The following is a 112,073-nucleotide window of genomic DNA, read 5'->3' as shown; positions in this document are numbered from 1 at the left end:
TGCACGTGCACGTCGGCATCTCGTCGGCGCACAAGGTGATGCCGATCATGACCTCGCTGCTGCAGTACTACCCGCACCTGCTGGCGCTGTCGGCGTCCTCGCCGTGGTGGGTCGGCGAAGACACCGGATACGCGAGCAACCGGGCGATGATGTTTCAGCAGTTGCCGACCGCCGGGCTGCCGTTCCAGTTTCAGACCTGGTCTGAGTTCGAGGGCTTCGTCTACGACCAGAAGAAGACCGGCATCATCGACCACATGAACGAAATCCGTTGGGACATCCGGCCTTCGCCGCACCTTGGCACGCTCGAGGTGCGGGTCTGCGACGGGGTGACCAACCTGCGCGAGCTCGGCGCGCTGGTCGCGCTGACGCACTGCCTGATCGTCGACCTGGACCGCCGGCTGGAAGCCGACGAGTCGCTGCCGATCATGCCGCCCTGGCATGTGCAGGAAAACAAGTGGCGCGCGGCGCGTTACGGCCTGGACGCGGTGATCATCCAGGACGCCGACAGCAACGAGCGGCTGGTCACCGACGACCTCGTCGATCTGCTGAACCGCCTGGAGCCGGTCGCCAAGTCGTTGCGCTGCTCGGACGAGCTGGCCGCCGTGGCCGACATCTGGCGTGGCGGCGCGTCGTATCAGCGGCAGCGGCGGGTTGCCGAGGAGCACGATGGCGATCTGCGCGCGGTGGTGGACGCGCTGGTGGGCGAGCTCGAGATCTGATGATCGAACTCGAACCCCTTGAGCTGGCGATGTTTCCGCTGGAGGTGGCCCTGCTGCCGGACCAGGATCTGCCGTTGCGCATCTTCGAGCCGCGTTATGTCGCATTGGTGCGGCACTGCGTCGACGAAGGCGATCCCTTCGGCGTGGTGCTGATCTCCCGGGGCCGCGAGGTCGGCGGCGGCGATTCCCGTTGCGATGTCGGCGTGTTGTCCCGGATCACCGAATGCATCGAGGTCGGCGCGGACCGCTACTCGCTGGCCTGCCGGACCGGCGAGCGAATTCGGGTGTGCGAGTGGCTGTCCGACGATCCCTACCCGAGGGCGTCGGTGCGGCTGTGGCCCGACGAGCCCGGCGACCCGGTGACGCCGGCGCAGCTGCGCGGCGTCGAGGACAAGGTGATCGCGTTGTTCGAACGGATCGCGGAGGCGCGCGAGGCCCAGTTGCCGGACCGCGACGTGCTGCTGGGCTACGGCGAGACCGGCGCCGAGGATGCCGGGCAGCGGTTGTTCACGTTGGCATCCCGTATCCCGCTGGGGGCGGCCGACAAGTACAGCGTGCTCGCGGCGCCGTCGGCGGCCGCCCGACTGGCCGTGCTCGACGAGGCGGTGGTGGCGGTCGCCGAGATGCTCGAATTCCAGCTGTCGACTAGAGGACCCGACGAATAAGTGAAAGTACATCTGCAGATTGACGGGTCGCCGACGGCGGCCGCCGCCAGCGCGGCCGAGATCGCCGCGACCGGCGCCGACGGGGTGTTCACGTTCGAGGGCCAGCACGACGTGTTCTTCCCGCTGATCCTCGCGGCCGGCACCACCGATGCGGACCTGATGACGAACGTGGCGATCGCCCCGCCGCGCAGCCCACTGCACCTGGCGCACACCGCCTATGACTTGCAGGCCTACAGCGGCGGCCGGTTTCGCCTCGGGCTCGGTTCGCAGATCAAGGTGCACATCGAAAAGCGCTACGGCAGTAAATGGGAACGCCCGGCGGCGCGGATGGCCGAGGCCGTCGCCGCGATCAAGGCGATCTTCGCGGCCTGGGAAGGCCAGTCGCGCCTGGACTTTCGGGGTGAGTTCTACACGCACACCATCATGGCGCCCAACTTCAATCCAGGCCCCAACCCGTTCGGCCCGCCGCCGGTGCTGCTGGGCGCGCTGGGACCGGTCATGACGCGCACCGCGGCCGAAGTCGCCGACGGGCTACTGGTGATGCCGTTCAACAGCGCCCGCCACTTCGCCGAGCGCACGCTGCCGGCGATCGACGAGGGCTTGCGCCGTTCGCAGCGAACGGCTTCCGGTTTCGAGATCATCGTGCAGGCCATGGTCGCCGTCGGGCGCGACGAGGCCAACCTGGCGGCCGCGGTCAACGGGGTGGCCTCGCTGATCGCGTTCTACGGCTCAACCCCGGCGTATCTGCCCGTCCTCGAGGTCGAGGGGTGGGCGGACATCCAGCCCGAGCTCAATGCGCTGTCCAAGCAGGGCCGCTTCGCCGAGATGCGGGCGCTGATCACCGAGGAGATGGTGGCCCGCATCGGGATCATGGGCACGCCCGAGCAATGCGCGCAGCAGATTGCCGAGCGGTTCGGCGAGCACGCGGGCGAGGTGTGTTGCTATTTCCCGGGTTACACGCCGCGCAGCGCCGACATCACCGACCTGATCAGCGCGCTGCACCGGACCCCGGCCCTGCGATGAGCCCCGACGTGCTGGTCGAGGTGAGCGCCGGCGTCGCGGTGCTCACGCTGAATCGGCCCGAGCACCTCAACGCCTACACCGCCGAGATGGGCGCGCTGCTCAGTCGCGCGTACCGGAACTGCGACGAGGACGACGACGTCCGCGCGATCGTGCTAACCGGTGCGGGCCGGGCGTTTTGCGCGGGGGCGGACTTCTCCGACGGCGCAACGCCGTTCGACGCGCCCGGCGACGACGGCGCGTTCTCCGCGTCGCCGATCGACCCGGCGGCCTTCGAGTTGTGCAAGCCGGTGATCGCCGCGCTCAACGGTCACGCCGTGGGCATCGGGCTGACGATCGCGCTGCAGGCCGATATTCGCGTCGTCGCCGACGACGCGAAATACGGGGTGGTGCAGGTGCGCCGGGGCGTGATCGGTGACTGCATGTCGCACTGGACGTTGACGCACCTGACCAATCTCGGGGTGGCCGCCGAGGTGCTGCTGACCGGCCGGACGTTCACCGGTAGTGAGGCCGCCGCGCTGGGGATCGCGAACCGGGCGATGCCCGCCGACCAGGTGCTCGAGCACGCGCTGGAGATGGCCCGCGACATCGCCGTCAACGTCGCACCGATGTCGGCCGCGTTGTCCAAACGGCTGTTGTGGGACAGCGCGATTCACAACTACAGCCCGCGGCAGGTCGCCTCGCTGGAAACGCAACTGCACCGCCGGGTGATGGGCACCCCCGACGCCGCCGAGGGCGTGGCCGCCTTCTTCGACAAGCGGCCGCCGCGGTTCAGCGCGAGCGTGTCGAGCGAGTGGACGGCCCTGCCGGCGGACTAGTCAGCTGCCACAGAGCGTTTCGGAGAGAGCCCAGAAATCGACGGCCCGTTGCTCATCGCACGCGTGCGGGGCGACGGCGTCGCTGACCCTGCAGTCTTCGAGGTACAGCCCGCCCCGGCCCTCCAGCTCGGGGCTTACTGCGGCCCAGACCTGAGTGGCCGCACCCTGGTCCGGCATCAGGAGGTCGAGGTGGCCGTCGCTCTGCCCGCCGTGCGCCGCGCTGTTGGCGGCGACGAGCTTGCGGAGGTTGGAGAAATCCTCGCGGGACATGTAGCGCGCCAGCGACGTGGCCACCGTGCCGGGATGAACGGCGAACGCGCGGACTCCCTCGCCGCGCAGGCGGCGGTCGGCTTCCTTGGCGTGCAGGATGTTCGCCGTCTTGGACGCGCCGTAGGCGACGAACTTGTCGTATTCGCGCCGCTCCCAATTGGGATCGTCGAAATCGACGTCGCCCATGATGTGTCCTCCGGAAGACAGGACGACCAGCCGGGCGCCCTGTGCGGCCGCCAGCTGGCGGGTCAGCAGCCGGGTGAGTTCGAAGTGACCGAAATGGTTTGTCCCGATTTGGTTTTCGAACCCATCGGCGGTGCGCTCGAATGGCGTGAACATGACGCCCGCGTTGTTCATCAAGACGTGGATCACGGGCGCGATGTCGGCGATCGCCACGGCCGCCGCGCGCACGCTGGACAGCGAGGTGAGGTCGAGAACCACCTTGGAGGTACGCGCGCCGGGCACCTCGTCGGCTATCCACTGGGCCACTTCGGCCGTCGCTTCGTGGTTGCGTGCGGCGAGCACCACGTGCGCGCCCGTGGCCGCCAACGCGCGCGCCGACTGTCGGCCGAGCCCGGCTGAGGCACCGGTGATCACACAAACCTTGCCGGACAGGTCGATTCCCTCGACGATCTCGCACGCGGTGCGGCGTTCGGTCATGCGGCCAGAGTGTAAGCCGTCAGGACACGCCGACGGGAACTTTGGCGGGAGCGGGTTCGGCGAGGTTGATTCGCTTGGCGATCGACAACCCGGCGACCAACGCGCCGATGAAGTACAGCGCCGCCGCGACGTGGAGCAACCGAGCGAAGCTGTCGTTTGTCAGCGTGCCTGCGGCGATCAGCCCGACGCAGGCAACCGAACTCAGTGCCGATGTCCTGCCCACCGCGTTCTGCAGGGCCGCCGCCACCCCGCTGCGGGCCGGGTCGACGGACGACAGGCTCACCGCGGCCAGCGGCGTCAGCGTCAGCACCGAACCGATGGCCACCACGATCGTCCCGGGCAGCAGATGGGTGACGATGTTGAACCCGTGCCCGGGGCGGATGAGCAGCAGGCCCAGGCCGGCCAGCAGCGGGCCCGTCGTCAAAAAGACCCGCGGCCCAACCCGTGCGGCCAGGCGACCCACCCGCTTGGCGAACAGAAACGACATGACCGGTGTGGGCAGCGTCGCCAAACCTGCGACGGTCGCGCAATATCCGGCGACCTCTTGGGTGTAGAGGGAGACCGCCAGGGCGCCCATCGTGATGGCGCCGTAGACGAACGCGGTGGTGACGTTCGCTCCCGCGAAGTTGCGGCTGGCGAAAAGACGCAGCGGCACCAAGGGGTTCGGGGCCCGGCGCTGCCACGCCGCGAACGCCACGAGCGCGCCGACGCCCAAGCACAGCGACACCGCGACACGGGGATCGGACCAGCCGTGCTCGCGCGATTCGATGAGGGCGTAGACGGTGGCGGCCAGGCCCGCCGCCGACAGGACGGCCCCGGCGACGTCGAGGCGGACGCGTTGGGTGGGTCGCGGCGTGGGGCTCAGCCAGAACGTCAGCGCGAAACCGATGACCATCGGGACCGCCGATAGGGCATAGATCCAGCGCCAACTCAGGAAGTCCACCGCCAACCCGCCCAGCAGCGGGCCAACCGCAAACGCGGTGCCGGTCCACGCGGTCCACGATCCGATGGCCGCCGGACGGTCGGCGCGGTCGAACGTCGAGTTGATCAGCGCCAGGGAGCCGGGCACCAGGAACGCCGCACCGAGGCCCTGGATGACGCGCCCGGCGATCAGCACGACCGGCGAGGGCGCGCCGGCCGCCAGCACCGAACCGGTCCCGAAGGCCACCAGCCCGAACCGGATGACGGGCACCCGCCCGAACAGGTCGGACAGGGAACCGCCGGGCAGGATCGTGGCCGCCTGCGCCAGCAGGTAGCCGTCGACGATCCATTGCTGTAGGCACAGGCCGCCGCCGAGCTCACGCGCCGTGGCAGGCAGCGCCAGATTCACCACGGTGGTGTCGAGGAAGGCGACCATGAGACCATGGTGGCCACCAGCATCACCCGGTTCGCGGGTGCGACGTCGCGCAGCCTGTCGAGTAGTCGAGATGGGGGCGCGGGCGCGGTAGCAACGTTCGCGCGAGCGGGCTGTAGCGCGATCATGTTGGTCTTACGGCGCGGCCGTCGTCGTCGTTCATCTGATTCCTCCTCGACGGCCGCGAATCACGGTGATTCGCCAACCCTCTCGGGAAGATGTATACGGCGGGGTTACACGCGGACTGGGAATCAGCCGTGGTGGGCGTGTGCCTGTCGCGGAGCGTTCGCGGCGCGCTCGATCAGTCGCGGCGCGATGACCCGATGCATGGGACCGACGACGGCCCAGACGATCGGGGCCGCGACCTTGCGGTGATAGTGCACGCGGGTGGTGAGTGTGGCACGCCGGCCGTCCTCGCGCCGCAGCGTCAGCTCGCCGCGCATCAGCGGCCCGGTTGTCGCCAGCCGGATTTCGTCGGCATCCGAACGCGCTATCCGCCAGCCGATCAGGTGATCGGGCGAGGAAGGCGGGCCCAGGCGAAAACCCAACACGTGGCGGTGAATCCACAACACGACACCTCCGCCGCGTTCGTGCCCCAGCGCGTCACGGAACATCTGCTCCGCGGGCCGCGCGTCACCGGGCGGGATCGGGGCCTCGAAGACATCGGTGTAGTCGGACGCGGCCGCGCCGGATTGCTCGGTAAGTACAGCCGCCGCAATGCGTTTCAGCGTCCAGCGCGTCACCGCCGCATGGCCGCCGGTGCCGATGACGAGGCTGCGATAGATCCTTCCGTGCGGGCCGGGGAAGGCCGCCCACGTGGTGGCGCGCACCCGGGTGCGGCCTTCCGATTCCTCGTCCAGCTCGAACACCCATCGATAGACGGCAAACGGGTGGCGGCCCCTCAGCGCGAACCGCTGCGGCGGACGGGCTTCGTCGAGGACGAAACCGGTTGGCACGGTGGCCGGGTCGCCCGGGTCGCGACACATGACTCTCAGCAGCGCCGACCACGTGTCTGCGCGATTCGCTTCGACGGTTATGGCATGCTCATCGATATAGGGTAATCGTTCCATATAGAAGGAATATACTAGATCATGGCCCCTCCGCGGAAGCATGGAACCGATGTGATCCTCGACGCCGCCCGCACGCTGGTGCTCGAGGGCGGGCCCCGCGCGGCCAGCGTCGCGGCGATCGCGAAGTCAAGCGGTGCGCCCGCGGGCACGCTGTATCACCGGTTCGGCAATCGCGACGGCATCCTGACCGCCGCGTGGCTGCGCGCGCTGGAGCGCTTCCAGTCCCGGGCGATGGCGGCCTCGGAGCCCGGCACTGCCGATACGCCGCTGGACACCGCGGTCGCGATGGCGGTATCCGCGATCGGCTTCGCGCGTGAACTCCCCGACGATGCCCGGCTGCTGCTGACCATCCGCCCCGGCGACCTGCTCGACGACGAGCCCGACGCGCAATTCCAGGAGACGGTGGCCGCGATGAACGCGCCCCTGACCCAGCGGGTCGGCACCCTCGCCCGAAAATTGTATGGGCACAAGGATTCCCGATCGGTCGACGCCGTCTCGCGCGCGGTCGCCGACCTGCCGTATGCCGTCGTGCGGCGCCACGCCTACGCCGAGCCGATGCCGTCGTGGCTGGAGGCCGATGTCGCGGCGTCGGTGCGGGCGGTGCTAGAGGGCTTTGGCAAACGCGCGTAAAGATTCCACCTGCGTGGGATCCAGCGACGGACGCACGGCCTTCCGGGCCGCCGCGAGGTCGGCGGCGGTGACGTCGGCGGCGTCGATGGAACGCCGCATCGCGGTCAGCGCGGCCTCGCGCAGCAGCGCCACACAGTCGGCCGCGCTGTAGCCGTCGAGCTCGGCGGCGACCGCGTCCAGGTCGACGTCGGCGGCCAGGGGTACGGATTTGCCCGCGGTGCGCAGGATTTCGCGGCGAGCCGCGGCGTCGGGCGGTTCGACGAAGACCAGCCGCTCCAGCCGGCCCGGGCGCAGTAGCGCGGGGTCGATCAGATCGGGCCGGTTGGTGGCGCCCAGCACCACGACGTCGCGCAGCGGGTCGATGCCGTCGAGCTCGGTGAGCAGCGCGGCCACCACCCGATCGGTCACGCCGGAGTCGAAGCTCTGTCCGCGCCGCGGCGCCAGCGCGTCCACCTCGTCGAGGAACACCAGCGAGGGCGCTGAATCCCTTGCCCGCCGGAATAATTCGCGGACCGCCTTCTCCGAGGAGCCCACCCACTTGTCCATCAGCTCGGAGCCTTTGACGGCGTGCACGGACAGCTGGCCGGTGCTGGCCAGCGCGCGAACCACAAAGGTCTTGCCGCAGCCGGGCGGCCCGTATAGCAGCACCCCGCGCGGCGGATCGACGCCCAACCGGGCGAACGTGTCGGGATGCTGCAGCGGCCACAACACCGCCTCGGTCAGCGCCTGCTTGGCCTCGGCCATGTCCCCGACGTCGTCGAGCGTCACGTTGCCGACCGTCAGCTCCTCGCTGGCCGAGCGCGACAGCGGCCGGATGACGCTGAGCGCACCGACCATATCGTCCTGGTTGAGCTTCGGCGCCCCGCCGTCGGCGCTGGCCCGCGATGCCGCCCGCAGCGCCGCTTCGCGCACCAGCGCGGCGAGATCGGCAGCGACGAAACCCGGTGTGCGGCTGCCTATTTCGTCGAGATCCAGCGTGTTGGTGGGCACCGACTTGAGCAGCGTCTCCAGCAGGGCCTTGCGGGTGGCGGCGTCGGGCAGCGGCAGGCCCAGTTCGCGGTCGCAGAGCTCGGGGGCGCGCAGCCGCGGATCGAGCTGATCGGGGCGCGCGGAGGTGACGATCAGGGCCACGCCGTCGGTGGCCACGGCGGTGCGCAGTTCGGCGAGGATCAGCGCGGCCACCGGCTCGGCGGCGGCCGGCAGCAGCGCGTCGGCGTCGGTGATCAGCAGCACGCCACCGCCGCCGCGAATCGCCGTCACCGCGGCGGCCACCGCCTTGATCCGGTCGTCGGCGGCCAGCGCGCCGATCTCCGGGCCGTCCAGTTCCACCAGCCTGCGACCGGCGCACACCGCGCGCACCATCGTCGTCTTGCCCACTCCGGCCGGACCCGACACCACCACGCCCAGGTTCGCTTCTGCTCCAAGGGTTTTCAGCAGGTGCGGCTCGTCGATGGCGAGCTTGAGCCATTCGGTCAGCTTGGCGGCCTGGGCCTGCGAGCCCCTGAGCTGATCGACGGAGATCGCGGGTTTGACGATCTCGGCCCGCTCCCGCGGGCGGGCCTCAGCGCTAACGGGAACCCCGGCGCCCCAGCCGACTTGAGAGTTGGGCTGCACGCTGACCGGCCCCTCAGGGTCGACCCCTGTCACCGTCAGCAGCTCCGAGGTCCAGCTGATGCCGACGGCGGCGGCCAGCGCCCGGCTGGCGGCCGACGTCGAGGTGCCCGGGCCCAGGTCGCGGGGCAGCAGCGACACCGCGTCGCCGACGGTCATCACCTTGCCCAACAACGCCTGTCGCAGGGTGGCCGCCGCGATCGACTGGCTGGTCAGCGACGAGCCGCTCAGCGTCACCGACCGCGCGCCGTACACGGTGACGGTGCCGACGATCACCTCGCTGCCCTCGCGCAACCCGGCGTTGGACAGCGTCACGTCGTCGAGCAGCACGGTGCTCACCGGCGAATCCGGGTCAGCCAGGCCGGCCACCGCCGCGGTACTCCGCGAGCCGGTCAGCGACACCGCGTCCCACTCACGGATGCCAAGGGCCGCAACGGCATTCGGGTGCATCCGGACGACTCCGCGACGGGAGTCGACGGCCGAGGTGTTCAGCCGCGCCGTCAGCGTGAGCTGTCGTGTCACGGAAGACGGCCGCCCGGCTTACGCAGCCCCAGGCGGGTCATCGATCGTCCGCGCGGCTTGCCCAGCCCCAGCCGCGGTATCGGCCGGCGACTCGGCTGTTCCCGCCGGCTCGCGCGCCGCACGGCGCGCCGTTGCTCGCGATTTTCGTCCCACACCTCGGGGTGCGCGGCCAGCCAGCGCTGGTTGCGGATCGCGAACGGGATGTGGCACACGTAGGCGATGATGATCACCCAGATCAAGACGTAGGGCGCCAAAACCGCTGCCGCCGCGCAGATCGCCAGGATCGCCAACAGCGGGGCGGCCCAGGTCGGCGGCACCGCCGCCGCGTGCATCTTGCGCATCGGGATCTTGCTGATCATCAGCATCGAGGTCCCGGTGATCCAGATGCACAGGAATACCGGCGACGTCCACCAGCCGTCACCGAACTGCAGCTTGAGCCCGACCAGGCCGATCATCGAGATCGCGCCCGCCGGCGCGGGCATCCCGACGAAGAACTCGTGCGCATAGGCGGGCTGGGTGCCGTCGTCCTGCAGCGCGTTGAACCTCGCGAGCCGCAACACCACGCACACCGCGTACAGCAGCACCGCCACCCACCCGGTCGGCGACGTCGAGAACAGCGTCACGTAGAGCACGATCGCGGGTGTCACGCCGAAGTTCACCGCGTCGGCCAGTGAGTCGATCTCCGCGCCCATGCGCGACTGGGCGTCCAGGATGCGGGCCACCCGGCCGTCCAGGCCGTCCAGGATCGCCGCGGCGGCGATCAGCGCCATCGCCGCCTTCGGCTGATGCTCGAGCGCGAACTTGATGGACGTCAGCCCGGCGCAGATCGACAGCACCGTCATGGCGCTGGGCAGGATTTGCAGGTTCACCGGTCGCCTGCTGCGCAGCCTGCTGCTCACGGCAGTTCGGCCAATATCGTCTCGCCGCCGACCGCGCGCTGGCCCACCCTGACGACGGGTTCGCTGCCCGGCGGCAGGTAGGTATCCAGCCGCGAGCCGAACCGGATCAGGCCGTAGGTCTCGCCGATCGACAGTTTGTCGCCGACGTGCGCGTCGCACACGATGCGGCGCGCCACCAGGCCGGCGATCTGCACGGCGATCACGTCGGCGCCGTCCGGCGTCCGGATGCGCAGGCTGGTGCGCTCGTTTTCGCTGCTCGCCGCGGGAAGGTCGGCCGACCCGAAGCGACCCGGCCGGTGCTCGACGGCGATCACCTCGCCGCTGACCGGGGCGCGCTGCACGTGGGCGTCCAGGATCGACAGGAAGATGCTGACCCGCGGCCGGGGCGCGTCGCCCAGGCCGAGCTCGGCGGGCGGCGCCGCGGAGTCGATCACGCAGATCTCGCCGTCGGCAGGCGCGACGACGGCTCCGGCCCGGGTGGGGGGCACCCGCGGGGGATGACGGAAGAAGGCCGCGCTGGCGCCGGCGGCGAACAGGCCCGTCCGGCGCAACCAGCGCACATTGCGCCCGGCCAGCGCGACGGCCAGGCCTGCGGAGATGAATGGAACGCCGGCGGAGTGCACGGGCGGTACGGCTGAGCGCACCAACTCCACGACGTGCTTGAGGTCGAACGAGGGGTCCTCGGCCGTCTGGCCGATGGTGCGGGGGCGTCGGGCCACTCGGTCATCTTACGAAGAGAAGGCGCATCAGGGGTTGGTCCGGGCCCGGCTGGACGCAACTGCACGGTCTGGGGTGCTCGGCGACCGGCTGCGTCGCGCCAAGATGCCGCCGACGACTTTGCGCTGGGACTAGCGCAGATCCCAGACCTGCAGCTCGGTGCCGGCGGCCACCTCGACGATGTCTTCCGGGATGTCCAGCAGCGCGTTCGCCGACGCGAGCCAGCGCAGATGGTGCGACGCGGGCGGGCCGTAGCTGGTGACGGTGTCGGCGTCCAGGATCGCGCGGCGGAATTGGCGTTTGCCGCGCGGCGAGGTCAGCGACTCGGCCAGGACGGCGGTCCGCCGGGGCCGCTCGGGATCACCGAAACCCATCGCCGCGCGCAGGGCGGGCCGCAGGAACACCTCGAAGGACACCAGCGAGCTGACCGGGTTGCCGGGCAGGGTGACGATCGTCGCCCCGCCCACCCGGCCGACGCCCTGCGGCATGCCCGGCTGCATCGCCACCTTGACGAACTCCACGCCCGCCTCGCCGTCGCGGCCGAATACGTCCTTGACGACCTCGTAGGCGCCGGCGCTGACCCCGCCGCTGGTGATGATCACGTCGCAGCCGGCGGCGTGCTGGTCGAGGATCGAACTGAACTGCGCCACATCGTCTTCGGCCGTCGCGACGGCGATCACGTCGGCTCCCGCCTCGCGGACGGCCCCGGCCAGCATCACCGAGTTGGACTCGTAGATCTGCCCCGGCTGCAACGGCGTTCCCGGCGTCACGAGCTCGGTGCCGGTCGAAATCACCAGCACCCGCTGCCGCGGGATCACCGGCAGCCCGGCCAACCCCAGCGCGGCGGCCAAACCGAGGATCGCCGGCGTCACCACCTGCCCGGCGCGCAGGACGGTGGTCCCGAGCGCGACGTCTTCGCCGGCCCGCCGGATGTGCTTGCCGGGCGGCGAGCCCTGCTGAATGGTCACCGAATCCTCGCCGCCGTCGGTGTTCTCGACCGGCACGATCGTCGTCGCCCCGGCCGGCACCGGCGCGCCCGTCATGATGCGGTGTGCGGTGCCCGGGTCCAGCACCAGCAGGTCGGTGCGGCCGGCCGGGATGTCCTCGGCGACCGGCAGCACCACCGGGCGTTCGGGCGTGGCGTCGCCGACGTCGTCGGCGCGCACGGCGTACCCGTCCATCGCCGAGTTGTCGAAGACCGGTAGCGCCAGCTGCGCGACCACATCGTCGGCCAGGACCAGGCCCTGGGCTTCGGGCAGTGTGACCGTGACCGCCGAGCGGGCACGGATCATCTCGGCTACGACACGCTGATGTTCATCGACTGACCGCACCCGGCCATTATCGGCCCGTCAAACTCCGAACCGGACGCCGGTGAGTTCTTCGGAGACGGTCCACAGCCGCCGCTGCAGGTCCTCGTCGTGCGACTGCGCGCTGGACCGCACCAGCTTGGGGTGGCCGCGCTGTTCCATGAATCCGTCCGGGCCGTAGTACTGCCCGCCCTCGACGGCCGGATCGGTGGCGGCGCGCAGCGTGGGCAGCGCGCCCATGGCCGCGCTTTGGAACAGCACCGGCCCCAGCAGGGTGGCGACGGGTCTGACGATCGCCGGCAGGTTGCGCATCAGCTCGGTGTTGGAGCCGCCGGGGTGCGCGGCGGCGGCGATGGTGCTCGCGTCGGCGGCGGCCAGGCGGCGCTGCAGCTCGTAGGTGAACAGCAGATTGGCCAGCTTGGATTGCCCGTAGGCGGCCGCCCGGTCGTAGCGGCGCTCCCACTGCAGATCGTCGAAGTGGATCCCGGCCCGCATCCGGTGGCCCAGGCTGCTCACCGTCACCACCCGGGAACCGCGCACCGGCAGCAGCCGGTCGAGCAGCAGGCCGGTCAGCGCGAAGTGGCCCAAATGGTTTGTGCCGAACTGCAATTCGAAGCCATCGGCGGTGACCTGCTTGGGTGTGAGCATCACCCCGGCGTTGTTGATCAGCAAGTCGATGCCCGAGTAGGCGTTGCGCAGCGCGTCGGCCGCTGCGCGCACCGAGTCGAGCGAGGTCAGGTCGAGGGCCTGCAGGGTGACATGCACTTCTCGGGCCCCGTGGCCCGCGGCGGCCACGATCCGCGACAGAGCCTCGTTGCCCTTCTCGAGGTTGCGCACCGCCAGCACGACGTGCGCGCCGCTGTAGGCGAGCACCGCGGCCGTGTGGTACCCGATGCCGGTGTTGGCGCCCGTGATGACGACGACGCGGCCGCTCTGGTCGGGCACGTCGATCTGCGACCAGGTGCGATTCTGTTGCTCGGTTGCGGCCATGGCCGCCAACATACTCAGGGTCCCCGATCGGCGTTGCCCGACGTAGAGTCGAGAACGTGATTACCGGAATGGCCCACATCGGGGTGTGCGTCCCGGATTGTGAAGCCGCGGTGGCGTTCTACCGCGACGTGTTAGGCCTGCGTGTGCTCTCGCCGCCGTACGTGATGGCCGGTAATGCCATTCGCAACGACATGGGTGAGCTGGTGTCCGACCCGACGATGAAGGCGGCGATCGTCGGATTCGACGACGGCAGCGACCGCGTCCTCGAGGTGATCGAATACCTCAACGTCGACGGCGCGAACGAGCGGGCCGCAGCCGCGCTGACCGACCATGGCCTCTCCCACGTCGGGCTGATTTGTGAGGACCTCGACGCCACTCGGGCCGAGCTGGAAGGCAAGGGCGTCGAGTTCCTGGTCAGCGGAATCGCGGACGTCGCGAAGGTGCGCACCACGTGGTTCGTCGATCCGTGGGGCGTGGTGTTCATCCTGGTCGAGAAGTCCAGGCCCGAGCGACCCTACTTCTCGCAATGGGGCTGAAGCCGAGCGTCGCGGTCATCGGCGCCGGCGCCGGGGGCATCGCGATGGGAATTCAGCTCGCCCAGGGCGGCTACGACTTCACCATCTTCGACCGCGCCGACGGCTTCGGTGGCACGTGGCGGCACAACACCTTCCCGGGTGCGGCCTGCGATGTCCCGTCGCACTTGTACTCGTATTCCTTTGCGCTCAACCCGCGATGGAGCAAGACCTATGCCAACCAGCCCGAGATCCTGGCCTACTTGGAAAAGGTGGCCGCCGACCACGGGCTGGGCGAGCGGCTGCGTCCGCACACCGCGGTCGACACGCTGCGATGGTCGGACACCCGCCGGCGCTGGACGCTGATCACGGCGGACGGTGACGAGCACGAGTTCGACGCCGTGGTCAGCGCCGTCGGGATGCTCGACGTACCGCATGTCCCGGATATCCCAGGCGCACAACGGTTTCGGGGCCGACGCTTTCATTCGGCGCAATGGGATCACAGCAAGACCACCGCGGGGGATCGCGTCGCGTCCATCGGCACGGGCGCCAGCGCCATCCAGTACGTACCCGCGATCGCCCCGGAAACGGCACACCTCACCGTGTTTCAGCGGACCCCGATCTGGATCTCGCCGCGGTTCGACTTCCCGTTCACGCCCGAGCAGCACGCGGAGTTCGAACGCCACCCCGCGGCCGCGCAGAAGCTGCGCGACGAGGCCTTCGACGCCTACGAGTCGTCCAGTTTCGACGTCGACGCCGAGCAGACCCGCGAGGCGACCGAACTCGCCCGCAGCTACCTGATGCGCAAGGTGACCGACCCCGAGCTGCGCGCCAAGCTGACGCCGGACTACCCGGTCGGGTGCAAGCGGCCGCTGATGTCGCGCGAGTGGTATCCCACCTTCGCGCTGCCCAACGTCAGCCTGGAAACCAGCGCCATCGCCGAGTTGACCGAACGCGGGGTGCGCACGGCCGACGGCGTCGAACACCGCGTCGACACGATCATCTACGGCACCGGGTTCAAGGCCGCCGACTACCTGGCGAGCATCGACGTGTATGGCAGCGGCGGCCGCCACCTGCGCGACGACTGGTCCGACGGTGCCGAGGCATACCTCGGCACGCTGGTCGCCGGCTACCCGAATTTCTTTACGCTTTACGGCCCCAACACCAATGGGGTCAACTCGATCATCTACATCCACGAGGCGCAGACGACGTTCGTCCGCCACCTCCTGGACGTGATGGGGCAGCGCGGCGCGCGCGCCATCGAGGTCACCCGGGACGCGCAGCGCCGGTACAACGACGAGATCCAAGCCGACATGGCGAACAAGGTGTGGCTCGCGTGCACCAACTACTTCCGCCATCCCAGCGGCAAGGTCGTCACCCAATTGCCCTACAGCGGAGCGACATTCTTCGAGCGCACCCGCACGATGGTCGACGGTGACTACGAACTGAACTGACCGCGCAGCCAGGCGATGATCGTCGGGACCACCTCCGGGGCCTTGCTCATCGCGCAGTGGCCGGTACCCTCGATCATGCGGACTTCGGTCTTCGGGCGACCCTCGAAGACCAGGGTGTCCGATTGCGGGACGAAGTAATCGTCGGCGCCGTTGACCACCAGCATCGGCGAATTCGTCTGCTGTGCAAGTAGTTCCGTCCAAATTAGCTGTCCCATGCCGGCGCTGAGCTCGTCGAGCGTGGGGGAGTGGTCCCAGTGCATGGCGTTGCCCAGGATGTCGTGCATGCCGTAGGGCAGGCGGGTCAGGTTCTGAGCTCCGAACGCCTCGTTGACCGGGCCGCCGAGATCGACTGCGGCGTCCACGATTCCGGCCAGCCCGGACATCGCGGCGAAGTTGCCGCCGAACGAGGCGCCGAAGTGGGCGACCCGGCCGTCGCCGAGCGAGCGTGCGTAGTCCGCGATTCCGCGGACGACCTCGTCGGCATAATTGTTCAGCGGGACCGCCGTCTCCCCGGTGCCGGGGTGGTCGAAGGCCAGGGTGGTGACGCCGGCGCCCCCGGTGAACCCGACCCACCACGGGTCGATGTCCATCTTCCAGGTGTCCACCCCGCCGCTGGCGATCAGCACCGGCCGGGCCGCATGATTGTCGTCGGCGGAGTAGAGGTGGACCGGCACGTCGACGGTGCCGCCGCGGTAGGGCACCGTGATGATGCGGCGCTCGAAGGCCACCGGAAAGTCCTTGGCCGCCAACTCGAATTGCTCGAGCTGGTTTTGCAATGCCCGTTCCCGGGCCGGATCGGTCAGGCAGGGGAATTTGGCGCAGCCGTAGACCATCGAGGCCAGGTAGTGGTCGCCGCGGTCGGCGTATTCGGTTGCCAGCCTTGACCATTCGTAGGACCAGCCGCCGGGGGCGTCGGCCCACATGTCGGTCACCGCGGCCCGGACGCGCTCGATGTCGTCAAGTGGGATGCCGAACTTGGCGAACTGATCCGTGCGGTCGACGAACATGTCCGCGGTGTCGATGTCGTAGGTGTACATGGTGTCAGCTCCTGATCCCCTCACCCGCAACGTTTTCACGGGCCGTTGAAACTAGTTTCACGGTACGTTGAAGAAAGTCTCAACGCAAGAGGAAATTCACGCTACGATGAAACTCATGCCGAAGAAGTCGTCAACTCCCGGGCCGCGAGACGAACGGGGCGTGCTGGCGGCGCGCATCGTGGCGGCCGCCCGCGAGGAGTTCGCCGAACACGGCTGGGCGGGCACCACCATCCGGGCGGTGGCCCGCGCTGCCGACGTCGACCCGGCACTGGTGTACCACTACTTCGGTTCCAAGGGGGGCCTGCTGGACGCGGCGACGAACCCGCCGCAGCGGTGGCTGGAAAACGTCGCCAAGGTGTGGACGACGCCGGTCGATCAGCTCGGCACGGCGGTGCTGACGCTGATGCTCGCCAGCTGGGCCGACGCGGAAGTCGGGCCGACGCTGCATGCGATCCTGCAGACCGCCGCACACGAGGCCGCCACCCGGGAGAAGCTCCGGCGCGTGGTCGAGGGCAGCCTGATGGGGGTGTCGCAGCTGGGCGCCGACGAACGGGATCGCCTGGTCCGCAGCGGGCTGATCGCGTCGCAGACAATCGGCTTCGCGCTGATGCGCTATGTCTGGAAGATCGAGCCCATCGCGTCGATGACCGACGACGAGGCGATCGCCGCGATCGCCCCCAATCTGCAGCGCTACGTCGGCGGTCAGATCCAGTAGTTGTCGTGTCGGACGAACCATTCCCGCCGTTCGTCATCGGTCATGTCGGCCAGCGCCGCGAAGCCCTCGAAGTAGCTCTCCCGCGGTGCGCCCGGGGCGAACAGCATCAGGATCGACGCCGGCTCGTCGGCCTCGTTGCGGAAACCGTGGATCCCGCCGGGCGGGACGTAGAGGAAGTCGCCCTGATTCCCATCGACCCAGTCGGTGCCGTCGTAGAGCTTCATCGTCCCGGACAGCACGAAGAACGCCTCGGACATCGCGCGGTGAAAGTGGGCCGGCGGCCCGCCGCCGGCGGGGCCGATGTCGACGCGGTACAGGCCGTAGTCGCCGTCGGTGGCCTGCTGGTTGGCCAGGTAGTGGTACCGGACGCCGTTGGACTCGTAGTCGGGCGGTTCGCCGGCGCGCTTGAGCCAGGCGCTGACCTCCGGCTCGGCCTTGGTGTAGCGGGGCGGCGGATACGGCGGCACGACGAGCGACATGTTTTCCAGCCTGCCAGTTAGCATCGCGAGAGTGGAGGTCTTCGAAAAGGGGCCGGAAGACGCACGCGTGGAACGGCTCCTCGACGCCCAGGACAAGGCGGCCCAACTGTTCGAGGAGATCGAGCGGCGCGCGATGATCCGCCCGGGCGTGGGGGAGAAGGCGTTATCCGACGAGATCCGCGACCTGGCCGCCGACCTGCTCGGCGTGACGTGGCACTGGCACCGGCGGATCGTGCGAGCCGGCGAAAACACGTTGCTGCCCTTCAAGGAACACCCGCCGGACCGGGTGATCGCCGCCGACGACATCGCCTTCCTGGACCTGGGCCCGATCTTCGAGGAATGGGAGGCCGACTTCGGGCGCACGTTCGTGCTGGGTGACGACCCGGCGAAAGAGGCTGTCCGCGAAGCGCTTCCGCGGGTCTGGCAGGCCGGCCGCGACTATTTCCGTCAGCATCCGGACGTCACGGGCGCCGAGTTGTACGACCACGTCGTCGGTTTGGGCCGCGCCGAGGGCTTCGACTGGGGCAGCCCTATCGCCGGGCATCTGGTCGGCGAGTTCCCGCACAAGAAGATCGTCGGCGACGGCGCCCAGTGGTACATCACGCCCGGGTCGGATAAACCCATGCGGCGCAACGACGGTCGCGGGCGGCCGTGCCACTGGATCCTCGAGGTCCATCTGGTCGACCGCCCGCGCGCGTTCGGTGGTTTCTACGAGCAGCTGCTCGACCTGTCCTAATCGATGGAGTACGTCACGCCGGTGAGCTCCTCGGAGACCGTCCACAGCCGGCGCTGCTTGTCGGCGTCGTGCGACTTCGCGCTGGACCCCACGACCTTGGGGTGGCCCTGGGTTTCGGCGAATCCGTCCGGCCCGTAGTACTGCCCGCCGAGCACGCCCGGATCGGTGGCGGCGCGCAATTGCGGCAGCGCGCCTGCGGCCGGGTTCTGGGCGACCAGCGGTGCGAGCCGCTCGAAGGCGAAGTTCAGCCAGGTGGGCATGTTGCGCATCAACTCCGTGTCCGACATGCCGGGGTGCGCGGCCGCGGCGATCGTCGTGCCGTGCGCGGCGAGCCGGCGCTGCAGTTCGTAGGTGAACAGCAGGTTGGACAGCTTGGCCTGCCCGTACGCGGCGACCCGGTTGTAGCGGCGCTCCCACTGCAGGTCGTCGAAGTGGATGTCGGCCAGGATGCGGTGGCCGACGCTGCTGACCGTGACGACCCGGGAGCCGGCGACCGGCAGCAGCCGATCCAGCAGGAGGCCGGTGAAGGCGAAGTGGCCCAGGTGGTTGGTACCGAACTGCAGCTCGAAGCCGTCCTTGGTGGTCCCCTTCGGCGTGTACATCACCCCGGCGTTGTTGATCAGCAGGTCGATGCGGTCGTAGCTGGAGCGCAGCTGCTCGGCCGCGGCGCGCACCGAGTCCAGCGACGTCAGGTCGAGCTCCTGCAGCGCGACGTCGGCCTGGGGGCTGTTGGCCGTGATCCGCGCTACGGCGTCCTTGCCCTTGTCGAGATTGCGCACCGCGAGCACGACGTGGGCGCCATGCTCGGCCAATGCCAGGGCGGTCTCGTAGCCGAGGCCGGTGTTGGCGCCGGTGATGACGGCGACGCGGCCCGACTGGTCGGGAATGTCCGCTGCGGTCCACTTGGCCATGGGGGTGCTCCTAAGCTTGTAGAGTAAACGGGGCGAGTGCTCCGGTTGATTGTCCACTATACGGAACGTACGCCCCGCTTTGTCAATTGAAAAGTAGGTGAAATGGCGGAATCGGCCCGGCCGTTGCGTGCCGACGCGGCGCGCAACCGTGCGCGCGTCCTGGACGTCGCCTACGAAACTTTCGCGGCCGAGGGCCTGTCGGTGCCGATCGACGAGATCGCGCGGCGCGCCGGGGTCGGCGCCGGGACTATCTACCGGCACTTCCCGACCAAGGAGGCGCTGTTCGCCGCGGTCATCGACGACCGGATGCAGCACCTGGTCAACGACGGTTATGCCGTGCTGAAATCGGGCGAACCTGGCGAGGCGCTCTTCAGCTATCTGCGCTCGCTGGTGTTGCAGTGGGGCGCGCGGGATCGCGGCCTGGTCGACGCGCTGGCCGGGCTCGGCATCGACATCGACGCCGTCGCACCCGAGGCCGAGGAGGCATTCCTGGCGATGCTCGGCGACCTGCTGACCGCGGCGCAGCAGGCGGGTACCGCGCGGCGCGACATCGGCGTGCGCGAAGTCAAGGCGATCCTGGTCGGATGCCAAGCGATGGAGGCGTACAACTCGGCGCTGGCCGAGCGGGTAACCGATGTCGTCGTCGACGGTTTACGAGCGGCCCGTTAGCGCCGGGGTCTTCTTGCACTCGGCATAGGCGAGTGCTAAGAATGACCTTGGCACTCGCGACTCGTGAGTGCTAGGTCGGGACGGTGAGACCAAGCCCTTAGACAGCTGTGGTCGTCCGTCGCGGGCACTGCGCCCGGCCAGAACTTGTCATCCCCAATCCGGAGGAATCACTTCGCAATGGCCAAGACAATTGCGTATGACGAAGAGGCCCGTCGCGGCCTCGAGCGGGGCCTCAATGCCCTCGCCGATGCGGTAAAGGTGACGCTGGGCCCCAAGGGCCGCAACGTCGTCCTGGAGAGGAAGTGGGGTGCCCCCACGATCACCAACGATGGTGTGTCCATCGCCAAGGAGATCGACCTGGAGGACCCGTACGAGAAGATCGGCGCCGAGCTGGTCAAGGAAGTCGCCAAGAAGACCGACGACGTCGCCGGTGACGGCACGACGACGGCCACGGTGCTGGCCCAGGCGCTCGTCAAGGAGGGCCTGCGCAACGTCGCCGCCGGCGCCAACCCGCTGGCTCTCAAGCGCGGCATCGAGAAGGCCGTCGAGAAGATCACCGAGACGCTGCTGAAGTCGGCCAAGGACGTCGAGACCAAGGAGCAGATCGCTGCGACCGCGGGCATCTCGGCTGGCGACCAGTCGATCGGCGACCTGATCGCCGAGGCCATGGACAAGGTCGGCAACGAGGGCGTCATCACCGTCGAGGAGTCCAACACCTTCGGCCTGCAGCTCGAGCTCACCGAGGGCATGCGGTTCGACAAGGGCTACATCTCGGGCTACTTCGTCACCGACGCCGAGCGTCAGGAAGCGATCCTGGAGGACCCCTACATCCTGCTGGTCAGCTCCAAGGTGTCGACGGTCAAGGACCTGCTGCCGCTGCTGGAGAAGGTCATTCAGGGCGGCAAGCCGCTGCTGATCATCGCCGAGGACGTCGAGGGCGAGGCGCTGTCCACCCTGGTCGTGAACAAGATCCGTGGCACCTTCAAGTCGGTGGCCGTCAAGGCTCCCGGCTTCGGTGACCGCCGCAAGGCGATGCTGCAGGACATGGCCATCCTCACCGGTGGTCAGGTCGTCAGCGAAGAGGTCGGCCTCTCCCTGGAGACCGCCGACGTCGCGCTGCTCGGTAAGGCCCGCAAGGTCGTGATCACCAAGGACGAGACCACCATCATCGAGGGCTCCGGTGACTCCGACGCCATCGCCGGCCGGGTGGCCCAGATCCGCGCCGAGATCGAGAACAGCGACTCCGACTACGACCGCGAGAAGCTGCAGGAGCGCCTGGCCAAGCTGGCCGGCGGTGTTGCGGTGATCAAGGCCGGAGCTGCCACCGAGGTGGAGCTCAAGGAGCGCAAGCACCGTATCGAGGACGCGGTGCGCAACGCCAAGGCCGCCGTCGAAGAGGGCATCGTCGCCGGTGGTGGCGTGGCCCTGCTGCAGGCCGCACCGGCGCTGGACAAGCTGAAGCTGTCCGGTGACGAGGCGACCGGTGCCAACATCGTCCGCGTGGCGCTGTCGGCTCCGCTGAAGCAGATCGCCTTCAACTCCGGGCTGGAGCCCGGCGTTGTGGCCGAGAAGGTCACCAACTCGCCCGCTGGCACCGGCCTGAACGCCGCCACCAACGAGTACGAGGACCTGCTCAAGGCCGGCGTCGCCGACCCGGTCAAGGTAACCCGTTCGGCGCTGCAGAACGCGGCGTCCATCGCGGGGCTGTTCCTGACCACCGAGGCCGTCGTTGCCGACAAGCCGGAGAAGGCCGCCGCTCCCGTCGGCGACCCGACCGGTGGCATGGGCGGTATGGACTTCTAAGTCCAAGCTTTACGAAGAAGCCCGGTTCCCTTGTGGGGCCGGGCTTCTTCGTGTCTCGGGGCGTGCAGCCTGGGCGACGAGCGTGCGGCCCGGGCGTTGCGTGTGCAGCCCTGGCGGAGCGTGTGAGCTCAGGGCGGGATTTCGGCGATTTTCCCGCCGTGGCTGCACTGCCAAAGCCGTCGTTGCACTGCCGACGCCGTGTTGCACTTCGCTGTGTCTCGGGCTTTTCCGCATTTTTGGGTAACTGATGTACTGAAGGTTCGAGCAGTCGGGTACGAAGGGACCACGCAATGAGCAACTCGTTATGGCGCACAGTTTTCGGAGTGATCCCCGTCGGGGTTCTGTGCGTCATGATCGCGCCAACCGCGGGTGCCGCGCCCGACCCCTGCTCGGCAAGCGGGGTCGCCGCCACCGCCAGCGTGGTCCTGAACTCGGCGAGCGGATACCTCGACGGGCATCCCGATGCCAACAACGTGCTGACTACCGCGGTCAACCAATCGCCCGATGACGCAAAGGCGGCCGTCCGTGGTTATTTCCTCGGCCATCCCGGTGAGGCGTTGGAGTTGAAGGGCATCGCGCAGCCGCTGCTGGACCTGCGCAGCCGATGCAACACATCCGTGTCGCCGGACCAGTTGGCGGCCTTGTTCGATGCGCTGTCCGGCTAGGCGGGGGGCCGCGGGCGGCGGGTAGGTTCGACCCGTGGCCCTTCCGACTCCCTCACCCACCAGCACCGCCGTCGTGACCGGCGCATCGTCGGGCATCGGCGCCGACATCGCCCGCGAGTTGGCCGACCGCGGCCACGGCGTCACGCTCGTCGCCCGCCGCGAAGACCGGCTGCGCGAGCTGGCCGACGAACTCAGCGGCCGGGTTCGCGTCGAGGTGATCGGCTGCGACGTCGCGGACGCCGCCGCGCGCGCCGGCCTGCTCGACGAGGTCGAGCGGCGCGGCCTGACCACCGAGATCCTGGTCAACAACGCCGGCATAGGCACCATCGGGTCGGTGGCGAAAACGCCGGTCGACGCCGAGCTCGCCCAGGTGCGGGTCAACGTCGAGGCCGTCATCGACCTGACCACCCGCGCGGTCCAGCAGATGGTGCCGCGCGGTCGCGGGGCCATCCTCAACGTCGGGTCCACCGCGGGCTATCACCCCTTCCCGGGGCAGGTCGGCTACGCCGCCACCAAGGCGTTCGTCATCAACTACACCCAGGGGCTGCGCGGCGAACTCGCCGGCACCGGCGTCACCCTCGCGCTGTTGAACCCGGGGCCGGTGCGCACCGAGTTCCTGGCCACCGCGGGCATGGATGCGCGGGCCTTCGCCGCCGCGTTCCCGAAGTTTTTGTGGAAGCCGTCGCGCGAGGTGGCGCGCGCCGGGGTCGACGCCCTCGACGGCGACCGCGGGGCGGTGACCCCCGGGCTGCCAAGCCAAATCAGCGCCCGCCTGTTCCAGTTCATGCCGCGACGGCTGCTGCTGCCGCTACTGAAAAACCAGCATCCGGGTCTCAAAAGGGACCGGTCAGCCAGCTAGGGGCCAGGGCCGCATCCACCCCTCCACCGGCAGCGCGAGCGCGTTGCACAGCGTGCAGATCGTCCGGTACCAGCCGACGGCGGTCAGCAATTCGATCCGCTGCTCGTCGTCCAGGTCGCGGCCCAGCGCCGCCCACGTCGCCTCTGACCACGAGCCGGTGCGCTCGAGCTCGTCGACCGCCTCGATCAGCGTGCGCTCGGCAGAGCTCCAGCGCGGGTCGGCGGCGCTGCCGGTCACCAGCGCGTCGCATTCTTCGTCGCTGACGCCCGCGATCGGACCCCAGAACGCGGCTTGCCCGCCCCACTCGTATCGGCAGCCGACCAGCGCGCAGATACGAAGGATCGCGATCGTGCGCGTCCTGCCCGGCAAAAGCGCTGCGACGTAAAGGGATTCACCGAGCTTGCGCAGCCGGCTGGCCAGCGCCGGATGGCGCTGCAGGCAGCGCACCAGCAGCAGCGGCTCGTACGTTCGGTCGGGGTGACCCCAGCTCTTGATGCCAGTGGCATCTTCTTCGCTCCAGGGCGGGGCAAGCGGTGCGACGCGGCTCACGGATGAGACTGTACGGCCCTGGCCGGATGGCGGCGACCCGCTGCGCCCGGCATGCCGCGCTTGCGATCGCCGCTAGGCGGGCAGCGAGAACACCACGCAGTCGTGCAGGCAGCCCGCCACGTTGCCGCCGGGCGACGGGGAGTCGGCGTTGCGGTGCAACAGCGCGCGGGTGGGCACGACGTGGCAGCGCGCCGTCTCGGCGTCCACCTCCGACAGCTCGGCGCGGCCGTCGACGATCAGCGAGTAGCCGCCGGGCTCGGGCGGGGGCCACAGCACGGTCACTTCGCTGCGTTGGGCGAGGTTGGTGCGGGTGCCGCCGCCGACCAGCCCGATATCCAGGAACGTGTCGCGCAGCTGCGGCTCGACCGTGACGGTGTGCACGCGGTAGTCGTCGCCGGCGGTGATCAGGTACGCGAACGGGTAGTCGGGCAGGGCCGCGGCGAGCCGCGTGAAGTCCACCCTTTTCTTCGTGCGCATGGCTTCGAGGATAGGCCCAGGCGCTGCTAGCCGGGCACCGCCGGCTGGGGGGCGCCGGCGTCGAATCCGCCGAGGTAGGTAGAGGGGTGCAGCAGGTCCGGGTGGCCGAGGCTGGGGGTGAATCCCGTGCCGGGGGTGGCCGGGTTGAGCAGGCCGTAGCCGGCGCTGGTGCCGCCGGTGACGTCGTGGGCGGAGGCCACCACGTTGGCATCGGCCGGGTTGAAGCCGCCGAAGACCGACGGCGTATTGCCCGTCGGCGGGGTGGCCCCGGGCAGCCCGGAGGTCAGCTGGCCATGGTTGAAGTCGAAGCCGAGGGTGTGCAGAACCTGCTGCCAGGGCGGCAGATGCTCGACGGCCGCGGACGCGTCGGCGTGGTAGTCGGTCATGGCCGCCACGTCGGATGCCCACATCTGTTCGTAGGCGGACTCGATGTCCATGATCGTCGGGGCGTTTTGGCCTAGGTAGTTCGTCGACGCCAGCACCTGTACCAGCCGGCGATTGGCCGACACCACGGCAGGCTGCACGGTCGCCGACTGCGCGTTGTCGAAGGCGTCCGCCATGGCCGCGGCCTGGATCGACGTGGTCTCCGCCTGGGTTGCGGCGGCGGTGAGCCAACCCGCGTATTTCGACGCGACGTCCATCATCGCCGTCGCCGCCGGGCCCTGCCACGCGCCTTTGGCCAGGTCGGCGGACACCGAAACGAAGGTCGACGCCGACGACGCCAGATTTTCGGCAAGCCCGTTCCACGCCGCAGCGGCGTCAAGCATGGGTGCCGATCCAGGACCGGCGAAAAGTAACGCCGAGTTGATTTCTGGAGGCAGCCGCGAGTAGTGCGGGCTCGTCACCGATATAACTTAACCGCGACAGGCCACCCCGCGTGGCGTTATGGCGCAGGGGCGGTCTGACGGCCCCGGACCAGCTTGCCGGGCCGCGCGTCGGTGGGCACGCCGTTTTCGGCGATCACCTCGCCGGAAACGATGGTCGCGACGTATCCATCGGCCGTTTGGTCCAGTCGCCGCCCGCCGGCGGGCAGGTCGTGGCTGATGATCGGCTTGTGCAGCCGCAGCCCCGCGTGGTCGATGACGTTCAGGTCGGCCTTGTAGCCGACGGCGATGCGGCCGCGGTCGGATAGGCCGGCGATGCGGGCCGGGACCGTGGTCAATTCGCGGACCGCCTCGGCCACCGTGAACCGCCCGTTCTTGCGGTCGCGCGCCCAGTGCGCCAGGAAGTACGTCGAGTAGCTGGCGTCACAGATCATGCCGTAGTGCGCGCCGCCGTCACCCAGGCCTAGCACCACGTCGTCGCGGTGCAACAGCTTGCCGACGGTGTCCAGCGAGTTGTCCTGCAGGTTGCTGGTGGCGACCAGCAGCATGGCCCTGCCGTCTTCGTCGAGCAGCCGATCGTAGGCCTCCTCCATGGGGTTCACGCCCTTGGCGCGGGCGCGGGCCCCGATGCTGTCGGCTGGGTCGGGCTCGTAGTTGGGGTTGTCGCCGAGCGGGAAGATCCAGTCCCACATCTGCGCGACGTACAGGATCGGGTGCCCGTGGCCGGGCTTGTCGGCCAGGATGCGGGCGCGGACGTCGGGCTTGCGCATCTCGGCGACGCGCTCGGCCAGCGGCAGGTGCGCGATCTCCTGGTAGCTGGGGTAGAGCACAAACGGGTTTGCGGTCAGCTGCAGCCCGATGATGAGCCCGATCGGGCGGGGCAGCAGCTGCGCGGTGATGTCACCGCCCGCGGCGTTGGCCTTCTCGACCATGTTGATGGCGTCCGGCCACGTCGGATCGCCGGCGTTGGCGACGACGAGGGTGAAGGTGACCGGCAGGCCGACGTCCTCGGCGACGTCGAACACCGTCTGCAGTACGGGCTGGTAGCCGCCGGACGGGATGTCGGGGACGAACTGCAGCAGGCCCCCGCCCGCGTCGACCACACCCTTGGCGATCTCCTCGATCTCCTCGCGGGCGGCGTCGTAACTCGGGATGGGAGAACCGCTTTCGGTCTTGTGGATGGTCAGCCGCGACGACGCGAAGCCCAGCGCGCCGATCTCGATCGCCTCCTTGGCCAGCGCCCGCATCTTGGCCAGGTCCTCGGCGGTGGCCGGTTCGCGGTTGGCGCCGCGCTGACCCATCACGTACACCCGCAGCGGCGAGTGCGGCAGGTAGGCCGCGACGTCGATGTCGCGCTTGCCGGCGTCGAGCGCGTCCATGTATTCGGGGAAGGTCTCCCACGTCCACGGCAGACCGTCGGTCATGACGACGCCGGGGATGTCCTCGACACCGGCCATCACGTCGACGAGGACGTCGTGGTCGTCCTTGCGGCACGGCGCGAACCCGACGCCGCAGTTGCCCACCACCACCGTCGTGACGCCGTGCGCCGACGACGGGGTCAGCCGCTCCGACCAGATGGCCTGCCCGTCGTAGTGGGTGTGCAGGTCGACGAAGCCCGGCGTGACCAGCAGCCCGGTGGCGTCGATCTCGCGCTCGGCGGTGGCGCCGTTGATCGCGCCCACCGAGGCGATGACGCCGTCACCCACCGCGACGTCGCCGACGTACGGCTCACCCCCCGAACCGTCGACAATGGTGCCATTGCGGATGATGAGGTCATAGGTCATCTAATTAATCTCCTCCTTTAACCGTTTGAGCAGGTCAAACGTGTTTAACGAGTCCGAAAGTGCTGCAAAAATGCCGCGAGCGAACTGCGGAAATGGATTGAGCTGTGTCCACTGGACACAGCATCCCGGTGTCCATCGTTTGTGCTCACAAGACAAGCGTAAACCTGGGTCATTCAGCCTTAGACTTTTCGATCGTGACGAGCTTCCTGGACGAGGCCCGGTGGAGCAATATGCGCCACTACTCCCTGTCTATGCCGCTGGTGATCGACTTCCCGGCGCGCCATCCCAAGATGGCGGAGATAGCCGAACGGGACCGCGTGATCTCCCGCTGGCGTTCCTGGATGGGTACGCCACCCGAGCTAACCGTCGTCCCGTTCAGCGCAGCAGAGAACCGTGGCCTGATGGAGCGCCAGGCGTGGGAGCCGTTCTGGACGTACTCGGCGTGTCCCGGCTGCGGGAACATCGATGCGCATTTGATCCGGCAGCCGGACGAATGCGAACCCGAATGGGCAACCGTTGTCAGACAGTGCGCGGTGTGCGCGCGGGAGGGGGTGCAAAGCTAATGAACCAGCCAACTGACCCGCAATGGTTAAGGCATCCGGCAGTTGACCTTACGGGTGACGCTGGTGGGCAGATCGCGGACTTCCTCTCCCTGGCGGGAGACATTAGCTTTGCGCGTGACTGCGCCGCCTCCTATGTCAGATGGGAACGCGGGGACGCTACAGCGGGCGGCGAGCAGGTTGACGACATGATCAAACGGGCGTTGTGGACGTCTTGCTGCATCGCTTACCGCCGCGTCTTCACCTCTGGCAAGGGATACATCCCAGGAAAGCCCCGTACGAGACCCACTGAAACCTTCGTCGCCGCGCTGAACCCTGAACAACTAGCCGCCCACGAAGAGGTGCTAGACACCGCGAATAAGCACATCGCGCACCGCGTCAGTGATCTGGAACAAATTCTGGTCCAGGTGGTTTTGCAACCGCCGCCGTTCCCGCGCGACATCGCCACTATTACGACGCAACTTCTTCACTTCATGGGCCCCACTATCGAGATGGCCGAGACATTCATCCCGGTCTGCGACCTCCTGCTCGCAGGCACCCAGCAACAGGAAGCTTCATTCAGGCAAGGTGTCCGGGAGGACCTACAACGGGACCACCTTGATGCGATGTATGAAGCTATTGCTGCACAGAACGCAGGGGAAAACAGCAGTGGCGAGTGAGATCCCGGTCGCGCTCATCAGCGGTGGCTTCGGGCTCGCACTCGGCTGGCTGACGCCGTTGGCCAAGTGGAAGGTGGCGGACGAACCAGGCCTCAAGCGCCAAGAGCGCGTGCAAAGGATTGCAAACTGGCGCCAAAACATCAGAGACTTACGTCTAGCTGAGACCCACACACTGGCACTGATCAGAGAGAACGCCGGACCGGCGGCCGCTTGGCCGGAAGTCAATCCACGAGAACATGAGTGGTACCGCGACCTGAAAAGCGATCTTTCGGACAACCAGGTTCGCAGTATTGAATATTGGCGCAGGAAACCAATCGCAACACGCGAAGGTAAGATACCGACGATCCTCGAACAGGAGGTCCGTCGCATCGAACGCGAGTGGCACCTTCGCTAAAACCTTGCTCGCACAATGTGTTTAGGAGGTTTTCGCGCTGATCGTCCTGGCACATCACGCAATCGGGATCAAGGAAATGACAGCATCCACATGGATTGCGTTGGCAGCGTTGTTCATATCAGTGGGCACCTTCATTTGGAAATTCATGGAGACCTACATCCGGTGGCCACGGCTGGGGATTTGGCTCCGCCAGTCTGTTGCCGTCCAACTCAACCTCAAGATGACCCCCAGTATTGGCAAGCCTCCTCCGGAGCCAGTCAACCCACCAGACGAACCGGCCTCGGGTCAAGCAGATCGCTTCGACATCATCGTCGTGAATAGCGGTGCAGAAGCGACAACGGTTTCCAACGTGGGGTTACGGTCCGTGGATGGATCGGTCCGGATCGATGTGTCGCTGGAACGCAACAACGGGAAAGAGATTAGGGGTCCAGACCTACCCGCGCGGGTTGAGGAGCACGGTTCGCTCACCTGGACCGTTGAACACGACCTCACGAGGCGCTTCTCACGAGGCACCAAACTCGTTGGATTTGCGCATCGTTACCGTACCTATCATTGGTGGTGTCGAAATACGATCAAGGAATATGTGACGCCGATCGAGTACACGAAGAACTAAAATTGTGCGTGAGAAATACCGGCCCCCAGAGCCTGAAGCAATCGAATTAGAGTTCTACGCCGCTGTGGTCAGCGTGCGTGACTATGAAGCCGCCCAACACCTTTGGACAGCCAGACGCGAAGCGTGGCTTTGCGGAGAACTTGAAGATCAACTCGTGGATCAAAACATCGACTTCGACCGGCGGCACCGCTCCCACGTAACAAACGCTGTGCTTTCCGCAACGGCTTTCCTTGAAGGAGTAGTCAATTCGACGTGGCAGGACGCGTACGACAGCAAGGAATCTCCTCACACCAACGGCATTCCCGGTGAGGCACTCGCCGAGATAGCTGCCTCATGGGAGGGCAACGAGAATTACTCCAAGAAGCCACTTTTGACCAGATTCAAGCAAGCGCTGAAGCTGGCCAATCGCGACCCGATGCCTGGTGACGTGACGCACGAAAGCATCAAAACACTGGTGGAGATTCGTGATTACGTCGTGCATTGCAGGCCCAGATCACGCCAGGTCAACGTCGACGACGACCTTCAACGCCGGCTGAAACCGAAAATCAAAGAAAACAAGCTGCCCATCGGTTCGCCGTGGTTCCCAAATAAGGCCCTCGGCGCCGGCGCAGCCGAATGGGCGTGCAAGTCCAGTATCGACTTTGCGCGAACATGGCATCAGCTGATCGGACTGACGCATCCCTTTGACGACTTGTACATCACCTCGACGGGCCCCTTCGAAGTCGAGTAAAAAGCATTGTCTGCTCGTTAATAGTGCACAATGCTGGTGTTGACAGAAAATTCTGCGACGCCCACCATCAGCGGCGTGGAACTCGCAATTGCGGCCCTGTACGCGATCGCCCACGACACCGACGCTCCGCCGGGCGTGCGGTTCGCGGCCGCAGTTGGACTTGACGGCCGAGAACCCACCGCAGAATGCCATAAAGCCTTCGCCGATGCTTACGCTCGTGCCCTTCACCTTGAAGAGCGGGAGCTGTAGAAACATTAGTGCCGTGGCCCCTTACTAGGGGGAAAGCCGATCTCGCAAGCTCGGTCCGCGGCGGCCAGACGGCCGGGGCATACCCCCACCCCATGCGACCGCGCATAACCCTTCACACGGGACTAGGCCATATAGTCCAGCAATATGACCGACGACCACCCCGAACTGCCCCTGGCGATGTTCCCGCCCGAGTCGTTGCGACCTGTCTATATCGAGATGATGTTCTCTCCAGACGGTAGCCATGCCACCAGAGAAAGTGACATGTTCCTGCTGGCCAAGGGAACTGGCTTTCTTTATCGTATCGCTGGTCAGATCTACCTCGTCACAGCTCGCCACAACTTCTCTGGAAGGCATTGGGAGACCAACGAGTTTCTGCGCAATAACTACCGTGTCTCACCGACACACGTCGCCGTGGGGTTCCGCGCTACGACACCAACTGCGGTGTACCAGACAGGTTTTCAGGTAGCAGTCCAGCAGTATCTGATCAACCTGATCGATGAGACGTGGACACCAATTTGGCGGGAGCATCCGCGGTTCGGACGCAGCGTAGACATCGCGGCGATTCCGTTTAATTTGCCTACTGACCAAGGTGAACTGGTCATCGATGCTTGGGACGAGGTTCCGCCAGCGCGTGAGGCGCCCAGACTATGGGTAAGTCAACAGGTTTCAGTCGTTGGGTATCCATACGGGTTGAGAGGAAGTTTTGATCTTCCACTGTGGACTGGTGGCACCATCGCTTCCGAGCCCGCTCTGCTGCATGTCTACCGCAACAACGAGTACCCGCTCTTTCTCGTGGACTGTCGGGGACGAAAAGGACATTCTGGCTCACCTGTGGTGACGGTTCGCCAGCCACTGAGTTTAACCAACGAGAACGGGAAGTTCGAGGTAGCACCTGCGCCACGTTGGCAGCTCGTCGGCGTATACACCGGCCGAGTGCCGGAAGACTATGGTGCGCGGGAAGGCTCTGCCTTCGGCGCTGCTTCTCCGCCCGCGGGGCCTGACGAGGATGACCCCGTCATCGATCACGAGACAGATATTCCGGGTGCTGACGAGGAAGTAACACGTCGACTTAGAGATCTTGCACGCCGATTCGAGAAGTTGTCGCGACAAGCAAAGCAGAGCTCGGACCTTGGATTTGTATGGCGCGTGCAAGAAGCCACCGAAATCTGCCGAAGTGGTGTCGCCGGCGAGTCAGGCCCGGTTGGGATCAATCCCGGCAACGTCGAGCCTCAAGAACCCCAAGCAACGCTAATGACCGATCCGCCCTCCCCGATCGGGTAACCCTCGGTAACTGTCTACGACTCGTCCGCGGTCGTCAGGATGCGGTAGATGGTCGCCCGGCTTACTCCCAAGGTGGCGGCGATAGTTATTGCTGATTCACCGCTGTCGTGCATCCGTTGCGCCAGAGCGGCTTTCGAGGCATCTAGTGCCTTGGGCCGCCCTACATGTTGGCCCCGCGCCTTGCGTGCCTCGCGGGCCGCTGTGCGCCGTTCGCGACCTAGTTCTAGTTCTAGTTCCGCCAGGCTGGCGAGAACACCGGCGATCATGCGGCCAGTTGCGTTTGAAGTGTCAATGCCTTCGCGCAGTGACCGCAGCACAATTCCACGCTCGCCAAGCTCTCGGATGGTGGACATGACCTCAGCGGCATTACGGCCCAGTCGGTCGACCCCGACGACCACGATGGCGTCGCCTTGGCGCGCATAGTCCAAGAGTGCAGCCAGTCCCGGCCGCTGCTCCCGCGTGGAAGTCCCCGAAAGCTTGTCGCTGTAGATGCGCCCTGGTTCGACGCCAACTGCCGCGAGCGCATCTACTTGTTGATCCAGGGATTGGTGGCCCGTCGAGACGCGGGCGTATCCGAGCTGTGTGCCTGCGAGGGCGGGGGCGGTCATGCATTCCAGTTTGTCGCAAAAGTCTTAGAACTACAAGTATTGCGACACTTGTTTTGAGGCGACTTTTGAGACACCGCGACGTGGGTTTTTAGTTCCCGCAGCGTTACCGGCCAAAGCTGTTCCAATTCTTAGTTCTGAGACATCAGCGATCTCAGTCTGAGATTCCTGGAGACCGCACCGTACTGCACTTCACGACTGAGGCTCTTGCCCCGGCGGATCATCCCCGGCAACCCGAAGTCGTTCTGAGATCGGCCATCGCGAGGCGGTCGGCCAGTAACGCTGGGCGAGGAAGGTGATGACGGGCCAACCCTCCGGCGGCACAGCGGCGATGATAATCTGAAGGTCCTGTTCCGCTTCGGAATCTTCCAGCGCGGCGTAAAGATCATGGGCCCCAAATGCTTTACGAAAATTTATGACTGGCAAAAGGTTGCCCTGTTTGCCGCGCCGCATTCGGAGCTGGTTGCACTCGTCGAGCGCCCGTAGTACGAGCGTTGTTGGCGGATAGCTCTCCGGTGCGTAGCTCTGAAGGGTGTCCAACAGAAATTGACCGATTTCGACCATCTGCCCACCGGGGCCGCGTTCATTCCACAGGTCGACGAATTGACTGAGATCTGCGGGCTGGCCAGGGATGTGCGCGCCAAACGCCCCAAAGCGAAGCAGTATCGCGCCGACGGCGTACCCGACCTCATCTGGGGTGTTCCTTGCGAACGCATCGCGCAGTCGATCTCGGACAAACAGCCTGTCACTTCTGATACCGGCCACGTCAGGGCCCGTGTGACCGGTCTCGTTGGTGGCTGCCGCGAGCTTCATTGCGAGGGATTTCGGGTCTGTGGGCAGCGGACCGCTCAGAACCCGCAATACCACCTCAATCAGGCGGCGGCGATCGTTGGGCCGGTTGGCTGCTAGACCGTCATCCAGTAGGTCTGCGGCCAATTCCGGTGCTGCAGGGTATAACCAGCCGTGCCAGTGTCCCACCTCGTCGCACTGCTCGACCACCTTAAGGACGAGGTTGCGTTGGTGGTCGTTTCCGGTGAACAACCTGCCTGCGCCGAACAGCCAAGCATTGCGCCAGTGCGGACTACAGGCTGCGGTGACGAGATTCTCTCGCTGGTCGGCTTCGGGCATGTCGACGAGTGCGCAACCAGCCATCAACTCCTGGAGGCTACGAATGTCGAAAGACACTGTCTCGTCTTCATCGGCGACCAGCAGTACGAGCCGGTGCGTGGCCACGGTGACCATGGTGTTGGCCAAGTCGTTGGCTTCCGGAATTCCGTATCCAAGCTTGATCATCCGGTCGCGCGCGATTTCTTTCAGTTCGACCATGGGCAGCCGCCCACGCAATTCTCGCGTTGCCTCGCAGTAGCGGTGCAACACAACGCCAACCCGCTGATGAAGGTCGGTGATCTCAGCGCGGTGGTCATTGATGAAGTTGCGGTAGGTGGTTGGCTTAGCAGCTTCGCGCTTAAAAACAGTGTCGTAGTAGGTCCAGAAGAGCTCGTATCTGTTGGCGGGTAGCGGCCCCGATCGAGCAACAATCACTGTCAAGATGAGGACTTGCAGGGGCGTGGTTAGTAACCGCTCGACGGCGGGGGACTTCGCGGCGTCCTCGAAACGTTTCAATGCCGTGCGACGGAAGACCGGGTCTCCGGCCAGTCGCTGGGCCGTGACATGGCGGCCATAACGTTGCGCTTCTTGGCGCGTGAATTCAGTTAGGTCGATTTGTTCGAAATGGTCTGGGAGCAACGACGTATAGCCGGTTGGACGCGTCGTGACGACAACGAGCAGGTCACAGTCAAGCGCATTCGCTTTGTCGACAAGTGCCGTGATCTCTCCAAGGACACGTTGACGTACTGCTGGGTGAGTAACCTCATCGAGACCATCTAGCAAAATAATGCTGGGCCACAACTTTAACCACTGGTCAAGAGTGCCGAGATGCACCGGAACACTTGAGTCGAGAGTGATTTGCTGGCACAAGTACGTGCGGATATTAGGCCCGCCAGAATCAGGTCCCATCCTCTCAGCCATCGGTGCTAGGTCGATGCGTATCGGCCAGCGGGGGCTTTGGGGCGCAGTGAGTTTCAGCCGGTCTAACGACTTGTCAGTGTCATCGATGATGGCCTGCACTGCCGGTTCATTGGCATCGGCTCGCGCGAATGAGGCCCGGAAAACCTGTGTGAGGTATTTGGCGATGGTTGACTTGCCGTTGCCGGGCGCGCCGGTTATCACCAGGTGACGGGGCGGCTGTGGTTCATCAGCCTCAGTGGCCTTCCAAAGAGACTGACTTAGTACACGAGAGCCGCGTTCAAGCACAACCTGCAATGCCAAGCCGCGGTTGCCCTTTTGATCAAGAACCGGGAGATCAACGATCACGCGTTCGACTGACTGACGGTTAAAATCGTCACCCGCTTCGTCGAAGCGAACCCACCGTTCGCCCTGGATTGTCGTCTGTGCGTGGTCTACCAGGACTCCGGCGATGTCATCGGGTGGTATCAACCCTGGTAGGAGCTGATCCAAGCGCTCAAGACGAGCCAGAATGTCGCCCATCGTGAGAAGCGGCGCGAACCGCTGCCGAACGTCTCGATTGATGCTGACAAGGACGTTGAGTTTGTCGCGATGCCAGACCTTTACATCGCGTAATCCACGCCGGCGCAACGTGCTTGGCTCATGCCCGTCGAACTCGAACTCGTACTTAAGCCAGTGATCGATCAAGCTTCGGATCTCATCGATTCCGCCCGCGGGATCGGCGGCGGAAAGCCTCACATTCGTGATCACAAGCAGATATTGAGGGAACTGCGTGCGCCTGCTGTCCGGGTCCATCCATCTCTTGAACTCTTCGCGCAGTGTGCTGTTAAGCCACTGAAGATTGCCCGCTGGATCGGATGGTGTTTGGCACTGCTTGGCCTGCACGACCGTGTAGCCGTTCCATTTGTCGCCATCGCCGGTGGCCGACCAATCGATTGGCCCGGTATATGTGGCCTCGCGGCCACCGTCGCGGCCAGGGCCGTAAACCTCGATACCGTGTCCGATGGCCATCTCCGCCAACGCCACCGCTAGCTGCTCAAAGGCCTCAGGGCTGATTCGCTCGTACTCGAAATCCGTCTCCACTGGGACGCAAGACTACGCGCGGACGGAGATGCTCAGAGGTGCTTCGCAGGATTCGCCGCAGGCCTGGCGAACGGACGCGCACAGTGTTGTGCGCTGAGCAAGTTCGAATTGGAAACGTTGTTTACCGGCTGGCAGCAACTTGCGAGTGGCGGCCTACTTGATGGCGCCCGCGCAAAGTACTGGCCGCACGCGAAGCAGTCGGTAAGCCGTCGGGCACGTCATGCGGGGGTCAATCTTTCAAGCTGCTCAAGCAATGCCTGCCGTCTCAGCTCTAGGTTCGCGCTGTACTCGCCTCGGCAAACTCGGGTAAGGCATCCTCGGTCGGCGAGATGGCAGAGTGCGCGGCTGGCCTGCCAATGTGGAAGACCGAAGTGTTCTGCAACCTGATCGGCACGCACCGAACCGTTCTGCCGGACGAAAATCAACACGTCGCCGGACAGCGTGCCCGTGCGCCCGCATGTCTGACATGTGTGCATTACTAGAGGCTCCATTTCTTTGTCTATTTCTGTATTCAGTATAAGTCCGAGTCTAATGAAAACGGTTCGGAGATAAAACTACGTGTTACGCTTTCAATGAGGGCTAATAAACCCGAACCTCCACCAATTCCCCCAGCTGACCCCGACTGTTTCGGGGTACGGGACTAACCTCCCGGTCGTCTCCGGTCAGAGCGGAATCACTTCTGCTGGTCATCCTCCGAGGTGGCCAGTCCGTTTCTGGTGAGCGCGGTGATAAATAGAAGGCAAGCCCGGCGCCGCATCACCCCGATGGGGGCATTACCAGAAGTTCTTCGGCCTTGGGGCAAACGAGCAATACCCGTAGCCCACAGTGAGATACACACCGCGACCGACTCGGCATACGAGAACGCCTGGTGCATAGCTGTTCCCCCGACAGGGACAGCTATGCTCGCTTCCCTCCTGGCTCCGAGAAGCTGGGCTGCGATTACTAGCTCCTCGTCGCGTTAGAGTCCCTGATCTTCAATCCGAAGTCCTGCGAGTAGTAGCTGTTATTAAGTCGATCGTGACAGTCAAGCTGTAGTTCTGCATTTGATGAGAAAAGCTAATTGTCGTAGTAGTGCACAATGAAGTAGGTGGATAGGTGCACTAATAACTGTGATAGTGCACAATGGACCCCGTTACTCTGTGCATTGGTGCGTGCACCGGACGGTGCGAGGAGAACGCGTAACAACACCATGAGAAAAAGCGATGGAAGTAGTACCCCGCCTCTATAGCGTCACCGAAGTTTGTGAACTCTTACAGTGCGACAGCGAAGACTGGCTGAAAGACCGCGTGCGTTCCGGAGAATTCCCCGCCCGCCGCATCTGCCGTCACCTACGTTTCTCCGCCCACGACATCGAGAAGATCATCGCGGCGTGCGCGATTACCAAAGATGTTCTGCCGGTGCCTAACTCACGCCAGCGCCGCAAGAATCCGCTCGTCAGCGTCTGAGGCGACGTGCGCGTAGGTCGACAGGGTGATCGACACGTTCGAGTGTCCTAGGCGCTTTGAGACGGCAACAATCGATATCCCAGCGTCGATCAGCCGGGAAGCATGGGTATGCCGCAGATCGTGCAAACCGGGGCGGCGGTGCTTCGGCAGTCCGCTCTTGGCCATCGCCGGAATCCACACGTTCTTGCGAAAGCTGTCCGCGTTGATGGCGTACCCCGTGTCGTTGGTGAACACTAGTGCGCCCGACATGTTCAGCTTGTCGAGCACTCCTTGCGGCACCGCTATGGTGCGCTCACTGGCTGCGGTCTTGGCGGCTCCTAGATCGAAGGGGCGGTTTCCGGCTGCGTTGGCGCGGCGGCTGTACGACTTGTTAAACGTGGCAGTCCCGGTCCCGATGTCGGCCGGGGTGAGCGCCAGGGCTTCGCCGATCCGGCAGCCGGTCGCCAACAGAAACTCAATCAGCACCCGCTGCCGATCCGGCACAGCTGCCACTACTAGCACCGCTTCGTGGCGGGATAAGAACACCGCTTGCTTGCCGGGTGGCCGGCGCGGGATGCGAACACCGGAGCCGCCAGACCGGGACGCTTTCCGCGCTGGATTGATGCTCAGTTCACCGCGATCAATCGCGGCCGTCAGCGCCGCCTTCAGCAACATATGGGCCTGGACGATTGACCGACCCGCGATGGTTAAGCCATTAAGCCACGACTGGACATCGTCCACTGTCAGCTCCGCGACGGACACACAACCGAGCACGGGGTTGATGGTGTGCTTCGCGATGATGCGGTACTTGTTCGCGGTGTCCAGCGACGGCCGCGACGCCGCATACCGCTCTAGGGTGGCCGCGACGGTAGGGGAGAGCGCTGTTATCGGCTGCGGCGCGGTCCTGCCGATACGTTGCAGTGCGTCCGACACTCCGAGCGCGTCAATCATTGCGACGAACTTCTCGGCGTTGCGGAGATCGGGGAATGTGGTCGCCCCAGCACTGCCGTCAGGGTGCCGGTACCGGACCTTCCGTCCATCGGGGAATCGGCTACTAGGTTGCGGTGAGATTGACGCCATAACCAGGGACAATATCACTTGGATTGTGTCCAACGTTGTGTCTAAACAACCTGAGTCGCAGCTCAAAGGTTATAGAAGTACCCCTAAATAATCTACGACCGCGGCCGGGGTCGTGCCAGGATCTTTTCCGTGATCGACCACATCGGCATCAACTGCGCCGACTTCCCGAAATCGCAGGCCTTCTACGACGGTGTGCTGAGGGTCCTCGGGTTCTCGCGGCAGCTGGATTTCGGCGAGGCCATCGGTTACGGGCGCGACGGCAAGCCGACCTTCTGGATCTCGCAGGGGACCGGCCCCAACCGGGAGGTGCACCTGGCTTTTGCCGCGGCCGACGAAAACGCCGTGCGCGCCTTCTACGAGGCGGCGATGGGGCTGGGTGCCGAGTCGCTGCACGAGCCGCGGCTGTGGCCGGAATATCACCCCGGCTACTTCGGCGCCTTCGTCCGCGATCCGGACGGCAACAACGTCGAGGCCGTCTGGCACGGGGGTTCGTGAGACGCCCGTAGTGTCGGTTCTATGTCCAACGCCGACGCCGCCACCCAAGAACTACTGCGCGACGCGTTCACCCGGTTGATCGAACACGTCGACGAGGTGACCGAGGGCCTGACCGACGAGGTCTCCGACTACCGGCCCACCCCCGACGCCAATAGCATCGCCTGGCTGGTCTGGCACAGCGCGCGGGTCCAGGACATCCAGCTGGCCGATGTGGCCGGGGTGGAGCAGGTGTGGTTCCGCGACGGTTGGGTCGACCGGTTCGGGCTGGACCTGCCGCGCAACGACACCGGTTACGGCCACAAAGCCGAACAGGTCGCGAAGGTGCGCGCCCCGGCCGACCTGCTGTCCGGCTACTACCACGCCGTCCACAAGCTGAGCCTCGAGTACGTCGCCGGCGTCACCGCCGACGAGCTGTCCCGCGTCGTCGACACCAACTGGGATCCGCCGGTGACTGCCAGCGCCCGGCTGGTAAGCATCATCGACGACTGCGCCCAACACCTCGGCCAGGCGGCCTACCTGCGGGGAATCGCGCAGTAGGTTCTAGGCGTGCGATTCGTAGCGGCGCTGGCGTTCTGGCTGGCCACCACCGTTGCGCTGGCCGTCGTGGTGCCCGCGACCTGGGTGCAGCACAACATCGTGGACCCCGACGGCTACGCCGCGCTGGCGCAGCGGGCGGCCGACGACCCGGCGCTGCAGTCGGCGATGGCCGCCGAGCTGACCACCAGGGCGACGTCGCTCATCGCGGCGCACAACGGCGGGCGGGTGCCCGCCGACCCCAACGCGGTGCATGCCGCCGCCGCTGCCTTCACCGCGGGCCCGTCGTTTCCGACGCTGTTCGCCCAGGCCAACCGGGCCGCGCACGGCTGGTTGTTCAGCGATCCGCGGCCCAACCAGGACAGCGACGAGTGGACGGTCGACCTGGCTCCGATGCTCAACGACCCCTCGATTCAGCAGCTGCTGACCAGCTACCATGTCAGGCCGCCGACCAGCCTCACCGTTCCGCTGACAATCGCGGTGCCCTCGATGTCGGACCCGGTGCGGCAGGGCGAGCTGAACCGAGTCGGCGACTGGGGTTCCCGGGCGACCAGCGTCGCGCTGGGGTGGTGCGGCCTGTGCGCCCTGCTGACGCTGCTGGCCGCCCGGCGGCGCGGGATGGCGCTGACCACGCTGGGGGTCTCGGCGCTGCTGGTCGGGGCGGCCGGCTGGGTGGGCATCGAAACCGGCGCCCGCTACGTCAACGACGCGCTCAACACCACCACCGGGAACGTCCGCCAGGTCGCCGACGTCATGGTCGGTCACGCCGAGGCCAGCCTGCGTCAGTGGCTCGACCTGACGTTGGGCGCCGGCGCCGCGCTCGTCGTGTTTGGCGTGTTTATCGCAATCGCGGGTGGGGTCCTGCGGCCCAAGCAATGATCGTGGCGTGGACATCGCGACGATCCCGCACCCACCGCGCCGGGTGCCGGTCATCGGGGACGTGGTGGGCATCAAGGTCGGCAAGCCGGTCCAGACGGTGCTCGCCCAGTCGCGCGGCCTGGGGCCGATCTCGGTCCGCAAGGTGCTGCGGACCCAGATCGTCACGGTCGGCGGGGCCGACCTGGCCGGCGACCTGAGCGACGAGAGCCGGTTTTGTAAGTTCGTCGGATTGCACCTGCCCCCACTGCGCCAGGTCGTCGGTGATGCCCTGTTCACCGCCGAGGACGACGAGCCGAATTGGCAACTCGCACATGACATTCTGGCGCCGGCGTTCACCCGTGAGGCGATGAGCGGCTACCACGCGGTCATGCTGGAGGTGGCCCGCGAGCTGCTGGCCCGCTGGGACGCCGCCGCCGACCGCGGCCAACCCGTCGACGTCACCCCCGACACCACCCGGTTGACCATGGAGACCATCGGGCGTACCGGATTCGGTTACCGGTTCGCCTCTTTCGACCGCGACGAGCCGCATCCGTTCGTCGTCGCGATGACCCGGGCGCTGCACTATGCCAGGGTTTCGGCCGTGCTGCCGTGGGCGCCGGTGCGCCGGCTGGTGGCCGGTTCGGCCGCCCAGCACGACGCTGACGTCGCGACGTTACGGGGCACCGTCGACCAGGTCATCCGCGCCCGGCTCGACGACCCGGCGTCGGACGCCCCCGACCTGCTCGGCCGGATGCTGCGCACCGCCCACCCCGGGACCGGCGACCGGCTGGATCCGGTCAACATCCGCCACCAAATGATCACCTTCCTGGTCGCCGGCCACGAAACCACCTCGGGCGCACTGTCCTTCGCGCTGTATTACCTGACCCGCGACCAGGGGGCGCTGGCCCGGGCGCAAGCGGAGGTGGACGCGCTGTGGGGCGAGACGGCCGACCCCGAGCCCGCCTTCGCCGACGTCGCCAAGCTGCGCTACGTGCGGGCCGCGCTCGACGAGGCGTTGCGGCTGTGGCCGACCGCGCCCGGGTACCTGAGGGCGGCCCGGTGCGACACCGTGCTCGGCGGGCGGTACCGGATGAACGAAGGCGATTGGGCGCTGGTTTTTCTGCCGCTGCTGCACCGCGACCCGCAGGTGTGGCCGGATCCCGACCGGTTCGATCCCGACCGCTTCGGCGCGGGTCAGGCGAAAAGCCGCCCGGCGCACGCGTACAAGCCGTTCGGGACCGGCAAGCGGTCCTGCATCGGCCGGCAGTTCGCGTTGCACGAGGCGGTGCTGGCGCTCGGGCTGATCCTGCACCGCTACGCGCTGACCGCGCCGGAGGCCTACGAGCTGCAGATCGCCGAGTCGCTGACCCTCAAACCGCGGGGCTTCCGGCTGCTGCCACGCCGCCGGCGCTGAACGCGGGTTGCCGCTAGCTCAACGGCAATTCGGCCAGGATCTTGCTCGTGGGCAGCGGTGAGCCGGTGCCGGGCTCGACGGTGAACGCCAGGGCCTTGGACGAGCCGATGTTGGCGAGGGTCGCCGTCGTCGACGGCGTGACCGCCGCGGGCCCCATGGTCCCGGCCGACGCCGGGCCGTTAGCCCCGATCAGCCACATCTGATAGACGGTGCCCGGGGCCGGCGGCGGGACGTTGTTCATCACCAGCACGCCGGCATTGCGCTCGTGCGAGAACATCACCGTGGCGTTGCCGCTGGCCAGTGGTGCGGACACCGTCTGCACGTCCGGCGCCGCCAGCACCTGCTGGGCCAGCGACGGTGTGCTCGACGGCCGCAGCACCACCTGCACGCCGAGGGCGGTCAGGCCCGCCACGATCGCCGCCGCGACTGACACCAAAACCGTTGTGCGCCAACGTACTGGGCGCTTGGCATCCAACGTCGGGACGTGCGCCACGCCCAAGACCGCGGCGCGCAGGTGTGCGGGCGGCTCGGCGGTGGTAGCCGCCGACAGCATCGCCATGGTTTCCCGGACGGCGCGGACCTCCTCGGCGAAGACCGCCGCGATCCGCGATGGCGCGGCCGCGACCCGCCGATCGATGTCGGCACGCTCCGCGTCGGACAACGCGTGCAGTGCATACGGCGCGGCCAGGTCGATCAGCTCGAGTTCGTGTGGCTCGGTCATGGCACGTCCAGGCAATTGCGCAGACCGCGCAGCCCGTCGCGGATGCGCGATTTGATCGTCGACAAGTTGGCCGCCAACCGCTGTGAGACTTCGGAATACGTCAGGCCGCCATAGTAGGCCAGCTCGATGCACTGGCGTTGCGCATCGGTCAGCGCGCCCAGGCATTCGGCGACCCGGCGGCGCTCATCGCCCGCGATCGCCGAGTCGGAGACGACGTCACTGGCTGGCTCGAGATTGGCTGCGCCGTAACGTGATTCGCGTCGGGTACCGGCCTGCTCGGCCCGCACCCGGTCGATGGCCCGGCGGTGGGCCATGGTCAGCAGCCAGGACAGCGCCGAACCCCTGGCCGGGTCGTAGTCCGACGCGCTTCGCCACACCTCGAGGTAGATCTCCTGGGTGGTTTCCTCGCTGTAGCCGGCGTCCCGGAGCACCCGCACCACCAGCCCGAACACCCGGCTCTTGGTGAGGTCGTAGACAGCGGCGAAGGCCTCGGCGTCGCCGCCCGCGACGCGCCGCAGCAACCCGTCAAGTTCGCCAGTTGCCCCCGGTGCCCCAGTCATCGTGGCAACTCTAACGTCCGCGAGCGCGGACGTATTCCCTTTGCTCATCGGCGCGCTAGCCATACGTGAAGGAAAACACCTGCAGGCCCTTGCTCACCTGCATGTCGAGCTGATCGCGGTGCGCGGCGGGGTCGTCCACGATCTGATGCAAGGTGGGCGGCCCGCCGATCGGCGTCGTGGTCGTCTTTCCGTCTCGGGTCACGGTGAGGCTGCCGGTGCCGCCGACCACGACGTAGACGTCCTTGGCGGTGTAGTTCAGCCGCATCGCGGCGTCGTCGCTCTCGGCGGTGGCGCCCTGGTCGTCCAGGGTCCAGCGGCCGCGCAACGCGAACTTGTCGTTGGCCAGCTGCGCCGGGAAGCTGAAGTCGCCGCTTGCCGCCTTGTATCCGCCGTCGCCGCCGTAGTTTCCGGCCCGGTCGGGGGTCAGGTAGGTCTCCGGGGTGAGCATGGTCTGCGGGGTGGTGTCGGCGCCGTTCACTGCAGCGGGCAGGCGGGTGTTGGGATTGGCGTCGACGAGCAGCTGGCGGATCAGGCTCTCGGTGCCGCCGTAGTCGCCCTCGCCGAATTTCGTGTGGCGGACATTCCCGTGCGCGTCGATCAGGTACTCGGCCGGCCAGTACAGGTTGTGGTAGTTGTTCCAGGTGGCGTAGTCGTTGTCCAGCGCGATGGGGTAGTCCATGTGCAGCCCGGCCGCGCCACTGGCCACGTTGCCGGCAACCCGCTCGAACGCGTACTCGGGAGCGTGCACGCCGACGACCACCAGTCCGTTGTCGCGGTAGCGGTTGTACCAGTCGACCAGGTGCGGGATGGAGCGTTGGCAGTTGATGCACGAGTAGGCCCAGAAGTCGATCAGCACCACCTTGCCCTGCACCGCCGCCGGATCCAGCGGTTTGCCGTCCGGGGTGTTGAGCCAGCCGGTGATGCCGGTGAGGGCGGGCGCGGGACCGCAGTTCTGCAGCTGCTCGGCACCGGGCGCGCAGTTGCTCAGCGAATCGTTGCTCGTGCTGCCCTGATTCAGCTCCAGCGCGCTACCCGTCGTGGTCGTCGGCGGTGGGCGCTCCGAGTTCAGCGTGCGCTGAATCTCGTTGGCGCCGATCCGGTTCTGCATCGCCGACGTGTAGTCGGGGACGGCGCGCTGCAGCATCGCGGGCAGGTTGAACACCAGCGCGACCGCCAGCACGATCATCGTGACCCCGCCGACCACCTGGATCAGGCGCTGCCGGCGGCGGAAGGCCGTAACACGTTGCGCGACTTGCCGTCCGGCCAGGGCGAAAGCCAGCAGCGGCAACGCGTTGCCCAGCGCGAACGTCGCGGTCAACACGAACGTGGCCGGCCCGAGCGACGACGTTCCACCGGCGACCACGATTGCGGCCAGCACCGGGCCCGCGCACGGCACATACAGCGCGCCCAGCGTCAGCCCCAGGCCGAAACCGTCTGCGCCGCTGCCGAATTGGTGCTGAGGCAGGGCCGCGAACGGCCGCTCGATCAGGTGTTGCAGCGGTGGGAAGATCAGCCCGAGGCCGATGAGGGTCAACACCACCAGCGCGGCCCAGCGGATGGCGTCCTGCGGCAGGTGCAGCGTCGAGAGCAGCGCGGACCCGATCAGCGTGGCCAGGCTGAAGCTGCACACCAGGCCCGCGATCACCAGGTAGGGACGCATTGCGGAATTCAGGCCGCGCCTGCCGCCCGTGCCGGACAGAAAGATCACCGGGAGCACCGGCAGGATGCATGGCGAGATGCCGGTGATCAGGCCACCGAGGAATCCGATCAGGGCGATGGTGCGCATCAGTGGTATTCGGAGTCAGCCCGTAGGCGGATGGGGTCGGCGGGTCATTTGTCGTTGTGCACCAGGGCGCGGACCCAGGGGCGGGGCCCCATCGATCGGAGCAAGGTACTGGCCGGGCGGGTGCGTACCCGCAAGGGCCACCAGAACCAACGTCCCAGCAGCACCGCGATGGACGGGGTCATGAACGCGCGCACGATCAACGTGTCGAACATCAGGCCGAGGCCGATCGTGGTACCCACCTGCGCGATGATCGTCAGGTCGCCGACGACCATGGACGCCATCGTGAACGCGAACACCAGGCCGGCGTTGGTCACGACCTTCCCGGTCCCGCCCATCGACCGAATGATGCCGGTTTTCAAGCCGGCGTGGATCTCTTCCCGGAAGCGGGATACCAGCAGCAGGTTGTAGTCGGATCCCACCGCCAACAACACGATTACGGACATCGCCAACACCAGCCAGTGCAGGGGCATGCCGACCAGGTACTGCCAAACCAGCACGGACAGACCGAAAGACGCACCCAGCGACAGCGCGACCGTTCCGACGATGACCGCGGCGGCGGCCAGCGCGCGGGTGAGCACGAGCATGATGACGAAAACGAGGCATAGCGAAGAGACGCCGGCGATGACCAGGTCCCACTTGGCGCCGTCGGAGAAGTCTTTGAAGATGGCCGCCGTTCCGTATATAGAGACCTTGGCGTTCTGCAGCGGCGTCACCTTGAGCGCCTCTTCGGCGGCCGTCTGCATCGCGTCGACGCTTCTCATGCCCTCGTCGGTGGCGGGGTCGCCCCGGTGCAAGATGATGAACCGGGCCGCATGCCCGTCCTTCGACAGGAAGCTGTCCTCGGCCCGCTGAAAGTCCTTGTTCTTGAACACATCTGCCGGCAAGTAGAACGAGTCGTCGTTCTTCGAGTCGTCGAAGGCCTTCCCCATCGCGGTGGCATTGTCGGTGTCGGTGTCCATCTGGCTGAAGACCCCGGACATGGTGCTGTGCATGGTCAGCATCATGTCCTGCATGGATCTCATGACCGCGACCTGCGGCAGCAGCTGCGCCGTGAGTTGCGGGATGAGTGCGTCGAGCTTGTCGAGATTTCCGACCAGGTCGTGCATCTTGTCGGTGACCTCATCAATGCCGTCGATGCTGTCGAAGACCGACCTGATCGAGAAGCAGATCGGGATGTCGTAACAGTGCTTCTCCCAGTAGAAGTAGCTGCGGAACGGCCGATAGAAGTCCTCGAAATCGGCGATGTGGTCCCGTAATTCGATCGTCTTGTCTTCGATCTCGTGCGTGGTGCCCGTCATCTGGTGGGTCAGCCCGTTCAGTTCCACCAGCAGCGAATACATCTGCTGCATGAGCGCGGCCATCTTCCCCAGATCCTCGCCCTGCGTCAGGAGGTCGTCCATCCGTTTCTTCTGAAACTTCAGCATTTGTCCCTGGAAGGCCTGCGTCATGCTGAGCATGAACGGCAGCGTGGTGTGGGCCAGCGGCGTGCCGTCGGGCCGGGTGATCGCCTGGACGCGCGAGATTCCCGGAATCGCGATGAGGGCCTTGGCCAGCTTGTTCAGGACGAGGAAGTCCGCCGGATTTCTCATGTCGTGATCCGTCTCGAGCGCGACGATTTCGGGTTTCATCCTGGCCGGCGAGAAGTGGCGATCGGCGGCGTCGAACCCCTGATTGGCGGGGATTTCGTCGGGCAGATAGGCCCGGTCGTTATAGCTGGGGTGATAGCCGGGCAGGGTGAGCAGGCCCACCAGCGCGACCGCCAGGCTTGCGACCAGGATGGGCGCCGGCCACCGCGCGATGGCCGTGCCGACCCGTCGCCAGCCGCGGAACTGAAGCTTTCGCTTCGGCTCGAAGAGGCCGAACCGGCTGCCGACGACCACGAGCGCCGGCGGCAGCGTGAGCGCCACCGCGATGGCCATCAGCAGTCCCGCCGCGCATGGGATGCCCAGGGTGTGGAAGGACGGCAGCCGCGCGAAGTGCAGACAGAACATCGCCCCGGCGACCGTCAGCCCGGAGCCCAAGATGACGTGGGCGGTACCGCGGTACATCGTGTACCACGCGGCTTCCTTGTCCTCGCCCGCCTGCCGGGCCTCCTGATATCGCCCGACGACGAATATCCCGTAGTCGGTTCCCGCGGCGATGGTCAGCGACGTGATCAGACTGATCGCAAACGTGGTGAGGCCGATCGCGCCGGTGTCCCCGAGGGCGGCGACGATGCCGCGCGCGGCCGACATCTCGATGCCGACCGTGAGCAGCATCAGAATCACCGTGAAAATCGAGCGGTAGACGAGCAGCAACATGAGGCAGACCACCGCGACCGAGACCATGGTGATCTTGGCCGTGGATTTGTCACCGGCCTCGCGGGTGTCGTCGGCCAGCGCCGACGCCCCGGTGATCCAGACCTTCACGCCGGGCGGTGGCGGGCGGGCTTTGATGATGTTGCGAACCGCTTCGACGGATTCGTTGGCCAGCGCCTCGCCCTGGTTACCGACGAGATTCACCTGGAGGATGACGGCCTTGCTGTCATTGCTCAGCGCGCCGGCCGACGTGAGTGGATCGCCCCACCAATCCTGAATGAACTGAACATGTTTCGGGTCGGCGCGCAGCCTGTGGATCATGTCGTTGTAGAAGTTGTGGGCGTCGTCGCCCAGGGGTTGGGCGCCCTCCAGCACGATCATCGCGGTGCTGTCCGAAGTACCTTCGCCGAACACCTTGCCGAAGTGCCGCATCGCCTTGAACGACGGCGCATCCTCGGGGCTCAGCGACACCGCCTGCTTCGCCCCGATCACCTCGAGCGGGGGCAGCGTGGCCCCCATCAAGATGACGATCCCTACCCAGCCCAAGATGATGGGCAGCGCGAGCCGGTGAATCACCCTCGCGAAGAGCGGCCGCTCGGTGTGCGCGTGGGGAGGGGCGTCGTTGGCGAACTGGGTTCTCACGCGGACGTCACCGGGCCATCCGCCGGGAACCGGCGGCCGGCCGGTAACCGAGCCAGAAGCCTAGAATTCTTCAATCCCCTCACCGGTTGGTGTTGCGCCGCCGGACAGCTTGGTCCGTCGCTGCAAGTCAATCTACCGATCGCCGCGTTGGCGCCGCGATCGAAGTATAACCAAGGGGACCCTAACTAAACGCCGCGGTGACCACTGCTTTCGGAAGTGTGATCCAGGACAAATCACATGGTGTGCGTTATACAAATCACGCGACGTGCGTTATATTTCGGCGCGTGGCGCAACTCACGTTTCAACGCGCCCGCACCGAGGAGAACAAGCGCCGACGTGCGGCCGCCCTCGTCGAAGCCGCACGTTCCCTGGCCGTCGAAAGTGGCGTCGCGTCGGTCACGCTGACCGCCGTCGCGGGCCGGGCCGGCATTCATTACTCCGCGGTACGCCGCTACTTCTCTTCGCACAAAGAGGTGCTGATGCACCTGGCCGCCGAGGGATGGGTGCGGTTCTCGGAGGCGGTGTGCGCGGAGTTGGACGCGCCCGGACCCAAGTCGCCGGCACAGGTGGCCGAAACGCTGGCCAACGCGCTGGCGGCCGACACGCTGTTCTGCGACCTGCTCGCCAACCTGCACCTGCATCTCGAGCACGAGGTGCCGATCGAGCGGGTGGTCGAATTCCGGCGGACCATCAGCGTCGCCGCGGTCGCCGTCGCCGATGCCACGCAGCGCGCGCTGCCCGCGCTCGGGCGCTCGGGCGCCTTCGACGTCTTGATCGCCGCGTACTCGATGGCGGCCGCCTTCTGGCAGATCGCCAATCCACCGCAGCGGCTCACCGACGCCTACGCCGAGGAGCCCGAGGTGCTCCCGCCCGAGTGGAACATCGATTTCGCCTCTGCACTCAACCGGCTACTGACCGCGACCTGCGTTGGCCTGGTCGCCGAATCCTCATGAGCACGAAGGGGATTGGCATGCGCCGCACCGCGCATCAAAGCAACACGTGCGACCACGGTCGGTTGGTCGCCACAGTGGGAGCAATCGAACGGGCGGCCGGACGCCCGGTTAGCGGAAGGCCTTAAGTGGCAAAGACTTCTGTCGCCAACACGGTGAGGCGGGGATGGATCGTCCTCGTCATCGTGGTCGTGGTGCTGGTTGCGGGTTTCTGCGTCACGCGGCTCCGCTCGTTCTTCGGCGATCACGACAATCGGGGCATCGGCAACAGCAGCCTGGACGACATCAAGCCGTTCAACCCCAAGCACGTGGTCTACAAGGTGTACGGGAACGGGACGATCGCCAATATCAACTACCTGGACATCAACGCACAGCCGCGCCGGATCGACAACGTGCCGCTGCCCTGGACACTCTCGGTCACCACGACGCTGCCGTCGGTCAGCGTGAACGTGGTCGCCCAGACCGACGGGGACCAGATCGGCTGCCAGATCATCGTGAACGACGTGGTCAAAGACGAGAGGTCGATCACTGGAGTGAACGCTGAAACCTTTTGCATTGTGAAGTCCGCATGAGCACCAACGGTGCCGTCGAGGCGAGCAATAACGAGGCGGTCGGGCTTCCACACATGCCGTTCTTTGCGCACGCGGTATACAAATTCGCGCTGCTGATCGTCCTGGGCTGGGTCGGGCTGGTGGTGGCCCTGTCGATGTTCGTGCCCGACCTGGAGACGGTTGGCAAGCAACACACCGTGCCGATGAGCCCGAAAGAGGCGGCATCGATGCAGGCGACGCAGCGCGTCGGCAAGGTGTTCAAGGAGTTCGACAGCGACAGCGCGATCATGGTCGTCCTGGAGGGCGACAAGCCGCTCGGCGACGACGCCCACCACTACTACGACGCGCTGGTCAAGAAGCTAGAGGCGGACACGGTGCACGTGGAGCACGTGCAGGATTTCTGGGGAGACCCGCTGACGGCGGCCGGCTCGCAGAGCACCGACGGCAAGGCCGCCTATGTGCAGATCTATCTGCGGGGTAACCAGGGCGAGACCAAAGCCAACGAGTCCGTGCGCGAGGTCCGCAAGCTGGTGGATGACAGCCCGCCGCCGCCCGGTATCCACGCCTATGTGACGGGCGCGGCCGCGCTGACCGCCGACCAGTCCGCGGCCGGTGACAAGGGCGTCATCCTGGTCACGCTGCTCACGTTCGTCGTGATCATCTTCATGCTGCTGTGGGTTTACCGCTCGATCATCACCGTCTTCATCACGCTGTTCATGGTCGTGCTGGAGCTTTTCGCGGCCCGACAAGTGGTCGCATTCTTGGCCCATAACAACATCATTGGCCTCTCGACCTTCGCGGTGAACCTGCTGGTGTTGATGGTCATCGCGGCGAGCACCGACTACGCGATCTTCGTGCTGGGCCGGTATCAGGAGGCGCGCTCCCTCGGCGAGGACCGAGAAAAGGCTTTCTACACCATGTTTCACGGGACCGCGCACGTCGTGCTCGGCTCCGGCCTGACCATCGCCGGTGCGATGTATTGCCTTAGCTTCACCCGGCTTCCGTATTTCCAGAGCCTCGGCGTCCCGTGCGCGGTGGGCACGCTGGTTGCCGTCCTCGCGGCGCTCACGCTGGGCCCCGCCGTCTTGGCCGTGGGCAGCCGCACCCGCTTCCACCTGTTCGACCCCAAACGGAAGATGCGGACGCAGGGCTGGCGACGGGTGGGCACCGCCATCGTCCGGTGGCCCGGGCCGATCCTGGCCGTGTCCATCGGCATCGCGCTCATCGGATTGCTTGCGCTGCCGGGGTATAAGACGAACTACGACAACCGCCAGTATCTGCCGTCGAGCACCAAGGCGGTCGTCGGATATGAGGCCGCGGAGCGGCATTTCTCCAACGCCCGGATGAACCCCGAACTGCTGATGATCGAGACCGATCACGACATGCGTAACCCGGCGAACATGTTGGTGCTGGACCGAATTGCCCGGTTCGTCTTCCACATCCCGGGTGTCGCGCGCGTGCAGACGATCACCCGGCCGCTGGGAGCGCCCATCGAGCACACGTCGATCCCGTTCCAGATCAGCATGCAGAACACCACGCAGGTCGAGAACCAGGAGTACATGAAGAAGCGGATGGCCGACATGCTCACGCAGGCCGACGCCATGCAGATGTCCATCGACACGATGCAGCGCATGTACGAGATCACGTCGAAGATGGCCGCCGTCACGCACCACATGGACGGCCTCACCCACGAAATGCTGGACGTCACAAGTCAAATGCGCGACGAGATCGCCAATTTCGACGACTTCTTCCGGCCGATCCGCAGCTACTTCTACTGGGACAAGCACTGCTACGACATCCCCGCCTGCTGGTCGCTGCGGTCGATCCTGGACGCGCTGGACGGCCTGGATCAGATCGTCGAAAAGTTCAAGTACCTCTCCGACGATCTGGCCCAGATGGACGCGTTGCTGCCGCAGATGCTGGCGCAGATGCCGCCGATGATCGCGACCATGTCGACGATGAAGCAAATGATGCTGACCATGCACAGTTCGATGAACTCGATGTATGACCAGATGGACGTGATGAGTCAGAACTCGACGGCCATGGGGCAGGCCTACGACGCGGCCAAGAACGACGACTCGTTCTACATCCCGCCGGAGGTCTTCGACAACCCCGACTTCAAGCGGGGCCTGAAGATGTTCCTGTCGCCCGACGGCCACGCCGCCCGGTTCATCATCTCCCACGACGTCCCTCCGGCGACGCCCGAAGGGATTTCGCACGTCGACCCGATCAAGTCGGCGGCAAAGGAAGCCATCAAGGGGACCCCGCTGGAGGGCTCCAAGATCTGGCTCGGCGGCACGGCCGCGGTGTACAAGGACATGCGCGACGGGTCCAAGTACGACCTGATGATCGCCGGAATATCGGCGGCCAGCCTGATTTTGATCATCATGCTGATCATCACCCGAAGCCTGGTCGCCGCGATCACGATCGTGGGCACGGTGCTGCTGTCACTCGGCGCATCGTTCGGCCTCTCGGTCCTGGTGTGGCAGGACATCATGGGCATTGAACTGCACTGGATGGTGCTGGCGATGTCGGTCATCCTGCTGTTGGCGGTGGGATCCGACTACAACCTGCTACTGGTGTCGCGGTTCAAGGAGGAGATCCATGCCGGCATCAACACCGGCATCATCCGGTCGATGGCCGGCACCGGCGCCGTCGTGACCTCCGCGGGTCTGGTCTTCGCCGCCACCATGGCGACGTTCGCGATCAGCCCGCTGCGGGTGATGGGCCAGGTGGGTACCACCATCGCGTTGGGTCTGCTGTTCGACACCTTGATCGTGCGTTCGTTCATGATGCCGTCCGTTGCGGCGCTGATGGGGCGCTGGTTCTGGTGGCCGCAACGGGTGCGCAACCGCCCCGCCAGCGAGATGCTGCGGCCGTACGGATCGCGGTCGGCGGTGCGCGCCTACATGCTGCCCCCCGAACCGCACGCGCCGCGGCACAGTGCGGCCGACTCGCACACCGACACCGACCGGTTCCCGGTCAGCTCGCCGCACTACTGACGCTGACGGGAGTCACAGCGCGACCAGCTCGCGGACGGCTGCGCTCGTCACTTCGCTTCCGCACGTCCGGCAGTGCGTGCCCGGGTACCGCCTGGCCCGCCCGACCTTGAGCGCAACCTCGACGCCGGTGGGACGGGCGGAGACGACGCCCACGACGTCGACGATCTCGGCGCCGTCGAAGGTATGCAGGTGGATGGCACCCGCGGCCGAGTTCGCGCGATCCAGGATCGCCAGGGTGTCGCGCTGGGCGTCGGTTCCGTAACCGGTGATCGTGTGCATGCACCCAATATCGCGCGGAAACGCCGCACGCAACATCCGCCGAACAGGCCATCATGCAGATGATTTGGGCGTCCCCCGATCAGGGGACAGACCGCCGAAGCGGTCGGCTAAGGCCTAGGTCAGGCCCAGTTCCACACCGACATGTCGCCGGCCGGGTATTGGGTGCACACCTCGGTGGACTTCGCGACGACGCCCTTGTTGTTGAAGAAGACCTTCATGTGGTTGGGCCACGCCACCCACAGCGGGTCGGAGACCGGGGCGTAGAAGTTCTCGGAGTAGGTCCGGCGGTCCTCGGGCGACAACGAGTAGAACCAGTGCGCCTTGTCGATCGTGGCCTGCTGGACGTTCGGGTGGTTGTTGAAGTCGATCATGTAGCGCTGGTAGTACACCGGGCTGGTGTCCCGGGTGGCCGCCAGGAGTTGCTCGGCGTCGCAGGTCGTGTTGATCATCCGGCGCGGGATCGGGAAGTCCTCGGTGGAATCGGCTACCGCGGGGGTCGGGAAGACCGTTGCGGCGATACCAAGGGTGAGGAACGCGGCGCCTGCGCGCAGGCCGTTACTGAGCCGAGACATGGTTCAAAGGTAACACCTATGCGGTCGGGGCTGCGACCGGTTCGGACAATTTTTAGCCGACCTTACTAATGATCGTCATCAGGAGTGATGACGTGCGTGGGGTCGGGCCGCAGCTCCGGCGGGGCCTGGCTGTAATCGCCGAAGGGGCCGTCCCGGCGCTCTACCACGGCCCGCACGCCGTCGGTTTCGGCGGTCTTGATGAACTCGAGCGCATCGGGAGTGTTCCGCATCAGGCCGTCGAGGATGCCGCCCAGCGTCTGGGTCGAGGCCAGGCCCATGTTCTCGTAGGCCTGGTTGACGATGAGTTTCTGCGCCCGCAGCTGCGACAACGGGATCTGGGCCAGCTCGGCGGCGATCTCGGCGACTCGGGCCTCGAGCCGCTCGAACGGCACCGCCTCGTTGATCAGCTCGATCTCGGCGGCCTGGACGCCGGTCAGCGGCCGGCCGGTCAGCGAATGCCACTTGGCCTTGGCCAGGCTCAGCCGGTAGAGCCACATGCCGGTCAGGTAGGCCCCCCACATCCTGCTGTAGGGGGTGCCGATCACCGCGTCCTCGCTGGCCACGATGATGTCGGCGCACAGCGCGTAGTCGCTCGCGCCGCCGACGCACCAGCCGTGCACCTGGGCGATCACCGGCTTGGAGGCCCGCCAGATGGCCATGAACTTCTGCGTCGGCCCGGTCTCGCGGGCGCTGACCATCGCGAAGTCCTTGCCCGGGTCCCACTTGCCGTCGGTCATCATGGCCTCGCCCCAGTGCTGGAAGCCGCCGCCGAAGTCGTAGCCGCCGGAGAACGCGCGCCCGGCGCCGCGCAGCACGATCACCTTGATGTCGTGATCGCGCTCGGCCAGCCCGATCGCCGCCTCGATCTCGTCGGGCATGGGCGGCACGATGGTGTTGAGCTGCTCGGGGCGGTTCAGCGTGATCGTCGCGACCGGGCCCGCCGTCCGGTACAGCAGCGTCTGGAAGTCGGAGGTTGTCATTCGGGATCGGGCTCCCTGTTTTCCGCGCTGGATGCGTAAATCTGACCGCCGATCTTGAGGTACGGCGTGATCATGTACGCCGCTCCCACGACGACGGCGGTGAAGATCACCGCCGAGGCGATGGCGTTCGGCCAGAGTTTCCCCGTCCCGACGGCGAAGCACACGATGCCGACGACCGACGTGATCCAGTAGAGCTGCCGGCCCCGCTGCCGGTCCTTGACGAAGCGGTAGCGCGCCTGCGCGTGCCCCGCGATGATGAATACCAGGCCGACCACCACCAGTGCGGTCTCGATACTTTCCAACGGCACACCGACCATCCTATGGCCGTTCCGCCGTCAGGCCGACAGCGTCCGCCACAGGAACGAATAACTCAGCGCCGCCTTAAACGCGGCTTGCTCGTTGTCGGCCGCGCCGGCGTGCCCGCCCTCGATGTTCTCGTAAAGCCACACCTGGTGACCCGCGGCCTGCAGCGCGGCGACCATCTTGCGGGCGTGTCCGGGGTGCACCCGGTCGTCGCGGGTGGAGGTGGTGAACAGCACCTGCGGGTAGTGGGCCGTGGTCGAAATGTTCTGGTATGGCGAGTATTTCGAGATGAACTCCCAGTCGTCCGGGTTGTCCGGATCGCCGTATTCGGCGACCCAGGAGGCGCCGGCCAGCAACAGGTGATAGCGCCTCATGTCCAGCAGCGGGACGTCGCAGACCAGCGCGCCGAACTTCTCCGGGTACTTGGTCAGCATGATGCCCATCAACAGCCCGCCGTTGCTGCCGCCCTGCGCGCCGAGCTGCTCGACGGTCGTGATGCCGCGGTCCACCAAATCGGTTGCCACCGCAGCGAAATCCTCGTCCACCTTGTGCCGGTTCTCGCGGATCGCCTGGGTGTGCCAGCCCGGCCCGTACTCGCCGCCGCCGCGGATGTTGGCCATCACATACGTGCCGCCCCGCGCCAGCCACAGCCTGCCCAGCACCCCGCTGTAGCCGGGGGTCTTGGACGACTCGAATCCGCCGTACCCGCCCAGCAGGGTGGGGCCGGGGCCTTCGACGGATCGTGACCGGACCACGAAGTACGGGACGCTGGTGCCGTCCTTCGATGGCACGAAATACTGCTGCACGTCCAGGTTTTCGGCGTCGAAGAACGCGGGCGCGGACTTGATCTGCTCCAGCTGCGCGCCGCCCGCGCCGCGCAGCAGGCGCGAGGGCGTGTCGAATCCGCTGGAGTCTAGGAAGAACTCGTCGCCGGTGTCGTCGGCGGCCGCGATCACGGTGTTGGTCGCCGGCGGTATTCCGCCGACGACCTCGCGCTGCCAGGTTCCGGGCGTGACGATCTCGACCCGGCTGGCCACGTCGGCCAGCGTCACCAGCAGCAGCCGGTCGCGCGTCCACGCACTCTGATGCAGGCAGGTGTGCTCGTCCGGCTCGAAGACTACGTCCAAATTGACTGTGCCGGAAAGGTATTCGTCGTAGTCGGCGGCCAGCAGCGAGCCGGCGGAGTAGGTGCGGCCGTCGACCGTCCAATCGCTACGCGGCTCGATCAGCAGCCACTCGCGGTGAATCGACACGCGAGCGTCGGTGGGCACGTCGATGCGGACCAGGTCCGTGCCGCGCACCTCGTAGATCTCCTCGTTCCAGAAGTCGATGGCGCGGCCGGCGAAGCTGCGCTGGAAGCCGGGCGTGCGATCGGCGTTCGCGGAGACGCTGACGTCGGCGGGCAACCCCTCGAAGACGACCTGGGCGTCGGCCAGCGGCGTGCCCCGGTGCCACCGCTTGACGATCCGCGGGTAGCCGGATTCGGTGAGCGAGCCGGGGCCGAAGTCGGTGCCCACCAGGACGGTGTCCGGATCGGCCCAGCCGATCTGCGACTTGGCCTCCGGCAACTCGAACCCGTCGGCGATGAATTCCCTTGTGAGCATGTCGAATTCACGCACTATCACCGCATCCGAGCCGCCGCGGGACAGGTTGACCAGTGCGCGGGTGAGCTCCGGTTCGATCACGCTCGCGCCGGCCCACACCCACTTTTCGTTGTCGGCCCGGCCCAATTCGTCGACGTCGATCAGCACGTCCCACTCGGGGGAGTCGCTGCGGTAGCTATCCAGGGTGGTGCGGCGCCACAGGCCGCGCGGGTTGGCGGCGTCGCGCCAGAAGTTGTACAGGTACTCGCCGCGGCGGCGCACATACGGGATGCGGGCATCGGTATCGAGGATTTCCAGCGCCTCGGCGCGCATCCGGTCGAAGTCGGCATCGCAGAACTCCGCCATCGTCGGCTCGTTGCGGGCCCGGACCCAATCCAGGGCCGTCTCGCTGGTGACGTCCTCGAGCCACAGGTTCGGGTCTTTGTTGGCTTCGGGGTTCTCCTCGGCGGGCTGCGCTGTCATGAAAGCCATTGTGGCCCGGGCGGTAGTGTGAGGTGCATTACAGGCGTAGTACGCCCACCCGAGCGAGGAGCCGAGCAGATGACCGTTTTCGCACGTCCGGGTTCTGCCGGAGCGCTGATGTCGTACGAGTCGCGGTACCAAAACTTCATCGGCGGCGAGTGGGTCGCCCCCACCAAGGGGCTTTACTTCGAGAACCCGACGCCGGTGACGGGCCAGACGTTCTGCGAGGTGGCGCGCTCCGACGAGGCCGACGTCGAGAAGGCGCTCGACGCCGCCCACGCGGCCGCCCCGGCGTGGGGCAAGACCTCGCCGGCCGAGCGGGCCGCGGTGCTGAACAAGATCGCCGATCGCATTGAGGCGAACAAGGATTCGTTGGCGCTGGCCGAGGTCTGGGACAACGGCAAGCCGATCCGCGAGGCGCTGGCCGCCGATATCCCGCTGGCCGCCGACCACTTCCGGTATTTCGCCGCGGCGATCCGCGCCCAGGAGGGTTCGCTGTCGCAGATCGACGACGACACCGTCGCCTACCACTTTCACGAGCCGCTCGGGGTCGTCGGGCAGATCATCCCGTGGAACTTCCCGATTTTGATGGGCGCCTGGAAGCTGGCGCCGGCGCTGGCCGCGGGCAACACGGTGGTGCTCAAGCCCGCCGAGCAGACGCCGGCGTCGATCCTCTACTTGATGTCGCTGATCGGCGACGTGATCCCGCCGGGCGTGGTGAACATCGTCAACGGATTCGGCGTCGAGGCGGGCAAGCCGCTGGCCTCCAGCGACCGCATCGCCAAAGTCTCGTTCACCGGCGAGACCACCACGGGCCGGCTCATCATGCAGTACGCCTCGCAGAACCTGATCCCGGTAACGCTGGAGCTCGGCGGCAAGAGCCCCAACATCTTCTTCTCCGACGTGATGGCGGCCAACGACAACTTCCAGGACAAGGCGCTGGAAGGGTTCACCATGTTCGCCCTGAATCAGGGCGAGGTGTGCACCTGCCCATCGCGCAGCCTGATCCAGTCCGACATTCACGACGAGTTCCTGGAGCTGGCGGCGATCCGGACCAAGGCGGTCCGTCAGGGCGACCCGCTGGACATCGAGACCATGATCGGTTCGCAGGCCTCCAACGATCAGCTGGAAAAGATCTTGTCCTACATCGAGATTGGCAAGGGCGAGGGCGCCAAGGTCATCACCGGGGGCGAGCGCGCCGAGCTCGGCGGCGACCTGTCCGGCGGCTACTACATGCAGCCGACGATCTTCTCGGGCAACAACAAGATGCGCGTCTTCCAGGAGGAGATCTTCGGGCCCGTCGTGACGGTGACGTCGTTCGACGATTTCGACGACGCCATGGGCATCGCCAACGACACCCTCTACGGACTGGGCGCCGGCGTGTGGAGCCGCGACGGCAACACCGCGTACCGCGCCGGTCGCGAGATCAAGGCCGGCCGGGTGTGGGTGAACTGCTACCACGTCTACCCGCCGCACGCGGCCTTCGGCGGCTACAAGCAATCCGGGTTCGGCCGCGAAACCCACCAGATGGCGCTCGCTCACTACCAGCAGACCAAGAACCTGCTGGTGTCCTACGCCGACAAGGCACAGGGCTTCTTCTGATGGGCCCCCCGGCGGGTGTGGTCGTCACCGCCCCGGCTGCCGACCTGCTGGCCCGGCTGCAGGACCGCCACGGCCCGGTGATGTTCCACCAGTCCGGCGGCTGCTGCGACGGGTCGTCGCCCATGTGTTACCCGCTCGGTGACTTCCTGGTCGGCGACCGCGACGTGCTGCTCGGGGTCCTCGACGTGGGCGCCGCGGGCGTCCCGGTGTGGATCTCGGGCCCGCAGTACCAGGCCTGGAAGCACACCCAGCTGGTCATCGACGTGGTGCCCGGCCGCGGCGGTGGATTCAGCCTGGAGGCACCCGAGGGCGTGCGGTTTCTCAGTCGCGGCCGCGTGTTCACCGACGACGAGAAAGCCCAGCTAGAGGCCGCACCGGTGATCACCGGCGCCGGCTACGAGCGCGGCGAACGCCCATCGATTCGGGGCCCGGTGATTGACGAAGCTGTGCCGGAAACGTGCCCGCCTCGTAGTCGATAAATCAGTACCCTCGATGAGGTGATACCGCTACCTCGGCCCTGGCTGCTGGCCAGCGCCATGCTGGTCGGTACCGCGGTCGGGCTGCTGGCGGGGGTCGCGGGCACCGTACTGGTGCATGCCCGGGTCCGCCCCGACATCGTCATCGCCTTGGTGGCCGGGCTGCCAAGCATCTTCGGGCTGCTGACGATCCTGTTCTCCGGGCGGCGGTGGGTCACCGCGCTCGGCGCCTTCATCCTCGCCCTTGGGCCGGGCTGGTTCGGGGTCCTCGTCGCTATCCAGGTGACCTCCGGTGCCTGACGACGAGGACACCGGCACCCAGGCGTTCGTCCCGGACTTCGGCGATGCCGAGGACACCGGCGCGCACTCGGTGCCGTTCGTGCCGAATTTCGACGACACCGGCCCGCTTCCGGCCAAGCAGTCCGCCGCGTCAGATCCCAAGCAAGAGGCCGAGGCGGCCGACGCCGACGCCGAATCGGTTGCGGCTTCGGTGCTTCCGGTCGCCGTGCCCGGCCGGTATCAGTACCTGAAGTGGTGGAAGCTGGTGCTGGTGATCCTGGGCGTCTGGCTCGCCGCGGCCGAGGTCGGCCTGAGCCTGTTCTATTGGTGGTATCACACGATCGACAAGACGGCGGCGGTGTTCATGGTCCTCGTCTACGTCGTCGTGTGCGTCGTGGCCGGGGTGCTGCTGGCCATGGTGCAGGGCAGGCCGCTGATCTCGGCGTTGTCCATCGCGGTGATGTCGGGGCCGTTCGCCTCCGTCGCCGCGGCCGCGCCGCTGTACGGCTATTACTACTGCGTGCGCACGGGTCATTGTCTGGTCGGCGTCATCCCGTATTGACCCACTAGGGTAGGTGCCGTGACCCACTTTGACGTCGTAGTCCTCGGGGCCGGTCCCGGCGGATATGTCGCAGCTATTCGTGCCGCGCAGCTCGGACTGAACACCGCAGTCGTCGAACCGAAGTACTGGGGCGGAGTCTGCCTCAACGTCGGCTGCATCCCGTCCAAGGCGCTGCTGCGTAACGCCGAACTCGCGCACATTTTCACCAAAGAGGCCAAGACATTCGGCATCAGCGGCGAGGCGACGTTCGATTACGGGGTCGCCTTCGACCGCAGCCGCAAGGTGGCCGAGGGCCGCGTCGCCGGCGTGCACTTCCTGATGAAGAAGAACAAGATCACCGAGATCCACGGCTACGGCCGGTTCACCGACTCCCACACGCTGTCGGTCGATCTCAACGACGGGGGTTCCGAGACCGTCACGTTCGACAACGCGATCATCGCGACCGGCAGCAGCACCCGGCTGGTCCCCGGTACGTCGCTGTCGGAGAACGTGGTCACCTACGAGGAACTGATTCTGTCCCGGGAGCTGCCCGAGTCGATCATCATCGCGGGTTGCGGGGCCATCGGCATGGAGTTCGGCTACGTGCTGAAGAACTACGGCGTCGACGTGACCGTCGTCGAGTTCCTGCCGCGCGCGCTGCCCAACGAGGATGCCGAGGTGTCCAAAGAGGTCGAGAGGCAGTTCAAGAAGCTGGGCGTGAAGATCCTCACCGGAACCAAGGTCGAGTCCATCACCGACGACGGGTCCGCGGTGCGCGTGGCGATCAGCAAGGACGGCAAATCCGAGGAGCTCAAGGCCGATAAAGTGTTGCAGGCCATCGGTTTCGCGCCCAACGTCGAGGGCTTCGGCTTGGACAAGGCGGGCGTCGCGCTGACCGACCGCAGGGCCATCGGGATCACCGACTACATGCGCACCAACGTCGAGCACATCTACGCGATCGGTGACGTCACCGGCAAGCTGATGCTGGCGCACGTGGCGGAGGCCATGGGAGTAGTGGCGGCCGAAACCATCGCGGGCGCAGAGACTTTGGCGCTCGGTGATTATCGGATGCTCCCGCGCGCGACGTTCTGCCAGCCGAACGTCGCCAGCTTCGGGCTCACCGAGGAGCAGGCCCGCGAAGAGGGCTACGACGTGGTGGTGGCCAAGTTCCCGTTCACCGCCAATGGCAAGGCACACGGGGTGGGCGACCCCAGTGGTTTCGTCAAGCTGGTCGCCGACGCCAAGCACCTCGAGCTGCTGGGTGGCCACCTGGTGGGCCACGACGTGTCCGAGCTGCTGCCGGAGCTGACGCTGGCGCAGAAGTGGGACCTGACCGCCACCGAGCTGGCGCGCAACGTGCACACGCATCCGACCATGTCCGAGGCGTTGCAAGAGTGCTTCCACGGCCTCACCGGCCACATGATCAACTTCTAGCCGATGACCCGCGGCGACTCCATTGTTGGTGCAATCGGCGGCGTGGCCGTCGGTTATGTGCTGTGGCTGATCGCCATTTCGGTCGCCGGCGACAACGCGACGGCCGGCAACTGGGGACCGCCGGTGCTGTTGGGATCGGCGGTGCTGGCGGTCTGCGCCGGGGCGTGGGGTTACCGGCTGCGACGGCGCGGCCGATACCCTTGGGCGGCAATGGCTTTCGGCCTGCCGATCCTGCCCGTGCTGCTGACGCTGGCCGTGCTGGCCAACATCTACTTCTAGCGGCTACGCGGGTTGTCGAGCGGGACCTTCAGCGCGGTGATCGTCGCGGCCAGGCCATCGTATTGCGTTGCGAGCAAGCAAAATTCGATCAGCCGCCGCCGGTCCAGGTGAGCCGCCAGCTGTTGCCAGGTCTCGTCGGTCACCGACCGGTTCTGAATCAGCTCGTCGGTCGCCTTCAGCAGCGCCTGCTGGCGCGCGCTCAGGATGACCCGCGGCCCGTCGCCATTCGGGGCGTCCGGCCACGCGAAAATTGTGGCCTGCATGTGCCCGTCCAGACCGGCCTGGCGGGCCATCTGGCGATGGTGCTGCAACTCGTATTCGCAAGAGCGCAAATGCGCCACGCGCAGGATCACCAATTCGGTGTCGACGCGCGGCAGCCGGCCGCGCAGCAGCCGGACGCCGTATAGGGACCACGCCCAGAACAGTCCCTGACGCTGACCGAGCGTGGTGAACAAATGCATCTCTGGTGCCCGCACGGTGCGTGCGGCCCCCTTGGCCAGCAGCCAGTTGACCGGACCCAGTCGGCGCAGCTTGCTGGACGACGGCACCCGCCCGACCTTTTCGTCGCTCATGTCTGCTTCACCAGGTACGGAGAGACTGTGCTGCGGTGTTCGTCGAGATCGAGCGAGCGTCCCAGCGCGGGAAACGCCCGCTGCGGGCAGTTGTCCCGCTCGCAGACCCGGCAACCCGCGCCGATCGGTGTTGCGACGTCCCCGGACAAGTCGAGTCCTTCCGAGTAGACGAGTCGGTGCGCGTGGCGAAGTTCGCAGCCGAGCCCGATGGCAAAGGTTTTGCCTGGCTGACCATACCGCGCAGCGCGGCGTTCCACGGTGCGGGCCACCCACATGTAATTGCGGCCGTCGGGCATCTGCGCGATCTGCACCAGAATCTTGCCGGGGAAGGCGAACGTCTCGTACACATTCCACAGCGGGCAGGTTCCGCCGCTGGAGGAGAAGTGAAAACCGGTGGCCGACTGGCGCTTCGACATGTTCCCGGCCCGGTCGACGCGGACGAACGAGAACGGCACACCGCGCATGGACGGCCGCTGCAGCGTCGAGAGCCGGTGCGCGATGGTCTCGTAGCTCACCGAATAGAACGAGGACAACCGCTCGACGTCGTAGCGGAAATTCTCTGCGACGTCATGGAATTGGCGGTAGGGCAGCACCGCGGCCGCGGCGAAGTAATTGGCCAGGCCCAGCCGGGCCAGCGTGTGTGACTCCGGGCTGGTGAACTTGCCCTCGGCGACCATGCTGTCGATCAGGTCGCCGTACTCCAGATAGGCCAATTCGGCGGCCATCTTGAATACTTGCTGGCCCGACGACAAATGGTTGTTGATCTCCAGCGTCTTGGTCCCGGTGTCGTAGCGGTGCAGCACGGCGTCGCCCAGGTCGATGCGCCGGGTGATGTGCACGCCGTGCACCTCGGTGAGCCGCCGCGTCAGCTCGCGCACCAGATCGCCGTGGTGCAACCGCATCTGGTTGGTCAGGTCCTCGGCCGCGGTATCCAGCTCGTGCAGGTAGTTCTGGCGCTCGTAGAAGTAGTCGCGCACCTCCTCGTGCGGCATGGTGATCGAACCGCTGCCGCTGCTGCCGTCGAAGAACCGTTCCTCGGTGGCCGCGGCGAGCTGGGCGGTGGTGATCCGATAGCGCCGGTGCAGGTTGACCACCGCCCGGGCCAGGGCCGGATGCGCGCTGACCATTTCGGCGACCTCGGGCGGGTCCACGTCGATGTCCAGGTCGCGGTCCATCGTCACCTCGCGCAGCTCGGCGACCAGGCGAGTGTCGTCCTGGGGCGCGAAGAAGGTCGCGTCCACGCCGAATACCTCGGTGATGCGCAGCAGCACCGCGACGGTCAGGGGGCGGACGTCGTGCTCGATTTGGTTCAGGTAGCTCGGCGAGATGTCGAGCATTTGGGCCAGCGCGGCCTGAGAAAATCCGCGCTCACTGCGTAGCTGGCGTACGCGGGAGCCGACGAATGTCTTGGACACTTTTCGAGCGTACTCGCGAGTGTGAAGGTGTGGTTTGCAGAGTTCGCACGGACTGCGTGCGAGATGGGATTGGTATTCGACCGGGGCAATTGGCATGATTCGCACCGGGGTACTCGGGTTAGCCTGAGGTACGCAGAGAACGGACAACGGGGAGCGAATTCGTGAGCCTGGACAAATCAATGATGCCGGTGCTCGACGGCCATCCCGATGTATTCGATCGCGAATGGCCGCTGCGCGTCGGCGACATCGACCGCACCGGCCGGCTCCGGCTCGACGCCGCCGCCCGCCACATTCAGGACATCGGCCAGGACCAGCTGCGCGAGATGGGCTTCGAGGAGACCCATCCGCTGTGGATCGTCCGCCGCACCATGGTCGACCTGATCCGGCCGATCGAGTTCCAGGACATGTTGCGGATGCGGCGCTGGTGTTCGGGCACCTCGAACCGGTGGTGTGAGATGCGGGTCCGGATCGACGGGCGCAACGGCGGGCTGATCGAGTCCGAGGCCTTCTGGATCAACATCAACCGGGAAACCCAGATGCCGTCGCGCATCTCCGACGACTTCCTGGCGGGTCTGCACAAGACCACCTCGGTCGATCGGCTGCGGTGGAAGGGCTACCTGAAGCCCTTCAGTCGCGACGAGGCGTCGGAGATCCACGAGTTTCCCGTTCGGGTCACCGACATCGACCTGTTCGATCACATGAACAACTCCGTGTACTGGAGCGTGATCGAGGACTACCTGGCGTCCCATCCCGAACTCCTCAGCGGGATCCCGGAACGGGCGCTGCGCATCACCATCGAGCACGAGGCGCCCGTCGCGCTGGGCGACAAACTCGAGATCCTTTCGCGCGTCCATCCGGCCGGCTCCACCGATCAGTTCGGCGCGGAGCTCTCCGATCGGCCTGTTACAACGCTCACATATGCCGTCGGCGACGAGACGAAAGCCGTCGCCGCGCTCTTCGCGATCTAACCGTACAAGCGTCCTGTTAAATCGCCGCCTGACCTGCGATTTCTTGTTACCGGCCAGTAGCTTCTGAACCGGTTAAGTTCCAGCGCGCCTTCGCAAACTTTGCAAATCTGGGCTGCGTCGTTGCCGAAATTGGCAACTGAAACGGGTGGACCAGCACGAACAAGGTGTGCCATCTTCGAGTTAGCACACAAGTGAAGTTGGCCTTAACTGCCGCCCCGCGGCGGCCCCCGGCTTCGAAGTTCAGACCCTTAAGGAGATAGCCCAATGTCTGTCGTTGGCACCCCGAAGAGCGCCGAGCAGATCCAGCACGACTGGGACACCAACCCCCGCTGGAAAGCCATCAGCCGCACCTACACCCCCGAAGACGTCGTCGCCCTGCAGGGCAGCGTGGTCGAGGAGAACACCCTGGCCCGCCGCGGCGCCGAGGTGCTGTGGGAGCAGCTGCACGACCTGGAGTTCGTCAACGCGCTGGGCGCGCTGACCGGCAACATGGCCGTCCAGCAGGTGCGCGCCGGCCTCAAGGCCATCTACCTGTCGGGCTGGCAGGTCGCCGGTGACGCGAACCTGTCCGGCCACACCTACCCGGACCAGAGCCTGTACCCGGCCAACTCGGTGCCGCAGGTCGTCCGCCGGATCAACAATGCCCTGCTGCGCGCCGACCAGATCGCCAAGGTCGAGGGCGACCGGTCGGTGGAGAACTGGCTGGCCCCGATCGTCGCCGACGGTGAGGCCGGCTTCGGTGGCGCGCTCAACGTCTACGAGCTGCAGAAGGCCATGATCGCCGCCGGTGTCGCGGGTTCGCACTGGGAAGACCAGCTGGCCTCGGAGAAGAAGTGCGGCCACCTGGGCGGCAAGGTGCTGATCCCGACCCAGCAGCACATCCGCACGTTGACCTCGGCCCGCCTGGCGGCCGACGTCGCCGACGTGCCGACCGTCGTGATCGCGCGGACCGACGCCGAGGCGGCGACGCTGATCACCTCCGACGTCGACGAGCGCGACCAGCCGTTCATCACCGGTGAGCGGACCAAGGAAGGCTTCTACCGGGTCAAGAACGGCCTCGAGCCCTGCATCGCCCGGGCCAAGGCCTACGCGCCGTACTCCGACCTGATCTGGATGGAGACCGGCACCCCGGACCTGGAGCTGGCGGCGAAGTTCGCCGAGGGCGTCAAGTCCGAGTTCCCCGACCAGATGCTGGCCTACAACTGCTCGCCGTCGTTCAACTGGCGCAAGCACCTCGACGACGCGACCATCGCCAAGTTCCAAAAGGAGCTCGGCGCAATGGGATTCAAGTTCCAGTTCATCACGCTGGCCGGCTTCCACGCGCTGAACTACTCGATGTTCGATCTGGCCTACGGCTACGCCCGCAACCAGATGAGCGCCTACGTCGAGCTGCAGGAGCGGGAGTTCGACGCCGAGGAGCGCGGCTACACCGCGACCAAGCACCAGCGTGAGGTGGGGGCGGGTTACTTCGACCGCATCGCCACCACGGTGGACCCGACCTCGTCGACGACCGCGCTGACCGGCTCCACCGAAGAGGGTCAGTTTCACTGATCCTGAGCGGGCGTAGCCCGCGAAGAGGAAGTGGAACCATCGGCAGAAGCCACGATCCTGAGCGGTCGATCAGGCTGAAGTAGCATAGGCCCCGCCCGGCGATCCTGGGCGGGGCCTATTGCGGTCCAAGACAATACGACGGAGAGAGAACAGTGAGCGACGCAGCGATCCAGCGAGTAGGCGTTGTCGGGGCCGGGCAGATGGGCTCGGGCATCGCCGAGGTCTCGGTCCGCGCCGGTGTCGACGTGACGGTCTTCGAGACCACCGAGGCGCTGATCACGGCGGGCCGCAACCGCATCGTGAAGTCGTTGGAGCGCGGCGTCAGCGCGGGCAAGGTGACCGAGCGGGAGCGTGACCGCGCGCTGAGCAACCTCACCTTCACCACCGATATGAAGGACCTCGCCGACCGCCAACTGGTCATCGAGGCGATCATCGAGGACGACGGCATCAAGGCACAGGTCTTCGCCGAACTCGACCGCGTCATCACCGACCCCGACGCGGTGCTGGCGTCCAACACCTCCAGCATTCCGATCATGAAGATCGCCGCGGCCACCAAGAATCCGCAGCGGGTGCTGGGTCTGCACTTCTTCAACCCGGTCCCGGTGCTCCCGCTGGTCGAGCTGGTGAGCACGCTGGTCACCGACGAGGCCGCCGCCGCGCGCACCGAGGAGTTTGCCAGCGCCGTGCTGGGCAAGCAGGTGGTGCGCTGCTCGGACCGGTCGGGCTTCGTAGTGAACGCGCTGCTGGTGCCCTACCTTCTCACCGCGGTCCGGATGGTCGAGGCGGGCTTTGCCACCGTCGAGGACGTCGACAAGGCCGTCGTCGCCGGGCTCTCGCACCCAATGGGCCCGCTGCGGCTGTCCGACCTGGTCGGCCTGGACACGCTCAAGCTGATCGCGGACAAGATGTTCGACGAATTCAAGGAGCCGCATTACGCGCCGCCACCCCTGCTCCTGCGCATGGTCGAGGCCGGTCGGCTGGGCAAGAAATCGGGTCAGGGCTTTTATACGTACTGACGCCGTAGCGTCAGCCTTTGTGGCAACCGCTTCGTTTGTTGGATAGTATCCTCGCGATCCAACCGACGAGAGGTTCAACCCGGGCATGAGCCAGCTGCGGCCGTATTACGAAGAGTCCCAATCCATCTACGACGTTTCCGACGAATTTTTTGAGCTATTTCTCGACCCCACGATGGCCTACACGTGCGCGTACTTCGAGCGCGACGACATGACCCTCGAAGAGGCGTCGAACGCAAAATTCGACCTGGCCCTCGGCAAGCTCAACCTCGAGCCGGGGATGACGCTGCTCGACATCGGCTGCGGCTGGGGCGGGGCGCTGGTACGGGCGATCGAGAAGTACGACGTCAATGTGATCGGTATCACGCTGAGCCGCAACCAGTTCGAATACAGCAAGGCCAAGCTGGCCAAGATTCCCACCGACCGCACCATCGAGGTGCGGCTGCAGGGCTGGGAAGAGTTCGACGACAAGGTCGACCGCATCGTCACCATCGGCGCTTTCGAGGCCTTCAAGATGGAACGGTATGCGGCGTTTTTCGAACGCACCTACAACGCACTTCCCGACGACGGCCGCATGTTGCTGCACACCATTTTGGCCTACTCCCAACAGCAGCATCTCGAGCGCGGCGTCAGCATCACGATGAGCGACCTGCGTTTCGCGCGATTCATCGGCACCGAGATCTTCCCGGGCGGGCAGCTGCCGGCGCAGGAAGACATTTTCAAGTTCGCCGGGGAAGCCGGATTCTCGATCGAGCGGGTGCAATTACTGCAAGAGCACTACGCGCGGACGCTGAACCTTTGGGCAGCCAAGCTGGAAGCCAATAAGGACAAGGCGATCGAGCTGCAATCCGAAGAGGTGTACGACAAGTACATGCATTACCTGACCGGGTGCGAGAACTTCTTCCGGAAGGGCATTAGCAATGTGGGGCAATTCACCTGCGTGAAGTAAGCCCCGCCGATGCGGGCTATTTCACCAAGGTGAATTGATCGACGTCTGTGTAGCCGTCGCGGAACAGCTTCGCGCAGCCGGTCAGGTACTTCATGTAGCGGTCGTAGACCTTTTGCGACTGGATCTCGATCGCCCTGTCCTGATTGGCCTGGAGCGCGGCGGCCCACAGGTCGAGGGTCCGCGCGTAGTGCAGCTGCAGGGACTGGACGCGGGTGAGGGTGAAGCCGGCGTCGCAGGCGTGCTCTTCCACCAGGTGGGGGGTGGGCAGCCAGCCGCCGGGGAAGATCTCGGCCAGGATGAACTGCGTGAAGTGCACGACCTCGTGGGTCAGCGGCAGCCCCTTGGCCCTGGCTTCCTTGAACGACGGGCGCACGATCGTGTGCAGCATCATCACGCCGTCGGCCGGCAACACCGAGTGCGCCATCTCGAAGAAGCGACTCCATCGGGAGCGGCCGAAGTGCTCGAATGCGCCGATCGACACGATCCGGTCGACCGGCTCGTGGAACTTCTCCCAGCCCTCCAACAACACCCGGCGGCTGCGCTTGGTGTCGAGCTGATCGAACGATCTCTGAACGTGGTCGGCCTGGTTCTCGGACAACGTCAGCCCCACGACGTTGACGTCGTACTTCTCGATGGCGCGCCGCAGGGTGGCGCCCCAGCCGCAGCCGATGTCGAGCAGCGTCATCCCGGGCTCGAGGTTGAGCTTGCCGAGGGACAGGTCGATCTTGGCGTGCTGAGCCTCCTGCAGGGTCATGTCATCGCGCTCGAAGTACGCGCAGCTGTAGGTCTGGGTGGGGTCCAGGAAGAGCCGAAAGAAGTCGTCGGACAGGTCGTAATGGGCCTGCACATTGCCAAACTGCGGCGTGAGCTGCACGGACATGGGGGGATTGAGCCTTTCTAGGTCCCGGGGCGGGCGGATGCAGACGGACGAGACCGGTCGGTCTGCCCCGGGTGCATTCCTGCATGCTAGCGGTTTGAACTGGGTCGAGCCGCGCACGCGGCCGGGGGACAGGGTCACACGGGCCAGGCGGAATTGACAAAATGAACAGGCTGCGCTGCGCCGCCGGGACGGCTCAGCCGTCCTCGCGGGGCACGGTCGGAGACGGGTGCGGTTGCGAGCGGAACTTCTCCAGCGAGCCGCCCACCTGGACGATGCCGCACAGCGCGTTCCAGCTGAGCATGGTCAGGTAGTCGATCAGCTCGTCCCTGCTCATCCGCGGATCCGACATCCACGAGTGGGTGGCCAGTTGGACGCCGCCTACGATCAGGTAGGACCAGGGCTCCGCCCCGCCGGTATCCACCCCGGCCTCGCGCATGCGACGGCGCATCAGCACCGCGATCATCCGGGCGATGATCCGCTCGGAGTCGGCGATCACCTTGCTCTTGCTGGCCGAGCTGTTGGCCATCACGAATCGGTAGGGCTCGGGTTCGTTCGCCACGGTTTCGACGTACACCCGGATGACCTCGCGGGTCAGGTCCAGGCCGTCCAGATCCGACATCAGCGCGGCGGCCATGTTGGGGATCAGTGTGGTCTGGGTGAACCGCATCATCACCGCGGTGGTCAGGTCGTTCTTGTCGACGAAGTAGCGGTACAGCACGGTCTTGGAGACGCCGATCTCCGCGGCGATCTCGTCCATGCTCAGGTAGCGGCCGAGCCGGCGAATGGCTTCGATGGTGCCGTCGACGAGCTCGTTGCGCCGGTCCACCTTGTGTTGGTGCCAACGCCGCTTACGGCCATCCGCCTTCGCGGTCATCGCCGGGATTCGCTCTGCCACAGTCGCCGATTCCATTCCCTAGACGCACTCGATACTACGGCGTGCGGATGGACCCGGCTGACCGGACGCGATCACTAAACAACCGCGCTGACCAGTTGTCGTAACACATACCCGCCCGGGCAATACATGATGGTGTGGTGGTACATCGAGCCCCGCAGAAATCCGACGCCCCGGGATCGTCCGCCGCGGCGGACAAGGCCCGCGCGTCCTTCGCGGAATCGTTCGCCGGGGCCGATCCGGATGCGGACGCGCAGCGGCGCGTAGGGCTGCGCCGGATGAAGCTGGTGGCGCTGAGCTTCTTGATCGGTGCCACCGGCGTGTTCCTCGCCTGCCGGTGGGCGCAGGCGCACGGCAGCGTGGGCGTCTGGGTCGGTTACGTCGGTGCGGCCGCCGAGGCGGGCATGGTGGGCGCCCTGGCCGACTGGTTCGCGGTGACCGCGCTGTTCAAGCACCCACTGGGCATCCCGATCCCGCACACCGCGATCATCAAGCGCAAGAAGGACCAGCTGGGCGAGGGCCTGGGCACGTTCGTGCGGGAGAACTTTCTGTCGCCGGAGGTGGTGGAGGCCAAGCTGCGGGACGCGCAGGTGCCCGGCCGGCTCGGGAAATGGCTGTCAGAAACATCACATGCCGAGCGGGTGGCGGGCGAGACGGCGACGGTGCTGCGCGTGCTGGTCGAGCTGCTGCGCGACGAGGACGTCCAGCAGGTGATCGACCGGATGATCGTGCGCCGCATCGCCGAACCGCAATGGGGACCGCCGGTGGGCCGGGTACTGGGGACGCTGCTGGCCGAGAACCGGCAGGAGGCGCTCATCCAGCTGCTGGCCGACCGGGCGTTCCAGTGGTCGCTGAACGCGGGCGAGATCATCCAGCGGGTGGTGGAGCGCGATTCGCCGACCTGGTCGCCGCGCTTCGTCGACCATCTGGTCGGCGATCGCATCCACCGCGAGCTGATGGACTTCACCGACAAGGTGCGCCGCAATCCCGACCACGAGCTGCGCCGGTCGGCGACCCGCTTCCTCTTCGAATTCGCCGATGACCTGCAGCACGACCCGGACACCATCGCGCGCGCGGATGCGATCAAAGAGCAGCTGATGGCGCGTGACGAGATCGCCAGCGCCGCGGCGACGGCCTGGAAGACGCTCAAGCGGCTGGTGCTCGAGGGCGTCGACGACCCGTCGTCGGCGCTGCGCACCCGCATCGCCGACGCCGTCATGCAGATCGGGGAGTCGCTGCGCGACGACGCCGACCTGCGGGACAAGGTGGATGGCTGGCTCGTGCGTGCGGCCCAGCACCTGGTGACGCAGTACGGGGTTGAGATCACCGCGATTATCACCGACACCATCGAGCGCTGGGATGCCGAGGAGGCCAGCCGGCGCATTGAGCTGCACGTCGGCCGTGACCTGCAGTTCATCCGGATCAACGGCACCGTGGTGGGGTCGCTGGCGGGCCTGGCGATCTACGCCGTCGCGCAGCTGTTCTTCTAGCGCGAGTCCCTAGGGGTGCTAACAAGTGCTTGCAAAAGCAAGCACTGGTTTGTACGCTGATGCCGGATCGGCCATCGGACCTAAGGAGCAAGCCATGTCGACGGAGGAGAAACTCTCCGCCAAGGTGTCGACCGCTGCCTCCGACATGGCTTCCGACATCGGCAGTTTCATCAGGACCCAGCGGGAAAACGCCCAGGTTTCAGTCCGTCAGCTCGCCGAGCGGGCGGGCGTCAGCAACCCATACCTGAGCCAGGTCGAGCGGGGGCTGCGCAAGCCGTCGGCCGACGTCCTCAATCAGATCGCCAAGGCGCTGCGCGTCTCCGCCGAAGTTCTCTACGTGCAGGCGGGGATGCTCGAGCCGACTGACAAGAGCCAGGTGCGTGACGCCATCGTCACCGACACGGCCATCACCGAGCGACAAAAACAAATTCTGCTCGACATCTACACCTCGTTCACCCAACAGAATGAGTCCGTCCAAGAGGAGTGTCCGACCATCGATGACGCCGCGCAGGCATAGTCCAGCGGCCATCGGGTTACCCATAACCAAGTGAGCTAACCGCTTCGGGCCATCGAACTGGCCGAGTTCCGACAACGCAGTCGATATCGGCCGGGCCTGAGCGCAAGGTGCAGCTACTGCACCGAAATCCCCTCAATCCTCAATCCGACCCGACCGACCAGGAGGTTTTTCGGCAAGCCGCGAGCGATGTCAATCCGCGGGTCTTGATCCTCCCTTTGGGAGCACGTGCTTGCCCCAACTTCCACACCAACGACGCAACAACGCCGATAACGAAACAAACCATGAAAGGAAAAACCATGGCTGAAAACTCGAACGTCGAAGAATTGCGGGCTCCGTTGCTGGCTGCCCTGGGCGCCGCGGACCTGGCCCTGGCCACCGTCAACGAGCTCATCTCCGGCCTGCGCGACCGCGCCGAGGACACCCGCACCGACACCCGCAGCCGCGTCGAGGAGAGCCGTGCTCGCCTGGCCAAGCTGCAGGACGACCTGCCCGAGCAGTTCACCGAGCTGCGCGAGCGTTTCACCCCCGAGGAACTGCGCAAGGCCGCCGAGGGCTACCTCGACGCCGCGACCAACCGCTACAACGAGCTGGTCGAGCGCGGCGAGGCCGCGCTGCAGCGGCTGCGCGCCCAGCGTCCGTTCGAGGAGACCACGGCGCGCGCCGAGGGCTACGTCGACCAGGCCGTCGAGCTGACCCAGGAGGCCCTGGGCACCGTGGCGACGCAGACCCGCGCGGTCGGTGAGCGTGCCGCCAAGCTGGTCGGCATCGAGCTGCCGAAGAAGGCGGAGTCGGTCAAGGCGGCGGCCAAGAAGGCCCCGGCCAAGAAGGCTCCCGCCAAGAAGGCCCCGGCCAAGAAGGCTCCGGCCAAGAAGTCGGCGGCCAAGAAGGTCACCCAGAAGTAATTCGCAAGCGTTCGCACTCCGAGTTGCCCTCCGGGGCAACTCGGAGTCGACGTTTCTCAGGCGGCCCGCATACCCTTAGGGCGTGACTAGCGCCGTGGGTACCGTCATGTTGATCCTGCAGATCGCCGTCCTGGTGACCGCGGTGTACGCGTTCATACACGCGGCTATGCAGCGCACCGACGCCTACACCGCCGCCAACAAGCTGACCAAGCCGGTGTGGCTGGTGATCTTGGCTGGCGCTGTGGCTCTGACTTCCGTTCTGAGCTTCGTCTTCGGCGTGCTCGGGCTCGCGATCGCCGCCTGCGCGGCCGGCGTATACCTGGTGGACGTGCGGCCGAAACTTCTCGAAGTTCAGGGCAAGTCGCGCTGAACCGAATGAAGGCCCTGCTGGCTGTGTCGGCGGTGGCGACGGTCGCGGTGGCGGGCCCGTTACCCGAGGCGGCCTCGGCCGATCCCGGAAGCGAAGCGCCCAACCCGGCGTACTCCCCGCCCTTCATCGATCACACCCAATGGACGCAATGGCAGCGCCTGACGAGCCTGCGGGTGTTCCCGACGCCGTCTGGCCGGACGGCCGCCCGGCAACCCGGGACCGACGCCGCCGCCGGTGAGGCCTGGACCGAGGTGCTGGCGAAGTCGCCGAACGCCGATACCCCCGGCATGCGCGCGCAATTCATCTGCCACTGGCAGCTGGCCGAACTGGTCGAGCCCGGCAAACCCAGCTGGAACCTGGAGCCGTGGCGGCCGGTCGTCGACGATGCCCAAATGATCGCCACCGGGTGTAACCCCGGCGGCCCGGAGGAGCAATTCTGATGCCCGGTTCAACCCAAGGTGCTGCCACCCGCGAGCGCGTCGCCGCGCTCGTCGACCACACCCTGCTCAAGCCCGAAGCCACCGCGGCCGACGTGGTAGCGCTGGTGACCGAGGCCCTCGAGCTCGGCGTGTACGCGGTCTGCGTGTCGCCGTCGATGGTGCCCGTCGCGGTGGCGGCCGGCGACGGTGGCGTGCGGGTCGCCGCGGTGGCCGGATTCCCGTCGGGCAAGCACGAATCGATCGTCAAAGCGCAGGAGGCCGCCCGGGCCGTCGCGGCCGGAGCCGTCGAGGTCGACATGGTCATCGATGTCGGCGCCGCGCTGGCCTCGGACCTCGATGCGGTGCGGCGCGACATCGAGGCCGTGCGCGCCGCGGTGCCCGCGGCGGTGCTCAAGGTGATCGTGGAATCGGCTGTGCTGCTGGGGAATTCGGGCGAGAGCACCCTGGTGGACGTGTGTCATACCGCCGAGGCTGCGGGCGCCGACTTCGTCAAAACCTCGACCGGTTTTCACCCGGCGGGCGGCGCATCGCTGCGCGCGATCGAGCTGATGGCGCAGACCGTCGGCGGGCGGCTCGGGGTCAAGGCCAGCGGCGGCATTCGCACCGCGGCCGACGCGATCGCGATGCTGGACGCCGGCGCCACCAGGCTGGGCCTGTCCGGCACCCGCGCGGTGCTCGACGGTCTGGGCTAGCGCCCGCGCCTAGATGTTGGCGAAGCAGGAGTCCTTGTTGTCGCCGGCCGGGATGGTGGCGTTCTGCGTCGAGAAGTGACTCGTCACGCCGGTGGGTGTCACCTGCACGCTGTCCGCGTGAATGCCCAACGGGTAGTTGGCGGTCAGCTTCGCGGTGTACGCGTCCAGCGTCGACTGGATGCTCTCGCGCGGCAGGGTCAGGCCCAGGGCGTTGAAGCTCTGGATCTGCAGCTGGATCCCGTTGCCGGACACCACCGGCTTGGTGGTGATGTTGTCCAGCATCCCCTTCAGCTCGATGGTGCCGTCGGCGGGATGGGTGGTCACGCTGCTGGTGACGAACTGCCCGAGAATCGGGATCGCATTCTGCACCGACTGCTTGATGCCGTCGGTCGTCCAGGTGATGTTGGCATCGAGGGAGCCGATGGTGCCCTTGGACGTCGAGGTCCGGTTGAGCTGGACGTTCCTGATGCTGATGTCGATCTTCATGCCTTTGGCGTCGCGGATCTGGTTGCCGGCCGTCGACACCGTGATGTTGGTGAAGTGCTGCGTGGCGAGCTGCCAGAGCAGCAGCGGCGCCACCCCGAACGACGCGGTGGCCTGATCCTGGACCTCGCACGCGACGGCCTGGGCGACCTTGGTGTCGGCCCGATGCCGGGCGTACAGCTCGCCGCCGATCAGGCCGGCGATGACGAGCGACACCACGATGATGCCGATCAACACGAGGGACAGCGGGTCGCGGATGGACCGCCGTTTGCGCTGTCCTTCGGGCGCCGGCTCTTGGCCGGGCGTGGCCAGCCGCTCCGTCGGGCCCGGGGCTGGTGGGCTCCTCCGCGGTGGCGTTGGCCGCGCCGAACTGCTCGGTCCGCTCCTGCGGCGGGACGGGCGTGGTGGCGGGCTGGTCAGGACCGCCGGTGCCGAACTGCTCGGTGGGCCGCGCGGCTGTCGGGGGTTCGCCGAACGGCCCCTGATTGCCTGGCCAGGGCGGCGTGCCCTCGTTCGCTGGTCCTGGTGGGTTCGTCACCCGACCGATTCTGCCGCATCGGCGCGAGTGAAGTCGGACTGGTTGCGCAGCACCGCGATGCTCTCGCGGGCCGCGGCGACCCGATCGAGGTCGATGTCGGTGACCACCAACTGCGGCTGCGACCCGGCCGAGGCGACCATTTCGCCCAACGGCGAGGCCACCAGACTGCCGCCGACCCCGAGCGGCGCGCCGGAGCCCGAGCCCGTCAGGGTGTCACCGGGATCGGCCTGGCCGGCCGCGGCGACATAGCTCATCGAGTCCAGCGCCCTGGCCCGGGCCAGCAGCGTCCACTGCTCGAGCTTGCCCGGGCCCGAACCCCAGGACGCGCACACGACGATCAGCTGGGCGCCGCGTCGGGACAGCTCCGTGTAGAGGGCCGGAAAGCGGACGTCATAGCAAACGGTCAACCCGACGCCGACGCCGTCGACCGTGATCACCACCGGCTCGCGGCCGGGCGCCACCGTCCGCGACTCGGTGAACCCGAACGCGTCGTAGAGGTGGATCTTGTCGTAGTGGGCGTCCGGCTGGTTCGGCGAACCCGGGCCCGCCGCGATCACCGTGTTCGTCACCCGCCCGTCCCCGGACGGGGTGAACATGCCGGCGATCACCGTGATGCCGGCGTCGGCGGCGATCCGGCGGACGCCGTCGGCCCACGGCCCGTCGACGGGCTCGGCGATGGGTTTCAGCGGGACGCCGAAGCGGCACATGGTCGCCTCGGGGAACACCACCAGCGCCGCGCCCGCGTCGGCCGCGCGCGCCGTGTACTCGCGCACCAGCTGCAGGTTGGCCGCCGGATCGGTGCCACTGAGGATTTGCGCCAGCGCGATTCGCATAGGCGCCAGCTTAGGCTCGCGGCTCAGGCGTGGTTGGTGATCCACTCCGAGGTGAACTGCTGTTCGGCCCGCACCAGGTTGGCCAATTGGGTGCCGATGATCTTCTCCAGCTTGCCGCCGATGAGCGGGATCTTGACGTGAACCGTGAGTTCGCACTCCAGCCGCGAGCCGCCCGACTCGGCCGAGGGGGACAGCGACGCGGTGCCCGACACCTTCGCCGGAGCTCCCGCGACCGATCCGGAGAAACTGCTCGTCGCGGTGCCGTCGGAGACGGGTCCCCAGCTCTCCTCGCGCTTGATGCACAGATCGCCGCGGTGCAATTGCGAGATCATCCCGGGCAGCTTGTCGCTGTGCACGATCTGCAGCGTGGCCACCTCGATGGCGCCGTCGCCGGCGACTTCCAGCGCCTCCAGCTTCGCGTCGTCGACGCCGGAGGCGGCCAGCCTGGCCAGCCAGTAGCCCTCCTCGGTGAAAGCCCGCAGGACCTCTTCCACGCTGTCCTGGTAGTCGGCGGACAAGTCGAATGAACGCGGCATAGCTGGTCAGGCTACCGTTACGGGCCGTGGTCGGTTCGTTCATTGCCGGTGCGTCTGTCGCCGAGTCGGTGTCGTTGGCGCCATTGACCACCCTGCGGGTCGGGCCGGTCGCCAAGCGACTGATTACCTGCGTCAACACCGATCAGGTGATCGCCGTTTTGCGCGAGCTGGACTCCGAAAGCGTTGAGCGGGACGGCGGTCCGCCGCTGATCTTTGCCGGCGGTTCCAACGTGGTGATCGCCGATACGTTGACCGACCTGACCGCCGTGCGGGTGGCCAGCGACGGCATCACGGTCGATGGCAACGTGGTGCGCGCGGAGGCGGGCGCGGTCTGGGACGACGTGGTGGTCGCCGCCATTGCGCACGGGCTGGGCGGCCTGGAATGCCTGTCGGGCATACCCGGTTCGGCCGGGGCCACCCCGGTGCAGAACGTCGGGGCCTACGGCGCCGAGGTGTCCGACACCATCACCCGCGTCCGGGTGCTGGATCGCCGCAGCGGCGAGGTGCGCTGGATACCGGCCGGCGAACTCGGCTTCGGGTATCGCACCAGCGCGTTCAAGCGGGCCGGCGGCGTCGACATCCCGTCGGTCGTGCTGGAGGTGGAGTTCGCGCTCGACTCCTCCGGGCGCAGCGCGCCGCTGCGCTACGGCGAGCTGACGGCCGCGCTGGGCGCGGACAGCGGCGATCGGCTCGACCCGCGCGCGGTCCGCGACGCCGTGCTGGCGCTGCGCATGCGCAAGGGCATGGTGCTCGACGAGGCCGACCACGACACCTGGGGCGTCGGCTCGTTCTTCACCAACCCGGTGGTGACGCCGGAGGTATACGAGCTGCTCGCCGGGCGCAGCGACGGGCCGGTACCGCACTGGCCCGCCCCCGACGGCGTCAAGCTGTCCGCCGGCTGGCTGGTCGAGCGGGCGGGTTTCGGCAAGGGGTATCCCGACGACGCCGCGGCGCCCTGCCGGCTGTCGACCAAGCACGCGCTGGCTCTGACCAACCGCGGCGGCGCGAGCACCGCGGACGTGATCGCGCTGGCCCGCGCCGTCCGCGACGGGGTTCGCGACGTGTTTGCCATCACACTCGAACCCGAGCCCGTCCTGCTGGGTTGCCCGTTGTAGCTGTTGATTTAGCCCAGCTACGAGGCGGTTGCCGATTTGTCGTGACAGGGAAGCGCGCTGTCTCCCGGTATCTTTGGATGTCGTGAACGCATCCGATAGCCAGCCGCCGATCAATCGGCGCCTTGCTCTGGCGGCCCTCGGGCTCGGTGTGTTCGCGCCCAGCGTATTGGCCTGTGGCGGCACCGCGGCCAAGCAAGCCGAGAAAAACAAAGAACAGGCCGCGCCGCACCTGAAATACCAGCCCGCCGACGCGGCCACCGACATCGGGCCGATTACGCCGGTCAGCGTCCAGGTCGCCGACGGCTGGTTGCAGAAGGTGGCGCTGACGAACTCCTCGGGCAAGGCCGTCGCCGGGTCGTTCAACGACGACCGCACGGTCTACACGATCACCGAGGCACTGGGCTACGACGGGACCTACACGTGGAGCGGCTCGGCCGTGGGCCACGACGGCAAGACGGTTTCGGTCGCGGGCAAGTTCACCACCGTGGCGCCCAGCAAGAAGATCGACGGCGGATTCCAGCTGGCCGACGGCCAGACCGTGGGTGTCGCGGCCCCGATCATCATCCAGTTCGACTCCGCGATCAGCGACAAGGCCAACGTGGAGAAGGCGCTGACCGTCACCACCAACCCGCCCGTCGAGGGCAGCTGGGCGTGGCTGCCCGACGAGGTCGGCGGCGCCCGCATCCACTACCGGCCCCGCGAGTACTACCCGGCCGGTACCACCATCAACGTCGACGCCAAGTTCTACGGGCGTCCGTTCGGCGACGGCGCCTACGGCCTGCAGGACATGTCGCTGAAGATCCAGATCGGGCGTAAGCAGGTGGTCAAGGCGGAGGTCTCGTCGCACCGCATCCAGGTGTTGCGCGACGAGGGCGTCGTCATGGACTTCGCGTGCAGCTACGGCGAGGCGGACAAAGCGCGCAACGTCACCCGCAACGGCATCCACGTCGTCACCGAGAAGTACGCCGACTTCTACATGTCCAACCCGGCCGCGGGCTACAACCACGTGCACGAGCGCTGGGCGGTGCGGATCTCCAACAACGGCGAGTTCATCCACGCCAACCCGTCCAGCGCCGGCGCGCAGGGCAACACCAACGTCACCAACGGCTGTATCAACCTGTCGACCGGGGACGCCGAGCAGTACTACGGCACCGCGATCTACGGCGACCCGGTCGAGGTGACCGGGAGCTCGATCCAGCTGTCCTACTCCGACGGCGACATCTGGGACTGGGCCGTGGACTGGGACACCTGGGTGGCCATGTCGGCGCTGCCCCCGGCGACGGCTCGCCCGCCGTCGACGCAGATCCCGGTGACCGCGCCGGTGACGCCGACGGATGCGCCAACCCTCTCTGGCACCCCGACTTCGACGTCTGGGACCACCACGACCACCACCACCTCGCCTAGCCCCGGCGGTTAAACCGCCTGGTGTCGGCCTGATCGCGGGGCTTGATGACGACCAGGTCCAGATCGACGTGCGACGGCCGGGATGCCACAAAACCGATCACCTCGGCGACGTCGGCCGCCACCAGCGGCGTGATGCCGGTGTACACCGCGTCGGCCCGCTGCTCGTCGCCGTCGAAGCGCACCAGCGAGAACTCGGTCTCGACCGCGCCCGGCGCAATCTCGGTGAGCCGCACCGGTTTTCCGAGTAGCTCGCCGCGCAGCGTGCGGTGCAGCGCGCTCTGGGCGTGCTTGGCCGCGGTGTAGCCGGCGCCGCCGTCGTAGATCTCCATCGCGGCGACCGAGGTGACGGTGACGATCAGACCGTCGCCGGAGTCGATCAGCTTGGGCAACAGCGCCCGGGTGACCCGGAGGGTGCCCAGCACGTTGGTCTCCCACATCCACTGCCAGTGCTCCATGTCGGAGTCGGCGACGGGAGCCAGTCCGCGGGCGCCGCCGGCGTTGTTGACCAGCACATCTACCCAGCCCAATTGGTCGGCGAGCGCTTCGACGGCGGCGTCATCTGTGACGTCAGCCACAATTGCGGTGCCGTCGATCTCTTTCGCGAGCACGTTTATCCGGTCCGCGCGGCGTGCCACCGCGACGACATGAAACCCAAGAGCCGCAAGGGTTTTGGCCGTCGCCTCACCGATGCCTGAACTGGCACCGGTGACCACTGCAATTCGTTTTTCGGCATTAGCTGAACTCACCAAGCCAACTCTAATAAACGTGCTAAATTTCTTCTGTGCACCACAGCGCCCTGTTCAGCACCACCGCCGCGTGTCTATGCGCGGCGGGTGCGTGTTGTTGCCGCGCACTTTGCCGCGCCTGACTCAGCAGGTGGGGCCGAAGACCGGCCATAGAACTCGGACAAAGGATGCTCGTGCGCACGACCTCTCTCACTCATTCGCTCCATTCCGCGACTCGCAAGGGTCACCTGCGGCTGCACCGTCAGATTCTGCCGCCGGCCCTGCACATCTCTGACTCGGCGGCGGCGTCCGTCTTCCGCGCGGTGCGGCTGCGCGGCCCGGTCGGCCGCGACGTCATCGCCGGGGTCACCTCGCTGAGCATCGCCACGGTGAACCGTCAGGTCATCGCGCTGCTCGACGCCGGTTTGCTGCGGGAACGCGCCGACTTGGCCGTCTCCGGTGCCATCGGACGCCCGCGGGTCCCGGTGGAGATCAACCACGAACCGTTCGTCACGCTGGGCATTCACGTCGGCGCGCGGACCACCAGCATCGTGGCCGCCGACCTGTTCGGCCGCACGCTGGACACCGTCGAGACGCCCACACCGCTGAGCCCCGCGGGCCCCGCGCTGGCGTCGCTGGCCGAGAGCGCCAGCCGCTACCTGCGGCGTTGGCACCGGCGCCGCCCCCTGTGGGTCGGGGTCGCCATCGGTGGCACCGTCGACAGCGCCACCGGCCACGTCGACCACCCGAGGCTGGGCTGGCGCCAGGCGCCCGTCGGGCCGGTGCTGGCCGACGCGCTGAGCCTGCCGGTGTCGGTGGCCTCGCACGTGGACGCGATGGCCGGGGCCGAGCTGCTGCTCGGCATGCGGCGGTTCGCGCCGAGTTCGCCGACCAGCCTGTACGTCTACGCCCGCGAGACCGTCGGGTACGCGCTGGTGATCGGCGGGCGGGTGCACTGCCCGTCCAGCGGCCCTGGCACCATCGCGGGCCTGCCCGCGAACTCGGAGCTGCTCGGCGGCACCGGGCAGCTGGAGTCCACGGTCAGCGACGAGGCGGTCATCGCCGCGGCCCGCAAGCTGCGCATCCTGCCCGCGGCCCCGCCGGGCCGTTCCACCGGCTCGTCGACCGGCATCGTGGACCTGCTGCGGCTGGCCAGGTCCGGCAACCAGCCGGCCAAGGAGCTGCTGACCGAACGCGGCCGGGTGCTCGGCGAGGCCGTCGCCTTGCTGCGCGACCTGCTCAACCCCGACGAGCTGGTGGTCGGCGGCCAGGCGTTCACCGAGTATCCGGAGGCGATGGAGCAGGTGGAGGCGTCGTTCGTCGAGCGCTCGGTGCTGGCGCCGCGCGATCTGCGCGTCACCGCCTTCGGCAACCGCGTCCAGGAGGCCGGGGCCGGCATCGTGTCACTGGGCGGGCTCTACGCCGACCCGCTCGGCGCGATGCGCCGCGCTGGCGCCCTCGGTTCCCGGCTGCCGGAGATCGCGCCCGAGAACACCGCCTAACGCGAGGCATCCCGCAGGCATGAGCTGTACGTGCGGCCCGTCCTGTAAAGATGACAGGTGTGCGGCACGACGACGTCCTTCAGCTGAACGACCCGCGCCGGGTGGCGTTGCTGGCCGTGCACACCTCGCCACTGGCCCAGCCGGGCACCGGCGACGCCGGCGGCATGAACGTCTACGTGCTGCAGAGCGCGCTGCATCTGGCCCGGCGGGGCATCGAGGTCGAGATCTTCACGCGGGCCACCGCGTCGACGGATCCGCCGGTCCAGCGGGTCGCCCCCGGTGTGCTGGTGCGCAACGTGGTGGCGGGGCCGTTCGAGGGGCTGGACAAATACGACCTGCCCACCCAGCTGTGCGCGTTCGCCGCCGGCGTGCTGCGCGCCGAGGCGTCGCACGAGCCGGGCTACTACGACATCGTGCACTCGCACTACTGGCTTTCCGGGCAGGTCGGCTGGCTGGCCCGCGACCGCTGGGCGGTGCCGCTGGTGCATACCGCGCACACGCTCGCCGCGGTGAAGAACGCCGCCCTGGCCGAGGGCGACGCACCCGAGCCGCCGCTGCGCACCGTCGGCGAGCAGCAGGTAGTCGACGAGGCCGACCGGCTGATCGTCAACACCGATGATGAAGCCAGACAACTGGTTTCACTGCATCACGCCGATCCGGCGAAGATCGACGTGGTCCATCCCGGCGTCGACCTCGAGGTGTTCCACCCGGGCGATCGCGCCGCCGCCCGGGCCGCGATCGGGCTGGCGCCCGACGAAGACATCGTGGCGTTCGTGGGTCGGATCCAGCCGCTGAAGGCGCCCGACATCGTGCTGCGCGCCGCCGCGAAGCTGCCCGGGGTGCGCATCCTGGTGGCGGGCGGGCCGTCGGGCAGCGGCCTGGCTTCCCCCGACGGGCTGCTGCGCCTGGCCGAGGAACTCGGCATCGCCGAGCGGGTGACGTTCCTGCCGCCGCAGTCCCGGGAGAATCTGGCCACCGTGTTCCAGGCCGCCAATCTGATTGCGGTGCCGAGCTACTCGGAGTCCTTCGGGTTGGTTGCCCTGGAGGCGCAGGCCTGTGGGACACCGGCGGTGGCCGCCGCGGTCGGCGGCCTGCCGGTTGCGGTGCGTGACGGGGTGACCGGGACGCTGGTGCCCGGGCACGACGTCGGCGACTGGGCGCACGCGCTCGATGCGATGCTGCACATGGACGCCGGCTCGCAGGCGGCGATGAGCCGCGCGGCGGCCGCCCACGCCGCGACCTTCTCGTGGGAGAACACCACCGACGCGCTGCTGGCCAGCTACCGCCGGGCGATCGGCGATTTCACCGCCGGACGCCAGCCCCGGGTTCGCGATCGGGTCGCGGCGCGCAAGCCGCGCCGCTGGGCATCGCGCCGCGGGGTGGGCGCATGACCTGCGCCGGCGACGATGCAGAGCGAAGCGATGAGGAGGAGCGGCGCTCATGACTGAGGCCGTGCAGCAGTTGATCGAGCGCGCCCTGCAGGACAGCGACCTGACCTACTCGAAACACGAAGGCGCACATGGCGGTTTGGCCGGCCTGGTGGTCGAGCTGCCCGGCGAGCGCAAGCTCAAGACCAACACCATCCTGACCATCGGCGAGCACTCCGTACGTGTCGAGGCTTTCGTGTGCCGCAAGCCCGACGAGAACCACCAGGGCGTCTACCGCTTCCTGCTCAAGCGCAACCGCCGGCTCTACGGCGTCGCGTACACGCTGGACAAGGTCGGCGACATCTATCTGGTGGGCCGGATGTCGCTGGCCTCGGTGGACGCCGACGAGATCGACCGGGTGCTCGGGCAGGTGCTCGAGGCGGTGGACTCGGACTTTAATACGTTGCTGGAGTTGGGTTTTCGCTCGTCGATCCAGAAGGAGTGGGAGTGGCGGGTGTCGCGCGGTGAGTCGCTGAAGAACCTCGAGGCCTTCGCCCACCTGATCGACGAAGACGACGATGCAGCCGCTGAGGACTCCGGTGGTGCGTGAGAGACTTGCCGGCATGGGTGACACTTCCACGCTGGTACTGCTTCGCCACGGCGAAAGCGAATGGAACTCGCTGAACCTGTTCACCGGCTGGGTCGACGTCGGGCTCACCGACAAGGGCCGGACCGAGGCGGTGCGCAGCGGCGAACTGCTGGCCGAGCAGAACCTGTTGCCCGACGTGCTCTACACCTCGCTGTTGCGGCGCGCGATCAGCACGGCGCACCTGGCGCTGGACACCGCCGACCGGCTGTGGATCCCGGTGCATCGCAGCTGGCGGCTCAACGAACGCCATTACGGGGCGCTGCAGGGCCTGGACAAGGCCGAGACCAAGGCCAAGTACGGCGAAGAGCAGTTCATGACCTGGCGGCGCAGCTACGACACGCCGCCACCGCCGATCGAGAAGGGCAGCGAGTTCAGCCAGGACGCCGACCCGCGCTACGTCGACATCGGCGGCGGGCCGCTGACCGAATGCCTGGCCGACGTCGTGGCGCGGTTCCTGCCGTATTTCACCGACGTGATCGTCCCGGACCTGCGGTTCGGCAAGACGGTGCTGATCGTCGCGCACGGCAACTCGCTGCGCGCCCTGGTCAAGCACCTCGATCAGCTGTCCGACGAGGAGGTCGTCGGCCTGAACATCCCGACCGGCATTCCGCTGCGCTACGACCTGGACGCCGATTTGCGGCCGCTGGTGGCGGGCGGGACGTATCTGGACCCGGACGCCGCCGCCGCGGGCGCCGCAGCGGTAGCCAGCCAGGGATCGCGGTAGCTTGCTGGCGCTTCGCCCCAGCAGGGCGTCGGCGCGCCGGCAGGGAGCTTTAAAGCCCGATTCGCCAAACATCGAGTGAACGGCGGCCGAACACCTGTAGCTCAAGTTGTGACTTGTCCAATTTTGGCCTCGTTCCGCTAGGGCTGCGTTAACCAAATTTGTAGGATTCGGTACGTGACCGTGTTCTCGGCGCTGTTGCTGGCCGGGGTGTTGTGCGTGCTGGCGCTGGTCGTGGGTATAGCGGCCGGCGCTCGGTTGTCGCCGCGGGTGGCGCGACGCCGCCAACGCGTTGCTGCCGAGTCGACCGGGATCACCGTCGCTCAGATGCTGCAGCGCATCGTCGCGCTGATGCCGATGGGTGCCGCGGTGGTCGATACGCACCGCGACGTCGTGTACCTCAACGACCGGGCCGGGGAGCTGGGCCTGGTGCGCGATCGCCAACTCGACGACCAGGCGTGGCTGGCCGCGCAGCACGCGCTGGCGGGCAACGACGCCGAGTTCGACCTGCAGCCGGCCAAGCGCGCGAACGGCGGCCGGTCGGGAATCTCGGTGCACGGGCAGGCACGGCTGCTCAGCGAGGAAGACCGCCGCTTCGCCGTCGTGTTCGTGCACGACCAGTCCGACCATGCCCGGATGGAGGCGACCCGGCGCGACTTCGTGGCCAACGTCAGCCACGAGCTCAAGACGCCGGTCGGCGCGATGGCGCTGCTCGCCGAGGCCCTGCTGGCCTCCGCGGACGACTCCGAAACGGTGCGCCGCTTCGCCGAAAAGGTGCTGATCGAGGCGAACCGGCTGGGCGACATGGTCGCCGAGCTGATCGAGCTGTCCCGGCTGCAGGGCGCCGAGCGGCTGCCCACGGTGATCGATGTCGACGTCGATTCCGTTGTCTCCGAGGCAATTTCACGGCATAAGGTGGCCGCCGAGAACGCGAATATCGAGGTTCGCACCGACGTGCCCAGCGGCCTGCGGGTGCTGGGCGACCAGACGCTGTTGGTCACCGCGCTGGCGAACCTGGTTTCCAACGCCATCGCCTACTCGACCCCGGGTTCGCCGGTGTCGATCAGCCGTCGCCGCCGCGGCGACAACATCGAGATCGCCGTCACCGACCGCGGCATCGGGATCGCGCTCGAAGACCAGGAGCGTGTCTTCGAGCGGTTCTTCCGCGGGGACAAGGCCCGTTCGCGGGCCACCGGCGGCAGCGGCCTGGGGCTGGCGATCGTCAAACACGTTGCCGCCAACCACAACGGCACGATCGGCGTCTGGAGCAAGCCGGGCACCGGATCCACCTTTACCTTGTCGATCCCGGCGTATCAGGACACCGACGGCGACGAGGAACCCGAGCAACCCCTGGGCCGCGAAGTGCGGCCCAACCGCTCACAACGAGAGGAAGAACTAAGTAGATGACCAGTGTGCTGATCGTGGAAGACGAGGAGTCGCTTGCCGATCCGCTGGCCTTTCTCCTCCGCAAGGAAGGCTTCGAAGCCACGGTGGTGACCGACGGATCGGCGGCGCTCGCCGAGTTCGATCGTGCCGGCGCCGACATTGTGCTGCTCGACCTGATGCTGCCCGGCATGTCGGGCACGGACGTGTGCAAGCAGCTGCGGGCCCGCTCCGGCGTGCCGGTCATCATGGTGACCGCTCGCGACAGCGAGATCGACAAGGTCGTCGGTCTGGAGTTGGGCGCCGATGACTATGTGACCAAGCCGTATTCGGCGCGTGAGTTGATCGCCCGCATCCGCGCGGTGCTGCGTCGCGGTGGCGACGACGACTCCGAAATCAGCGACGGCGTCCTCGAGTCGGGGCCGGTGCGGATGGACGTCGAGCGGCACGTGGTCTCGGTCAACGGTGACGCAATTACACTGCCGCTCAAGGAATTCGACTTGCTCGAGTACCTGATGCGCAACAGCGGCCGGGTGCTCACGCGTGGCCAGTTGATCGACCGGGTGTGGGGTGCCGACTACGTCGGCGACACCAAGACGCTCGACGTGCACGTCAAGCGCCTGCGGTCCAAGATCGAGGCCGACCCCGCCAACCCGGTGCACCTGGTGACGGTTCGCGGGCTGGGCTACAAGCTCGAGGGCTAGCTTCGGCATCGCGGCGACGCGCGTGCGTCGTCTGGGGCGTGCCGGCGACTAGCGCAGGCCGACCTCGGCGTGGCCGGTGCCCAGCACCGACCACCGCCGGTCGTCGATCTCGACGTGAATGTCGGCCCGCTCGGTGTTGGTGCACACCACCTTGGCGCCGTCGGGATCGGTGTATTCCAGCCGCACGCACCTGTCGGCGGGCTGGTCGACCCGGACGGTCACCGCCCGGCCCATGATGCGCCCCGCCAGCCGCCAGCCCGGCAGGCCGAGCGTCGCCCGCACCCGCAGCGCCGGCAAAAAGCTTGCGGGCCAATCTTTTCCGTCGATCCGGAAGCGAACGAAGGCCAGCGGCGCAAGCCGGCGCAGCGCCGGCTTGCGTGACACCGCGACGACCGCCTCGAGGACGTCGCCGTCGCCGAGGTCGGCGTGGATCCAGCCCCAGCGTTCGGCGTTGCCGTGCCCGTAGATGTGGGCAATGCCGCCGCGCCAGCCCTCGATGCGGCGGGTGTGGTCGTCGACGGCCAGCGACCCGGCGAAGTCGGCGGTCGGGGCGACCACCACCTGCGCGGCAGGCAACAGCTCGCGCTCCCACGCCACCCGGGGAAACGTCCACAGCGGCGCACCGGCGTCCGCCCAGGACAGGTCCCACGCCAGCGATCCGGCCCGCCCCGCCAGCCCGTCGGAGCCGATCCGGATGCCGCCGGCGTCGAACCAGGCCCCACCCGTAGCGGGTTGGGCGGGGCCTGGTTCGAACCGCTCGGTGCGCGGCGGGCCATCGGGCGGAAACCAGCTGGCCCAGCCGTGCGCGTAGGCGGCGCCGCCGTCGGTCGGGGCGACCGTCTCGCCGTGAATCCACAGGCCGGCGCGCGTCGACGGATCCGACAGCGTGGCATACCAGACTTCGAGGCGACCGGCCTTGCCCCGCCAGCGCGGGACGGCGGCCGATCGCAGTTCGGCGTCCATCGCTGAAGGCTAGCCGGGTGGATCGACCGGCAACTCGCCGCTTGTCTCGAAGACGGTGCGGACTTCGTCGGTGGCGCTCAACGCGATCCGCCGGCGCATGTCCGCCGTCATCGGCGGCAGCTCGTCGAGGTCGAACCAGGCCGCCTCGGTGCTCTCGTCGTCGGCGGGGTAGGGATCACCGGCCAACCACTCCATCCGGAACACGTGATCGAGGTACTGGGCCTGATCCCCGTTGGGGTACATCCGCGGCCCCGTCACGTGCACCCACGCGAGCCGGGTGGGCCGCACGGTGACCCCGGTCTCCTCGAGCACCTCGCGGACGGCGCCGTCGGCCGGGTTCTCGCCGGGGTCCAGGATTCCGGTGACCGCGGTCCAGGCGCCGTTGTCGGATCGCTTGACCAGCAACACTTTTCCGTCGCGGATCGTCACGGCGCTGATGCCGGACAGCCACAGCGGCGCATGCCCGACCGCGCGGCGCAGCTCGGCGATGAAATCGGGGATCGGCATCGCCTACTCGGCGATGCGGGTCGCCGGGTGGATCGCGATGAGCCCCAGCTTGCTGCGGCGCTTGCACATCGCGGCCAGCTCCGAGTAGGCCTTGGCGCCGAGCAACTCGGTGAGTTCGTCGGCCAGGCTTTCCCACACCTGCTTGGCGCCGACATGGGCGGCCGGATCCCCGGTGCAATACCAATGCAGATCGGAACCGCCGGAGCCCCAGCCGCGGCGGTCGTATTCGGTGACCCAGGTCTTCAGGATTTCGGTGCCGTCGGGCCGCGTCACCCACTCCTGGCTGCGCCGGATCGGCAATTGCCAGCACACCTCGGGCTTCATCGTCAGCGGCGCCACCCCGAGCTTGAGGGCCTTGCTGTGCAGCGCGCAGCCGGGGCCGCTGGGGAAGCCGGGCCGGTTCAAGAAGATGCACGCACCCTTGTATTTGCGGGTGCGGTACTGGGCCTGGCCCTCGTGTTCGTCGAGTTCCAGAAAGCCCTTGCGGCCCAAGCCCTTTTCGCGGAATTGCCAGTCGGCGTCGGTCAGTGTCGTTACCGCGTCGTCGAGCTTCGCTCGGTCGTCGTCGTCGGACAGGAACGCGCCGTGCGAGCAGCATCCGTCGTCCGGGCGGCCCTCCACCGTCCCGCGGCAGGCCGGCGTGCCGAAGACGCACGTCCAGCGCGACAGCAACCAGGTGAGGTCGGCCGCGATGAGGTGCTCGGGATTGTCCGGGTCGTAGAACTCCACCCATTCGCGGGCGAAATCCAATTCGACCTCCTGCCCCGGTTCAAGGTGTGAATTCGCCACGGATGCAACGTTAGACCACAATTCCCGCTGTTCGCCCCGCAGACACCCAGGTCCGCCAACTTGTGAATTGCCACGCTTTCGCGCGGGGCGCAACACGGTTCGCATCCCCGCACGATAGGTTTTTTGCGTGCGATTGGGAGTGCTCGACGTGGGGAGCAACACGGTACATCTGCTGGTGGTCGATGCCCACCGCGGCGGACACCCGACCCCGATGAGTTCGACGAAGGCCACGCTGCGGCTGGCGGAGTCCATCGACAACTCGGGCAAACTGACCAAGCGCGGCGCCGAGAAGCTGATCTCCACCATCGACGAGTTCGCCAAGATCGCCGACAGCTCCGGCTGCGAAGAGCTGATGGCCTTCGCGACCTCCGCGGTCCGGGACGCCGAAAACTCCGACGACGTGCTGTCCCGGGTCCGCAAGGAAACCGGAGTGGCGTTGCAGGTGCTGACTGGGGTGGCCGAATCGCGGCTGACGTTCCTCGCCGTGCGCCGGTGGTATGGCTGGAGTGCGGGACGCATCATCAACCTCGACATCGGCGGCGGCTCGCTGGAGCTGTCCAGCGGCGTCGACGAGGAACCGGAGGTGGCGCTGTCGCTGCCGCTGGGCGCCGGGCGGTTGACCCGCGAATGGCTGCCCGAGGACCCGCCGGGCCGGCGCCGGGTGGCGATGCTGCGGGACTGGCTGGACGCCGAACTGGCCGACGCCAGCGCCGAGGTGCTCGAGGCCGGCAGCCCCGAGTTGGCGGTCGCGACGTCGAAGACGTTCCGCTCGCTGGCGCGGCTCACCGGTGCGGCGCCGTCGGCCGCGGGACCACGGGTGAAGCGCACGCTGACCGCCAACGGCCTCAGGCAACTCATATCTTTCATCTCTAGGATGACGACCGCTGACCGGGCAGAACTGGAAGGAGTGAGCGCCGAGCGAGCACCACAGATCGTGGCGGGGGCTCTGGTAGCAGAGGCGAGTATGCGTGCACTGTCGATAGAAACGGTTGATATCTGCCCGTGGGCATTACGGGAAGGTCTCATCTTGCGCAAACTCGACAGCGAAGCCGACGGAACTGCCCTCGTTGACGCTTCGGTGCGCGATGCTAGAGGGCAGGCAGGTGATCGGAACTCGCACCGATCGAAAGGCGAGAAAGCATGACCGGACCGCAGCCCGAGTCCGAAGGCACCGGAACCCGGCCGATCTCGGTGGCCGAACTACTGGCCAGGAACGGGACCATCGGCGCCCCGGCGGTTTCCCGGCGGCGCCGCCGGCGGCGCGGTGACGCCGACGCCGTCACCGTCGCAGAGCTGACCGGCGAGCTGCCGATCATCCGTGACGACGAGCACGACGCGACCGAGCACGCGACCGAGCAGGCCGCCGCTAACGGCTCCGTCGACGTCGCCGAGCCCGCGGCGCCCGCGGCGCCCGCCGCCGACGACGCGGTGTCCGAGGACGCCGCCGAAGAGCAGCCCAAGCCCGCCTACTGGTCGGAGCCCGAGCCGCGCTGGCCCGCGTCGCCGCCGCAGCCGAACCGCGCGGGGCGCTGGCCCGCGTCGCCGCCGCAGCCGAACCGCGCGGGCCCCGAACTCAGCCCCTACCCGCGGCCCCCGCGCCACCCGGAGCCCGCCAAGGCGCCCGCCGCGGATCGCGCCGGCCAGCCGGGGTCGCAGTCCGACGCGGAAACGATGAGCCCGGACCCGCTGGACCAGTACGCCGACATGCCGGTCGACGTGATGGACTCCGAGGTCCGCGAGGCCGAACTCGAGACCGAGGACTCCGCCTACGTCCGGTCCTACCTGCAGTCGTCGGATTCGGCGTCGGCCTCGGATTCGACCCTGTTCGGCGGCGGCCAGACCCTGGCCGACGAGGTCGCCCGGCGGCGCAGCGACGAGCGTGCCGCCGCGGGTGCGGACGCACCGGCCGACGAGGCCGCCGTCGAGCGCCAGGGCGAGCGCGGCGCACTGGCCGCGGATACCCAGCCGGCACCCGGCAAATTCGAGTCGCTGTGGCGCGGCAGCCTGATCGTGTTGCAGTCGATCCTGGCCGTCGCCTTCGGCGCCGGGCTCTTCATCGCCTTCGACCAGCTGTGGCGATGGAACAGCCTGGTGGCCCTGGTGCTGTCGGTGTTGGTCATCCTCGGCCTGGTAGCCGGCGTGCGGGTGGTCCGCAAGACCGAGGACATCGCCAGCACGCTGATCGCGGTCGCGGTCGGGGCGCTGATCACCCTGGGGCCGCTGGTCCTGTCGTTGCAATCGGGCTAGGCGTCACCCGCAGACTGTGCGTCCAGCAATCAAAGTCGGCCTATCCACGGCATCGGTCTATCCGTTGCGCGCCGAGGCCGCGTTCGAATACGCGGCCCGGCTCGGCTACGACGGCGTCGAGCTGATGGTGTGGAGCGAGTCGGTCAGCCAGGACATCGAGGCGGTCAAGAAGCTGTCGCGCCGCTACCGCGTCCCGGTGCTCTCGGTGCATGCCCCCTGCCTGCTGATCTCGCAGCGGGTGTGGGGCTCCAACCCCATTCCCAAGCTGGAACGCAGCGTGCGGGCCGCCGAGGAGCTGGGCGCGCAGACCGTCGTCGTGCACCCGCCGTTCCGTTGGCAGCGGCGCTACGCCGACGGATTCAGCGAGCAGGTCACGTCGCTGGAGGCCTCCAGCGACGTGCTGGTCGCCGTGGAGAACATGTTCCCGTTCCGGACCGATCGTTTTTTCGGCGCCGACCAGTCGCGGGAACGGATGCGCAGGCGCGGCGGCGGTCCGGGGGCGGGGATCTCGGCGTTCGCCCCGTCCTACGACCCGCTGGACGGCGACCACGCCCACTACACGCTGGACCTGTCGCACACCTCGACGGCCGGCACCGACGCGCTGGACATGGCCAGGCGGATGGGCGCGGGCCTGGTGCACCTGCACCTGTGCGACGGCAGTGGCCTGCCCGCCGACGAACACCTGGTGCCCGGGCGCGGCACCGAGCCCACCGCCGAGGTGTGCCAGATGCTGGCCGGCGGCCACTTCGCGGGCCATGTGATCCTCGAGGTGTCCACGTCGAGCGCGCGTTCGGCCAGTCACCGCGAAGCCATGCTCGCCGAGGCGCTGCAGTTCGCCCGCACGCACCTGCTGCGCTGAGCTTCCCGAGATCCATCAGGAGACCATGACCGCGTTATTCACCACCGCAATGACCCTGCGGGAGGCCGGGCCCGGCGTCTACGACGGCGAACTCAACAAGCACTGGACGATCGGTCCCAAGGTGCACGGCGGCGCCATGATGGCGCTGTGCGCCAACGCCGCCCGGCACGCCTGCGTCGAGGCCGGGCACGAACCGGTGGCGGTCTCGGCGAGCTTCCTGTGGGCGCCCGACCCGGGGCCGATGCAGCTGCTGACCTCGATCCGCAAGCGCGGCAGGCGGATCAGCGTGGTCGACGTCGAGCTGGTGCAGGACGGCCGCACGGCGGTGCACGCCGTCATCAACCTCGGCGAGCCTGAGCACTTTGCGTCCGCCGACACTGCACCGCTGCTGTCGGCGAATCCGGTGGTGGACCTGATGGCGCCGGAACCGCCCGACGACGTCGAGCCGATCGGGCCGGGCCACCCGCTGGCCGGCCTGGTGCACCTGGGCGAGGGCTGCGAAATACGGCCGCTGCTGTCCACGATGCGGCCCGGGACCGACCAGCGGCCGCCGATGCTGCAGATGTGGGCGCGACCCCGCGACGTGGCTCCTGACCCGCTCTTTGCCCTCATGTGCGGCGACGTGTCGGCCCCGGTGACCTTCGCCGTGGAGCGCACGGGCTGGGCCCCCACGATCCAGATGACGGCCTTCCTGCGGGCCCGGCCCGCCGACGGCTGGTTGCGCGTGGTCTGCACCTGCCTGGAGATCGGGCACGACTGGTTCGACGAGGACCACATCGTCGTCGACAGCCTGGGCCGGCTGGTCGCGCAATCGCGCCAATTGGCGATGGTGCCCGCCGAGCGGTAGAGCCCCGGTAGCCGCGATCGGGCCGGTTGTCTGCGATGCTTTCCGGCATGGCAAGAATCGCGATCATCGGTGGTGGCAGCATCGGCGAAGGATTGCTGTCGGGACTGCTGCGGGCCGGGCACCAGGTCAAGGACCTGGTGGTGGCCGAACGCGTACCCGAGCGTGCGAAGTACCTCGCCGACACCTACGAGGTGCTGGTCACGTCATTGACCGAGGCCGTGGACAACGCCGCCGTCATCGTCGTCGCGGTGAAGCCGGGCGACGTCGATGCGGTGATGGGGGAGCTGGTCAAGGTCGCGGCCGAGGCCACGGGCGACAGCGCCGAGCAGGTGTTCGTCACCGTCGCCGCCGGCATCACGATCTCCTACTTCGAGTCCAAGCTGCCCGCGGGCACGCCGGTGATCCGGGCGATGCCCAACGCGGCGATGCTGGTGGGTGCCGGGGTGACGGCGCTGGCCAAGGGCCGCTTCGCCAGTGCTGAGCAGCTCGACGACGCCGCGGCGCTGTTCGGCGCGGTTGGCGGCGTGCTGACCGTTCCCGAGTCCCAGATGGACGCGGTGACCGCGCTGTCGGGCTCGGGGCCGGCGTACTTCTTCCTGCTGGTCGAGGCCCTGGTGGACGCCGGCGTGGCGGCCGGGCTGAGCCGGGAGGTGGCGACCAGCCTGACCGCGCAGACCCTGGCCGGGTCGGCGGCGATGCTGCTGGACCGAATGGACCAGGCGCTGCAGCCGGCCGAGGGTGAGGCGGCGGGGGCGCGGCCGGACGCCGCCGCGGCCCAGCTGCGGGCGACGGTGACCTCGCCGGGCGGTACCACCGCGGCTGCGCTGCGGGAACTCGAGCGAGGCGGATTTCGCGCGGCCGTCGACGCCGCCGTTCAGGCCGCCAAAAGCCGCTCTGAGCAGCTAAGAATTACATCCGGATAATTTAAAGATTTCAAAATGATTGTCCCCCACCAGTACCAGTAACCCCACTAGTCCCGCTATTCTCCATTCTGTATGCACGTGTGGGTGCCGGCGGAGGGGAAGCCGCTGGCATTGCGCGGGCCTGACACGATTGGGTTGCGATGACGTCTACGAACGGGCCATCGGCGCGAGATTCCGCAGGTAAGCCGCGGGATTCTCTCGATAGCCAGCAGGCGAGAACACAATTTCTCACTGTCGCCGAAGTGGCGGCCCTCATGCGGGTCTCCAAGATGACGGTCTACCGCTTGGTGCACAACGGCGAGCTGCCAGCGGTGCGGGTCGGACGGTCCTTCCGGGTTCACGCGAAGGCCGTCCACGACATGCTCGAGACGTCGTACTTCGACGCCGGCTGAATCGAAACATCGCGCGACGTCACCCTGGGCGCGCGTCAGTGACCGACGATCGGTGCTGACCCGCGCGCAGGGGGAGTCGGCGACTGCCGGTTGGTATTTCGTGCGAGCCGCCGGGTAAAGTGGCCAGGTCCTTAGGTAAATCTTGAGACCAGTCACGGGTTAGATAGCGGAGTTCATGGGTTCAGTAATCAAGAAGCGGCGCAAGCGTATGTCGAAGAAGAAGCACCGCAAACTGCTGCGTCGCACTCGAGTGCAGCGCAGAAAACTCGGCAAGTAAGCCCCACTCCGCGTACCTCCCGGACTCGCCGCGCGGCGCGCTGCTGTCACGCCGCCGTGGGCCGCGGCCGTTAGGCTGTTCGCGTGGATGCTTCGAGCGGGGATGGCGCCGGAACCGGCGAGACCGCCGGCGACACCATGCACTATCCCAAGGTGGTGTTGGTGACGGGGGCGTGCCGGTTTCTCGGCGGCTACCTGACCGCCCGGTTGGCGCAGAACCCGTTGATCAACACGGTGATCGCGGTGGACGCCATTGCCCCGAGCAAGGACATGCTGCGCCGGATGGGCCGCGCCGAGTTTGTGCGCGCCGACATCCGAAACCCGTTCATCGCCAAGGTGATTCGCAACGGCGACGTCGACACGGTGGTGCATGCAGCCGCGGCGTCCTACGCCCCCCGTTCCGGTGGGACCGCGGCGTTGAAGGAACTCAACGTGATGGGCGCGATGCAGTTGTTCGCGGCCTGCCAGAAGGCGCCCTCGGTGCGCCGCGTCGTGCTGAAGTCGACCTCTGAGGTCTACGGGTCGAGCGCACACGACCCGGTGATGTTCACCGAAGACAGCACCAGCCGCCGGCCCATCCGCGGCGGCTTCGCCAAGGACAGCCTCGACATCGAGGGCTATGCGCGGGGGCTGGGCCGGCGCCGGCCCGATATCGCGGTGAGCATCCTGCGGCTGGCGAACATGATCGGGCCCGCGATGGACACCACGCTGTCGCGGTACCTGGCCGGGCCGGTGGTCCCGACGATGTTCGGCCGGGACGCCCGATTGCAGCTGCTGCACGAGCAGGATGCGCTGGGCGCGCTGGAGCGCGCCGCCATGGCCGGCAAGGCCGGAACGTTCAACATCGGCGCCGACGGCATCATGATGCTGTCGCAGGCGATCCGCCGGGCGGGCCGAATTCCGTTGCCAGTACCGGGTTTTGGGGTCTGGGCCCTGGATTCACTGAGACGGGCTAACCGTTATACCGAGATCAATCGCGACCAGTTCAATTACTTGAGTTTCGGCCGCGTCATGGACACCGCGCGGATGCGTTCCGAGCTCGATTACCAGCCGAAATGGCCGACCGCCGAGGCCTTCGATGACTACGTGCGTGGCCGCAGCCTAACTCCCATAATCGACCCACATCGGGTACGCTCCTTGGAGGGTCGCGCCATAGCCTTAGCGCAGCGCTGGGGAAGCCGAAATCCAATTCCATGGGGTGGGGTCAGGTAGATATCGTGGCGGGTGAAAACAGAGCGAATGTCATTCCCCTGCACAGCAATAGGGGTCGCGTCGCAGCCCGCCGGAGAGCCGATCAACGTGCTGATGCTGCGCGTCAGCATCCGTCCTTACTTTCCGATCCGCACGGCCGTGCATCGGCTGAGCAGATCGCGGCCGTCGTCCGCGAGATCGACGAGCACCGGCGTGTCGCGGGTTCGGCTTCGCCAACCGAGGGGCCACTCAACGAGCGTGCCCAGCAAGTCGCGGCAGTCGCCGAGTTTCTCCGGAAGCGGCTGACCGGTGACTACACCGTCGACGAGTTCGGCTTCGACCCGCACTTCAACAACGCCATCGTCCGACCCCTGCTGAGGTTCTTCTTCAAGTCGTGGTTCCGCGTTGAAGTCAGCGGCATCGAGAACCTGCCGACCGAGGGCGCCGCGCTTCTGGTGGCCAATCACGCCGGGGTGTTGCCGTTCGACGGCTTGATGCTGTCGGTGGCCGTGCACGACGAGCACCCCGCGCAGCGCGACATGCGACTGCTGGCGGCCGACATGGTGTTCGACCTGCCGCTGGTCGGCGAGGCGGCCCGCAAGGCGGGGCACACCATGGCCTGCACCACCGACGCGCATCGGTTGCTGGCCGCCGGCGAGCTCACCGCGGTGTTCCCCGAGGGCTACAAGGGCCTGGGCAAGCGCTTCGAGGACCGCTACCGGTTGCAGCGGTTCGGCCGCGGCGGCTTCGTGACGGCGGCCCTGCGGACCAAGGCGCCGATCATCCCCTGCTCGATCATCGGCTCCGAAGAGATCTATCCGATGCTCACCGACGTCAAACTGCTGGCGCGGCTGTTCGGCCTGCCCTATTTCCCGATCACGCCGCTGTTCCCGCTGGCCGGGCCGGCGGGCCTGCTGCCGCTGCCGTCCAAGTGGCACATCGCCTTTGGCGAGCCGATCCACACCAGCGACTACGGCGCTTCCGACGCCGAAGACCCGATGGTCACCTTCGAGCTGACCGACCAGGTGCGCGAGACGATCCAGCAGACGCTCTACCGGTTGCTCGCCGGGCGCCGCAACGTCTTCCTGGGCTGAGTCTTTCGATTGCAGACAGACAAGCGCCCCGGCGCCAATGGCACCGGGGCGCTCGTGCGTGCAAGCGTTACTTGACCAGTGTGAACTGGCAGACGTTGGTGTAGCCGTCGCGGAACAGGTCCGAGCACCCACGCAAGTACTTCAGGTAGATGTCGTAGGTCTCCTGGCCCTTCAGGGCGATCGCCTCGTCCTTGTGCGCCTCGAGGGCGTCGCCCCAGGCCGTCAACGTCGGGACGTAGTTCTTCCCGATGAAGTGGTGGCGATCGATCTTGAAGCCCGCGTCGGTCGAGTACTTGTCGACCAGGTCGACCTGAGGCAACTTCCCGCCGGGGTAGATCTCCTTCAGGATGAAGCTGATGAACCGCAGCAGGGTCATGTTGATCTTCAGGCCCATTGCCTTGCCCTGCTCGGCGGTGGGCACCACGATGCTGTGCAGCAGCATCCGGCCGTCGTCGGGCAGCAGGTCGTAGTACTTCTTGAAGAACGTGGCGTAACGCTCGTATCCGGCGTCACCGGCGCCGTCGGCGAAGTGCTCGAAGGCGCCCAGCGACACGATGCGGTCGATCGGTTCGTCGCCGGGGAATTCCTCCCAGCCCTGAATCCGCACCTCTTTGCGGCGCGGGCTGTCCATCTTGTCGAACTCGGCCACGCAGTGGGCGTACTGGTTCTCGCTGAGCGTCAGGCCGATGACGTTGACGTCGTACTCGGCCACCGCGTGGCGCATCGTCGAGCCCCAGCCGCTGCCGATGTCCAGCACCGTCATGCCAGGCTCGAGGTTGAGTTTGTCCAGAGCGAGCTTGCGCTTGGCAAACTGCGCCTCTTCGAGTGTCTTGGTCAGGTTCTGCGGGTCGGGATTCTCGTCGAAGTAACCGCAGCTGTATGTCATCGACGGGTCAAGCCAGAGCTTGAAGAACTCGTTCGACTTGTCGTAGTGGGACCGGACCGCTTGGACTGGTGGCTTTAGTTTGGTGCCACCCGTTTCCCCCTGTGAAGTCATTGGCTTGACCCTACTTTCGCGCAGAAATGGATGCAACGGCGGCGACGGTTTCTTCAGCGCGCGCGTCTGGATGTGAGGCTTCACCGAGCATCGTGACGATGCTGGTGACTACCGGGTTCCCCTCGGCGTCGGTGATCTCGCTGCGGATCTCAACGATGGCGGCGCCATGGGACTCCGTCACCGAGTCTAGATAGGTGTCAAAGTACAACTTGTCGTGGGCCACGATCGGCCGGTGGAAGGTGAATTTCTGGTCGCGATGCAGCACCCGGGCGAGGTTGATCGGGATGTCGAACTTGGTGAAGATCTCCAGCTGCACGCGCCGGCCGGCGAACGCCAGGAAAGTCAGCGGGGCCACCAACGTGGGGTATCCCGCGTCGGCCGCGTCGCTGTCGCTGAAGTGCATCGGGTGGTCGTCTTTGACGGCCTGTGCGAACTCCCGGATCTTTTCGCGTCCGACCTCGAAGTAATCCGGCGCTCGGTAGTGGCTGCCGATGAGCGCCTGGGCGCCTTCTGGAACTACTGACATGTCGGTGTGCTTCCCCTCGACTGTGTGCTAGCGGCGCAGCTTATCAGCGTGATTGGCGCTTCGACGCCAGCGCTGCAAGCGCACCGCCCGCCGCGCCCAGCGCCAGGGCCGACGGCACGCCGATCCGGGCCGCCTTGCGGGCGGTCCGGAAGTCGCGGATTTCCCAGCCCCGTTCGCGGGCCAGCGCACGCAGGCGCGCGTCGGGATTGATGGCGACGGCGGTGCCCACCAGCGACAGCATCGGGACGTCGTTGTAGCTGTCGGAGTAGGCGGTGCAGCGTTTGAGGTTGAGCCCCTCGCGGATGGCCAACGAGCGCACCGCGTGCGCCTTACCGGGGCCGTGCAGGATGTCGCCGACGAGTTGGCCGGTGAACGTGCCGTCGACCGACTCGGCGACGGTGCCCAAGGCCCCGGTCAGGCCGAGCCGGCGGGCGATGGTCGCCGCGAGTTCGTACGGCGTCGCGGTGATCAGCCACACCTGCTGGCCGGCATCGAGGTGCATCTGGGTGAGTTCGCGGGTGCCGGCCCAAATCTTGTCGGCGATGATCTCGTCGTAGATCTCCTCGCCGAGGGCGACCAGTTGCTCGACCGAGCGGCCCTCGATGAACGCGAGCGCCTTGCGTCGGCCGGCGGCGACGTCGTTGCTGTTCTCCTTGCCGAGCAGCTGAAACTTGGCCTGGGCGTAGATGAATCCGACGACGTCGCGATAGGTGAAGTAGTCGCGAGCGGCCAGCCCGCGTCCGAAGTGCACGGCCGAGGAACCCTGCACCAGGGTGTTGTCCACGTCGAAGAACGCGGCGGCGGTCAGATCGATCGGGGGTTGCGGGCCTTCGCCCGCGGCAGTCTCCGCCTGCAGGCCTTCGAGGGCGCGGGCGGCGCTGGCGTTGGCCGCTACGGATTCCAGCTCGACGCGACTGGTGGGTTCTGCGCTGCTCGTCTCATCCGACTCAGAGGAAGTCATCGCAAACCTCCTAGATCGCAGTGCCGTCCGGTGGCCGAAGGGGTGTTCGCGCGGCCGATATCAACCCTATCCGGCAGGTGTTGAGGCGAGCTTGACGGCTCTGGGCCTAGCCTCGCCAGCGCGCCACGGCGCTCGATGTTGGTTGGCGGTGGCATCGTTGGCACGGTTGCTCGGCGAGCATCGCCGGCCGCGAAGGCACATGCCGCACTACGTCTGTTTGTTGGGCCCGTTCGATCCTGATGTCGTGTGATTTGACTCTCTTCGCCTGGTTCAGATTCGAACATAGATGCAGTCAGCAATGACGTTAAGAAAGCCCCTGTTGCTCTCGCCATTGCGTCCAGTACCGGTCCGCATTGGAGCGTCGTAGTGATCTCAGCGTCTCACATATGGTCTCGAGCTGGGAGCCATCTGAAAACAATTCTTCAACGCGTTCACCGTTCGTCCGAACCCAGGTGATTTCATCCGCTGCGGAAGAATATTCGATCTCGCCTTGGCCAGATAAGTACTGTTTGATGAGAGATACGGTGAACCAGTTGTCTGGTGTTGCGAGCGCAGTGGGCGCTACACCAAGCAGGATCTGACCCTTGTCATTGACCAGATCCCAACTAAGTGTCGGCCCGGTGATCGACAGTGACGCATTGTTTGATGCCACACCGGTCGTCTTCGAATCCGTAATGCGATAGCGGGGGTCCAGGTATAAGACATCAAAATATTCCAAAAAGTACTCTAAGAGTGTTTTCATTTTCCACTTCCTCCACCGCGTGGAATCCATGTGGTGTCGTTCATCTGGTGATATCCATGCAATTCCAGATACCTGATTTCAGCCGCCGTAAATGTGTTTGGTTCCACCATATCGAATGGCACGGACAGGGTGACAGTGTCACCGTTCGCGATGGCCATGTCGAGTACATGCTGATTTGCAGCGAGTCGTTCGGTGGGGGTCGCTGCATTCCATGCGTCACCGATATCGAAGTAACTGGCTCCGTGTTGCAGCGCGACCTCGATGTAGGACTGGCCCCTAAGAGGGCTAAACGGCCCGAGTACCGTCTCGCCGCTTCCAGTCAGGTGCTGTTCGGATAGTGCCAGGAGCTTGTCTGACAAGTGCTCCAGCGGGTTGGTCAGAGTGAATTCGGGTCGGCCTGGATCGGCGTCGACGGGGGCGGGGTCATTGGCGTCGGCTGGCGGCTGACCATCGCCGGGTTGGTGTGACGTGTCGTCAGGGGGGTGCGGTGGTTCATGCGGCGGCGTGCTGTCGGGAGGACGCGGCGGTTCATGCGGCGTGCCGCCGTCGCCCGGACCAGACGGCGTCTTGTCGGTGGGGTGAGGCGGTTCGTGTGGGCCGGGCTCCCCGCCATGCGGTATCCCCGTCCCAGGCGTCTCGCCCGGAAGGCCGCCCGACGGCGCCGTGGGCAGTGACGGCGGCTCGGGCAAATGCGGGGCAGCTGCCGCGGGCGCGGAAGCTGCGGGGGCTGGCACCCGCGCTGGGACGGCCTCGTGCGGATGCGGTGCGGGCGGGTGCTCGGCCGGTGCCGACATCGGAGGCCTGGCCGATTCTGGCGGAGCCCCAACGGGTTTCGGCTCCCCGGTGTGGGGCGTCGTGCCAGCCTGCGGCCTGGATTCGACCGGGCCATGCGGCACCGGCCCCTCACCTGGCCCCGGCTTGGGTGGCGGGGTGGGCGCGGGGCGGCCCGGCTCCGGCGATGTGGGGCCAGGCTCTGGCGGCTTCGGACCCGTGGGAGGCGGAGCGTCAGCCGGCGGTTTCGGTTCGACCGGTGGCTTCGCGGCGGGCGGATCGACCTTGGGTATGGGCAACTCCCGCGGCTTCTTCAAGCCCTTGATCACATCGGCGAGCGCGCGGGCTTTTGTAGGCAGCTTGGACAGCGGGCCGCCGGGCAGGGCCAACGTGGCGAGGTCGAAAGCGGACGCGCCGGCGGCCCCGACCGGATCGGTCTTCCACTGCTCCCAATGCGAGACTTCCTTACCCAGCGCCTCCCACGAATCGAACACCGACGGTGAATTATCCGGGCCCAGGCCGACGAGCGGCGCGGCTCCCTCGACCATCCCTTCCATATCTCTCGCGTAGCCGATCGGGTCGATCAGCAGGCGAAATTGGGAGATCTTCCAGAGCCCGACGACGGTGTTGGCGCCCTCGGTCCAGAAGTTCTTGTTGAAGTGGCCGATTTGATTGATGACCCGGCCCACGTCGGTGGTGTGCAGGAACTGATCCCACTGCTTCGCGGCGTAGTCACCCATCGTGGTGAGGATCGTTTCCGCCTCGGAGAGGACCGACGAGATCCCGCGGCCCAGGGCTTCGACCTCGGACTTGAACTGATCGACCACCGTGCGGATGTCGTCGGCGATCATCTTGATCTCGTCTTCGTCTTCGTCGGTCAGGAATTCCCAGACCTCTTTGATTCCGGTCAGGGGGTCGCAGATGCGGGCCAGCAGATCCAGGATCGCGGCGTGCACCTTGTCGACCTTGGCCGCATAACTGGTGAGCTGGGCCGCGACCTTTTGGCACTGCTGCACGATCCCGGTGGTGCTGGTATAGGCCGCAGTGAAGGCATGGTCTATGGCTGGGCCTTCTGGAATCTGTTGGGCGCGAATGGCTCCCATCGGGCGCCCGTCCCCATGATCTCGGCGAGCCCGAACTGCGTGCCAGCCGCGGTCCATGCGGCGGCCGCGGCGCGTAACTTCCCGGAATCCGCTGTCGGCCAAATCATTCCGATGTACGGGGCGACCCAACCCCAGCCCGCCGGCGCCCCAATGCCGGAGCCGACCGACGATGGTACCGACACCGACGACATGGGACCCGGCACGGCGGGTGTGGAAAGTGCGCCGTCGTGACCGGAAACGTTGGAGTGTGCTTCGGCGAGCGAGTAGTTGAGCGCCGACATCCGAACGCCAAAGCCGACACCGCACAATCCATTTCGGGTGGCGAGCATGGCCTGCACGAGCTTGGCCGCTGAATTGTCGTAGGTGTGGCCGACCTCGATGCCGGCGGGATCGTCGCCGGCCATCCCGGAACATCCCGACAGCGTGGCGATCAGTGTGGAGATGACCGAGCCCAAACCCTCGCCGGCCGTGACCACTTCGGAGCCCGCTTTGTCGAGGGCCGCAGGGTCGACAACCAGCGGCGGCGCCATCAGCTCACGACCACATGCTCATGTTCTTGGCCATGGCGCCGGTGTAGTTGGCGTGCGCGGTGTGGGCGATGGCGCGCAATTGACCCAGCGCCTCACGCATCATCGCCTCGCCGTGGGCCCAGTGTCGGTGCGCTTCGGCGTGGGCCGTCGCGCCCTCACCCGTCCACGTCATGTGCAAATTGCTTACCATGGAGTCGATTTCGGAGATCATGCTCTCGGCGTAGCGCTGGAAGTCCGCTATCCGCTGTACCGCTTCGGCCAGCGCGTCGGGATTGACCTCGAATGCCTCAGCCACCGTGCACCTGCCGCATCGTCTGCGCGGAGCCTGCATCGTTTTGCTGATATGCCTTGTCGGCCTGCGCGACCGACTTGGCCAGCATCGACAAGCCCAGCTCGACCTCGGCGGCGCCGCGGTGCCACAGTTCCCACGCGGAGCCGTAGGCGTCGCCGGCCCCGCCGCGCCAGCCGCCGAGCATCTCGCCGACCTGGCCGTCGAGTTCGGAGAGGCGATTGCGCAGCGACTCGGCCGCGCCGGTCAGGCCCTGCGCGAACCCCTGCATCACCTGGGGATCGACGCGCAGGTTGTCGGCGGCGGCCATAGCCGAAACGTAGCGATTGCCGGTACCGCCCACAATTCACCCTGGGCCACCGCCACTGCACACTGGTCACATGAGCCGGCCCCAGGTGCAGCTGCTTACCCGCGACGGCTGCACGATCTGCGCGGGGGTGTACGCGCGGCTGGCCGAGCTGGCCGGTGAGCTGGATTTCGACCTGTCGACCACCGACGTCGACGCCGCCGCGCGGGCGGGCGACTCGGGGCTGCGGGCCGAGTTCGGCGATCGCCTGCCGGTGGTCCTGCTGGACGGCCGCGAGCACAGTTACTGGGAGCTCGACGAGCCGCGGCTGCGCGCCGACCTGGCGCGATAGCGCCGCGGGCCCCGGGCGGGGTGGCCGTGGACTCAATATTTGGTAGCCCAGCGAAGAAACGTTTACCGTAGACACCAGTTCAGTTACTGCTGGAAGCAAGGGAGCTGGCCAGGTGATGCTGCCGTGAGCATCTTGCTCTTCGGGGTTTCGCACCGCAGTGCGCCGGTCTCCGTCCTGGAACAACTCAGCATCGACGAATCCGATCAGATCAAGATCGTCGATCGCGTGCTGCAGTCCCCGCTGGTGACCGAGGCGATGGTGCTGTCCACCTGCAACCGCGTCGAGGTCTATGCGGTGGTCGACGCGTTCCACGGCGGATTGGCCGCCGTCGGGCAGGTGCTGTCGGATCATTCCGGCATGTCGATGGCCGATCTGACTAAATACGCCTACGTCCGCTACAGCGAGGCCGCCGTCGAGCACCTGTTCGCGGTGGCCAGCGGCCTGGATTCGGCGGTGATCGGCGAGCAGCAGGTGCTTGGCCAGGTCCGACGCGCCTATGCCACCGCCGAGACGAACCAAACGGTGGGCCGCGTGCTGCATGAGCTTGCTCAGCGCGCGCTGTCGGTCGGCAAGCGGGTGCATTCCGAGACGGGCATCGATGCCGCCGGCGCTTCCGTCGTGTCGGTCGCGCTGGGCATGGCCGAACGCAAGCTGGACGGCCTGGCGGGCAGGACGGCCGTGGTGGTCGGCGCCGGCGCGATGGGCGCCCTGTCGTCGAACCACCTGATCCGCGCCGGCATCTCCGACGTCCTGGTGCTCAACCGGTCGCTGCCGCGCGCGCAGCGCCTGGCCCGCAAGATCCGCGAGGCGGGCGTGCAGGCCCAGGCGATGACGCTGGACCGGCTGGACGACGCGCTGGCCGCCGCCGACATCGTCGTCAGCTGCACCGGAGCGGTGAGCCCGGTGGTGTCGCTGGCCGACGTACACCACGCGCTGGCCGCCGGCCGCCGCGACGAGGCGGCCCAGCCGTTGGTGATCTGCGACCTCGGCATGCCGCGCGACGTCGACCCAGCCGTGGCGGGCCTGCCGGGCGTCTGGGTCGTCGACGTGGACCGCATCCAGCGCGAGCCCGCTGCCCATGCCGCGGCCTCCGACGTCGACGCCGGCCGCCGCATCGTGGCCACTGAGGTCGCGGCCTACCTGGCGGGACAGCGGATGGCCGAGGTGACCCCGACGGTGACGGCGCTGCGCCAGCGCGCCGCTGACGTCGTCGAGGCCGAGCTGCTGCGGCTGGAGAACCGGCTGCCCGGTCTGGAAAACGCCCAGCGCGAGGAGGTGGCGCGCACGGTCCGCCGGGTGGTGGACAAGCTGCTGCACGCGCCCACGGTGCGCATCAAGCAGCTGGCCAGTGCGCCCGGCGGCGACAGCTACGCCGAAGCCCTGCGCGAACTGTTCGAACTTGACCAGACGTCGGTCGACGCCGTCGCCACCGCTGGTGAACTGCCAGCGATGCCAACGGGATTCGACGCGGGCACGCACGGCGCTGCCGGCTTGCCGGCCGGCCCGACCCAGTCTGCCGAGTAACCTATTGGCGCACGTGATCCGAATCGGCACGCGGGGCAGTCTGCTGGCCACGACTCAGGCCGGCCACGTCAAGGACGCCCTGATCGCCAATGGTCACCCCGCCGAGCTGGTGATCATCAGCACGGCGGGCGACCGGTCCTCGGCGCCCATCGAAAGTCTGGGCGTCGGGGTGTTCACGACGGCGCTGCGGGAGGCCATCGAGGACGGCCGCGTGGACGCGGCTGTCCACTCGCACAAGGATTTGCCGACGGCCGAGGACCCGAGGTTCACGCTGGCGGCCATACCCACCCGCAACGACCCGCGCGACGCGCTGGTGGCGCGCGACGGGCTGGTGCTCGGGGAGCTGCCGGCAGGTTCGCTGGTAGGGACGTCGTCCCCGCGGCGGGCCGCGCAGCTTAGAGCATTGGGTCTCGGTTTGGAAATCCGCCCCCTACGAGGCAACCTAGATACCAGGTTGAACAGGGTAAGCAGTGGTGATCTTGACGCCATCGTGGTGGCCCGGGCCGGTCTGGCCCGCCTGGGCCGTCTCGCTGATGTCACCGAGACGCTAGAGCCGGTGCAAATGTTGCCAGCACCGGCTCAGGGCGCGCTCGCCGTTGAATGCCGTGCCGGTGACAGCGGCCTGGTGGCAGTGCTGGCGGAGCTCGACGACGCCGACACGCGAGCGGCGGTCACTGCCGAGCGAGCCCTCTTGGCCGAACTGGAGGCGGGCTGCTCCGCACCGGTGGGAGCGATCGCCGAGGTGGTCGAGTCCATTGATGAGGACGGCCGGATCTTCGAAGAGTTGTCGCTGCGCGGCTGCGTGGCGGCGCTGGATGGATCCGATGTGATCCGCGCGTCCGGCATCGGCACTCCCGATCGGGCACGAGAGCTGGGGCTCTCCGTGGCTGCGGAGTTGCTCGAGTTGGGCGCCGGGGAGCTGATCGGCAATGCGCGGCAGGACCCCGCGCACGAGAACTAAATGACGTCACAAAGGGATGTGTTGGGAGCGACAATGACGACGCGAGGGCGTAAGCCGAGACCGGGCCGCATCACGTTCGTGGGCTCCGGCCCGGGCGATCCGGGATTGTTGACCACGAAGGCCGCGGCGGTACTGACCAACGCGGCCCTGGTGTTCATCGACCCCGACGTGCCCGAGCCGGTGCTGGCGCTGATCGGTAAGGACCTGCCGCCGGTTTCCGGCCCCGCGCCCGCCGAACCGGTGCCCGCGCCCGCCGACGGAGCCGACAGCGGCGATTCGGGCCCCGCCTCGCCCGCGGTGATCACCGGCGGCCCCGACATCCGTCCGGCGCTGGGTGAACCCGCCGAGGTGGCCAAGACGCTGGTCGCCGAGGCCCGAACGGGATGCGATGTGGTGCGCCTCGTGGCCGGTGACCCGCTGACGCTCGACGCGGTCACCACCGAGGTGAACGCCGTCACGCGCAGCCACCTGCACGTGGAGATCGTGCCTGGTCTGGCCGCCACCAGCGCCGTGCCGACCTACGCGGGGCTGCCGCTGGGCTCCTCGCACACCGTGGCCGACGTGCGCGGCGACGTCGACTGGGAGGCGCTGGCCGCGGCCCCGGGGCCGCTGATCCTGCAGGCCACCGCGTCGCACCTGGCCGAAGCGGCCCGCACCCTGATCGAGCACGAGCTGTCCGAGACCACGCCGTGCGTGGTGACCGCGCAGGGCACCACGTGTCAGCAGCGTTCGGTCGAGACCACGCTGCACGGGTTGACCGACCCGGGCGTGCTCGACGGCGGCGCCAACCCGGCGGGTCCGCTGACCGGCCCACTTGTGGTCACCATCGGCAAGACGGTGACCAGCCGCGCGAAGCTGAACTGGTGGGAGAGCCGCGAGCTGTACGGCTGGACCGTGTTGGTGCCGCGCACCAAGGACCAGGCCGGGGAGATGAGCGAGCGGCTCACCTCGTACGGCGCGCTGCCGATCGAGGTGCCGACCATCGCGGTCGAGCCGCCGCGCAGCCCCGCCCAAATGGAGCGTGCCGTCAAGGGATTGGTGGACGGCCGCTTCCAGTGGGTGGTGTTCACCTCCACCAACGCGGTGCGCGCGGTCTGGGAGAAGTTCGGCGAATTCGGCCTGGACGCCCGCGCGTTCTCCGGCGTGAAGATCGCCTGCGTCGGCGAGTCGACGGCCGACCGGGTCCGTGCGTTCGGCATCAGCCCCGAGCTGGTGCCGGCCGGCGAGCAGTCCTCTTTAGGCCTGCTCGACGACTTCCCGGACTACGACAGCATTTTCGACCCGGTGAACCGTGTCCTGCTGCCGCGCGCCGACATCGCGACCGAGACGCTGGCCGAGGGTCTGCGCGAACGTGGTTGGGAGATCGAGGATGTCACCGCGTACCGGACGGTGCGCGCAGCGCCGCCGCCGGCGGCCACCCGCGAGATGATCAAGACGGGCGGCTTTGACGCGGTGTGCTTCACGTCGAGCTCGACCGTGCGGAACCTGGTCGGCATCGCGGGTAAGCCCCACGCGCGCACCATCATTGCGTGCATCGGGCCCAAGACCGCCGAGACCGCAGCCGAATTCGGTTTGCGGGTCGACGTTCAGCCCGAGACGGCGGCCATCGGCCCACTGGTCGACGCGCTGGCCGAGCATGCCGCACGGTTGCGCGCCGAGGGCGCGCTGCCACCGCCGCGTAAGAAGAGCCGCAGGCGGTAGTGCCTTACCCCCGGCAACGCCCGCGCCGGCTCCGCAGTACAGCGGCGTTGCGCCGATTGGTGGCGCAAACATCTTTGGAGCCAAGGCATTTGGTGTTGCCGATGTTCGTCGCCGACGGCATCGACGAACCGTCGCCGATTGCGTCCATGCCCGGCGTGGTGCAGCACACCCGCGATTCGCTGCGCAGCGCGGCGGCCGATGCCGTCGCCGCCGGGGTGGGCGGGCTGATGCTGTTCGGCGTGCCCCGCGAGCAGGACAAGGACGCGGCCGGTTCGGCCGGCACCGACCCCGACGGCATCCTCAATGTCGCGCTGCGCGACCTGGCGAAGGATCTCGGCGACGCCACCGTGCTGATGGCCGATACCTGCCTGGACGAGTTCACCGACCACGGGCACTGCGGCGTCCTCGACGCGCGTGGCCGCGTCGACAACGACGCCACCCTGGCGCGGTACGTGAAACTTGCTGTGGCACAAGCGGAATCGGGCGCTCACGTGGTGGGGCCGAGCGGCATGATGGACGGCCAGGTGGCCGCTATCCGCGACGGTCTGGACGCCGAGGGTCACAGCGACGTGGTGATCCTGGCCTACGCCGCGAAGTTCGCCTCGGCGTTCTACGGCCCGTTCCGCGAGGCCGTCAGCTCGAGCCTGTCCGGCGACCGGCGCACCTACCAGCAGGAGCCGGGCAACATCCGCGAGGCGCTGCGCGAGGTCGAGCTGGATCTCGACGAGGGCGCCGACATCGTGATGATCAAGCCCGCGATGAGTTACCTCGACGTGGTGGCGGCCGCGGCCGCGATCTCGCCGGTGCCGGTTGCCGCCTACCAAGTGTCGGGGGAGTACGCGATGATTCGCGCCGCGGCCGCCAACGGCTGGATCGACGAGCGTGCCGCCGCGCTGGAATCGCTGATCGGCATCCGCCGCGCCGGCGCCGATATCGTGCTGACCTATTGGGCCACGGAGGCGGCGGCTTGGCTCGCATGACGGGGGCGGGCCCCGCGGGACAATCAGGGGATGAGGTCGCGATGACCACGGACGCCAAAACCAAGCCGCTGTTCTATGAGCCCGGCGCCAGCTGGCTGTGGGTGCTGTCCGGCCCGGCGGCGGGCGCGTCGTTGGTCCTGATCGAGGTGTGGAGCGGTGCCCCGGTGAGCCTGGTTGTGCCGGCGATCTTTCTGGTGATGGTGTCGGCGTTCATCGCGCTGCAGGTGAAGGCGGCGCGCATCCACGTCTCGGTCGAGCTGACCGAGGACGCGTTGCGTCAGGGCACCGAGACGATCCTGCTGCGCGAAATCGTCAGGGTATATCCGGAGGCCGAGAACTCGCCGAAGTCCGACAAGCCGCTGGCCAAGTGGCAGACTGCGCGGACGCTCGGCGAGCTGAGCGGCGTGCCGCGCGGCCGGCACGCCATCGGCCTGCGGCTTACCGGCGGCCGCACCGCGCAGGCATGGGCGAAGCGTCACCGCCATCTGCGCGACGCGCTGACCCCGTTGATTCAGGAGCGGGTGGAGCCGGCCGGCTCCGACGTCACCGATGGCGACGACGACGCAGGAGCGGAACTGTGATCGGCCGCTACCGCGCGCTGGTCGAACTCGCGCTGGCGGTGATCGCGCTGGTGGGGTGCGGCCTGAGCTGGACCAGTGCCAGCCAAATCCGCAGCGTGGGGCCCATCGCGGACGGTCAGCCGTCCACGACGTCGCTGGTCTATGACCCGCAGCTGCTGCTGCTGACGATGGTGCTGGCGATAGTCGCCGGATTGTTCGCCGTGGTCGGCGTGGCCAGGCTGAGGCGCGCTAAGCCGTCTTTTTGATCAGCGGTAAGACCATCTGACGCCGGATGACGATCGCGTTGGCCAGGTCGCGGAGCGCCTCCTGGACCGAACGGGTGACCGGGAACATCTCGTCGTCCTGATCGCCGCGCTCACCCAGCATTTCCAGGACCGCGGGGCTGGCGACCAAGGTCCATTCCACCCCGGCGGCGCGGCACTCGTCGTCGAACACGGACAACAGCGCGATGCCGGCCGCAGCAAAGTGGACCACGTCGCTCATGTCGAGCACCACGGGATTGCTCGCCAGGATGAACCGGCGGAGGTACTCGCTGACCGGCTCGAAGTTGAGGGCGTCGATTTCGCCGCGGACCGTCACCACTGTCGCCAAGTGACGGCAGTGCGCCCGAACCTGGGCACCGCTGCACTCGAAAACGTAGTTGTCCTGACGGGTAGCGGTCGCGATGGTCATCTGCAGCCTCTCGTGGCGGTGCGGAGGTCGACGCGGCGCCGACCAACCTGCCCTTAACGGTGCCCGCCAAAGTTAAGGAGACCGACAGCCGCGTCTATTTTTTTGCTAAAAAGCGCAGCGGCGCGCCGCGGGGCGGCCGCGGGGCAACCTGGGCGCCCCGTAACCGGGTGCCACGCCAGATGCCCTGACCGGCGCGGGGGATTTTCGCTGTTAGGCTGCTCTGGCTACCGGTTGCGGGTCAGGGGCTTGCGATAGGGCTGAATTGCCCGGTCAGCCGGGTTTAAAAGCCGAACGAAACCGCAGAGTCCGGACGGAAAGAAAAGCCTCGTGCGCACCGCAGAGATCAAGGGTGAAATCAAGGCCCTGACCGGACTGCGCATCGTCGCCGCGGTATGGGTGGTCCTCTTCCACTTCCGGCCGATGCTCAGCGACATCTCGACCGACTTCCGCGAGAACCTCGCCCCGGTGCTCAACTGCGGCGCCCAGGGCGTCGACCTGTTCTTCATCCTCAGCGGGTTCGTGCTGACCTACAACTACCTCGACCGCATGGGCCGATCCTGGTCGACGCGCGAGACGCTGCACTTCCTGTGGCTGCGGCTGGCCAGGGTGTGGCCGGTGTACCTGGTCACCTTGCACCTGGCCGCGCTGCTGGTGATCCTGTCGCTGCACGTCGGTCACGTGCCGCTGCCGGAGGCCAACGACCTGACCGCGATCAGCTACGTGCGCCAGGTCCTGCTCGTGCAGTTGTGGTTTGAGCCGTTCTTCGACGGCACCAGCTGGGACGGGCCGGCCTGGTCGATCAGCGCGGAATGGCTGGCGTACCTGCTGTTCGGTGGGATGGCGTTGGTGATCTTCCGGATGAAGCTGGCCACCCGGGCGCGGACGCTGATGTGGCTGGCCGTCGCGGCCTCGTTGCCGCCCGTGGTGCTGCTGCTTTCCAGCGGGCACTTCTACACACCGTGGAGCTGGCTGCCGCGGATCGTCACGCAGTTCGCCGCCGGCGCGCTGGCCTGCGCCGCCGTGCGTCGGCTGCGGCTGACCGACCGCGGCCGCCGCGTCGCCGGATACCTCTCCCTGGTTCTGCTGGCCGCCGTGGTGGGCGTTCTGTACTGGTTCAATGCGAATCCGATCGGCGGCGTCGTGGAGAACGACAGCAGCGGCGTGGTCGACGTGCTGTTCGTTCCGCTGGTGATCGCGCTGGCCGTCGGCATCGGCAGCCTGCCGAGACTGCTGTCCACCCGGGTGATGGTGTACGGCGGGCAGATCTCGTTCTGCCTGTACATGGTGCACGAGCTGGTGCACACCTCGTGGGGATGGGCGGTCGAGCAGTTCAGCCTGACGCCGTGGCAGTCCGATTCCCCCTGGAAGTGGAACGTCCTCGGCCTGATCGCGATCGCCCTGGCGATCTCCAGCCTGATGTATCACTTCGTCGAAGAGCCCGCCCGCCGCTGGATGCGCAGGATGGTCACTGTCCGGCCGGCGACCGCCAAGGCCGAATCGGCCAACGCGAAAGTCCACCAAATCGACGGTGGGCTGGAAGCGGTTTCGAGCCGCGCGGTGTGACCGTCTGACCGTGCCCGCCAATCATGCTGTGGCCCATGCCTCATCGAGGGTGCAATCGGGGATAGCACCCAGCAGCCGTCGGTATCCTCGTACGGTTGCGTTGATTTGAAAGCCATCTGCGACATTGCCGTACAGGGGGAGGTAGTGGTGAGTCGTCTGGCCACGTTCATCGTCGGTATCGCGCTGCTGGCCGGCGTGCTCACACAGACGCTGGACCATCCGGCGCGCGTGCGGGCATACGAGACGCTGACGCTGGATTCGCGGGTGAGTCACATCGCGGTGGTCGGTGACTCGTACACCACCGGCACCGACGAGGGCGGCATGGGACCGAAGGCGTGGACGGCCCGGGCCTGGCAGTCGCTGGCGCAGCGCGGGATTCGGATCGCCGCCGACGTCGCGGCCGAGGGCCGGGCGGGCTACGGCGTTCCCGGCGACCACGGCAGCGTCTTCGAGGACCTGACCGCGCGTGCCGTCAAACCCCAGGACGTCCTGGTGGTGTTCTTCGGCTCCCGCAACGATCAGGGCGTCGATCCGATGCAGCTGGCCGACCGGGCCCGAGACACGTTCACGCTGGCGCGCCGCTTCGCGCCGTGGGCGAGGTTTCTGGTGATCGGCCCGCCGTGGCCGACGGCCGACGTGCCCGACTCCGTGCTGCAGATCCGCGACGTGCTCAACACCGCGGCCCGGGCCGCCGGGGCGGCGTTCGTCGACCCGATCGGCGACCGCTGGTTCGTCGACCGGCCCGACCTGATCGGCCCGGACGGCGTGCACCCCAACGACGCGGGCCACGCCTACCTGGCGGAAAAGATTGCCCCACTGGTGGGTATGCAACTGTCACGCTAGTTGAGCGGGACGGCAGCCACTGGACGGTCGGGCGCGCACGGCATAAAAAAACTTAAGCCTCAAGACTTTTCGTGTTTGCGGGAGCGTGCATCCCAAAAATATCAGCACAAATGCCTAGATTCCGGCTGTGCCGGCACGCAACTAAGAACGTTGGCGCGGGTCAGTCGTTAGCGTGGCGCTCGTAATCCCAGCGCTCCAGGCGCGCCTGCAGTTGCAACAGGCCGACCCCCACGATCGGCGCAGTCGCTGCAAGGCAGACCAGCAACAGAGTCATCCCCAAACCTCCAAACCCCTTACCTTCCTAACACGTTCGTTAGTGTCGCGGAGTTCATCGCACAATAAAGTCATCACTTAGTTATTGTGCCGTGACGGCACTGTCGGCCAGTGCACCAATTACGGGCGCCAATAACCGCGCGTATTCAGTTGTGACGTGGTTGTCGTCGCGGAACATCAGCGTGTTACCGACGATTACGGGGCAGCGCTCGGGAGTGCAAAACAGGTCGGTGAGGTCCGCATAGCGGCCCCCGTTGCGGGTGACCGCTGCCCGTTCGGCGGCGATGCCCGCGCCGCTGACGGCGTCCGGGCGGCTCGGCGCGCAGGCGCCGGGATCGTCGAGATGCCCGGACAGGCAGGCCGGCACCGCGGAGTGCGGATCCGGTGCGGGCCCGAGCACCAGGACGGCCGACCCGGTGCGGCGCAGCTGCGCGACGGTGCGGCCCAGGGTTTCGATCCACGCCGGGTCGTAGGACACGAAGCCGAAGTCGCCGCCGTAGCGCCGGCTCATGTCGAGCACCACCAGGCGTGGGTGCTCGGCGGCCATACGCGCCATGATCTGGCCGCGCCACTGCTCGCATTCGGTGTACTCGCGGCCCAGGTACGGGCTGTCGATGGGCAGGTCCTGGATCGGGCACGTCACCTTGGCCAGCGTCTCGAGCCGCCAGTGCCGTTGCTCGGCGACCTGTTCGAACGCCGGGCTCCACATGGCGGCATGCGAATCACCGATCAGGGCCACCGTCGTCGGTGACGTGAGATCGCCCGTCGCACACTCGTTTTGCCCGAGCTCGCGCCAGGAGCGCACGCATCCGTTGACGAACACGGCGGCCTTGTCGGCCGGGGCGTCGGCGAGCGAGGGGTCCAGGTTCGACGGCACCGCCCGCAGGCTCATGGCCGCCGCGACCGCTTCGCGCACCTGCGCGAAGGCCTGGTCGACGGCCGACTCGTGCGGATCGGCGCCCTGCGGGCTGGCGCTCGGCAGCGCGGCGAACGTCGCCTTCGAGGCGGCCGGTCCGTGGCCCGCGGGTACCGGAATCGCCATGAGCAACAGCAGGCAGGCGCACGCCGCGGCCCCACTGGCGACGCCGGCCACGGCCAGGCTGGTCTTGGCCGATCGGCGCAGGGCGGCGGCGAAGCGTCCGGGATTTTCGACCAGGTGCAGGGTGATCACCGCGAGCCCGGCCGACACGAACACCGCGGTCAGCCGCGCCGGCAGGCCCGAAGGCTCGCCCAGCAGCGGCGGCATCAGCAGCAGCACCGGCCAGTGCCACAGGTACCAGGAATACGACACCCGGCCGATGGCCCGCATCGCCGGCCGGCATAGCAGCCGACCGGGCCCCAAGCCGCGGGTGACGCTGCCGCCGCCGATCACCAGCGCGGTGCCCAGCACCGGCAGTAGCGCCGAGGTGCCGGGGTAGGGCGTGTGCGGCCCCAGCTGCGTGCAGGTCAGCAGGATCAGCGTCAGCCCGCCCCAGCCGGCGATCGCCGCGGGCAGCAGTGGCAGCCGGCGCCAGTGCTGGATCGACAGCGCCACCAGGCCACCGACGGCCAGCTCCCAGGCCCGGGTCGGCAGCGAGAAGAACGCCCACGACGGCGAGATGCGGGTCCACACCACGGCCGCGGCCAGCGACGCCGCGCCGACCACGCCGAGGACCACCGCGTAGGGCAG

General features: G+C 67.1%; 117 protein-coding genes and 2 pseudogenes (2 of these 119 only partly in view). 70 read left to right on the top strand and 49 right to left on the bottom strand.

All coding sequences use genetic code 11. The annotated features are described in order from the left end of the window. The 4 genes in view from MRAB57_RS04705 to MRAB57_RS04690 are tightly spaced (each overlapping or abutting the next) and all read left to right on the top strand, a layout consistent with a single transcriptional unit that may run on beyond the window. Positions 1-719 carry the 3' portion of a glutamate--cysteine ligase gene (locus tag MRAB57_RS04705; protein WP_108637881.1) on the top strand. It extends 421 nt beyond the left edge of the window, so 719 of the gene's 1,140 nt are visible here — the last part of the coding sequence; its start codon lies beyond the left edge, outside the window; the stop codon is at positions 717-719. Continuing rightward, positions 719-1,384 carry an LON peptidase substrate-binding domain-containing protein gene (locus MRAB57_RS04700; protein ID WP_077086524.1) on the top strand — a complete coding sequence of 222 codons (666 nt, stop codon included), beginning with the start codon at positions 719-721 and terminating at the stop codon, positions 1,382-1,384. The genes MRAB57_RS04705 and MRAB57_RS04700 overlap by 1 nt, the downstream gene beginning before the upstream one ends. Then, positions 1,385-2,407, top strand: a complete 1,023-nt coding sequence (locus MRAB57_RS04695) for a TIGR03617 family F420-dependent LLM class oxidoreductase (protein ID WP_077086523.1) — start codon at positions 1,385-1,387, stop codon at positions 2,405-2,407. It abuts the gene before it with no gap. Further along, positions 2,404-3,222 carry an enoyl-CoA hydratase/isomerase family protein gene (locus MRAB57_RS04690; protein WP_077086522.1) on the top strand — a complete coding sequence of 273 codons (819 nt, stop codon included), beginning with the start codon at positions 2,404-2,406 and terminating at the stop codon, positions 3,220-3,222. The genes MRAB57_RS04695 and MRAB57_RS04690 overlap by 4 nt, the downstream gene beginning before the upstream one ends. Here the strand turns inward: MRAB57_RS04690 and MRAB57_RS04685 are convergent, their stop codons facing one another. From MRAB57_RS04685 to MRAB57_RS29485, 4 genes and pseudogenes are all read right to left on the bottom strand, one after another. Then, a complete protein-coding gene (locus MRAB57_RS04685) occupies positions 3,223-4,152 on the bottom strand; it encodes an SDR family NAD(P)-dependent oxidoreductase (protein ID WP_077086521.1) in 930 nt (309 codons plus the stop codon). Between the two features lie 19 nt (positions 4,153-4,171). Next, on the bottom strand, positions 4,172-5,509 hold the full coding sequence (locus MRAB57_RS04680; protein ID WP_077086520.1) for an MFS transporter: 1,338 nt from the start codon (positions 5,507-5,509) through the stop codon (positions 4,172-4,174). Between the two features lie 248 nt (positions 5,510-5,757). Then, positions 5,758-6,153 carry a DUF2867 domain-containing protein gene (locus MRAB57_RS29490; protein WP_342743359.1) on the bottom strand — a complete coding sequence of 132 codons (396 nt, stop codon included), beginning with the start codon at positions 6,151-6,153 and terminating at the stop codon, positions 5,758-5,760. Positions 6,154-6,210: 57 nt separating this feature from the next. Beyond that, positions 6,211-6,576, bottom strand: a pseudogene (locus MRAB57_RS29485) (hypothetical protein); the annotation flags it as partial. Positions 6,577-6,597: 21 nt separating this feature from the next. On the opposite strand from MRAB57_RS29485, the gene MRAB57_RS04670 reads away from it, so the two are divergent. Continuing rightward, positions 6,598-7,206: a TetR/AcrR family transcriptional regulator gene (locus MRAB57_RS04670; RefSeq protein ID WP_077086518.1), complete on the top strand. Its 609-nt coding sequence runs from the start codon at positions 6,598-6,600 to the stop codon at positions 7,204-7,206. Here the strand turns inward: MRAB57_RS04670 and MRAB57_RS04665 are convergent. The 5 genes from MRAB57_RS04665 to MRAB57_RS04645 all read right to left on the bottom strand — a co-directional run bounded on the left by MRAB57_RS04665 (position 7,180) and on the right by MRAB57_RS04645 (position 13,252). Continuing rightward, entirely contained in the window at positions 7,180-9,339 is a 2,160-nt protein-coding gene (locus tag MRAB57_RS04665) for an AAA family ATPase (RefSeq protein WP_077086517.1), read from the bottom strand. The genes MRAB57_RS04670 and MRAB57_RS04665 overlap by 27 nt on opposite strands. After that, complete coding sequence (gene pssA, locus MRAB57_RS04660; protein ID WP_077086516.1) at positions 9,336-10,238, bottom strand: CDP-diacylglycerol--serine O-phosphatidyltransferase; 903 nt, start codon at positions 10,236-10,238, stop codon at positions 9,336-9,338. The genes MRAB57_RS04665 and pssA overlap by 4 nt, the downstream gene beginning before the upstream one ends. Then, on the bottom strand, positions 10,235-10,957 hold the full coding sequence (locus tag MRAB57_RS04655; RefSeq protein WP_077086515.1) for a phosphatidylserine decarboxylase: 723 nt from the start codon (positions 10,955-10,957) through the stop codon (positions 10,235-10,237). The genes pssA and MRAB57_RS04655 overlap by 4 nt, the downstream gene beginning before the upstream one ends. A gap of 129 nt (positions 10,958-11,086) precedes the next feature. Then, the gene (gene moeA / locus MRAB57_RS04650) at positions 11,087-12,286 is read right to left on the bottom strand and encodes a molybdopterin molybdotransferase MoeA (RefSeq protein ID WP_077086514.1); all 1,200 of its coding nucleotides are present in this window, start codon (positions 12,284-12,286) and stop codon (positions 11,087-11,089) included. A gap of 18 nt (positions 12,287-12,304) precedes the next feature. Continuing rightward, positions 12,305-13,252, bottom strand: a complete 948-nt coding sequence (locus MRAB57_RS04645; protein WP_077090392.1) for an SDR family NAD(P)-dependent oxidoreductase — start codon at positions 13,250-13,252, stop codon at positions 12,305-12,307. 56 nt (positions 13,253-13,308) lie between these two features. Here MRAB57_RS04645 and MRAB57_RS04640 point away from each other — a divergent pair, with 56 nt between their 5' ends. Together MRAB57_RS04640 and MRAB57_RS04635 are read left to right on the top strand one after the other, a co-directional pair. Beyond that, on the top strand, positions 13,309-13,788 hold the full coding sequence (locus MRAB57_RS04640) for a VOC family protein (RefSeq protein ID WP_077086513.1): 480 nt from the start codon (positions 13,309-13,311) through the stop codon (positions 13,786-13,788). Beyond that, the gene (locus tag MRAB57_RS04635; protein ID WP_077086512.1) at positions 13,779-15,218 is read left to right on the top strand and encodes a flavin-containing monooxygenase; all 1,440 of its coding nucleotides are present in this window, start codon (positions 13,779-13,781) and stop codon (positions 15,216-15,218) included. The genes MRAB57_RS04640 and MRAB57_RS04635 overlap by 10 nt, the downstream gene beginning before the upstream one ends. On the opposite strand, the gene MRAB57_RS04630 is transcribed toward MRAB57_RS04635, so the two are convergent. Beyond that, positions 15,203-16,255, bottom strand: coding sequence for an alpha/beta fold hydrolase (locus MRAB57_RS04630; protein ID WP_077086511.1), 1,053 nt, complete (start codon positions 16,253-16,255; stop codon positions 15,203-15,205). The genes MRAB57_RS04635 and MRAB57_RS04630 overlap by 16 nt on opposite strands. A gap of 115 nt (positions 16,256-16,370) precedes the next feature. Between MRAB57_RS04630 and MRAB57_RS04625 the strand changes: the two genes are divergently transcribed. Beyond that, positions 16,371-16,970, top strand: coding sequence for a TetR/AcrR family transcriptional regulator (locus MRAB57_RS04625; protein ID WP_077090391.1), 600 nt, complete (start codon positions 16,371-16,373; stop codon positions 16,968-16,970). Here MRAB57_RS04625 and MRAB57_RS04620 read toward each other — a convergent pair. Then, complete coding sequence (locus MRAB57_RS04620; protein WP_077086510.1) at positions 16,958-17,449, bottom strand: cupin domain-containing protein; 492 nt, start codon at positions 17,447-17,449, stop codon at positions 16,958-16,960. The two genes, MRAB57_RS04625 and MRAB57_RS04620, sit on opposite strands and share 13 nt — an antisense overlap. Here MRAB57_RS04620 and MRAB57_RS04615 point away from each other — a divergent pair. Further along, on the top strand, positions 17,448-18,185 hold the full coding sequence (locus MRAB57_RS04615; RefSeq protein WP_077086509.1) for a M24 family metallopeptidase: 738 nt from the start codon (positions 17,448-17,450) through the stop codon (positions 18,183-18,185). The two genes, MRAB57_RS04620 and MRAB57_RS04615, sit on opposite strands and share 2 nt — an antisense overlap. Here MRAB57_RS04615 and MRAB57_RS04610 read toward each other — a convergent pair. Further along, a complete protein-coding gene (locus MRAB57_RS04610; protein ID WP_077086508.1) occupies positions 18,182-19,096 on the bottom strand; it encodes an SDR family NAD(P)-dependent oxidoreductase in 915 nt (304 codons plus the stop codon). The genes MRAB57_RS04615 and MRAB57_RS04610 overlap by 4 nt on opposite strands. A gap of 102 nt (positions 19,097-19,198) precedes the next feature. Here MRAB57_RS04610 and MRAB57_RS04605 point away from each other — a divergent pair, with 102 nt between their 5' ends. From MRAB57_RS04605 to MRAB57_RS04590, 4 genes are all read left to right on the top strand, one after another. Then, positions 19,199-19,765 carry a TetR/AcrR family transcriptional regulator gene (locus MRAB57_RS04605; protein ID WP_077086507.1) on the top strand — a complete coding sequence of 189 codons (567 nt, stop codon included), beginning with the start codon at positions 19,199-19,201 and terminating at the stop codon, positions 19,763-19,765. 177 nt (positions 19,766-19,942) lie between these two features. After that, positions 19,943-21,568, top strand: coding sequence for a chaperonin GroEL (gene groL / locus MRAB57_RS04600; protein WP_077086506.1), 1,626 nt, complete (start codon positions 19,943-19,945; stop codon positions 21,566-21,568). A 290-nt stretch (positions 21,569-21,858) separates the two neighbouring features. Beyond that, positions 21,859-22,233: a heme-binding protein gene (locus MRAB57_RS04595; protein WP_077086505.1), complete on the top strand. Its 375-nt coding sequence runs from the start codon at positions 21,859-21,861 to the stop codon at positions 22,231-22,233. Between the two features lie 34 nt (positions 22,234-22,267). Beyond that, a complete protein-coding gene (locus tag MRAB57_RS04590; protein WP_077086504.1) occupies positions 22,268-23,092 on the top strand; it encodes an SDR family NAD(P)-dependent oxidoreductase in 825 nt (274 codons plus the stop codon). Here the strand turns inward: MRAB57_RS04590 and MRAB57_RS04585 are convergent. The 4 genes from MRAB57_RS04585 to MRAB57_RS04570 all read right to left on the bottom strand — a co-directional run bounded on the left by MRAB57_RS04585 (position 23,081) and on the right by MRAB57_RS04570 (position 26,726). Beyond that, a complete protein-coding gene (locus MRAB57_RS04585; protein ID WP_077086503.1) occupies positions 23,081-23,641 on the bottom strand; it encodes a carboxymuconolactone decarboxylase family protein in 561 nt (186 codons plus the stop codon). The two genes, MRAB57_RS04590 and MRAB57_RS04585, sit on opposite strands and share 12 nt — an antisense overlap. Before the next feature lie 72 nt (positions 23,642-23,713). After that, entirely contained in the window at positions 23,714-24,118 is a 405-nt protein-coding gene (locus MRAB57_RS04580; RefSeq protein ID WP_077086502.1) for a hypothetical protein, read from the bottom strand. 26 nt (positions 24,119-24,144) lie between these two features. Further along, positions 24,145-24,963 carry a PPE family protein gene (locus tag MRAB57_RS04575; RefSeq protein ID WP_077086501.1) on the bottom strand — a complete coding sequence of 273 codons (819 nt, stop codon included), beginning with the start codon at positions 24,961-24,963 and terminating at the stop codon, positions 24,145-24,147. A gap of 38 nt (positions 24,964-25,001) precedes the next feature. Continuing rightward, on the bottom strand, positions 25,002-26,726 hold the full coding sequence (locus tag MRAB57_RS04570) for an N-acyl-D-amino-acid deacylase family protein (RefSeq protein ID WP_077086500.1): 1,725 nt from the start codon (positions 26,724-26,726) through the stop codon (positions 25,002-25,004). Positions 26,727-26,920: 194 nt separating this feature from the next. Between MRAB57_RS04570 and MRAB57_RS04565 the strand changes: the two genes are divergently transcribed. The 7 genes from MRAB57_RS04565 (at position 26,921) to MRAB57_RS04535 (ending at position 31,212) form a co-directional block, all read left to right on the top strand. Then, entirely contained in the window at positions 26,921-27,289 is a 369-nt protein-coding gene (locus MRAB57_RS04565; protein WP_077086499.1) for a hypothetical protein, read from the top strand. Then, positions 27,289-27,945, top strand: a complete 657-nt coding sequence (locus MRAB57_RS04560; RefSeq protein WP_077086498.1) for a hypothetical protein — start codon at positions 27,289-27,291, stop codon at positions 27,943-27,945. Before MRAB57_RS04565 ends, MRAB57_RS04560 begins: the two co-directional genes overlap by 1 nt. Continuing rightward, entirely contained in the window at positions 27,935-28,339 is a 405-nt protein-coding gene (locus MRAB57_RS04555) for a hypothetical protein (protein WP_077086497.1), read from the top strand. Before MRAB57_RS04560 ends, MRAB57_RS04555 begins: the two co-directional genes overlap by 11 nt. Before the next feature lie 76 nt (positions 28,340-28,415). After that, a complete protein-coding gene (locus tag MRAB57_RS04550) occupies positions 28,416-28,952 on the top strand; it encodes a hypothetical protein (protein WP_077086496.1) in 537 nt (178 codons plus the stop codon). A gap of 4 nt (positions 28,953-28,956) precedes the next feature. Next, the gene (locus MRAB57_RS04545) at positions 28,957-29,682 is read left to right on the top strand and encodes a hypothetical protein (RefSeq protein ID WP_157900558.1); all 726 of its coding nucleotides are present in this window, start codon (positions 28,957-28,959) and stop codon (positions 29,680-29,682) included. A 39-nt stretch (positions 29,683-29,721) separates the two neighbouring features. Continuing rightward, positions 29,722-29,931: a hypothetical protein gene (locus MRAB57_RS04540; protein ID WP_157900557.1), complete on the top strand. Its 210-nt coding sequence runs from the start codon at positions 29,722-29,724 to the stop codon at positions 29,929-29,931. Positions 29,932-30,075: 144 nt separating this feature from the next. Further along, positions 30,076-31,212, top strand: coding sequence for a trypsin-like peptidase domain-containing protein (locus MRAB57_RS04535; RefSeq protein WP_077086493.1), 1,137 nt, complete (start codon positions 30,076-30,078; stop codon positions 31,210-31,212). A 14-nt stretch (positions 31,213-31,226) separates the two neighbouring features. Here MRAB57_RS04535 and MRAB57_RS04530 read toward each other — a convergent pair whose 3' ends face one another. Both MRAB57_RS04530 and MRAB57_RS04525 read right to left on the bottom strand, forming a co-directional pair. Next, on the bottom strand, positions 31,227-31,820 hold the full coding sequence (locus tag MRAB57_RS04530) for a recombinase family protein (protein WP_077086492.1): 594 nt from the start codon (positions 31,818-31,820) through the stop codon (positions 31,227-31,229). Between the two features lie 189 nt (positions 31,821-32,009). Next, positions 32,010-34,925, bottom strand: coding sequence for an NACHT domain-containing protein (locus tag MRAB57_RS04525; protein WP_077086491.1), 2,916 nt, complete (start codon positions 34,923-34,925; stop codon positions 32,010-32,012). A gap of 1,202 nt (positions 34,926-36,127) precedes the next feature. Between MRAB57_RS04525 and MRAB57_RS04520 the strand changes: the two genes are divergently transcribed. Continuing rightward, positions 36,128-36,370: a helix-turn-helix domain-containing protein gene (locus tag MRAB57_RS04520; RefSeq protein ID WP_077086490.1), complete on the top strand. Its 243-nt coding sequence runs from the start codon at positions 36,128-36,130 to the stop codon at positions 36,368-36,370. On the opposite strand, the gene MRAB57_RS04515 is transcribed toward MRAB57_RS04520, so the two are convergent. Beyond that, on the bottom strand, positions 36,332-37,300 hold the full coding sequence (locus MRAB57_RS04515; protein ID WP_077086489.1) for a tyrosine-type recombinase/integrase: 969 nt from the start codon (positions 37,298-37,300) through the stop codon (positions 36,332-36,334). The two genes, MRAB57_RS04520 and MRAB57_RS04515, sit on opposite strands and share 39 nt — an antisense overlap. Before the next feature lie 258 nt (positions 37,301-37,558). Here MRAB57_RS04515 and MRAB57_RS04510 point away from each other — a divergent pair, with 258 nt between their 5' ends. The 4 genes from MRAB57_RS04510 to MRAB57_RS04495 are packed head-to-tail and all read left to right on the top strand — an operon-like array spanning position 37,559 to position 40,730. Further along, a complete protein-coding gene (locus tag MRAB57_RS04510; RefSeq protein ID WP_077086488.1) occupies positions 37,559-37,924 on the top strand; it encodes a VOC family protein in 366 nt (121 codons plus the stop codon). Between the two features lie 21 nt (positions 37,925-37,945). Then, a complete protein-coding gene (locus MRAB57_RS04505; RefSeq protein ID WP_077086487.1) occupies positions 37,946-38,461 on the top strand; it encodes a mycothiol transferase in 516 nt (171 codons plus the stop codon). A gap of 9 nt (positions 38,462-38,470) precedes the next feature. Beyond that, entirely contained in the window at positions 38,471-39,337 is an 867-nt protein-coding gene (locus tag MRAB57_RS04500; protein WP_077086486.1) for a hypothetical protein, read from the top strand. Between the two features lie 7 nt (positions 39,338-39,344). Next, positions 39,345-40,730, top strand: a complete 1,386-nt coding sequence (locus tag MRAB57_RS04495; RefSeq protein WP_077086485.1) for a cytochrome P450 — start codon at positions 39,345-39,347, stop codon at positions 40,728-40,730. 13 nt (positions 40,731-40,743) lie between these two features. Here the strand turns inward: MRAB57_RS04495 and MRAB57_RS04490 are convergent, their stop codons facing one another. From MRAB57_RS04490 to MRAB57_RS04475, 4 genes are read right to left on the bottom strand one after another with little or no spacing between them, the layout of a single operon-like run. Further along, positions 40,744-41,451, bottom strand: coding sequence for an anti-sigma factor (locus MRAB57_RS04490; RefSeq protein ID WP_077086484.1), 708 nt, complete (start codon positions 41,449-41,451; stop codon positions 40,744-40,746). Beyond that, positions 41,448-42,011, bottom strand: a complete 564-nt coding sequence (locus MRAB57_RS04485) for a sigma-70 family RNA polymerase sigma factor (protein WP_077086483.1) — start codon at positions 42,009-42,011, stop codon at positions 41,448-41,450. Before MRAB57_RS04485 ends, MRAB57_RS04490 begins: the two co-directional genes overlap by 4 nt. 55 nt (positions 42,012-42,066) lie before the next feature. Next, positions 42,067-43,797, bottom strand: a complete 1,731-nt coding sequence (locus tag MRAB57_RS04480) for a cytochrome c biogenesis protein DipZ (RefSeq protein WP_077086482.1) — start codon at positions 43,795-43,797, stop codon at positions 42,067-42,069. Between the two features lie 44 nt (positions 43,798-43,841). Continuing rightward, the gene (locus MRAB57_RS04475) at positions 43,842-46,736 is read right to left on the bottom strand and encodes an MMPL/RND family transporter (RefSeq protein WP_077086481.1); all 2,895 of its coding nucleotides are present in this window, start codon (positions 46,734-46,736) and stop codon (positions 43,842-43,844) included. Positions 46,737-47,008: 272 nt separating this feature from the next. Here MRAB57_RS04475 and MRAB57_RS04470 point away from each other — a divergent pair, with 272 nt between their 5' ends. The 3 genes from MRAB57_RS04470 (at position 47,009) to MRAB57_RS04460 (ending at position 51,239) form a co-directional block, all read left to right on the top strand. Then, positions 47,009-47,689, top strand: coding sequence for a TetR/AcrR family transcriptional regulator (locus MRAB57_RS04470; protein ID WP_077090390.1), 681 nt, complete (start codon positions 47,009-47,011; stop codon positions 47,687-47,689). A 125-nt stretch (positions 47,690-47,814) separates the two neighbouring features. Next, positions 47,815-48,258: an MmpS family transport accessory protein gene (locus MRAB57_RS04465; protein ID WP_173813897.1), complete on the top strand. Its 444-nt coding sequence runs from the start codon at positions 47,815-47,817 to the stop codon at positions 48,256-48,258. 53 nt (positions 48,259-48,311) lie between these two features. Continuing rightward, on the top strand, positions 48,312-51,239 hold the full coding sequence (locus MRAB57_RS04460) for an MMPL/RND family transporter (RefSeq protein ID WP_077090389.1): 2,928 nt from the start codon (positions 48,312-48,314) through the stop codon (positions 51,237-51,239). Between the two features lie 12 nt (positions 51,240-51,251). On the opposite strand, the gene MRAB57_RS04455 is transcribed toward MRAB57_RS04460, so the two are convergent. The 5 genes from MRAB57_RS04455 to MRAB57_RS04435 form a co-directional block, all read right to left on the bottom strand. Beyond that, entirely contained in the window at positions 51,252-51,518 is a 267-nt protein-coding gene (locus MRAB57_RS04455) for a hypothetical protein (protein ID WP_157900556.1), read from the bottom strand. A gap of 119 nt (positions 51,519-51,637) precedes the next feature. After that, positions 51,638-52,090 carry a DUF5078 domain-containing protein gene (locus MRAB57_RS04450; RefSeq protein ID WP_077086478.1) on the bottom strand — a complete coding sequence of 151 codons (453 nt, stop codon included), beginning with the start codon at positions 52,088-52,090 and terminating at the stop codon, positions 51,638-51,640. Between the two features lie 65 nt (positions 52,091-52,155). Further along, positions 52,156-53,070 carry a crotonase/enoyl-CoA hydratase family protein gene (locus tag MRAB57_RS04445; RefSeq protein WP_077086477.1) on the bottom strand — a complete coding sequence of 305 codons (915 nt, stop codon included), beginning with the start codon at positions 53,068-53,070 and terminating at the stop codon, positions 52,156-52,158. Then, a complete protein-coding gene (locus MRAB57_RS04440; RefSeq protein WP_173813896.1) occupies positions 53,067-53,378 on the bottom strand; it encodes a hypothetical protein in 312 nt (103 codons plus the stop codon). Before MRAB57_RS04440 ends, MRAB57_RS04445 begins: the two co-directional genes overlap by 4 nt. 27 nt (positions 53,379-53,405) lie before the next feature. After that, complete coding sequence (locus tag MRAB57_RS04435; RefSeq protein ID WP_077090388.1) at positions 53,406-55,439, bottom strand: prolyl oligopeptidase family serine peptidase; 2,034 nt, start codon at positions 55,437-55,439, stop codon at positions 53,406-53,408. A gap of 78 nt (positions 55,440-55,517) precedes the next feature. On the opposite strand from MRAB57_RS04435, the gene exaC reads away from it, so the two are divergent. The 6 genes from exaC to MRAB57_RS04405 are packed head-to-tail and all read left to right on the top strand — an operon-like array spanning position 55,518 to position 60,050. Next, the gene (gene exaC / locus MRAB57_RS04430) at positions 55,518-57,041 is read left to right on the top strand and encodes an acetaldehyde dehydrogenase ExaC (RefSeq protein WP_077086475.1); all 1,524 of its coding nucleotides are present in this window, start codon (positions 55,518-55,520) and stop codon (positions 57,039-57,041) included. Then, the gene (locus MRAB57_RS04425) at positions 57,041-57,520 is read left to right on the top strand and encodes a DUF779 domain-containing protein (RefSeq protein WP_077086474.1); all 480 of its coding nucleotides are present in this window, start codon (positions 57,041-57,043) and stop codon (positions 57,518-57,520) included. The genes exaC and MRAB57_RS04425 overlap by 1 nt, the downstream gene beginning before the upstream one ends. A gap of 18 nt (positions 57,521-57,538) precedes the next feature. After that, positions 57,539-57,817: a putative holin gene (locus tag MRAB57_RS04420; protein ID WP_077086473.1), complete on the top strand. Its 279-nt coding sequence runs from the start codon at positions 57,539-57,541 to the stop codon at positions 57,815-57,817. Further along, the gene (locus MRAB57_RS04415) at positions 57,810-58,358 is read left to right on the top strand and encodes a hypothetical protein (RefSeq protein ID WP_077086472.1); all 549 of its coding nucleotides are present in this window, start codon (positions 57,810-57,812) and stop codon (positions 58,356-58,358) included. The genes MRAB57_RS04420 and MRAB57_RS04415 overlap by 8 nt, the downstream gene beginning before the upstream one ends. Positions 58,359-58,376: 18 nt before the next feature. Next, entirely contained in the window at positions 58,377-59,771 is a 1,395-nt protein-coding gene (gene lpdA, locus MRAB57_RS04410; protein WP_077086471.1) for a dihydrolipoyl dehydrogenase, read from the top strand. 3 nt (positions 59,772-59,774) lie between these two features. Next, complete coding sequence (locus MRAB57_RS04405) at positions 59,775-60,050, top strand: hypothetical protein (protein ID WP_077086470.1); 276 nt, start codon at positions 59,775-59,777, stop codon at positions 60,048-60,050. Here MRAB57_RS04405 and MRAB57_RS04400 read toward each other — a convergent pair. Together MRAB57_RS04400 and ramB are read right to left on the bottom strand one after the other, a co-directional pair. Then, positions 60,047-60,622 (bottom strand): carboxymuconolactone decarboxylase family protein, encoded by a 576-nt coding sequence (locus MRAB57_RS04400; protein WP_077086469.1) that lies wholly within the window; start codon positions 60,620-60,622, stop codon positions 60,047-60,049. The two genes, MRAB57_RS04405 and MRAB57_RS04400, sit on opposite strands and share 4 nt — an antisense overlap. Further along, a complete protein-coding gene (ramB, locus tag MRAB57_RS04395; RefSeq protein WP_077086468.1) occupies positions 60,619-62,037 on the bottom strand; it encodes an acetate metabolism transcriptional regulator RamB in 1,419 nt (472 codons plus the stop codon). Before ramB ends, MRAB57_RS04400 begins: the two co-directional genes overlap by 4 nt. Positions 62,038-62,198: 161 nt before the next feature. Between ramB and MRAB57_RS04390 the strand changes: the two genes are divergently transcribed. From MRAB57_RS04390 to MRAB57_RS04370, 4 genes are all read left to right on the top strand, one after another. After that, positions 62,199-63,005 (top strand): acyl-[acyl-carrier-protein] thioesterase, encoded by an 807-nt coding sequence (locus tag MRAB57_RS04390; RefSeq protein WP_077086467.1) that lies wholly within the window; start codon positions 62,199-62,201, stop codon positions 63,003-63,005. A gap of 264 nt (positions 63,006-63,269) precedes the next feature. Further along, on the top strand, positions 63,270-64,556 hold the full coding sequence (gene aceA / locus MRAB57_RS04380; RefSeq protein WP_077086466.1) for an isocitrate lyase: 1,287 nt from the start codon (positions 63,270-63,272) through the stop codon (positions 64,554-64,556). Positions 64,557-64,708: 152 nt separating this feature from the next. After that, positions 64,709-65,572, top strand: coding sequence for a 3-hydroxybutyryl-CoA dehydrogenase (locus MRAB57_RS04375; protein WP_077086465.1), 864 nt, complete (start codon positions 64,709-64,711; stop codon positions 65,570-65,572). An 85-nt stretch (positions 65,573-65,657) separates the two neighbouring features. Further along, positions 65,658-66,518, top strand: coding sequence for a cyclopropane mycolic acid synthase family methyltransferase (locus MRAB57_RS04370; RefSeq protein ID WP_077086464.1), 861 nt, complete (start codon positions 65,658-65,660; stop codon positions 66,516-66,518). 16 nt (positions 66,519-66,534) lie between these two features. Here the strand turns inward: MRAB57_RS04370 and pcaA are convergent, their stop codons facing one another. Beyond that, on the bottom strand, positions 66,535-67,398 hold the full coding sequence (gene pcaA, locus MRAB57_RS04365; protein ID WP_077086463.1) for a cyclopropane mycolic acid synthase PcaA: 864 nt from the start codon (positions 67,396-67,398) through the stop codon (positions 66,535-66,537). A gap of 193 nt (positions 67,399-67,591) precedes the next feature. Then, positions 67,592-68,293, bottom strand: a complete 702-nt coding sequence (locus MRAB57_RS04360) for a TetR/AcrR family transcriptional regulator (RefSeq protein WP_077090387.1) — start codon at positions 68,291-68,293, stop codon at positions 67,592-67,594. A gap of 134 nt (positions 68,294-68,427) precedes the next feature. On the opposite strand from MRAB57_RS04360, the gene MRAB57_RS04355 reads away from it, so the two are divergent. The 6 genes from MRAB57_RS04355 to deoC all read left to right on the top strand — a co-directional run bounded on the left by MRAB57_RS04355 (position 68,428) and on the right by deoC (position 72,701). Then, positions 68,428-69,780, top strand: coding sequence for a DUF445 domain-containing protein (locus MRAB57_RS04355; protein ID WP_083743302.1), 1,353 nt, complete (start codon positions 68,428-68,430; stop codon positions 69,778-69,780). Between the two features lie 94 nt (positions 69,781-69,874). Beyond that, on the top strand, positions 69,875-70,297 hold the full coding sequence (locus MRAB57_RS04350) for a helix-turn-helix domain-containing protein (RefSeq protein WP_077086462.1): 423 nt from the start codon (positions 69,875-69,877) through the stop codon (positions 70,295-70,297). Between the two features lie 296 nt (positions 70,298-70,593). After that, positions 70,594-71,199, top strand: coding sequence for a heparin-binding hemagglutinin (locus tag MRAB57_RS04345; RefSeq protein WP_077090385.1), 606 nt, complete (start codon positions 70,594-70,596; stop codon positions 71,197-71,199). 82 nt (positions 71,200-71,281) lie between these two features. After that, positions 71,282-71,569, top strand: coding sequence for a DUF2516 family protein (locus MRAB57_RS04340; RefSeq protein ID WP_173813895.1), 288 nt, complete (start codon positions 71,282-71,284; stop codon positions 71,567-71,569). 5 nt (positions 71,570-71,574) lie between these two features. Next, positions 71,575-72,009, top strand: coding sequence for a DUF2599 domain-containing protein (locus tag MRAB57_RS04335; RefSeq protein WP_077086460.1), 435 nt, complete (start codon positions 71,575-71,577; stop codon positions 72,007-72,009). After that, entirely contained in the window at positions 72,009-72,701 is a 693-nt protein-coding gene (deoC, locus tag MRAB57_RS04330; protein WP_077086459.1) for a deoxyribose-phosphate aldolase, read from the top strand. Before MRAB57_RS04335 ends, deoC begins: the two co-directional genes overlap by 1 nt. A gap of 9 nt (positions 72,702-72,710) precedes the next feature. Here the strand turns inward: deoC and MRAB57_RS04325 are convergent. The 3 genes and pseudogenes from MRAB57_RS04325 to MRAB57_RS04315 all read right to left on the bottom strand — a co-directional run bounded on the left by MRAB57_RS04325 (position 72,711) and on the right by MRAB57_RS04315 (position 75,091). Beyond that, positions 72,711-73,722, bottom strand: a pseudogene (locus MRAB57_RS04325) (LmeA family phospholipid-binding protein). Further along, the gene (locus MRAB57_RS04320) at positions 73,719-74,555 is read right to left on the bottom strand and encodes a carbon-nitrogen hydrolase family protein (RefSeq protein WP_077086457.1); all 837 of its coding nucleotides are present in this window, start codon (positions 74,553-74,555) and stop codon (positions 73,719-73,721) included. The pseudogene MRAB57_RS04325 and the gene MRAB57_RS04320 overlap by 4 nt, the downstream one beginning before the upstream one ends. Before the next feature lie 23 nt (positions 74,556-74,578). Next, on the bottom strand, positions 74,579-75,091 hold the full coding sequence (locus MRAB57_RS04315) for a DUF2505 domain-containing protein (protein WP_077086456.1): 513 nt from the start codon (positions 75,089-75,091) through the stop codon (positions 74,579-74,581). A gap of 2 nt (positions 75,092-75,093) precedes the next feature. Between MRAB57_RS04315 and MRAB57_RS04310 the strand changes: the two genes are divergently transcribed. Both MRAB57_RS04310 and MRAB57_RS04305 read left to right on the top strand, forming a co-directional pair. Beyond that, positions 75,094-76,206: a UDP-N-acetylmuramate dehydrogenase gene (locus MRAB57_RS04310; RefSeq protein ID WP_077086455.1), complete on the top strand. Its 1,113-nt coding sequence runs from the start codon at positions 75,094-75,096 to the stop codon at positions 76,204-76,206. Positions 76,207-76,240: 34 nt separating this feature from the next. Beyond that, positions 76,241-77,623, top strand: coding sequence for a L,D-transpeptidase (locus MRAB57_RS04305; protein WP_108638047.1), 1,383 nt, complete (start codon positions 76,241-76,243; stop codon positions 77,621-77,623). Here the strand turns inward: MRAB57_RS04305 and MRAB57_RS04300 are convergent. Beyond that, positions 77,607-78,356: an SDR family NAD(P)-dependent oxidoreductase gene (locus MRAB57_RS04300; RefSeq protein ID WP_077086453.1), complete on the bottom strand. Its 750-nt coding sequence runs from the start codon at positions 78,354-78,356 to the stop codon at positions 77,607-77,609. The two genes, MRAB57_RS04305 and MRAB57_RS04300, sit on opposite strands and share 17 nt — an antisense overlap. Before the next feature lie 167 nt (positions 78,357-78,523). On the opposite strand from MRAB57_RS04300, the gene MRAB57_RS04295 reads away from it, so the two are divergent. The 6 genes from MRAB57_RS04295 (at position 78,524) to regX (ending at position 84,661) form a co-directional block, all read left to right on the top strand. Beyond that, positions 78,524-79,837: an ROK family transcriptional regulator gene (locus MRAB57_RS04295; protein WP_083743299.1), complete on the top strand. Its 1,314-nt coding sequence runs from the start codon at positions 78,524-78,526 to the stop codon at positions 79,835-79,837. A gap of 50 nt (positions 79,838-79,887) precedes the next feature. Beyond that, positions 79,888-81,228, top strand: coding sequence for a D-inositol-3-phosphate glycosyltransferase (gene mshA / locus MRAB57_RS04290; protein ID WP_083743298.1), 1,341 nt, complete (start codon positions 79,888-79,890; stop codon positions 81,226-81,228). A 49-nt stretch (positions 81,229-81,277) separates the two neighbouring features. Next, positions 81,278-81,814 (top strand): type III secretion system chaperone family protein, encoded by a 537-nt coding sequence (locus MRAB57_RS04285; RefSeq protein WP_077086451.1) that lies wholly within the window; start codon positions 81,278-81,280, stop codon positions 81,812-81,814. A 13-nt stretch (positions 81,815-81,827) separates the two neighbouring features. Next, a complete protein-coding gene (locus MRAB57_RS04280; RefSeq protein ID WP_077090383.1) occupies positions 81,828-82,577 on the top strand; it encodes a phosphoglyceromutase in 750 nt (249 codons plus the stop codon). 174 nt (positions 82,578-82,751) lie between these two features. Then, positions 82,752-83,981, top strand: coding sequence for a sensor histidine kinase (locus tag MRAB57_RS04275; RefSeq protein WP_108637879.1), 1,230 nt, complete (start codon positions 82,752-82,754; stop codon positions 83,979-83,981). Further along, on the top strand, positions 83,978-84,661 hold the full coding sequence (gene regX, locus MRAB57_RS04270) for a two-component sensory transduction protein RegX (protein ID WP_077086450.1): 684 nt from the start codon (positions 83,978-83,980) through the stop codon (positions 84,659-84,661). The genes MRAB57_RS04275 and regX overlap by 4 nt, the downstream gene beginning before the upstream one ends. A 48-nt stretch (positions 84,662-84,709) precedes the next feature. Here regX and MRAB57_RS04265 read toward each other — a convergent pair whose 3' ends face one another. Genes MRAB57_RS04265 through MRAB57_RS04255 form a run of 3 tightly spaced genes read right to left on the bottom strand, consistent with a single transcriptional unit; the run spans position 84,710 to position 86,920 of the window. Next, positions 84,710-85,624: a hypothetical protein gene (locus tag MRAB57_RS04265; protein WP_077086449.1), complete on the bottom strand. Its 915-nt coding sequence runs from the start codon at positions 85,622-85,624 to the stop codon at positions 84,710-84,712. A gap of 9 nt (positions 85,625-85,633) precedes the next feature. Continuing rightward, the gene (locus MRAB57_RS04260; protein WP_077086448.1) at positions 85,634-86,131 is read right to left on the bottom strand and encodes an NUDIX hydrolase; all 498 of its coding nucleotides are present in this window, start codon (positions 86,129-86,131) and stop codon (positions 85,634-85,636) included. Between the two features lie 3 nt (positions 86,132-86,134). Continuing rightward, entirely contained in the window at positions 86,135-86,920 is a 786-nt protein-coding gene (locus tag MRAB57_RS04255; protein WP_077086447.1) for a DUF3109 family protein, read from the bottom strand. A 127-nt stretch (positions 86,921-87,047) separates the two neighbouring features. Between MRAB57_RS04255 and MRAB57_RS04250 the strand changes: the two genes are divergently transcribed. The 9 genes from MRAB57_RS04250 (at position 87,048) to MRAB57_RS04210 (ending at position 94,749) form a co-directional block, all read left to right on the top strand. After that, positions 87,048-88,064 carry a Ppx/GppA family phosphatase gene (locus tag MRAB57_RS04250; RefSeq protein ID WP_077086446.1) on the top strand — a complete coding sequence of 339 codons (1,017 nt, stop codon included), beginning with the start codon at positions 87,048-87,050 and terminating at the stop codon, positions 88,062-88,064. Further along, entirely contained in the window at positions 88,061-89,167 is a 1,107-nt protein-coding gene (locus tag MRAB57_RS04245) for a hypothetical protein (RefSeq protein WP_077086445.1), read from the top strand. Before MRAB57_RS04250 ends, MRAB57_RS04245 begins: the two co-directional genes overlap by 4 nt. 16 nt (positions 89,168-89,183) lie before the next feature. Next, positions 89,184-90,026 (top strand): sugar phosphate isomerase/epimerase family protein, encoded by an 843-nt coding sequence (locus tag MRAB57_RS04240; RefSeq protein WP_077086444.1) that lies wholly within the window; start codon positions 89,184-89,186, stop codon positions 90,024-90,026. A 25-nt stretch (positions 90,027-90,051) separates the two neighbouring features. After that, positions 90,052-90,873 (top strand): thioesterase family protein, encoded by an 822-nt coding sequence (locus MRAB57_RS04235; protein ID WP_077086443.1) that lies wholly within the window; start codon positions 90,052-90,054, stop codon positions 90,871-90,873. Positions 90,874-90,920: 47 nt separating this feature from the next. After that, positions 90,921-91,796, top strand: coding sequence for a pyrroline-5-carboxylate reductase (gene proC / locus MRAB57_RS04230; protein ID WP_173813894.1), 876 nt, complete (start codon positions 90,921-90,923; stop codon positions 91,794-91,796). Positions 91,797-91,936: 140 nt separating this feature from the next. Beyond that, complete coding sequence (locus MRAB57_RS04225; RefSeq protein WP_077086441.1) at positions 91,937-92,188, top strand: cell division/environmental response transcriptional regulator; 252 nt, start codon at positions 91,937-91,939, stop codon at positions 92,186-92,188. Between the two features lie 175 nt (positions 92,189-92,363). Then, positions 92,364-92,465 carry a 30S ribosomal protein bS22 gene (locus tag MRAB57_RS04220; protein ID WP_003402602.1) on the top strand — a complete coding sequence of 34 codons (102 nt, stop codon included), beginning with the start codon at positions 92,364-92,366 and terminating at the stop codon, positions 92,463-92,465. A 137-nt stretch (positions 92,466-92,602) separates the two neighbouring features. Continuing rightward, positions 92,603-93,676, top strand: coding sequence for an SDR family oxidoreductase (locus tag MRAB57_RS04215; protein ID WP_425436804.1), 1,074 nt, complete (start codon positions 92,603-92,605; stop codon positions 93,674-93,676). Further along, positions 93,658-94,749 (top strand): lysophospholipid acyltransferase family protein, encoded by a 1,092-nt coding sequence (locus tag MRAB57_RS04210; protein WP_108637878.1) that lies wholly within the window; start codon positions 93,658-93,660, stop codon positions 94,747-94,749. The genes MRAB57_RS04215 and MRAB57_RS04210 overlap by 19 nt, the downstream gene beginning before the upstream one ends. A gap of 67 nt (positions 94,750-94,816) precedes the next feature. Here MRAB57_RS04210 and MRAB57_RS04205 read toward each other — a convergent pair whose 3' ends face one another. The 8 genes from MRAB57_RS04205 to MRAB57_RS04170 all read right to left on the bottom strand — a co-directional run bounded on the left by MRAB57_RS04205 (position 94,817) and on the right by MRAB57_RS04170 (position 100,978). Beyond that, a complete protein-coding gene (locus MRAB57_RS04205; protein ID WP_077086439.1) occupies positions 94,817-95,746 on the bottom strand; it encodes a cyclopropane mycolic acid synthase family methyltransferase in 930 nt (309 codons plus the stop codon). 10 nt (positions 95,747-95,756) lie between these two features. Continuing rightward, positions 95,757-96,272, bottom strand: a complete 516-nt coding sequence (locus MRAB57_RS04200) for an FAS1-like dehydratase domain-containing protein (protein ID WP_077086438.1) — start codon at positions 96,270-96,272, stop codon at positions 95,757-95,759. Positions 96,273-96,315: 43 nt separating this feature from the next. Further along, entirely contained in the window at positions 96,316-97,233 is a 918-nt protein-coding gene (locus tag MRAB57_RS04195) for an HAD family hydrolase (protein ID WP_077086437.1), read from the bottom strand. A 304-nt stretch (positions 97,234-97,537) separates the two neighbouring features. Continuing rightward, positions 97,538-97,975, bottom strand: a complete 438-nt coding sequence (locus MRAB57_RS04190; protein WP_077086436.1) for a hypothetical protein — start codon at positions 97,973-97,975, stop codon at positions 97,538-97,540. After that, on the bottom strand, positions 97,972-99,702 hold the full coding sequence (locus tag MRAB57_RS04185; RefSeq protein WP_157900555.1) for a hypothetical protein: 1,731 nt from the start codon (positions 99,700-99,702) through the stop codon (positions 97,972-97,974). Before MRAB57_RS04185 ends, MRAB57_RS04190 begins: the two co-directional genes overlap by 4 nt. A 101-nt stretch (positions 99,703-99,803) precedes the next feature. After that, the gene (locus MRAB57_RS04180; protein ID WP_077086434.1) at positions 99,804-100,379 is read right to left on the bottom strand and encodes a hypothetical protein; all 576 of its coding nucleotides are present in this window, start codon (positions 100,377-100,379) and stop codon (positions 99,804-99,806) included. A gap of 4 nt (positions 100,380-100,383) precedes the next feature. Further along, positions 100,384-100,674 carry a WXG100 family type VII secretion target gene (locus tag MRAB57_RS04175; RefSeq protein ID WP_077086433.1) on the bottom strand — a complete coding sequence of 97 codons (291 nt, stop codon included), beginning with the start codon at positions 100,672-100,674 and terminating at the stop codon, positions 100,384-100,386. Further along, positions 100,667-100,978 carry a WXG100 family type VII secretion target gene (locus MRAB57_RS04170; protein ID WP_077086432.1) on the bottom strand — a complete coding sequence of 104 codons (312 nt, stop codon included), beginning with the start codon at positions 100,976-100,978 and terminating at the stop codon, positions 100,667-100,669. The genes MRAB57_RS04175 and MRAB57_RS04170 overlap by 8 nt, the downstream gene beginning before the upstream one ends. 70 nt (positions 100,979-101,048) lie before the next feature. Here MRAB57_RS04170 and MRAB57_RS04165 point away from each other — a divergent pair, with 70 nt between their 5' ends. The 7 genes from MRAB57_RS04165 to MRAB57_RS04135 all read left to right on the top strand — a co-directional run bounded on the left by MRAB57_RS04165 (position 101,049) and on the right by MRAB57_RS04135 (position 107,298). Further along, a complete protein-coding gene (locus MRAB57_RS04165) occupies positions 101,049-101,306 on the top strand; it encodes a glutaredoxin family protein (RefSeq protein ID WP_077086431.1) in 258 nt (85 codons plus the stop codon). A 123-nt stretch (positions 101,307-101,429) separates the two neighbouring features. Then, positions 101,430-102,830, top strand: a complete 1,401-nt coding sequence (locus tag MRAB57_RS04160; RefSeq protein ID WP_077086430.1) for a glutamyl-tRNA reductase — start codon at positions 101,430-101,432, stop codon at positions 102,828-102,830. 13 nt (positions 102,831-102,843) lie between these two features. Beyond that, complete coding sequence (gene hemC / locus MRAB57_RS04155) at positions 102,844-103,791, top strand: hydroxymethylbilane synthase (RefSeq protein ID WP_077086429.1); 948 nt, start codon at positions 102,844-102,846, stop codon at positions 103,789-103,791. A 33-nt stretch (positions 103,792-103,824) separates the two neighbouring features. Next, entirely contained in the window at positions 103,825-105,492 is a 1,668-nt protein-coding gene (locus tag MRAB57_RS04150; protein ID WP_077086428.1) for a bifunctional uroporphyrinogen-III C-methyltransferase/uroporphyrinogen-III synthase, read from the top strand. Then, positions 105,492-106,472 (top strand): porphobilinogen synthase, encoded by a 981-nt coding sequence (gene hemB, locus MRAB57_RS04145; RefSeq protein ID WP_077086427.1) that lies wholly within the window; start codon positions 105,492-105,494, stop codon positions 106,470-106,472. The genes MRAB57_RS04150 and hemB overlap by 1 nt, the downstream gene beginning before the upstream one ends. Positions 106,473-106,513: 41 nt before the next feature. After that, the gene (locus MRAB57_RS04140; RefSeq protein ID WP_077086426.1) at positions 106,514-107,053 is read left to right on the top strand and encodes a DUF3093 domain-containing protein; all 540 of its coding nucleotides are present in this window, start codon (positions 106,514-106,516) and stop codon (positions 107,051-107,053) included. Further along, entirely contained in the window at positions 107,050-107,298 is a 249-nt protein-coding gene (locus MRAB57_RS04135) for a hypothetical protein (protein WP_077086425.1), read from the top strand. Before MRAB57_RS04140 ends, MRAB57_RS04135 begins: the two co-directional genes overlap by 4 nt. Here MRAB57_RS04135 and MRAB57_RS04130 read toward each other — a convergent pair. After that, on the bottom strand, positions 107,282-107,725 hold the full coding sequence (locus MRAB57_RS04130) for an STAS domain-containing protein (protein ID WP_077086424.1): 444 nt from the start codon (positions 107,723-107,725) through the stop codon (positions 107,282-107,284). The genes MRAB57_RS04135 and MRAB57_RS04130 overlap by 17 nt on opposite strands. A gap of 327 nt (positions 107,726-108,052) precedes the next feature. Between MRAB57_RS04130 and MRAB57_RS04125 the strand changes: the two genes are divergently transcribed. Together MRAB57_RS04125 and MRAB57_RS04120 are read left to right on the top strand one after the other, a co-directional pair. Beyond that, positions 108,053-109,288 (top strand): acyltransferase family protein, encoded by a 1,236-nt coding sequence (locus MRAB57_RS04125; RefSeq protein WP_077086423.1) that lies wholly within the window; start codon positions 108,053-108,055, stop codon positions 109,286-109,288. A 147-nt stretch (positions 109,289-109,435) separates the two neighbouring features. Next, positions 109,436-110,131 carry an Rv0518 family GDSL lipase gene (locus MRAB57_RS04120; RefSeq protein ID WP_077090380.1) on the top strand — a complete coding sequence of 232 codons (696 nt, stop codon included), beginning with the start codon at positions 109,436-109,438 and terminating at the stop codon, positions 110,129-110,131. A gap of 355 nt (positions 110,132-110,486) precedes the next feature. Here MRAB57_RS04120 and MRAB57_RS04115 read toward each other — a convergent pair whose 3' ends face one another. Then, positions 110,487-112,073, bottom strand: partial view of an acyltransferase family protein gene (locus MRAB57_RS04115; protein ID WP_077086422.1) — the 3' portion only. 585 nt of this gene lie beyond the right edge of the window; the window shows 1,587 of its 2,172 coding nt (coding positions 586-2,172); the start codon falls outside the window, past its right edge; its stop codon occupies positions 110,487-110,489.

Source organism: Mycobacterium rhizamassiliense (assembly GCF_900157375.1).
In the GTDB taxonomy this organism is placed as follows: domain Bacteria; phylum Actinomycetota; class Actinomycetes; order Mycobacteriales; family Mycobacteriaceae; genus Mycobacterium; species Mycobacterium rhizamassiliense.
Note: the sequence above shows the minus strand (reverse complement) of the source record. Positions and strands in the feature narration are given on the sequence as shown.

Coding starts and splice junctions, on each gene's coding strand:
- MRAB57_RS04700 (WP_077086524.1), top strand. CDS start 719: ATGATCGAACTCGAACCCCTTGAGCTGGCGATGTTTCCGCTGGAGGTG.
- MRAB57_RS04690 (WP_077086522.1), top strand. CDS start 2,404: ATGAGCCCCGACGTGCTGGTCGAGGTGAGCGCCGGCGTCGCGGTGCTC.
- MRAB57_RS04685 (WP_077086521.1), bottom strand. CDS start 4,152: ATGACCGAACGCCGCACCGCGTGCGAGATCGTCGAGGGAATCGACCTG.
- MRAB57_RS04680 (WP_077086520.1), bottom strand. CDS start 5,509: ATGGTCGCCTTCCTCGACACCACCGTGGTGAATCTGGCGCTGCCTGCC.
- MRAB57_RS04670 (WP_077086518.1), top strand. CDS start 6,598: ATGGCCCCTCCGCGGAAGCATGGAACCGATGTGATCCTCGACGCCGCC.
- MRAB57_RS04645 (WP_077090392.1), bottom strand. CDS start 13,252: ATGGCCGCAACCGAGCAACAGAATCGCACCTGGTCGCAGATCGACGTG.
- MRAB57_RS04635 (WP_077086512.1), top strand. CDS start 13,779: ATGGGGCTGAAGCCGAGCGTCGCGGTCATCGGCGCCGGCGCCGGGGGC.
- MRAB57_RS04630 (WP_077086511.1), bottom strand. CDS start 16,255: ATGTACACCTACGACATCGACACCGCGGACATGTTCGTCGACCGCACG.
- MRAB57_RS04625 (WP_077090391.1), top strand. CDS start 16,371: ATGCCGAAGAAGTCGTCAACTCCCGGGCCGCGAGACGAACGGGGCGTG.
- MRAB57_RS04615 (WP_077086509.1), top strand. CDS start 17,448: ATGTTTTCCAGCCTGCCAGTTAGCATCGCGAGAGTGGAGGTCTTCGAA.
- MRAB57_RS04620 (WP_077086510.1), bottom strand. CDS start 17,449: ATGTCGCTCGTCGTGCCGCCGTATCCGCCGCCCCGCTACACCAAGGCC.
- MRAB57_RS04610 (WP_077086508.1), bottom strand. CDS start 19,096: ATGGCCAAGTGGACCGCAGCGGACATTCCCGACCAGTCGGGCCGCGTC.
- MRAB57_RS04605 (WP_077086507.1), top strand. CDS start 19,199: ATGGCGGAATCGGCCCGGCCGTTGCGTGCCGACGCGGCGCGCAACCGT.
- groL (WP_077086506.1), top strand. CDS start 19,943: ATGGCCAAGACAATTGCGTATGACGAAGAGGCCCGTCGCGGCCTCGAG.
- MRAB57_RS04595 (WP_077086505.1), top strand. CDS start 21,859: ATGAGCAACTCGTTATGGCGCACAGTTTTCGGAGTGATCCCCGTCGGG.
- MRAB57_RS04580 (WP_077086502.1), bottom strand. CDS start 24,118: ATGCGCACGAAGAAAAGGGTGGACTTCACGCGGCTCGCCGCGGCCCTG.
- MRAB57_RS04570 (WP_077086500.1), bottom strand. CDS start 26,726: ATGACCTATGACCTCATCATCCGCAATGGCACCATTGTCGACGGTTCG.
- MRAB57_RS04560 (WP_077086498.1), top strand. CDS start 27,289: ATGAACCAGCCAACTGACCCGCAATGGTTAAGGCATCCGGCAGTTGAC.
- MRAB57_RS04550 (WP_077086496.1), top strand. CDS start 28,416: ATGACAGCATCCACATGGATTGCGTTGGCAGCGTTGTTCATATCAGTG.
- MRAB57_RS04535 (WP_077086493.1), top strand. CDS start 30,076: ATGACCGACGACCACCCCGAACTGCCCCTGGCGATGTTCCCGCCCGAG.
- MRAB57_RS04530 (WP_077086492.1), bottom strand. CDS start 31,820: ATGACCGCCCCCGCCCTCGCAGGCACACAGCTCGGATACGCCCGCGTC.
- MRAB57_RS04520 (WP_077086490.1), top strand. CDS start 36,128: ATGGAAGTAGTACCCCGCCTCTATAGCGTCACCGAAGTTTGTGAACTC.
- MRAB57_RS04515 (WP_077086489.1), bottom strand. CDS start 37,300: ATGATTGACGCGCTCGGAGTGTCGGACGCACTGCAACGTATCGGCAGG.
- MRAB57_RS04505 (WP_077086487.1), top strand. CDS start 37,946: ATGTCCAACGCCGACGCCGCCACCCAAGAACTACTGCGCGACGCGTTC.
- MRAB57_RS04490 (WP_077086484.1), bottom strand. CDS start 41,451: ATGACCGAGCCACACGAACTCGAGCTGATCGACCTGGCCGCGCCGTAT.
- MRAB57_RS04485 (WP_077086483.1), bottom strand. CDS start 42,011: ATGACTGGGGCACCGGGGGCAACTGGCGAACTTGACGGGTTGCTGCGG.
- MRAB57_RS04480 (WP_077086482.1), bottom strand. CDS start 43,797: ATGCGCACCATCGCCCTGATCGGATTCCTCGGTGGCCTGATCACCGGC.
- MRAB57_RS04460 (WP_077090389.1), top strand. CDS start 48,312: ATGCCGTTCTTTGCGCACGCGGTATACAAATTCGCGCTGCTGATCGTC.
- MRAB57_RS04455 (WP_157900556.1), bottom strand. CDS start 51,518: ATGCACACGATCACCGGTTACGGAACCGACGCCCAGCGCGACACCCTG.
- MRAB57_RS04450 (WP_077086478.1), bottom strand. CDS start 52,090: ATGTCTCGGCTCAGTAACGGCCTGCGCGCAGGCGCCGCGTTCCTCACC.
- MRAB57_RS04445 (WP_077086477.1), bottom strand. CDS start 53,070: ATGACAACCTCCGACTTCCAGACGCTGCTGTACCGGACGGCGGGCCCG.
- MRAB57_RS04435 (WP_077090388.1), bottom strand. CDS start 55,439: ATGACAGCGCAGCCCGCCGAGGAGAACCCCGAAGCCAACAAAGACCCG.
- exaC (WP_077086475.1), top strand. CDS start 55,518: ATGACCGTTTTCGCACGTCCGGGTTCTGCCGGAGCGCTGATGTCGTAC.
- MRAB57_RS04425 (WP_077086474.1), top strand. CDS start 57,041: ATGGGCCCCCCGGCGGGTGTGGTCGTCACCGCCCCGGCTGCCGACCTG.
- MRAB57_RS04405 (WP_077086470.1), top strand. CDS start 59,775: ATGACCCGCGGCGACTCCATTGTTGGTGCAATCGGCGGCGTGGCCGTC.
- MRAB57_RS04400 (WP_077086469.1), bottom strand. CDS start 60,622: ATGAGCGACGAAAAGGTCGGGCGGGTGCCGTCGTCCAGCAAGCTGCGC.
- aceA (WP_077086466.1), top strand. CDS start 63,270: ATGTCTGTCGTTGGCACCCCGAAGAGCGCCGAGCAGATCCAGCACGAC.
- MRAB57_RS04370 (WP_077086464.1), top strand. CDS start 65,658: ATGAGCCAGCTGCGGCCGTATTACGAAGAGTCCCAATCCATCTACGAC.
- pcaA (WP_077086463.1), bottom strand. CDS start 67,398: ATGTCCGTGCAGCTCACGCCGCAGTTTGGCAATGTGCAGGCCCATTAC.
- MRAB57_RS04350 (WP_077086462.1), top strand. CDS start 69,875: ATGTCGACGGAGGAGAAACTCTCCGCCAAGGTGTCGACCGCTGCCTCC.
- MRAB57_RS04345 (WP_077090385.1), top strand. CDS start 70,594: ATGGCTGAAAACTCGAACGTCGAAGAATTGCGGGCTCCGTTGCTGGCT.
- MRAB57_RS04335 (WP_077086460.1), top strand. CDS start 71,575: ATGAAGGCCCTGCTGGCTGTGTCGGCGGTGGCGACGGTCGCGGTGGCG.
- deoC (WP_077086459.1), top strand. CDS start 72,009: ATGCCCGGTTCAACCCAAGGTGCTGCCACCCGCGAGCGCGTCGCCGCG.
- MRAB57_RS04320 (WP_077086457.1), bottom strand. CDS start 74,555: ATGCGAATCGCGCTGGCGCAAATCCTCAGTGGCACCGATCCGGCGGCC.
- MRAB57_RS04315 (WP_077086456.1), bottom strand. CDS start 75,091: ATGCCGCGTTCATTCGACTTGTCCGCCGACTACCAGGACAGCGTGGAA.
- MRAB57_RS04295 (WP_083743299.1), top strand. CDS start 78,524: ATGCTCGTGCGCACGACCTCTCTCACTCATTCGCTCCATTCCGCGACT.
- mshA (WP_083743298.1), top strand. CDS start 79,888: ATGACAGGTGTGCGGCACGACGACGTCCTTCAGCTGAACGACCCGCGC.
- MRAB57_RS04285 (WP_077086451.1), top strand. CDS start 81,278: ATGACTGAGGCCGTGCAGCAGTTGATCGAGCGCGCCCTGCAGGACAGC.
- MRAB57_RS04280 (WP_077090383.1), top strand. CDS start 81,828: ATGGGTGACACTTCCACGCTGGTACTGCTTCGCCACGGCGAAAGCGAA.
- regX (WP_077086450.1), top strand. CDS start 83,978: ATGACCAGTGTGCTGATCGTGGAAGACGAGGAGTCGCTTGCCGATCCG.
- MRAB57_RS04265 (WP_077086449.1), bottom strand. CDS start 85,624: ATGGACGCCGAACTGCGATCGGCCGCCGTCCCGCGCTGGCGGGGCAAG.
- MRAB57_RS04260 (WP_077086448.1), bottom strand. CDS start 86,131: ATGCCGATCCCCGATTTCATCGCCGAGCTGCGCCGCGCGGTCGGGCAT.
- MRAB57_RS04245 (WP_077086445.1), top strand. CDS start 88,061: ATGACCGGACCGCAGCCCGAGTCCGAAGGCACCGGAACCCGGCCGATC.
- MRAB57_RS04235 (WP_077086443.1), top strand. CDS start 90,052: ATGACCGCGTTATTCACCACCGCAATGACCCTGCGGGAGGCCGGGCCC.
- proC (WP_173813894.1), top strand. CDS start 90,921: ATGGCAAGAATCGCGATCATCGGTGGTGGCAGCATCGGCGAAGGATTG.
- MRAB57_RS04225 (WP_077086441.1), top strand. CDS start 91,937: ATGACGTCTACGAACGGGCCATCGGCGCGAGATTCCGCAGGTAAGCCG.
- MRAB57_RS04220 (WP_003402602.1), top strand. CDS start 92,364: ATGGGTTCAGTAATCAAGAAGCGGCGCAAGCGTATGTCGAAGAAGAAG.
- MRAB57_RS04215 (WP_425436804.1), top strand. CDS start 92,603: ATGCACTATCCCAAGGTGGTGTTGGTGACGGGGGCGTGCCGGTTTCTC.
- MRAB57_RS04210 (WP_108637878.1), top strand. CDS start 93,658: ATGGGGTGGGGTCAGGTAGATATCGTGGCGGGTGAAAACAGAGCGAAT.
- MRAB57_RS04205 (WP_077086439.1), bottom strand. CDS start 95,746: ATGACTTCACAGGGGGAAACGGGTGGCACCAAACTAAAGCCACCAGTC.
- MRAB57_RS04200 (WP_077086438.1), bottom strand. CDS start 96,272: ATGTCAGTAGTTCCAGAAGGCGCCCAGGCGCTCATCGGCAGCCACTAC.
- MRAB57_RS04195 (WP_077086437.1), bottom strand. CDS start 97,233: ATGACTTCCTCTGAGTCGGATGAGACGAGCAGCGCAGAACCCACCAGT.
- MRAB57_RS04190 (WP_077086436.1), bottom strand. CDS start 97,975: ATGAAAACACTCTTAGAGTACTTTTTGGAATATTTTGATGTCTTATAC.
- MRAB57_RS04180 (WP_077086434.1), bottom strand. CDS start 100,379: ATGGCGCCGCCGCTGGTTGTCGACCCTGCGGCCCTCGACAAAGCGGGC.
- MRAB57_RS04170 (WP_077086432.1), bottom strand. CDS start 100,978: ATGGCCGCCGCCGACAACCTGCGCGTCGATCCCCAGGTGATGCAGGGG.
- MRAB57_RS04165 (WP_077086431.1), top strand. CDS start 101,049: ATGAGCCGGCCCCAGGTGCAGCTGCTTACCCGCGACGGCTGCACGATC.
- MRAB57_RS04150 (WP_077086428.1), top strand. CDS start 103,825: ATGACGACGCGAGGGCGTAAGCCGAGACCGGGCCGCATCACGTTCGTG.
- MRAB57_RS04140 (WP_077086426.1), top strand. CDS start 106,514: ATGACCACGGACGCCAAAACCAAGCCGCTGTTCTATGAGCCCGGCGCC.
- MRAB57_RS04130 (WP_077086424.1), bottom strand. CDS start 107,725: ATGACCATCGCGACCGCTACCCGTCAGGACAACTACGTTTTCGAGTGC.